The 102,605-nt window shown below is 45.6% G+C and carries 88 protein-coding genes and 1 tRNA gene; 48 read left to right on the top strand and 41 right to left on the bottom strand.

Annotation, left to right across the window (positions count from 1 at the left end; genetic code table 11):
- The 3 genes from D9Y29_RS26715 to D9Y29_RS25365 all read left to right on the top strand — a co-directional run.
- Positions 1–257 (top strand): hypothetical protein (locus tag D9Y29_RS26715; RefSeq protein ID WP_206513874.1); only part of this gene is annotated, 257 nt, incomplete at its 5' end.
- A 14-nt stretch (positions 258–271) separates the two neighbouring features.
- Positions 272–1,027 (top strand): 3-oxoacyl-[acyl-carrier-protein] reductase, encoded by a 756-nt coding sequence (fabG, locus tag D9Y29_RS25370; RefSeq protein WP_127133054.1) that lies wholly within the window; start codon positions 272–274, stop codon positions 1,025–1,027.
- Positions 1,028–1,156: 129 nt separating this feature from the next.
- A complete protein-coding gene (locus D9Y29_RS25365) occupies positions 1,157–1,861 on the top strand; it encodes a hypothetical protein (RefSeq protein WP_127133053.1) in 705 nt (234 codons plus the stop codon).
- Positions 1,862–1,934: 73 nt separating this feature from the next.
- On the opposite strand, the gene D9Y29_RS25360 is transcribed toward D9Y29_RS25365, so the two are convergent.
- Both D9Y29_RS25360 and paaZ read right to left on the bottom strand, forming a co-directional pair.
- Positions 1,935–2,714 (bottom strand): enoyl-CoA hydratase/isomerase family protein, encoded by a 780-nt coding sequence (locus D9Y29_RS25360; protein ID WP_127133052.1) that lies wholly within the window; start codon positions 2,712–2,714, stop codon positions 1,935–1,937.
- Between the two features lie 18 nt (positions 2,715–2,732).
- The gene (gene paaZ / locus D9Y29_RS25355) at positions 2,733–4,781 is read right to left on the bottom strand and encodes a phenylacetic acid degradation bifunctional protein PaaZ (RefSeq protein ID WP_127133051.1); all 2,049 of its coding nucleotides are present in this window, start codon (positions 4,779–4,781) and stop codon (positions 2,733–2,735) included.
- 133 nt (positions 4,782–4,914) lie between these two features.
- Here paaZ and D9Y29_RS25350 point away from each other — a divergent pair, with 133 nt between their 5' ends.
- Positions 4,915–5,379, top strand: a complete 465-nt coding sequence (locus D9Y29_RS25350; RefSeq protein WP_127133050.1) for a viral A-type inclusion protein — start codon at positions 4,915–4,917, stop codon at positions 5,377–5,379.
- Positions 5,380–5,450: 71 nt separating this feature from the next.
- Here D9Y29_RS25350 and D9Y29_RS25345 read toward each other — a convergent pair whose 3' ends face one another.
- Complete coding sequence (locus D9Y29_RS25345; RefSeq protein ID WP_127133049.1) at positions 5,451–5,918, bottom strand: hypothetical protein; 468 nt, start codon at positions 5,916–5,918, stop codon at positions 5,451–5,453.
- A gap of 87 nt (positions 5,919–6,005) precedes the next feature.
- Between D9Y29_RS25345 and D9Y29_RS25340 the strand changes: the two genes are divergently transcribed.
- Positions 6,006–7,013, top strand: coding sequence for a S1C family serine protease (locus D9Y29_RS25340; RefSeq protein WP_241238042.1), 1,008 nt, complete (start codon positions 6,006–6,008; stop codon positions 7,011–7,013).
- A gap of 38 nt (positions 7,014–7,051) precedes the next feature.
- Here D9Y29_RS25340 and D9Y29_RS25335 read toward each other — a convergent pair whose 3' ends face one another.
- A complete protein-coding gene (locus D9Y29_RS25335; RefSeq protein ID WP_127133048.1) occupies positions 7,052–7,378 on the bottom strand; it encodes a YegP family protein in 327 nt (108 codons plus the stop codon).
- 110 nt (positions 7,379–7,488) lie between these two features.
- On the bottom strand, positions 7,489–11,298 hold the full coding sequence (locus D9Y29_RS25330; RefSeq protein WP_127133047.1) for a S8 family serine peptidase: 3,810 nt from the start codon (positions 11,296–11,298) through the stop codon (positions 7,489–7,491).
- An 87-nt stretch (positions 11,299–11,385) separates the two neighbouring features.
- Between D9Y29_RS25330 and D9Y29_RS25325 the strand changes: the two genes are divergently transcribed.
- Complete coding sequence (locus D9Y29_RS25325; RefSeq protein ID WP_206513873.1) at positions 11,386–11,850, top strand: hypothetical protein; 465 nt, start codon at positions 11,386–11,388, stop codon at positions 11,848–11,850.
- Between the two features lie 111 nt (positions 11,851–11,961).
- Positions 11,962–12,975, top strand: a complete 1,014-nt coding sequence (locus D9Y29_RS25320) for a DUF4421 domain-containing protein (RefSeq protein WP_164735549.1) — start codon at positions 11,962–11,964, stop codon at positions 12,973–12,975.
- A gap of 55 nt (positions 12,976–13,030) precedes the next feature.
- Here the strand turns inward: D9Y29_RS25320 and D9Y29_RS25315 are convergent, their stop codons facing one another.
- Positions 13,031–13,612: an adenylate kinase gene (locus D9Y29_RS25315; protein WP_127133045.1), complete on the bottom strand. Its 582-nt coding sequence runs from the start codon at positions 13,610–13,612 to the stop codon at positions 13,031–13,033.
- A gap of 174 nt (positions 13,613–13,786) precedes the next feature.
- Between D9Y29_RS25315 and msrB the strand changes: the two genes are divergently transcribed.
- The 6 genes from msrB to cysS all read left to right on the top strand — a co-directional run bounded on the left by msrB (position 13,787) and on the right by cysS (position 20,317).
- The gene (gene msrB / locus D9Y29_RS25310) at positions 13,787–14,380 is read left to right on the top strand and encodes a peptide-methionine (R)-S-oxide reductase MsrB (RefSeq protein ID WP_241238041.1); all 594 of its coding nucleotides are present in this window, start codon (positions 13,787–13,789) and stop codon (positions 14,378–14,380) included.
- 16 nt (positions 14,381–14,396) lie between these two features.
- Complete coding sequence (rlmD, locus tag D9Y29_RS25305) at positions 14,397–15,800, top strand: 23S rRNA (uracil(1939)-C(5))-methyltransferase RlmD (protein ID WP_127133044.1); 1,404 nt, start codon at positions 14,397–14,399, stop codon at positions 15,798–15,800.
- 86 nt (positions 15,801–15,886) lie between these two features.
- On the top strand, positions 15,887–16,588 hold the full coding sequence (locus D9Y29_RS25300; RefSeq protein WP_127133043.1) for a rhomboid family intramembrane serine protease: 702 nt from the start codon (positions 15,887–15,889) through the stop codon (positions 16,586–16,588).
- A 103-nt stretch (positions 16,589–16,691) separates the two neighbouring features.
- Entirely contained in the window at positions 16,692–17,618 is a 927-nt protein-coding gene (locus D9Y29_RS25295) for a rhomboid family intramembrane serine protease (protein ID WP_127133042.1), read from the top strand.
- A gap of 9 nt (positions 17,619–17,627) precedes the next feature.
- Positions 17,628–18,755, top strand: a complete 1,128-nt coding sequence (locus D9Y29_RS25290; protein ID WP_127133041.1) for an endonuclease/exonuclease/phosphatase family protein — start codon at positions 17,628–17,630, stop codon at positions 18,753–18,755.
- Positions 18,756–18,823: 68 nt separating this feature from the next.
- Positions 18,824–20,317 (top strand): cysteine--tRNA ligase, encoded by a 1,494-nt coding sequence (gene cysS, locus D9Y29_RS25285; RefSeq protein WP_127133040.1) that lies wholly within the window; start codon positions 18,824–18,826, stop codon positions 20,315–20,317.
- A 25-nt stretch (positions 20,318–20,342) separates the two neighbouring features.
- Here cysS and mnmC2 read toward each other — a convergent pair whose 3' ends face one another.
- Positions 20,343–21,020 (bottom strand): tRNA (5-methylaminomethyl-2-thiouridine)(34)-methyltransferase MnmC2, encoded by a 678-nt coding sequence (gene mnmC2, locus D9Y29_RS25280; RefSeq protein WP_127133039.1) that lies wholly within the window; start codon positions 21,018–21,020, stop codon positions 20,343–20,345.
- Between the two features lie 22 nt (positions 21,021–21,042).
- On the opposite strand from mnmC2, the gene D9Y29_RS25275 reads away from it, so the two are divergent.
- Positions 21,043–22,077 carry a WD40/YVTN/BNR-like repeat-containing protein gene (locus D9Y29_RS25275; RefSeq protein WP_164735548.1) on the top strand — a complete coding sequence of 345 codons (1,035 nt, stop codon included), beginning with the start codon at positions 21,043–21,045 and terminating at the stop codon, positions 22,075–22,077.
- Positions 22,078–22,080: 3 nt separating this feature from the next.
- A complete protein-coding gene (locus D9Y29_RS25270) occupies positions 22,081–22,689 on the top strand; it encodes a DNA-3-methyladenine glycosylase family protein (RefSeq protein WP_127133037.1) in 609 nt (202 codons plus the stop codon).
- A gap of 4 nt (positions 22,690–22,693) precedes the next feature.
- Here the strand turns inward: D9Y29_RS25270 and D9Y29_RS25265 are convergent, their stop codons facing one another.
- The 4 genes from D9Y29_RS25265 to obgE all read right to left on the bottom strand — a co-directional run bounded on the left by D9Y29_RS25265 (position 22,694) and on the right by obgE (position 29,220).
- Positions 22,694–23,179, bottom strand: a complete 486-nt coding sequence (locus D9Y29_RS25265; protein ID WP_127133036.1) for an RDD family protein — start codon at positions 23,177–23,179, stop codon at positions 22,694–22,696.
- 125 nt (positions 23,180–23,304) lie between these two features.
- Complete coding sequence (locus tag D9Y29_RS25260; RefSeq protein ID WP_127133035.1) at positions 23,305–25,467, bottom strand: S46 family peptidase; 2,163 nt, start codon at positions 25,465–25,467, stop codon at positions 23,305–23,307.
- A 249-nt stretch (positions 25,468–25,716) separates the two neighbouring features.
- The gene (locus D9Y29_RS25255) at positions 25,717–28,131 is read right to left on the bottom strand and encodes a hypothetical protein (protein ID WP_127133034.1); all 2,415 of its coding nucleotides are present in this window, start codon (positions 28,129–28,131) and stop codon (positions 25,717–25,719) included.
- Between the two features lie 84 nt (positions 28,132–28,215).
- Positions 28,216–29,220, bottom strand: coding sequence for a GTPase ObgE (gene obgE, locus D9Y29_RS25250; RefSeq protein WP_127133033.1), 1,005 nt, complete (start codon positions 29,218–29,220; stop codon positions 28,216–28,218).
- Positions 29,221–29,469: 249 nt separating this feature from the next.
- On the opposite strand from obgE, the gene D9Y29_RS25245 reads away from it, so the two are divergent.
- Both D9Y29_RS25245 and D9Y29_RS25240 read left to right on the top strand, forming a co-directional pair.
- Entirely contained in the window at positions 29,470–30,498 is a 1,029-nt protein-coding gene (locus D9Y29_RS25245) for a type IV toxin-antitoxin system AbiEi family antitoxin (protein ID WP_127133032.1), read from the top strand.
- Positions 30,479–31,258, top strand: a complete 780-nt coding sequence (locus tag D9Y29_RS25240; protein WP_127133031.1) for a hypothetical protein — start codon at positions 30,479–30,481, stop codon at positions 31,256–31,258. Before D9Y29_RS25245 ends, D9Y29_RS25240 begins: the two co-directional genes overlap by 20 nt.
- Positions 31,259–31,262: 4 nt before the next feature.
- Here D9Y29_RS25240 and D9Y29_RS25235 read toward each other — a convergent pair whose 3' ends face one another.
- From D9Y29_RS25235 to paaA, 7 genes are all read right to left on the bottom strand, one after another.
- Positions 31,263–31,856, bottom strand: coding sequence for an acyltransferase (locus D9Y29_RS25235; protein ID WP_127133030.1), 594 nt, complete (start codon positions 31,854–31,856; stop codon positions 31,263–31,265).
- A gap of 28 nt (positions 31,857–31,884) precedes the next feature.
- Positions 31,885–32,313, bottom strand: coding sequence for a hydroxyphenylacetyl-CoA thioesterase PaaI (gene paaI / locus D9Y29_RS25230; RefSeq protein ID WP_206513872.1), 429 nt, complete (start codon positions 32,311–32,313; stop codon positions 31,885–31,887).
- A gap of 30 nt (positions 32,314–32,343) precedes the next feature.
- A complete protein-coding gene (locus D9Y29_RS25225) occupies positions 32,344–33,120 on the bottom strand; it encodes an enoyl-CoA hydratase-related protein (protein WP_127133029.1) in 777 nt (258 codons plus the stop codon).
- A gap of 19 nt (positions 33,121–33,139) precedes the next feature.
- Complete coding sequence (gene paaD, locus D9Y29_RS25220) at positions 33,140–33,643, bottom strand: 1,2-phenylacetyl-CoA epoxidase subunit PaaD (RefSeq protein WP_127133028.1); 504 nt, start codon at positions 33,641–33,643, stop codon at positions 33,140–33,142.
- Positions 33,644–33,649: 6 nt separating this feature from the next.
- Complete coding sequence (gene paaC / locus D9Y29_RS25215; protein ID WP_127133027.1) at positions 33,650–34,420, bottom strand: 1,2-phenylacetyl-CoA epoxidase subunit PaaC; 771 nt, start codon at positions 34,418–34,420, stop codon at positions 33,650–33,652.
- 22 nt (positions 34,421–34,442) lie between these two features.
- Positions 34,443–34,805 carry a 1,2-phenylacetyl-CoA epoxidase subunit PaaB gene (gene paaB / locus D9Y29_RS25210; RefSeq protein WP_127133026.1) on the bottom strand — a complete coding sequence of 121 codons (363 nt, stop codon included), beginning with the start codon at positions 34,803–34,805 and terminating at the stop codon, positions 34,443–34,445.
- Positions 34,806–34,946: 141 nt separating this feature from the next.
- On the bottom strand, positions 34,947–35,894 hold the full coding sequence (gene paaA, locus D9Y29_RS25205; RefSeq protein ID WP_127133025.1) for a 1,2-phenylacetyl-CoA epoxidase subunit PaaA: 948 nt from the start codon (positions 35,892–35,894) through the stop codon (positions 34,947–34,949).
- Between the two features lie 241 nt (positions 35,895–36,135).
- Here paaA and D9Y29_RS25200 point away from each other — a divergent pair, with 241 nt between their 5' ends.
- Positions 36,136–37,608, top strand: a complete 1,473-nt coding sequence (locus D9Y29_RS25200; protein ID WP_127133024.1) for a glycoside hydrolase family 30 protein — start codon at positions 36,136–36,138, stop codon at positions 37,606–37,608.
- 176 nt (positions 37,609–37,784) lie between these two features.
- On the opposite strand, the gene paaE is transcribed toward D9Y29_RS25200, so the two are convergent.
- Together paaE and D9Y29_RS25190 are read right to left on the bottom strand one after the other, a co-directional pair.
- Positions 37,785–38,867: a 1,2-phenylacetyl-CoA epoxidase subunit PaaE gene (gene paaE / locus D9Y29_RS25195; protein WP_127133023.1), complete on the bottom strand. Its 1,083-nt coding sequence runs from the start codon at positions 38,865–38,867 to the stop codon at positions 37,785–37,787.
- A 36-nt stretch (positions 38,868–38,903) separates the two neighbouring features.
- Positions 38,904–39,497 (bottom strand): TetR/AcrR family transcriptional regulator, encoded by a 594-nt coding sequence (locus D9Y29_RS25190; RefSeq protein ID WP_127133022.1) that lies wholly within the window; start codon positions 39,495–39,497, stop codon positions 38,904–38,906.
- A gap of 213 nt (positions 39,498–39,710) precedes the next feature.
- Here D9Y29_RS25190 and D9Y29_RS25185 point away from each other — a divergent pair, with 213 nt between their 5' ends.
- On the top strand, positions 39,711–40,634 hold the full coding sequence (locus tag D9Y29_RS25185; protein WP_127133021.1) for a PfkB family carbohydrate kinase: 924 nt from the start codon (positions 39,711–39,713) through the stop codon (positions 40,632–40,634).
- Between the two features lie 178 nt (positions 40,635–40,812).
- Here D9Y29_RS25185 and D9Y29_RS25180 read toward each other — a convergent pair whose 3' ends face one another.
- Positions 40,813–42,621 (bottom strand): lamin tail domain-containing protein, encoded by a 1,809-nt coding sequence (locus D9Y29_RS25180; protein ID WP_164735547.1) that lies wholly within the window; start codon positions 42,619–42,621, stop codon positions 40,813–40,815.
- 433 nt (positions 42,622–43,054) lie between these two features.
- Between D9Y29_RS25180 and D9Y29_RS25175 the strand changes: the two genes are divergently transcribed.
- Positions 43,055–44,062, top strand: coding sequence for an aspartate-semialdehyde dehydrogenase (locus D9Y29_RS25175; RefSeq protein WP_127133019.1), 1,008 nt, complete (start codon positions 43,055–43,057; stop codon positions 44,060–44,062).
- A 181-nt stretch (positions 44,063–44,243) separates the two neighbouring features.
- Here the strand turns inward: D9Y29_RS25175 and D9Y29_RS25170 are convergent, their stop codons facing one another.
- The 3 genes from D9Y29_RS25170 to ligA all read right to left on the bottom strand — a co-directional run bounded on the left by D9Y29_RS25170 (position 44,244) and on the right by ligA (position 47,753).
- Positions 44,244–44,918: a DUF2461 domain-containing protein gene (locus D9Y29_RS25170; protein WP_127133018.1), complete on the bottom strand. Its 675-nt coding sequence runs from the start codon at positions 44,916–44,918 to the stop codon at positions 44,244–44,246.
- A 99-nt stretch (positions 44,919–45,017) separates the two neighbouring features.
- On the bottom strand, positions 45,018–45,584 hold the full coding sequence (locus tag D9Y29_RS25165) for a helix-turn-helix domain-containing protein (RefSeq protein WP_127133017.1): 567 nt from the start codon (positions 45,582–45,584) through the stop codon (positions 45,018–45,020).
- Between the two features lie 69 nt (positions 45,585–45,653).
- Entirely contained in the window at positions 45,654–47,753 is a 2,100-nt protein-coding gene (gene ligA, locus D9Y29_RS25160) for an NAD-dependent DNA ligase LigA (protein WP_127133016.1), read from the bottom strand.
- A gap of 245 nt (positions 47,754–47,998) precedes the next feature.
- Between ligA and D9Y29_RS25155 the strand changes: the two genes are divergently transcribed.
- The 7 genes from D9Y29_RS25155 to D9Y29_RS25125 all read left to right on the top strand — a co-directional run bounded on the left by D9Y29_RS25155 (position 47,999) and on the right by D9Y29_RS25125 (position 59,409).
- Positions 47,999–51,055, top strand: a complete 3,057-nt coding sequence (locus tag D9Y29_RS25155) for a SusC/RagA family TonB-linked outer membrane protein (protein ID WP_127133015.1) — start codon at positions 47,999–48,001, stop codon at positions 51,053–51,055.
- 20 nt (positions 51,056–51,075) lie between these two features.
- Positions 51,076–52,467 carry a RagB/SusD family nutrient uptake outer membrane protein gene (locus tag D9Y29_RS25150; RefSeq protein WP_127133014.1) on the top strand — a complete coding sequence of 464 codons (1,392 nt, stop codon included), beginning with the start codon at positions 51,076–51,078 and terminating at the stop codon, positions 52,465–52,467.
- 23 nt (positions 52,468–52,490) lie between these two features.
- Positions 52,491–52,982: a DUF5004 domain-containing protein gene (locus D9Y29_RS25145; protein WP_164735546.1), complete on the top strand. Its 492-nt coding sequence runs from the start codon at positions 52,491–52,493 to the stop codon at positions 52,980–52,982.
- A 10-nt stretch (positions 52,983–52,992) separates the two neighbouring features.
- Positions 52,993–53,784 carry a hypothetical protein gene (locus D9Y29_RS25140; RefSeq protein WP_127133012.1) on the top strand — a complete coding sequence of 264 codons (792 nt, stop codon included), beginning with the start codon at positions 52,993–52,995 and terminating at the stop codon, positions 53,782–53,784.
- Between the two features lie 27 nt (positions 53,785–53,811).
- Positions 53,812–55,599, top strand: a complete 1,788-nt coding sequence (locus tag D9Y29_RS25135) for a SusE domain-containing protein (RefSeq protein WP_127133011.1) — start codon at positions 53,812–53,814, stop codon at positions 55,597–55,599.
- A 112-nt stretch (positions 55,600–55,711) separates the two neighbouring features.
- On the top strand, positions 55,712–58,624 hold the full coding sequence (locus D9Y29_RS25130; RefSeq protein ID WP_127133010.1) for an alpha-amylase family glycosyl hydrolase: 2,913 nt from the start codon (positions 55,712–55,714) through the stop codon (positions 58,622–58,624).
- A 59-nt stretch (positions 58,625–58,683) separates the two neighbouring features.
- Positions 58,684–59,409, top strand: coding sequence for an NUDIX hydrolase (locus D9Y29_RS25125; RefSeq protein WP_127133009.1), 726 nt, complete (start codon positions 58,684–58,686; stop codon positions 59,407–59,409).
- 139 nt (positions 59,410–59,548) lie between these two features.
- Here D9Y29_RS25125 and D9Y29_RS25120 read toward each other — a convergent pair whose 3' ends face one another.
- The gene (locus tag D9Y29_RS25120) at positions 59,549–60,151 is read right to left on the bottom strand and encodes a hydrolase (protein WP_127133008.1); all 603 of its coding nucleotides are present in this window, start codon (positions 60,149–60,151) and stop codon (positions 59,549–59,551) included.
- Positions 60,152–60,984: 833 nt separating this feature from the next.
- Here D9Y29_RS25120 and rplM point away from each other — a divergent pair.
- The 8 genes from rplM to pdxH all read left to right on the top strand — a co-directional run bounded on the left by rplM (position 60,985) and on the right by pdxH (position 67,303).
- Positions 60,985–61,428 (top strand): 50S ribosomal protein L13, encoded by a 444-nt coding sequence (rplM, locus tag D9Y29_RS25115; protein WP_127133007.1) that lies wholly within the window; start codon positions 60,985–60,987, stop codon positions 61,426–61,428.
- A 63-nt stretch (positions 61,429–61,491) separates the two neighbouring features.
- Entirely contained in the window at positions 61,492–61,881 is a 390-nt protein-coding gene (gene rpsI / locus D9Y29_RS25110; protein ID WP_127133006.1) for a 30S ribosomal protein S9, read from the top strand.
- 73 nt (positions 61,882–61,954) lie between these two features.
- Complete coding sequence (gene rpsB / locus D9Y29_RS25105; protein ID WP_127133005.1) at positions 61,955–62,857, top strand: 30S ribosomal protein S2; 903 nt, start codon at positions 61,955–61,957, stop codon at positions 62,855–62,857.
- Positions 62,858–62,908: 51 nt separating this feature from the next.
- Positions 62,909–63,748, top strand: coding sequence for a translation elongation factor Ts (gene tsf, locus D9Y29_RS25100; protein ID WP_127133004.1), 840 nt, complete (start codon positions 62,909–62,911; stop codon positions 63,746–63,748).
- Between the two features lie 202 nt (positions 63,749–63,950).
- A complete protein-coding gene (gene pyrH / locus D9Y29_RS25095) occupies positions 63,951–64,664 on the top strand; it encodes a UMP kinase (RefSeq protein ID WP_127133003.1) in 714 nt (237 codons plus the stop codon).
- Between the two features lie 187 nt (positions 64,665–64,851).
- A complete protein-coding gene (locus D9Y29_RS25090; RefSeq protein WP_127133002.1) occupies positions 64,852–65,838 on the top strand; it encodes an AAA family ATPase in 987 nt (328 codons plus the stop codon).
- A 117-nt stretch (positions 65,839–65,955) separates the two neighbouring features.
- Entirely contained in the window at positions 65,956–66,558 is a 603-nt protein-coding gene (locus tag D9Y29_RS25085) for a Yip1 family protein (protein ID WP_127133001.1), read from the top strand.
- A gap of 103 nt (positions 66,559–66,661) precedes the next feature.
- Entirely contained in the window at positions 66,662–67,303 is a 642-nt protein-coding gene (gene pdxH / locus D9Y29_RS25080; RefSeq protein ID WP_127133000.1) for a pyridoxamine 5'-phosphate oxidase, read from the top strand.
- 88 nt (positions 67,304–67,391) lie between these two features.
- On the opposite strand, the gene D9Y29_RS25075 is transcribed toward pdxH, so the two are convergent.
- The 4 genes from D9Y29_RS25075 to D9Y29_RS25060 all read right to left on the bottom strand — a co-directional run bounded on the left by D9Y29_RS25075 (position 67,392) and on the right by D9Y29_RS25060 (position 69,274).
- Complete coding sequence (locus D9Y29_RS25075; protein ID WP_127132999.1) at positions 67,392–67,502, bottom strand: 30S ribosomal protein THX; 111 nt, start codon at positions 67,500–67,502, stop codon at positions 67,392–67,394.
- 104 nt (positions 67,503–67,606) lie between these two features.
- Positions 67,607–67,957 carry an HU family DNA-binding protein gene (locus D9Y29_RS25070; protein WP_241238043.1) on the bottom strand — a complete coding sequence of 117 codons (351 nt, stop codon included), beginning with the start codon at positions 67,955–67,957 and terminating at the stop codon, positions 67,607–67,609.
- Between the two features lie 208 nt (positions 67,958–68,165).
- Positions 68,166–68,471, bottom strand: a complete 306-nt coding sequence (locus tag D9Y29_RS25065; RefSeq protein ID WP_127132997.1) for a DUF4286 family protein — start codon at positions 68,469–68,471, stop codon at positions 68,166–68,168.
- An 11-nt stretch (positions 68,472–68,482) separates the two neighbouring features.
- Positions 68,483–69,274, bottom strand: a complete 792-nt coding sequence (locus tag D9Y29_RS25060; protein ID WP_241238040.1) for an exodeoxyribonuclease III — start codon at positions 69,272–69,274, stop codon at positions 68,483–68,485.
- Positions 69,275–69,288: 14 nt separating this feature from the next.
- Here D9Y29_RS25060 and D9Y29_RS25055 point away from each other — a divergent pair, with 14 nt between their 5' ends.
- Complete coding sequence (locus D9Y29_RS25055; RefSeq protein ID WP_127132996.1) at positions 69,289–70,041, top strand: LOG family protein; 753 nt, start codon at positions 69,289–69,291, stop codon at positions 70,039–70,041.
- Positions 70,042–70,322: 281 nt separating this feature from the next.
- Positions 70,323–73,475: an AsmA family protein gene (locus tag D9Y29_RS25050; RefSeq protein ID WP_127132995.1), complete on the top strand. Its 3,153-nt coding sequence runs from the start codon at positions 70,323–70,325 to the stop codon at positions 73,473–73,475.
- A 395-nt stretch (positions 73,476–73,870) separates the two neighbouring features.
- Here the strand turns inward: D9Y29_RS25050 and metH are convergent, their stop codons facing one another.
- From metH to D9Y29_RS25025, 5 genes are all read right to left on the bottom strand, one after another.
- Entirely contained in the window at positions 73,871–76,573 is a 2,703-nt protein-coding gene (gene metH, locus D9Y29_RS25045; protein WP_127132994.1) for a methionine synthase, read from the bottom strand.
- A 74-nt stretch (positions 76,574–76,647) separates the two neighbouring features.
- Positions 76,648–77,658 carry a homocysteine S-methyltransferase family protein gene (locus D9Y29_RS25040; protein ID WP_127132993.1) on the bottom strand — a complete coding sequence of 337 codons (1,011 nt, stop codon included), beginning with the start codon at positions 77,656–77,658 and terminating at the stop codon, positions 76,648–76,650.
- Between the two features lie 237 nt (positions 77,659–77,895).
- Complete coding sequence (recR, locus tag D9Y29_RS25035) at positions 77,896–78,516, bottom strand: recombination mediator RecR (RefSeq protein ID WP_127132992.1); 621 nt, start codon at positions 78,514–78,516, stop codon at positions 77,896–77,898.
- 45 nt (positions 78,517–78,561) lie between these two features.
- The gene (locus D9Y29_RS25030; protein ID WP_127132991.1) at positions 78,562–79,977 is read right to left on the bottom strand and encodes an Ig-like domain-containing domain; all 1,416 of its coding nucleotides are present in this window, start codon (positions 79,975–79,977) and stop codon (positions 78,562–78,564) included.
- A 252-nt stretch (positions 79,978–80,229) separates the two neighbouring features.
- Positions 80,230–83,409, bottom strand: a complete 3,180-nt coding sequence (locus tag D9Y29_RS25025; RefSeq protein WP_127132990.1) for an ATP-dependent helicase — start codon at positions 83,407–83,409, stop codon at positions 80,230–80,232.
- A gap of 254 nt (positions 83,410–83,663) precedes the next feature.
- Between D9Y29_RS25025 and D9Y29_RS25020 the strand changes: the two genes are divergently transcribed.
- Genes D9Y29_RS25020 through D9Y29_RS25010 form a run of 3 tightly spaced genes read left to right on the top strand, consistent with a single transcriptional unit; the run spans position 83,664 to position 86,350 of the window.
- Positions 83,664–85,028 carry a sigma-54-dependent transcriptional regulator gene (locus D9Y29_RS25020; protein ID WP_127132989.1) on the top strand — a complete coding sequence of 455 codons (1,365 nt, stop codon included), beginning with the start codon at positions 83,664–83,666 and terminating at the stop codon, positions 85,026–85,028.
- A 13-nt stretch (positions 85,029–85,041) separates the two neighbouring features.
- Complete coding sequence (locus D9Y29_RS25015) at positions 85,042–85,839, top strand: response regulator (protein ID WP_127132988.1); 798 nt, start codon at positions 85,042–85,044, stop codon at positions 85,837–85,839.
- Positions 85,840–85,843: 4 nt separating this feature from the next.
- A complete protein-coding gene (locus D9Y29_RS25010; RefSeq protein WP_127132987.1) occupies positions 85,844–86,350 on the top strand; it encodes an SRPBCC family protein in 507 nt (168 codons plus the stop codon).
- A 47-nt stretch (positions 86,351–86,397) separates the two neighbouring features.
- Here D9Y29_RS25010 and D9Y29_RS25005 read toward each other — a convergent pair whose 3' ends face one another.
- Positions 86,398–86,928 (bottom strand): tetratricopeptide repeat protein, encoded by a 531-nt coding sequence (locus tag D9Y29_RS25005; protein WP_241238039.1) that lies wholly within the window; start codon positions 86,926–86,928, stop codon positions 86,398–86,400.
- 312 nt (positions 86,929–87,240) lie between these two features.
- Here D9Y29_RS25005 and D9Y29_RS25000 point away from each other — a divergent pair.
- Positions 87,241–87,312 (top strand) — tRNA-Arg (locus D9Y29_RS25000).
- A 589-nt stretch (positions 87,313–87,901) separates the two neighbouring features.
- Positions 87,902–88,819, top strand: a complete 918-nt coding sequence (locus D9Y29_RS24995; RefSeq protein WP_127132985.1) for a restriction endonuclease — start codon at positions 87,902–87,904, stop codon at positions 88,817–88,819.
- A gap of 73 nt (positions 88,820–88,892) precedes the next feature.
- Here D9Y29_RS24995 and D9Y29_RS24990 read toward each other — a convergent pair whose 3' ends face one another.
- A complete protein-coding gene (locus D9Y29_RS24990) occupies positions 88,893–90,221 on the bottom strand; it encodes a PIN-like domain-containing protein (RefSeq protein ID WP_127132984.1) in 1,329 nt (442 codons plus the stop codon).
- 808 nt (positions 90,222–91,029) lie between these two features.
- Between D9Y29_RS24990 and D9Y29_RS24985 the strand changes: the two genes are divergently transcribed.
- From D9Y29_RS24985 to D9Y29_RS24975, 3 genes are read left to right on the top strand one after another with little or no spacing between them, the layout of a single operon-like run.
- Complete coding sequence (locus D9Y29_RS24985) at positions 91,030–91,251, top strand: hypothetical protein (RefSeq protein WP_127132983.1); 222 nt, start codon at positions 91,030–91,032, stop codon at positions 91,249–91,251.
- Between the two features lie 55 nt (positions 91,252–91,306).
- Positions 91,307–91,597: a helix-turn-helix domain-containing protein gene (locus D9Y29_RS27110; protein ID WP_127132982.1), complete on the top strand. Its 291-nt coding sequence runs from the start codon at positions 91,307–91,309 to the stop codon at positions 91,595–91,597.
- Positions 91,578–92,456 (top strand): reverse transcriptase family protein, encoded by an 879-nt coding sequence (locus D9Y29_RS24975; RefSeq protein ID WP_127132981.1) that lies wholly within the window; start codon positions 91,578–91,580, stop codon positions 92,454–92,456. Before D9Y29_RS27110 ends, D9Y29_RS24975 begins: the two co-directional genes overlap by 20 nt.
- Before the next feature lie 372 nt (positions 92,457–92,828).
- On the opposite strand, the gene D9Y29_RS24970 is transcribed toward D9Y29_RS24975, so the two are convergent.
- Together D9Y29_RS24970 and D9Y29_RS24965 are read right to left on the bottom strand one after the other, a co-directional pair.
- A complete protein-coding gene (locus D9Y29_RS24970) occupies positions 92,829–93,911 on the bottom strand; it encodes a sensor histidine kinase (RefSeq protein WP_127132980.1) in 1,083 nt (360 codons plus the stop codon).
- Positions 93,911–94,663: a response regulator gene (locus tag D9Y29_RS24965; protein ID WP_127132979.1), complete on the bottom strand. Its 753-nt coding sequence runs from the start codon at positions 94,661–94,663 to the stop codon at positions 93,911–93,913. Before D9Y29_RS24965 ends, D9Y29_RS24970 begins: the two co-directional genes overlap by 1 nt.
- A gap of 729 nt (positions 94,664–95,392) precedes the next feature.
- Here D9Y29_RS24965 and D9Y29_RS24960 point away from each other — a divergent pair.
- From D9Y29_RS24960 to D9Y29_RS24950, 3 genes are all read left to right on the top strand, one after another.
- Entirely contained in the window at positions 95,393–96,070 is a 678-nt protein-coding gene (locus tag D9Y29_RS24960) for a hypothetical protein (protein ID WP_127132978.1), read from the top strand.
- 78 nt (positions 96,071–96,148) lie between these two features.
- On the top strand, positions 96,149–97,024 hold the full coding sequence (locus D9Y29_RS24955; protein WP_127132977.1) for a hypothetical protein: 876 nt from the start codon (positions 96,149–96,151) through the stop codon (positions 97,022–97,024).
- Positions 97,021–97,707 carry a hypothetical protein gene (locus tag D9Y29_RS24950; protein ID WP_127132976.1) on the top strand — a complete coding sequence of 229 codons (687 nt, stop codon included), beginning with the start codon at positions 97,021–97,023 and terminating at the stop codon, positions 97,705–97,707. The genes D9Y29_RS24955 and D9Y29_RS24950 overlap by 4 nt, the downstream gene beginning before the upstream one ends.
- An 834-nt stretch (positions 97,708–98,541) precedes the next feature.
- Here D9Y29_RS24950 and D9Y29_RS24945 read toward each other — a convergent pair.
- The 3 genes from D9Y29_RS24945 to D9Y29_RS24935 all read right to left on the bottom strand — a co-directional run bounded on the left by D9Y29_RS24945 (position 98,542) and on the right by D9Y29_RS24935 (position 102,430).
- Positions 98,542–99,534, bottom strand: coding sequence for a virulence RhuM family protein/type II toxin-antitoxin system death-on-curing family toxin (locus D9Y29_RS24945; protein WP_127132975.1), 993 nt, complete (start codon positions 99,532–99,534; stop codon positions 98,542–98,544).
- Positions 99,535–100,240: 706 nt separating this feature from the next.
- Positions 100,241–100,909, bottom strand: a complete 669-nt coding sequence (locus tag D9Y29_RS24940) for a hypothetical protein (protein ID WP_127132974.1) — start codon at positions 100,907–100,909, stop codon at positions 100,241–100,243.
- Positions 100,910–101,623: 714 nt separating this feature from the next.
- A complete protein-coding gene (locus D9Y29_RS24935) occupies positions 101,624–102,430 on the bottom strand; it encodes a hypothetical protein (protein ID WP_127132973.1) in 807 nt (268 codons plus the stop codon).
- Between the last annotated feature and the right edge of the window lie 175 nt (positions 102,431–102,605).

Here is a 102,605-nt window from a genome sequence, read left to right as displayed (position 1 = left end):
ACATTGCTCGCCGGGAGGCGAGCGACTGGCCACACGCTGCACTGCTCCTCCACACACCCTGCACTGCTCCTGGCACACACCCTGCACTGCTCCTCCACACACCCTGCACTGCCCCTGCACTGCCCCTGCACACACCCTGCTGCCCCTCCACAAACCCTGCACTGCCCTGCATTCTCAGCCAAAATCCCTCAACCCTGCACAATAATTATTTCGCCCACGTATTGCATAAATTCACTTTATTTGTGCTCGTTTTATAAAAATTCAACCAACCATGAAACTACTCGACAATAAGGTTGCTATCGTAACTGGCGCAGCCCGCGGAATCGGAGAAGCGATTGCAGTGAAACTGGCCGAACAGGGCGCAAGCATCGCCTTCACTTATGTAAGCGACAGCAGCGCAGACAAGGCAGCAGCGCTTCAACAGAAACTTGAATCACTCGGCGTAAAAGCCAAAGCCTATAAAAGCAATGCCGGCGATTATGCAGCCAGTGAGCAATTTGTGAATGATGTAGTAAAAGAATTCGGCACCATCGACGTTTGCGTGAACAATGCAGGTATCTCCAAAGACAATCTCCTGCTTCGCATGACGCCTGAACAATGGGACGATGTTATGAAAATCAACCTGAATAGCGTTTTCAACATCACCAAACAAGTGATCCGCCCCATGATGAAAGCAAAGAAAGGAAGCATCATCAACATGAGCTCTATCATAGGTATCCGCGGAAATGCAGGACAGGCTAGCTATGCAGCCAGCAAGGCCGGTATCATCGGATTTACAAAGTCCATCGCACATGAACTGGGTAGCAGGAATATCCGTTGCAATGCCATCGCTCCCGGTTTTATCGAAACCGATATGACCCACTATCTCCAGGACGGAGACGCCAGCAAGGCATTCCTCGAAAAGATTCCTCTCGGCCGTTTTGGAAGTGGTGAAGAAATCGCCAATACAACATTGTTCCTTGCTTCAGACATGAGCACCTACATTACTGGCCAGGTGCTGAGCGTTTGCGGGGGATTGAATATTTAGTTCGATAAAAAACTATACTGAAGCAGGATTCTTACCAGAGTCCTGCTTTTTTATTTGAAGGGTGCTGACGCTCAACAATAGTTTTACTATTTTACATTATCAGCCTCCCACCAAAAAACTCATCAATCAATGAAACTGTCCTATTGCCTGTTACTTACCCTTTGTCTGGGAGGCTTGTCCTGCGGTCTCTCCAATGTCAAGCCTGACCCGGCAATGAGGAAATCCGCGGAAGAAGTGGTGAAAAGATACCAGGGAAAAATAAGTTACACCTATGGAGTAAGTGAATCTATATCGAAAGGAAAATCGAAATATGTTGAGCTCACGCTAGAGGGAAGTCCCCTGTTGAATTCCAGTGATGAGGAATACAAAACGATAGCTGCCGGAGGAATAGCTTACACCTTCTATAAACCGCTGGAAAAAAATGTAAAGTTTACGGGTATCAATATCGTGATCAAAGATGATACGATGGAGTACAAGTATCCCATTCAGGTGAAAAGTCTGATAAGATTTGATTCCCTGCTGAAGAAATTCGAAACTGTGATGGACCTTTACGATTCAGCCAGATTTGATCAACTGGTGGAAACAATAGATGGCGGAGAAGCCGATTCCGCCAAACAACAATTTATCACTTATTTAAAGGATCACCAGGTAGAAAATGGTCCTGTAACCAGAAAGTCTCCTTTTTTCGGATTTGGCGCCTATGAAAAAAACGGACGAAATAGAATGGTGGCCTGTTACAGGGTTATACGAGAGAAAAACAGCCACTGGCTTGAACTTTACATGGATCTTTCCGGAAACCAACCAAAGATTACTGGAGTAAAACACCTGAAATAACGGGGATACCCAATCGAAAATTATCCGGGAGCAGTTACTCTTAGCTGGCTGAGTGACTGCTCCCGGTATATATTTACTTTTTCGCTTTCGCTTTGAATTCCTGAATTGCATTTCTTGTGAAGCTGCTCAACACCAATTCTCCGCTGATCTTAGCCCTGTCTATCAGCAACTGGTCCCAATGTTCGGTCCCTTTCCACAAAACCTTCTTCAACTCATGCATGGCCTGCGGGCTGGAGTGCGACAAAGTATGCGCCAGGCGTGCAATGGATTCATCCATATCAGTAACACTGTTGTGCAATTCTGCAAACAATCCCTTCCTCCTGGCCCAGTCTGAATTGCGCCACATGGTGGCATCGATGGCAAGATGCCCGAAACCCGCAGTACCGATCTTTCTTTCCACCGCAGGGCCAACCACAAACGGGCCAATGCCAACCGCCAGTTCACTTAATTTCACATCTGCTCCTTCTACTGCAATAGCATAATCTGCCGCAGCGGCGATGCCTACACCGCCACCCACGCACTTACCATGGATACGCGCTATGATGAACTGCGGGCATTTCCTCATGGCATTGATCACATGCGCAAAGCCGCTGAAGAATTCAAGTCCCTGCTCTTTATTTTGAATAGCTACCAGTTCATCGAAGGAGGCGCCTGCACAAAATGCTTTATCACCTGCAGAACGAAGCACAATCACTTTGGTATCGCTTTCATTGCCTGCACCATGGATCACATGCGCCAGTTCTTCCAGCAGTTTGCCGGGCAATGAATTGCTCTGAGGGTGAAAGAACTCGATGGTAGTAACACCATTATGCGTTTCGGCCTTTACATGGCCTTGCTGAACTTCTTTGATCATAGATAAATATTTTATGAATTAGCCCTGATCTTTCTTTCTTACCATAGTTAAGATGGTGGCAATGGCAACCGGTTCTCCCAGTTGATCTGTAACTTCCACCAGCCACTTCACAATTCCTTTTGCAATATCCTCTTCGCTTTTCTTTTCCTGCTCCGTTTTTTCTTTACAGGTGAGTTGAACGCCGATGGTAGCGCCTGCATAAACGGGTTTGAGGAAGCGGCATTCTTCCAGTCCATAATTCAACATCACGGGACCTTTCTTCGCATCTACAAACAATCCTGCTGCTGCACTAAGAATGAAGTAACCATGTGCTACAGGCTTTTCAAAAATGGTGCCTTCCAGTGAAGTGTGATCGGTATGAGCATAGAAGTGGTCCCAGCTCACATTGGCGAAGTTCACGATGTCTGCTTCAGTAACAGTGCGCTTATGCGTGTGAAGCGTGTCTCCGATCTGGAGTTCTTCAAAATATTTTCTGAATGGGTGCTTTTCGTCTTCCTGTGTGGCGCCGCCCTGCTGGTAAACGTTGGTGATAGCGGTAATGGCTGAAGGTGATCCCTGGATGGCAGTGCGTTGCATATAATGCTTCACGCCTCTTACGCCGCCCATCTCTTCACCTCCACCCGCGCGTCCCGGGCCGCCATGCACCAGCATAGGCAAAGGAGAGCCGTGGCCTGTGCTTTCCTTGGCGTCTTCGCGGTTGAGCACCAGGATACGTCCGTGATGCGATGCAGCTCCCAGTACAAAGTCTTTCGCAGTTTTATTATCGGCCGTTACAACTGAGCATACCAGTGAGCCTTTTCCTTTCTTGGCCAGGATGGTGGCTTCTTCCAGGGATTTGTAAGGCATGATGGTGCTTACAGGACCGAAGGCTTCCACCTCATGTACTTCCTTTGATTCAAAGGGTTTTTGGTTGAGCAGTAACAGCGGGCTCATGAATGCGCCTTTCTTTGCATCGGCATCGATCACTTCAACACTGTCAAGCGAACCATAAAGGATGGAAGATGATGCCAGCAATTTCTGCACCTGCGCCATCACTTCCTCGCGCTGACTTTGTCCGGCGAGTGAGCCCATGCGCACTTTTTCATTTTCAGGATTGCCGATGGTGGTTTGACTGAGCGCTTTGCCAATCGATTTCCACACATCTTCCATTTTATTTTCAGGAACAAAAATGCGGCGGATGGCTGTACATTTTTGTCCGGCCTTGGTAGTCATTTCTTTTCTCACTTCTTTCACGAAGATGTCCCACTCCGGCATGTCCGGTGTAACATCTTCTCCCAGCACGATACAGTTCAGGGAATCTGCTTCCATAGTGAATGGAACATTTTCCGCGAGTACGCGTGGGTGTGCTTTCAGCATTTTGCCGGTGGAAGCGGAGCCTGTGAATGTGATCACATCCTGTTCGGTAACATGGTCCAGCAGGTCACCGGCGGAGCCAACCAGTAACTGGAGAGCGCCATCGGGCAGGATGCCAGAGGCAATGATCTTTTTCACTACAGCTTCTGTGAGATAGGATGTTACTGTTGCCGGCTTCACAATAGCCGGCATACCTGCCAGGAGATTTACCGCTATTTTTTCCAGCATGCCCCACACAGGGAAATTGAATGCATTGATGTGAATGGCTACGCCTTCTTTGGGAACTAAAATATGATGGCCCATGAAACTGCCGGTTTTACTGAGAGAAACCGGCTCTCCGTCAACAGCGAAAGATTCATTGGGGAATTTCCTGCGCAGGGATGCGTAGGAGAACAAATTACCAATACCGCCTTCAATATCAACCCAGCTATCTGCTTTGGTAGCGCCTGTCTGATAGCTAAGGCTGTACAGTTCAGGTAAATGTTCGCGGAGCATCAGTGCGAGTGCCTTGAGCATCAGCCCTCTTTCATGAAAGGTCATTTTCCGCAGAGCGGGATTGCCCTTCATTCTACCATATTCCAGTACAGAGGCAAAATCAAGCCCTTTTGTGGAAGTGGTCCCCAGCGCTGCGCCGGTAACCGCATTGTATAATGTCTGCCCTTCTCCATCGCCGGAAATCCATTTGCCGGTCACGTAGTTTTCGAGTTTTATCATATAGCAAGTTAATATCACGAAAATACTGCAAAGCAATAAATCCGGCCGGAATTATCATTATTATTAACAGACATGTATTTTTGCCGGGAACGGCGGAAACTGGTAGCTCTCCGCTGTGTAAAAAACACAAAGTATGATAAAACAAATTGCTTCGCTGGCTGTGATCAGTATGATGGTCCTGGCCTGTAACAATGCACAGGACAATGCTGCTGAAAGAAAAGACGGGTATTCAACAGCACCCAAAACAGAAACGGATTCGCTTTATCACCAGGTGATGGATGGGCATGATGTGGGGATGGCGAAAATGGGAGCCTTGAAAAAATATAACGGTGTAGCGCAATCGAAAATCGACAGTATTCAGAAATTACCAGCTGCAAAGCAGGACAAAGCATATCTACAGGAAGTGATGACCCTTCAGCAGCAGCTGATCAATGCGGAGAAGGGAATGAATGAGTGGATGGAAGGTTTCAACCTGGATTCTGCCTCTGGTCCAACAGCGAGCATCAGTTATCTTAAGAGTGAGCTGCAGAAAGTGGTTGTCGTTCGTGATCAAATTCTCGGCAGCCTGAGCAAAGCAGATTCCCTGTTGAAAAAGTAGTAAAAAGATAATAATGCAAAAAGCCTGCACTCATCATGAATGCAGGCTTTTGTGCTTTTTGAATATCATGATCAGGCATTGATCAGCCCGAATTGCTTCAGGTGGTGTTGAAAATGCTTGTACAGTAACTGCACCTGCTCTTCGAAGTTCAGGTTGCCGAAAATAGGGTTCTCTATTTTCAGGCCGGGTGTGGATTCAAACACTTCAAAGAAGTGGTCCAGTTCTTTCTGTAATGCTTCGATGGCCTGTTGGATGGTATTGTATTCCGTTGGGTTGGGCTCTTCGGGAAGCAATGGATTGATGGTGTTCTCGCGGAAAGGTTTGTCTGTCATCAACCATGCGTATGCTTTCGCCATTCTTTCCTTATCGGGAAGGGCGGTATGATGGATGCTGCCATTGGCAACTTTCATCATACCGGCCATATGTTCCACCATTTGCTGGCCATTCATCTTGCCCCAGGCTCCTTTGGCATCTGGCGCCAGGTGCTTCAGGTGGAAAACTGCTTCATTCTTCAGGAAATTCACTTGCTGCTGGTTCATACTAAAGGTTATTTATTAATGGGCATAATAGCACAATTTACATAAAAATTGGTGTCAGCCTGTCAGATAAACGGATTGGTTCAGCATTTGAACGGAATAGATAATATGGAAAACGACTATCCTCTACAATTGGTTCAGCATGCTGACCAGGGTTTGCTGGATGCTTATTCCGGCACTATTACCCGCGTGGTGCACGAAACCGCAGAATCGGTTGTGCATATTGAAGTGATCAAAACGATCGCAGACCCCAGGACCCGCCAGCAGCGCGATGCGCCGGGCAGCGGCTCGGGCTTTATCATTTCTTCCGATGGTTTTATTGTTACCAATAATCATGTGATCGAACAGGCGAAAGACATCAGGGTTTCTTTCCCTGATGGCAGGAAAGTGGTAGCGGAACTGAAAGGAACAGACCCCTCTACTGATATTGCAGTGCTGAAGATCTATGAGAACAACCTGAAAGCATTATCGTTTGCGGACTCTGCCCAATTACAACCCGGACAGATTGCAGTGGCTATCGGTAATCCGCTGGGCCTTCAGCATACAGTAACAGCCGGCGTGGTGAGCGCCCTGGGCAGAACACTGCGTGCCAGCAATGGAAGACTGATAGACGATGTGATCCAGACAGATGCCAGTCTCAATCCGGGCAACTCTGGCGGACCGCTGGTCAATTCCTCCGGACAGGTGATTGGTGTGAATACGGCCATGATCCCTACCGCACATGGAATTTGTTTTGCAGTCAGCTCCAACCTGGCGGCGTATGTTGCCGGTCGGCTGATCATGACCGGTAGGGTCAAGCGCGCTTACCTCGGTATCGCCGGTCAGCAGGTGAACTTAACGGAACGCATGATGGCGGCCAATAAGCTGCAAAAGAGAACAGGCGTGTACGTTTTTGAACTGGAAGCAGACGGCCCTGCATACAACCGTCAACTGCAGAACGGTGATATCATTGTGGCCATCGGTGAAACGCATGTAGGTTCCGTGGATGACCTGCACAAACAACTGACGGAAGCTTTTATCGGACAAGCTGTGAAACTGGATGTACTCAGGAGTGGCAGGAGGCTAACAGTGGAAGTGATTCCCGGGGAACTGAAATGAACAAAGGCAGCAGTAATGCTGCCTTTTATGATTCAAGCTTATTCTTCTTCTGTGGATGCGGAAGGTGCATTGGATTTCACGGATTCAATACCATTATCCCTGCCTTGCGCAGATTCATACATTTGGCTCTTGCCAATCACCTGGCTATTGGCGGCTTTCAGATTGAAATAGAATTTTCCGTTGCTGGATTCCTGCCTGTCGTAATTGCCATCATTACCGGCATTCTTTTTTACGGATTCGATACCATTGGCGCGTGCAGCAGCCGTGGTATATCCTTCACTTGAAAGTATCACCTGGCCGTTGTCTGCTTTGAGGTTGAAATAGTACTGGCCATCGTTTCCGGTTTTAGTGATAAACTTACCCATAGATGAATGATTTGGTTATGATAAATATAAAGATAACTGATACATAAAAACAAAAATCCCAGCAGATGGCCGGGAATTTTTGAAAATTTAATGTCATATACCGGAGATGCTTACCTGATCAACAGCTTGGAGAGGTAGCTCTTGTTATCGTGCTGGATCCTCAGCATGTATACACCGGTTGTGAGATGTGATGCCTCGATAGTCTTGTTGAACCTGCCCACAAATCCGGGATAATTGTTCTCATACACTTTTTGTCCGAGTGTATTCAGGATAGTGATATTGAGATCAGCTTTCCGTGTTACGGTGAAGTCGGTTACAAATCTTCCGCTGCTTGGGTTGGGTAATACTCTCAGGCCGATGGCGGATGGATCAACATTGGGAATGGAAGTAACCACAAAATCCAGCTCATTGGATGTTTGAGCGCATCCGAAGCTGTTTGTAACAATCACTTTGTATTTGCCACTGATAGTGGGGGTATACTCCGTGGAGGTTGCGCCGATGATGATGGAATTGCCATTATACCACTGGTTACCGGTTGCGGCGCTGCTGACCAGCTTATTGTTTGATACGCTGATTATTGGCGCTGCAGCGGCGTCTGTAGCGGTTACTTCAGTTCTTCCGGCGCTGGCGCAATTGATGAAGCGCAGCTTCATGTCGTAGAAAACATAGTAGAATTTCGCAGCATCGTTGGAAGGGAGCTGCGAGTTGATATTGCCCGTTAAATTGAATACCCCGTTCACTCCGGCAGGGTAAGGATTAGTGGTAAGATTGGTGTTGGCAAAGAAAGTGGCCGCATTGGCATTGTCTTCTTCCTGGTAGATCATAATGCCGTGTGTTCCGGTAGTGGTAACGGGAAGGTTCACCTGAAATACAGCTCCATTGTCGTTCGCTGAATAAACAGTTGAGCCTGGAGTTGGATGTGTGGAGTATACATCGATCTCCGTGATTGCTTCAGGAGTAACCGAAAGCTGGTTGTTTTCATATTTCAGGTTCTTACCGATCAGCACCGATACTTTCCTGGAGGTATTCACTTTGCTGATGTACAGCTTCACGGATTCGATCATCACAGGGGCATTGTTGGTGAAGGTCATCCAGTAAAGATTGTTGGGCCAGTAGGAGCCTGTTGTATTGAGGGTGCCATTGGTGGCCGGTCCAACTCTAATATTGGCGCTGTTCTTTTCTACAAAATATTTCTTGCCTGCCGTGATCACATTGCTGTTGGTTTTGGTGCCGGCAGCAATTGGCGCGGTGGCGTTGGATGCATCATACCAGAAGTAGAGATCATTAGTTGTGTTGGGCGTTTTGAAATTCACTGTATTGTTGTTGCAGATCTCTGCTTCTGCTCCTGTTGGATTGGTGCTGGCCTGTGCCATATTGATGGTTGCCACTGTTTTATTGTTGCTGGCATCCTGGTCATTAGCCAGGGTGGTAGCGGCTTCTATTTCATAGGTAGCGCCGGCTTCAGGAGTGAAAGGCGTTTGAACGGTGTACACCACATCACCTTCGCTTTTTACAACTCCCGGGAAGCTGCCGGTGGTGTTGAGCACAGATGCTCCGCCTTTGCTGATCTTGAGCGAGAAAGGAACATTGCTCTGGTCCTGGGTGCCTGTATTGCGGATGCGGATGGATACATACTGGGGACCAGTTGCGCAGTCATCGTCGAAAGGAGAAATGATCTCAGATACGCCTACTTCTTTGGAAGGCGTTATCACTTTCATAATGAAGTCGTGCGTTTCACCTTTTGCATAGCTTCCGCAGGCTGTGATGCCGGCAGCATTGCTGGTTTCTGACAGCACGATCCTGGTGAGAATCGACTGGCCGGTTGTAATGCTGGCAGGCAAAGGCAGGTTGAAATTGAATGTATGTGTGGGCGTGCCGGGTGTAACGGCACTGCTGGTGTACAATAATTCTGATGCATCGAAAACACCATTGCTGTTCACATCGGCAAATACTTTGTAGGCGATCGCAGGCAGGTTCTCTCCGCCGCAGGTGCCTGCAATGAGCGTAGTGGGATAGCTGGTATTCGTTTCCACAGACGCAGTGGAGCCGGTATTGTCAACATATTGAGTACAAGTGCTGGTGTTGGCTGCGGTAAAATTCAGGTTGCTTAATTTGATACTATTGATGCGTGCGCCATTTGCATCTGTGGGACCGGATGTAGCACAGATGGCAGCGCCGCCCACTCCGCTGACGATAAGTGAGAATGCCTGTGAGCCACGTTCCAGTGTGCCCTTATGCGTTACCTTGATGGTATAGGTCTGGCCCGGAATGGGATTGTTGATCTCGATCTTCTCAACATTGTCCAGTTTATTGTCTCCGGTTGTTGCTGCAGCAGGCCTGTTGGTTGGGTTGAGTATCCAGGGACTGAAAGTATTGGTGGACTGGGTCACCCGAAGGTCCAGGTCGTGAACAAGTTTGGGGGTTGCATCATTCAGAGCATCGGCATCCTGGATGCTCCCCTTGGGGTCAGTCCAGCTGATCGTCACCACCAGTGGTCCGCTGCCGGAAGCGATCACCGGAAACGTATAGATATCTCCGTTATTAAGCGTTTCTTCTTTGATCACTTGTTTCTTTGCCGGGCTGTTATCATCTTTTATCACGAGGGCGGCTTTGGCAACATTCACAAGTCCCCATCCGAACATATAATCGGGCCCGGGATTGGGGCCAGCTTCATCTGCAGTATGAATGGTGAGGCCCTTCAGTGTGGCAGCGCGCATGAATGTGCCGGGATGCTGTTGAACGTAATATTCCTGTAACAGCAACAGGGAGCCGGTTACATTGGGAGTGGCCATGGAAGTGCCGCTATAGGTTGCATATGCATTGTTGGCGGTGGCGATTGATGAAGTGAGGCCAACGCCATCGGCCACAACATCAGGTTTGATCCTGCCATCATCAGTGGGGCCCCAACTGCTGAAGCTGCTCATCACTACATTGCTGGCGGATGAGTAGCCGGTTGGAACAGGGTTTACAGCACCTACTGTAAGAATATTCTTGGCAGTGCCGTAAGAAGAAATGATATCGTAGCTGTTGTTGCTGCTGATCCCGGAAGGGCGGCCACCTGTGATTTTGGTCATAACATTGCTTGAGTTGTAGCGCCATGCTTCTGCTCCAACAGCCGGGCCATTCTCATCCCTTTTATTTCCCGATGATTTTACGATCAGGTAATAAGGGGCATTGTAAGCGATGGAGTCCCACATCTGCGTCTCATCTGTATACATACCGAAGCGGGGATCTTCATTTTGATCAAATGGGCCCCAGAACTCCCACCTGCTCTGCGTTTCATTGTATTCCCATCCTGCCCTCTCCCCATAAGAGTGGTTGGATACCAGCAGGGTGGTGGCGGCATTGAGCATTTCAGAAATATGGTTGTTGAAGTCGTACGCGTTCATGGACTGCATTTTGTGGGCCATGCCTTTAGCATTGGGGTTCACGCCTGTTGCCATCATGGTGCCGGCAACGTGGGTGGCATGGTCGCTATTGGCGGTATTGTCCATATTGGTGATCCTGCCGGTGAGCTCCAGGTGGGTGGCGAGTACTTTGCCGCCATCCCAAAGGCCCATTTTGTTCTTGACGGCATTGGAGTTACCACTGAGTGTAAGGCCGAGTGCGCCTCCTTCCCAGAGTTTATTGGTGCCGATGGTGGCTGCTGCTACCTGGTTGCTTTCTGTAGTAAGATAAACCGGATTTCCATAGCGGTCGGTCCCTGTTAACAATGCGATACCTCCATTCTTACGGCTCACGCTAACGGGCCAGTTCTTTTGTGCGGCCAGCTTTTGCAGCCTGTCGTAGCCGCTGCGTTCCTTTGCAGCTTGCTGTTCTCCGGCTTTTCGCAGCAGTTCTGTTTGTGTTCTGGATTGAGAAAATGCCTGGCCGCTGGTCAATAACACTATCACTAATAGAGTAAATTTGTTCCGGGGCATGTAAAGTTTTTAATATGTACTGAAAAAACGATAATTTGGTTGGCGATGGGCCAATGCTCTGCCTAAATTTAATAATAATACATGGCTATGATGGGAAAAAAACTTGGGTTATCACTGCTGGCATTTTTAATGCTAACGGTCTTAAGTTCTTATACCTGCATCTTCTGTAAAAAAGGAGGGATCAAGGGCCTGATCTACCTGGTAAAAGGGAACCAAATGCCTTCACCCGGGCAAATGCTTCCGCCCAAAATCCCATTACAGACAACCCTGTATATTTATGAGCTGACGAATATCAACCAGGTGACCCGTGCAGAAGCCCATGCGCCTTTCTATACGGCCATCAATACCAAACTGATCAAACAGGTAAACTCAGATACGAAGGGCGAATTCAAAGTGAAATTACCGCCTGGCCAATATTCCCTTTTTGTAAAAAAGGACGACCGCTTCTACGCAAACCTCTTCGATGAAAAAAACAATATCGCTCCTGTAACCGTTGCCAAAGGAAAATACACCGAAGTAGAGGTCCGGGCTGATTATGATGCCGTTTACTGATACGCATCCATCATCCATCCTTCAAAGGGTATGCAATTTGCATGGCAGTTGTAAAAGGATACAATTGTAAACACGTAAAGCGGATACAACGCAATGCGGCATAAGCTATTAATGAAAAAAGGATGGACTCTCATGGCGCTACTGGCTGGCTGTATTTCCGCCACGGCGCAGCGAACGGCAAATTATGACTCCGATTATTATGAATCCTTCACAGACCAGGTAACGGGTCGGGTGTATTTCTCTCAGAAATACACCAATCTCATCCTGCTCTCGAAACACCGGGAAGATGATCTTCGCTACCGGCCCAATACCACCCTCAATTTCGGCGTTGGCGCTACTTATGGCTGGTTCACCCTCAATCTTGCCTATGGTTTCGATTTTCTCAACGAGGGCGATGACTCAAAAGGCAAAACGCGTTATCTTGATCTGCAATCGCATGTATATACCCGTAAGATGAGCATCGATATCTTCGGGCAATTCTACAAAGGATTCTATCTCTATCCCGAAGGAACAGCCGCACCTGCAAAGAACTGGTACACCAGGCCGGATATCAAAGTCAGGCATATGGGGGTGGCGGCTTATTATATAATGGATTGGGATAAACTGAGCATGCGCGCCGCCATGCTGCAAACTGAATGGCAAAAGAAATCCGCAGGCAGCCTTTTGGTTGGAGGAGAAGTATATTACGGAACTACCAAAGGCGACAGTGCCCTGGTGCCATCAGCCCTGGAAGCAATATACGACCAGCGGGGCGTTACCAAATTCCGCTACTTCGATATCGGCCCCGGAATCGGTTATGCCTATACGTTTGTTTGGAAGGAACATTGGTATGCGATGGGCGGCATCACCGGAAGCTTTCCCATCAATTTTCAGAAAGACATCCGCTATGGAGCGGCAGAGAAAAAGACCTCCATCAGTCCTGACCTCATGTACAGGGCTGGCCTGGGTTACAGCAATGAAAGGATGAATATCAGTATTACCTGGGTGAACAATTCCTTCCAGTCAAAAGGCGGGTTTGGCAAATACAGGATCAATACCGGTAATGTTAGACTGAATGCCGCTTACCGCTTCATGCCTGGTTCAAGACTGAAAGATAGGATCAAAATTTTCAGGTCTGATAGCTGATCGCAGGGTATTCACCCGCTCGCCTCCCGGCGAGCGACTGTCAAACTCAAAAAACTTATGCAGATTGTTTTGCTTCGATCTCTCTGGTGAGTGAATTGAAAATATCATCGATACTTCCTTCTCCTTTCACGCGTTTTACTTTTCCGAATTGGGCGTAGTGGCCGGCAACCGGAGAAGTTTTATTTTCATATTCCACAATGCGGGCGCGGATCACATCTTCATTGGTGTCGTCGCTTCTGCCGGAGGTCTTACCCCGGTTAAGCAGGCGCTGCACCAGTTCTTCCTGGCTTACTTCCAGCGCCAATACAATGGAAATCTCTTCACTCAGCTCAGCCAGCAGGTTATCCAGTGCTGCTGCCTGTGCTACCGTGCGGGGGAAACCATCAAACAGGAATCCTTTTGCATCGGGGTTGGACTTCAGCGCGGAACGGATCATGCCGATCACCACTTCATCAGGGACCAGCTGGCCCTTATCCATAAAGCTTTTGGCTTCCAAACCCAGTTGGGTTTGATTGGCGATCTCTTCGCGAAGCAGGTTGCCCGTTGAAAGATGGATCAATCCATATTGGTCTATTAGCCTTTCTGACTGTGTGCCTTTTCCGCTACCGGGAGGTCCGAATAGAATCAAATTGAACATGGTACTGCTACACTTGGTGAAGGGACAAATATAAACCATGATCTTTAGAAATCCTTTAACATCCGGGGGTTTCTGATTAAAAAAGCATTAGACAATCCGCTAACATCTGTTAATTTTCACTGCGGGAGATCCCATCAAACATACAGCGCGTAAATTTGTTATAAATACATGACCATGAAGCGAAACCTGCACAGGGCGCTGGTTCTGCCCCTTATACTCCTCATGCTGACTGCATTGCAGCAGTGCAGCTATTCACAGTCATCATCACCCAACCAGAAAAAGAACAATATGGATAGCACAAAAAAGAATAACCCGGCTTATTCCCGCACAGATTCCAGCAAAGTGAACCTGACAGATGAAGAATGGAAAAAGATTTTGCCTTCAGAAGTGTACTATATCGCAAGGCAGAAAGGAACGGAAAGACCCTGGAGCAGCAAATTCGAGCACTCCAAAGAGATCGGCACTTACTACTGTGCTGTATGTGGTAATCCGCTGTTCAAAAGCGATACCAAATTCGAAAGCGGTTGCGGCTGGCCGAGTTTCTATGAGCCCGTTACAAAGGGCAGCATCATTTATCAGCCAGACAATACCCATGGTATGAGCCGCACGGAAGTACTTTGCGGACGTTGCAAAAGCCATCTCGGTCACGTTTTCGACGACGGCCCTCCACCCACTGGCCTACGCTATTGCATTAATGGAGTAGTGCTGGATTTTGAGAAAGCCAAAGAAGCAGCAAAGAAATATAAGGAAGGACAAGAAGAAGAGTAGACGCTATCTTTGCAGCATGAGAAAGAAGAACATGGTATTGCAAAGCATTGCGGTTGAAGATTATGCGGCTGAAGGAAAGGCATTGTCCAGATTAGACGGAAAAGTGATCTTTATCGAAGGAGCCGTTCCCGGAGATGTGGTGGATGTGCGCCTGAGCAAGAATAAAAAAGAATGGGCCGAAGGTAAAGCGGTCCATTTTCAATCCTTCTCCAAAGACCGCGTGGATCCCTTTTGCCAGCACTTTGGCGTATGCGGCGGCTGCAAATGGCAGATGCTTCCCTACGAAAAACAACTCTTGTACAAACAACAGGAAGTTGCCCAGAATCTCAAAAGGATCGGTAAAGTGGATCTCCCTGAAATGGAGCCCATCCTGGGTTGCGGGCAAACCTCCCGCTATCGCAATAAACTCGAATTTACATTCAGCAATAAAAGATACCTCACCACTGAAGAGATCAATGCAGGTGGAGAACTGAAGCAGGAAGATGCTCTCGGCTTCCATGTACCGCGACTGTTCGACAAGATCATCGATATCGAAACCTGTCACCTGATGGAAGAACCGGCCAACGCCATCAAGAATACCATCCGCGCATTCGCAAAGGAACAGGGCTACACCTTCTACGATATCCGCGAACACAAAGGATGGCTTCGCACCCTCATCATCCGCGTTGTTACAACAGGAGAAGTGATGGTGAATGTCTGCTTCGGTTATGAAGACGCCAGGGAGCGTAAGAAATTATTCGATCACCTGCTTCAGCAGGTGCCTTCCATCACTACCCTGCTCTACACCATCAACCCCAAGAAGAACGATACCATCTACGACCTGGAACCGAAAGCGTATATTGGCAACGGTTATATCATGGAAAAGCTGGAAGACCTTCGTTTCAAGATCGGGCCCAAGAGTTTTTTCCAGACCAATACCCGCCAGGGAGAAAGATTGTACCAGGTTACCCGCGAGTTTGCTGAACTAACCGGGAAAGAAACTGTTTATGATCTGTATTGTGGTACCGGCAGCATCGGACTGTTCGTGAGCAGCCTGGCTAAAAAGATCATCGGGGTGGAAGTGATCAAAGAAGCGATTGATGATGCCCGTGAGAATGCTGCACTTAATAATATTGGCCATGCCGAATTCTTTGCCGGCGATGTGATAGATATTTGTGACGATGCCTTTTTCGCCCATCATGGCAAACCCGATGTGATCATCACCGACCCCCCACGGGCAGGCATGCACGAAAAGTTGGTGCAGAAGATCCTGGATATGGAAGCGCCACTGGTTGTGTACGTGAGTTGCAATCCAGCCACCCAGGCCCGTGACCTCAACAGGCTCGGGGAGAAATACGAAGTTACCAGGGTAAGACCCGTGGATATGTTCCCCCAAACACACCATATCGAGAATGTGGTGCAATTGAAATTGAAAAAATAACCTTCACACAACAAGAAATCGATCCGGTTGTTAGCCCATTCAGGCAAACATGCCGATATTAGTGGAATCAAAAAGGAAACAGGAATATGGGAAATGTGAGATTTGGCGGCGGTTTTCAACCATTACCGCCCGTTATCAAGAATCTGATCATTATCAATGTGCTGATGTGGCTGGCCGAGCTTACTTTCAAAGATGCGCTGGTAACACCGCTGGCGCTTCACTACCAGGGCTCGCCCGAATTCGGCGTATGGCAGCTTGTTTCCTACATGTTCCTGCATGATACCCGAAATTTCTTCCACCTCTTCTTCAATATGCTTATCCTCTGGATGTTTGGTACACAGCTGGAAAATCGCTGGGGCCCCAAACGATTTCTCCTTTTTTACCTTATCTGTGGTGTGGGTGCAGGAATCATACAGCTTATCGCCAACCAGGTTGAATTGAATATTGTGATGAGCAAATATAATAGTGGTGAGATGGCTGAAAGCCTTGCAAGATACCGGGTAGCTGCCATCCAGCTTATCCAGGTGCTGGGTGCTTCTGGCGCCATCATGGGTGTGATGGCTGGGTTCACTTATCTCAATCCCAACCAGGAACTTTTTATTTTCCCCCTACCTTTTCCTATCAAAATGAAATATGCCATGGTGGCTTATGTGCTGATTGATCTGTTCGGAGGCATTAATCCACGCTACGGAGGTGGTGTAGCGCATTTTGCTCACCTTGGCGGCGCGCTTTTCGGGTTCATCCTGGTGATCATCATGAACCGGAATAACCGGCGAACATTTTATTAAAACCGGAAACATTACCTATTATCAAACGTTTAATACAATTAGCCGGTAGGTTGATGCTATTGATCTGACCGGTGTTTTGTACATTCACGCAAAAATTTACTCCGTGCTGCGGGAAAACCGTTATAAGAAAAAGACGATACTGGGTCAGGATGGGAATGCCCTGCTGATGTTGCTGGCGGTGATCGCCATTCTCTTCTGTATTTTCAAATTCCTATTCCTGGTTTACAAGATGTCTGACTGGCAGGAAATTGAGTATTACACCAATATCCTGGACTGGTTCAGAATGCCCGGTAGCTTCGGGTCTTTTCTCAGCAGGCCCTGGACGTTGCTCACTTACATGTTCATTCATGATGGTGTGTGGGACCTGATCGCAAATGTTCTCTGGCTTTGGGCTTTTGGTTTCATTTTCCAGGACCTTACCGGAAATAACAAACTTGTACCACTCTTCATCTATGGCGGATTACTTGGGGGAGTGATCTTCCTCACTGTGGCAAACCTGATGCCGGCCATGGCTCCCGCTCTTCCCGGGCTCAGGCTGGAAGGCGCTTCTGCAGGACTAATGGCCATAGCCATCGGAACCACTGTGCTGGCGCCGAACTACAGGATCTTCCCCATGATCAATGGCGGCATTCCCATCTGGATATTGACACTCGTTTACATTGCACTTACCTTCAGCCGCGGCATCAATATTCAGAATACACCAATACTGCTCGCTCATCTCGGCGCAGCAGGAATGGGATGGCTCTTCATTCACCAGTTGAAACGCGGGCACGACTGGAGCCTTTGGATGAATGAAGCATACGACTGGGCAACCAACCTCTTCAATCCCGATAGAAAAAACTGGAAGAAAACAGCAAAAGACGATCTCTACTACAATTCAAAAGGAACACAGCCTTACAAGAAGATCCCCAATATCACCCAAAAGAGGATAGACGAGATCCTCGATAAGATCAATCAGCAAGGTTACAGGTACCTCACTGAAGAAGAAAAAGAAATACTGAAACGGGCTGCGGAAGATGAAGAGTTGTAAATTTAAGCAATGGCCATTCGAACCTTCACGAGGCGTTTCTTCATTATTGCCAATATAATTACGGTAGCTGTTTTTCTGATGGCTTGCGCCAATACATTCCTCCATCCGGATAAATGGTGGTTCATTGCGATACTCGGGCTGGCTTTTCCCTTTCTCTTACTCCTAACGTTGATCTTCCTGGTCGGCTGGAGCCTTGTGAGATCAAAATGGATCTTTCTTTCACTCGGCGCACTTGTTTTAGGCTATTCCAATATCCGCGCGCTGGTGGGCTTTCATTTCGCTTCCGGTTTTGAAGAATCGAAAAAAGAAAATACAATCCGCATCCTCACCTGGAATGTGAAATGGTTTGATGAACAAACCCGTGAAAAAGGCCGCCAGAGCCACCGCAAGGAAATGCTTGAATTTATCAGGAACGAAAATGCAGATGTGCTCTGCTTCCAGGAATATTTTGAACCTGGACCGAATGGCGCATACAGTAACTACAAAGAGATCAGGAAAATGGGCTACCCCTGGTTCTATCGCGCCATCGATTATGGGAAAGAAGGAGCGAGAACTGAAATGGGAAGCGCTATCTTTTCCAAATACCCCATCCTGGATTCCAACCGCACCGTTTTCAAAGGGCCTGTAAGATTACGCGCTGCCGAAAGCCTGATCTCCTGCGACCTGGATGTGAATGGCCAAACTATCAGGATCTATACCACCCATCTCCAGTCTGTGCTGCTTCAAAAAAAAGATTATCGTGATTTAGACATCATCCGGAATGCGGAAGACAGTATCGTGGAAGCTTCCAAATCACTGATCCGCAAACTGCGCATGGCTTATACGCAAAGAGGCAGCCAGGTAGATATCGTGCGTAACCAACTGGACAGATGCCCGGTGCCTGAGATCATCTGCGGCGATTTCAACGACGTTCCCAATTCTTATACCTATTTCCGGATCCGGGGAAACCGCAGGGATGCTTTCGTGGAAAAGGATGGAGGCCTGGGCCGGACTTTCTCGAATATTTCGCCCACCCTCCGCATCGATTATATCATGCCTGACAAACAATTTGAAGTAGTGCAGTATAAACGAAAACTGCTTCCCTATTCGGATCATTACCCTGTAATTGCGGACCTCCGGCTGGGGTCCGGGAAATAAAATCATTATATTTGCCCGAAGACATACCTGTTATTGAACCTCTGCTGTTTTCGTATCAATAATTTTTTATGAGTGAGTTGAAAGTCCTTAATTCTTACACAAGGCAGAAAGAAGTGTTTACTCCCATCACGCCCGGTCATGTGGGCATGTATGTGTGCGGCCCCACCGTTAGTGGCGAGAGCCATCTGGGCCATGCCCGTCCGTTCATCACCTTCGATGTGATCTACCGTTATCTCCTGCACCTCGGCTACAAAGTGCGTTATGTGCGGAACATCACAGATGCCGGTCACTTTGAGGAAGAAGGAAGAGCAGCAGAAGACAAGATCTCCAGCAAAGCCGTACTGGAAAAACTGGAACCCATGGAACTGGTGCAGAAATACACCAATCTTTTTCATTGGGCCATGTTGCAGTTCAATAACCTGGAGCCAAGCATCGAGCCCACTGCCACAGGTCATATCGTGGAGCAGATCCAAATGATCAAAGCCATTATCGAAGCCGGCTATGCTTACGAAGTGAACGGTTCTGTATACTTCGATGTAAAAAAATACGCTGAACATTATCCTTACGGAAAACTCAGCGGTCGCGTGTTGGATGAACAACTGGAAACCACACGTGAGCTGGATGGGCAGGAAGAGAAACGAGATAAGGCCGATTTCGCACTCTGGAAAGCAGCGCCACCGGAGCATATCATGCGTTGGGTTAGTCCCTGGGGAGAAGGATTCCCCGGCTGGCATATCGAGTGCTCTGCAATGGCCACCAAATATCTCGGTGGTCAGTTCGACATTCATGGTGGTGGTATGGACCTTCAGTTCCCGCACCACGAAAGTGAGATCGCACAAAGCACCATTTGCAATAAGGAAGTGCCCGCACGTTATTGGTTGCACAACAATATGATCACGGTCAACGGCAAGAAGATGGGTAAGAGCTATAACAACCAGATCAAGCTCACCGAGATGTTCACCGGATCACATCCCTTGCTGGAACAGGCTTACAGCCCTATGACCATACGCTTCTTCATCCTGCAGACACATTATCGCAGTACACTCGACTTCGGCAATGAAGCACTGCAGGCCGCAGAAAAAGGACTGAAGCGTCTCTGGGAAGCCTACGAGAACTTGCAGAAAATAGAGATACCTGCCAATGATGCCCAGCCTGATGAAGCACTCAATAAAAAAGTGAACGACCTGCTTTCGGAAATGGATGACAATATGAACGATGACTTCAATACCGCCAAAGTACTGGCGAATATTTTCGAAGTTGTTCCTGTGGTCAATTCCATTAAAGACAAACATATTCCCGTAACTGCACTCTCCATCACTACGCTCGAAAGACTGAAAAAATATTTCCACGATTACCTGGAATCTATTTTTGGTCTGCGTAGTGAAAATGAAGCCGACAATGGCAAACTCGGCGGAGTGCTGGACTTACTCATAGACATCCGCAAAGATGCCCGTTCCCGCAAAGACTATGCAACATCGGATAAGATCCGGAACCAGTTGCAGGAGTTGGGGATCTTGTTGAAGGATGAGAAAGATGGAAGCGTCGGGTATACGTTCCAGTGAGATGCAGGTAGTAATTCCCAATAACTCACCCCTTCCCCGCCCGCACCATTTCCCTTTTTCCCGGCGGGCCGGGAATTTTTTCAACTGTAAACCCTGCTGCCATCATCGCTCTCCTTACATCTCCTTTGGAGCAATATGTAGTGAGTATGCCACCAGGATTCAACAGATCAAATAATTTCCGGAATACCGCTTCCGTCCATAATTCCGGTTGAGCCGACGGCGCAAAGGCATCATAGAAAATGAGATCAAATGATCCGGAACTGCTGAACTTTTCAAGAGTTGTATTTCTCTTTACAAATGAAAACCTATCGGATATGGAATGTGTTATATCCCAGGCAGATTCATGTAAACGAAGAAATTGAGACTGTAGCTCCGGCGCCTGCAACTGATCGCAATAATTTAACCGGGTATAGACAACGTTTTCCAGCGGAAATGCCTCAATAGTTTCATAGTGGACAGGTAAACCGGTAAGGATGCTTTCCTGCAATACCAGTAATGCATTCAATCCGGTTCCGAAACCCATTTCCAATATCCTCAATGGATTATGCGTTATAGATTTCGAGAGTATGTAATGAAGTCCTGCTTCAATGAAAACATGCATGGATTCCTGAATGGCACCATGTTTGGAATGATAAGTTACTCCGGAGGCCGGAATGGAGATGGTTACAGACCCATCGGCAGTAGGTATGATTTGTCTTTCCATTGAAGCCGTAAAACTAGCAAGCATGCAGCAATGCCAAAAAAATAATATCTTCAATCCCTTAATGAATAATTGTATGGTGAATGGTTTTAAAGCCCTGCTTTTTGTAACAGTTACCGGAATTATAGCGGCGTCCTGCGTAAAGGGAGACAATCCCATTCAACGGCAAGAAGATCCCAGAAATCAGGGTCAGGGTGGTGTACCTATACTTGATCCGGGCTGGTCTAAAGTAACCATCCCATTAAACAGCTATGATGTTGTTTTCGTGAATGATACGCTCGGTTTCCTCGCATCATTCCGCGATGGTGTTTACAAATCCACCAATGGCGGCGAGACCTGGACCAGGACCAATGCACAAAAATCAGATTATGTCAATCTCTTCTTTCTGAACGAAAAATATGGATGGGCTGTTTCTGATACAAAGGATATTGCCAAAACAACTGATAGCGGCAAAACCTGGGTTACTACAAACACGTCCTACGAATTCCGAGATGTTTTCTTCCGCGACGAAAACAATGGGTATGCTTCCACATACCAGGGGCTTATTAAAACTGCCGATGGCGGCGCCACCTGGATGCTTGTGCCAAATGCCCCCAAAGATGTGACTTCCGTTTATTTTGTTGATGAACAAAATGGATTCTGTGGAACTGATGCCAATGGATACCGCCGAACAACTGATGGCGGAAACAGTTTCACTCCTGTGAACGGACTGCCAAGCGAAGTCTTTACTACACAATTCTTCACCGGCGCGGATGCCCAGAAAGGCATTGCTATTGGTAAGGACGGATATGTTAATAAAACAGTTGATAACGGCGCCACCTGGACGAAAGGCCCGAGAGTAACCGGAAACTATTTCGATTTCAATTTCAAAGACATTGATAATGGTTTTGTAATGACGGCAACCAACGTTTACAAGGTGGAAGGAAATACCGTTACCAGGGTTCTCTACAGGCCGTCTGCTGAAAGGGTTCAGTTCTGGGAATGTGATTTCAACGCTGATCTCACCAAAGGCTGGGTTGTTCACAACGGAGGGGAACTCTACCGCTACGTGAAACCATAACCTATGTCTTACACCATCCACCTCAGTAAAGACAAACGGTTCAAAAAACTCATGGACGGGCGTGAGCCTTTTGTGCTCAAAAAAAGAAAGGACATCCCGGTCTATCTCTGTGCCTCCATCATGAGCCAGCAACTGAGTACGAAAGTGGCAGATGTGATCTACAACCGCTTCCTCGCGCTTTACGGTGGCAAAACGCCCAACCCGCAACAGATCATCGATACAAAGCCGGAAATACTAAGAAGTATCGGCCTGTCTAATGCAAAGGTGACCTACGTGCAGAACGTGGCACGCTTTGCAATCGAGCAGGGACTGGACCTTAAAACGCTCAATAAAATGAGCAACGAAGAAGTGATCACTTATCTCACACAGATCAAAGGTGTTGGCAAATGGACAGCCGAAATGCTGCTCATGTTCGCACTCGGAAGAGAAGATGTATTTTCTCCCGATGATCTTGGATTGCAGAACGCAATGATCAGCATCTATAAACTGGATCGGGAAGACAAAAAAGCTTTCCGCGAAAAACTCCTGAGCATTTCTGCAAAATGGAGCCCTTACAGGACTTACGCCTGCCTGCATCTCTGGCATTGGAAAGACAATACTCCACTAAAATAGAAAATTATAATGTCTTCTTCACCACAACAGTGCCGGTGAATATATCATGCCAGGGCTCCATGAAAATGGCAAATATGAATTCGAGCGGGATCAGGCGGCAAAGGCTACGAAGGATAACGTTCTTCCAGGTAAGCGGACCGCCATCTTTCCTTACTGCCATCGTTCCTGATACCAATTTGCCTACTGTTCGTCCATTCATCATCTTCTCGAAAATAATATAATAACTCAGGAAGAGCCCAACCTGGATGGCCCAGATAGAAATGGTCAGTCCTAACGGATATGCAAGATCGAAATCTGAAGTGGTGTTGATATCGGAGATATAGGCAGCGAAGATCATCATCTGGATCATTCCGCCTATGACGGAATTGATGATGGACACAACAATCATATCGATGATGAAATTGACCAGTCGCATGCCTTTGGGTGCAGGCAAAAAAGTGATCTCGTCCTCAAGGTCGTGCAGCAGATCGGTTGTAGCGGAAGTTTCCATTTGATAACATTTAGGATCAGCAAAAAAGCGAAAAATAATCCGGTTCGCCAATTAATAAAAAGAAGAACCCCGTATGGCAGTATTACTGACCATACGGGGCTGTTATATTTTGAGTGGAGCGGCGATTATTTCACCAGCTTCAGTTCTTTGATGATATTGCTGGCGCCACCGAGTTTGTCGATACACCAGAGCACATAACGAACGTCCACACAGATGGTCCTGTTGAACACAGGATCGAACTGGATCTTATGGCTGAGGGCTTCGTAGTTGCCGTCAAATGCAAGTCCGATCAGGTTTCCGTTTGCATCGATCACCGGAGAGCCTGAGTTACCGCCGGTAATATCGTTGGTAGTAATGAATCCAACCACCAGGTCTTTACGAACCGGGTCTGCATACTGGCCATAATCTTTGTTCTTTGCCAGTTCCATCAGTTTGGCAGGGAGGTCGAATTCATAATCGCCGGGTTTGTATTTTTCCAGTATACCTTTCATGGTGGTAACATAATCGTACTTCACTGCATCGGCAGGGTTGTAGCTTTTTACATTACCGAAGCTCACGCGCATGGTGAAAGTGGCATCGGGATACATCTTTTTGGCTTTCACCGTATCCATTGCGAGTACGCCTTTCAGGTAGAGGCGGCCCAACTCTGAATTCCTGGAATTGAACTGCATGAAAAGCGGGAGGTATTTTCCCTGCCAGTTCTTCATGAACGCGCTGGCTGTTGCATAAGCAGGATCGGCCTGTAATACTGTAGCGTCGGGATTGGAGGTGAAGGCATTCCATTTGCTGTCGTTCAGCAGCATGGTATTGTTGAATACATTGGCTGCATGCTTTTTATACGTGGCATCATCGTCAAGGCTGCCGAAGCTGCCTTTGACACCATCATAGAATCCAATAGGGTGTTGATTCTTATCGATATCTGTATAGAACATTTTGAGCGCGGAGCCCAGGATGTTCTGATCTGATACACGGTTTTCGCTTTTCAGGAATTCAGCTCTTGCTTCTTTGGCAGCTTCGATGGCTTTGGCAATATCTGAAGAGCTTCCTTTCTTAACGATGGCGTTCTCTACCTGTTGGAGGCTGGCTGCCAGTCTCATGAGCGGAGAGCCCATGATGCCTTCATTGAGATAGATCTGGTGTTTGCTGTAAGGACGCCAGTTGTCGTACACTTTGCTCCATTCGCTGAAGATATTCGCATATTCGCTTTTTCCATTTGCCCATTGCTGGAATCTGGCTTCAGCGGCTTTCTTTTGACCATACACATCATACTTCAGCAATTGTTTGGCTTCGCCGTCGAAGAATTTCCAGTAGTTGGCGATGGAAGCATAATCGCTGGCGAGGGCCAGGCGTGTGGCCGGGTCTTTCTTCATTTCCTCCAGCATGTATTTCAGGCGCATGTCGCGCAGGTTCACGATGGAAGGATTGGCGATATCTGTTTTTTGTTTTACACCCATGGAAGACTCATAGCGGTTGGTGCTGCCGGGATAACCATAGATCATCGCATAGTCTCCGTCTTTCACGCCTTTGAGGGAAATGGGCAGAAAATGTTTGGGCTTCAGGGGAACGTTCTCCGGAGAATAATCTGCGGAACCACCGTTCTTACCCATGTATACGCGGAATACGGAGAAGTCGCCGGTATGACGTGGCCATTCCCAGTTGTCTGTATCGCCGCCATACTTGCCGATGCTCTCAGGAGGTGCTCCTACAAGCCTGATATCATTGTAACGCTGGTACACGAACACGAGGAACTGGTTGCCTTTGAACATAGCGCTCACTTTTCCGATAATATTTTTGGAAGCATCCGAGTAACGCTTGTTGATCTCCGCGATCAAGGCATTCTGTTTGGCAAGACGTTCAGCTCCGGTGAGATCGCTGAGGGCTGCATTCACCTCGGGAGTAACATCTTCGATCTTTGTGAGGAAGTCTGCATACAGGCCGGCAGAAGGGATTTCCTGTTGTTTCGTTTTTGCCCAGAATCCTTCTTTGAGATAATTGGCAGTAACAGTGCTGGCAGTTGCAATGGCATCGTAGCCGCAATGGTGGTTGGTGAAAATTAGTCCTTCATTGCTCACGATCTCTCCTGTACAAAATCCACCGAAGATGATGATGGCGTCTTTCAGGGAAGCTTTGTTTACAGAATACAATTGTTCTTTCGTCAGTTTCAGGCCGCGTTTCACCATATTATTGTACACCTGCTGACCTAATAACATGGGGAGCCACATTCCTTCATCGGCCATACCGCGAAGTAACGAGCAGCACAATACAATCGTTACCAGAAATTTTTTCATATGAGAATCTATTTTAAAGCGCAAACCTACTTAGAATTTTCTTATCCGGCTCTTAAAGACTGATTAATGCCGGGTTTTAGCANATCCGGCTCTTAAAGACTGATTAATGCCGGGTTTTAGCAGAGAGCCGCCAGTCGCTCGCCTCTGGCGAGTGACTTCTATTTAGTCGCCTCCGGCGACGCGGTGTTCGCCGGAGGCGAACCAATACAGGTCACTCGCCAGAGGCGAGCGACTGGCGGCTCTCTGCATTTACTGGGTGCTGGTCAGCTCTTTGATCATTTTGTTCAGGTTCGGTTGATTGGTCAACCGATCATCCATGCGGTTAAGGGTCATTTTTGAAATGAACCAGTTCATGGAATAAGGCGTTTCCTTCGATTTATTTCCTTTCTTCCTGTCTTCTCTTTTTTCCTCCGTGTCTTTGTACAGATGGATGGGAATATATTTTGCTCCGCCGCAGATTCCATCATCACTGATATCGGAAAGAAAATTTTCCAGGCGTTTATCGTTCACGGTGGTCTGCATATCGTAAGCGCCCATGATGGTGAGCAAAGGACTGAGCAGATCATTTTTGAGAGGTGCCACTGTGTTCAGGGCGGCTACGCCGGTGGGGCTGTTGGTGATGTGCAGGATAGTGAACTCCAGTTTTGCTACACGTTTTCTGAATGAACTGTCTTTGATGGCGGAAGATTGAAGGAGGATAGCGCGGATCATTTCCTGTACTACACCGGCGCCGGAGTTGTCGAAGTAACCACCATCAACAAAATAATGGATCAACATGCTGTCGTTCTGGTTCACTCTTTGCCTGGCGGGGATCACCTGGTCAATCCTGCCTGCAGGACTGATATAGGGAAAGCGGGCGCCGAGAATGGAGGCTGTACTCAAACGCATGTCCAGCGTATCGTTCAGGGCTTCCAGCACATCTACCCGGTTGTTGAAGAACTGCCGACTCATTTTGATATTGGTCACTACACCCGGGTTGCCGTCCTGCATCCGGGTGGTGTTGATGCAAAGTACCGGTAATGGACAGCTGCTGTCGCCGATGCTCAGCAGTTCAGACATCGGTGTGGCCATGGAAGGTTTCAGGGAATCCGGAATATCATGTGAATCTTCCTCCAGTGTTTGTTCCAGTGCTCCTGCGCGATCGGGCAATGTGCGGTTGTTGATATGGAAGATGTATTTGAGATAATCAGGCCCCAGCATATGCGAGAGCGTGAAAGTGAGGAAGTCTTTTTCCAGGAATGACCTTGAGGAACGGAGGTAAGATACATTGAGGTTGCTGTCCAGTTTTTTCCTTTCGTTCAATAAAGAAAAGAAAGTGGCAACGCCCACGCCGCCTCCTGAAGTACCGGACAAACAAAAAAGATGTTTCGAGAATTGCGAAGGCAATCCTTTGGTGGTGTCTTCAAGTTTTCCGAGTACCGATGCTGTCCAGTAACCTGAGCGGGATGCGCCTCCATTGGCAAGTACAAAATAGAGCGGGTATTTGCCTTTGGTGCTGTCGATAGCTGCGCCGCGACTATTGACCCAGTTGGAGAAATAAGTGAGAATATCCTGCCGTTGGTGATAGATGCCTTTGTTCGCCGGCTTGTCGAAGGATTTGGTACGAACGAAATGCGTTTCCCGGGAGCCTACCAGTAATGCCACGAGGATCAGCAGCACATGGAAATTCACACTCAGCTTTACACTGAAAGCAGCTACGATATTACCAATGCCACCGAGTACTGCAAATGCCAGCAATATGAATGGAAATGGTCCGATCATTTTGGCCGTGTGCAGGCTAATGAAGGCAGCGCAGTAGATGCCGAGTCCTATGATACAGATCAGGTTGAACCACTGGAAATAACCGATTTCTTTCCTGGGGATGCGCACCCAGTCCATGATCCGGAACATGAAGCGGTGGTACATGGAATCTTTTTCATCTTCCCCATTATCCTTTTTCCTGCTTCGCAGGTTGATGTAAAAAAGATAAACAGCATGAAGGAAAAGTAATGCCCAGAGCAGGTAAAGGATATCGGAACTGGGGATAATGATCACCAGGGCGGAGGCCAGCAGGAAAGCGGCGAGCAGGCAGTTGAAGATCAGTCGTTGCTTTGGACTGTTCTTCAGGGCGAATTTTTCAACGATCCTGTCGAGGCCAATGGAAATGCCGATCCCCGGAAGAAAGTACCAGAGGGCTTTTCCTGGAGAGATAGCATTGTTACCGAGTGCGGGTGATTGCAACACGGCCACTTCGATGGCTAACAGTCCGGCATAACCGATCAGTTTGGGCCAGAGGTTGAGCCAGGTAACAGGCAGCTCGAAATAAGTAACGTTTTCTAATTTTTTATCGGTCTGTGCGGAAGGATGTGTTTTGATCAGTTTGAGAAGATATTCCTGTTGCTTTCTCAGTTTGAGGATGGCGATGATACGGCTGGAGAACCAGGTAACATAGATCCAGAAGCCAATGGCAACCAGGAAGAAGGTTTTTGCTTCATGGTTCTCTGAGAAAGCGATGATAAGGTCCTTTCCCTGTCCCAGTATCCAGAAACACCAGATAGCAAGAATAACGAAGATGATGCCCGGAAAGAAGAGCCAGAAGGATTTTAGCAGATGCGAGAGGAAAACGAGGAAGCGTAATCCGATGTATTGCAATCCGCCAGTGATACGTTTGATACGATTCAACATGGAACAGGATTTAATTCACAAAAACGCCCGTACATAATGGTACGGGCGAATATTTTTACAAGATATAAAAATGGATGGAATCTTCTAATTCTGCTGGGGTTCGTTGAGCGTTCTCCAGAGTAGGTCTTTTAGTTCAGACAATCCCTGGTTGGTGGCGGCAGAGATGAACACATGCGGAACATTCTGCGGAAGCTCTTTGGCTACGGCTTCTTTCAGTTCGTCGTCCAGCAGATCGCTTTTGCTGACAGCGATCACAAATTGCTTGTGAAGCAACTCGGGATTGTATTGCTCCAGTTCATTCAGCAAAACCTGGAATTCTTTCATGTGATCATTGCTGTCTGCAGGCAACACGAAAAGCAGGATGGAGTTGCGTTCGATATGACGCAGGAAGCGATGCCCCAGTCCTTTGCCTTCCGCCGCTCCTTCAATGATACCGGGAAGGTCGGCTACGCAGAAGCTCTGGCTTCCGCGGTATTCCACCATTCCGAGCTGCGGAGTGAGTGTGGTGAATGCGTAGTCAGCAATTTTGGGTTTGGCTGCTGAGATTACGGAGAGCAAAGTGGATTTGCCGGCATTGGGAAAACCAACGAGTCCAACATCGGCCAGCACTTTCAGCTCCAAAACCTTCCAGGCTTCTTGTCCCGGTTCGCCGGGTTGCGCATGTTCCGGCGCCTGGTTGGTGGGGGTAGCAAAACGGGCGTTGCCCAATCCGCCGCGTCCACCCCTGATCCAAACGATCTCCTGGCCGTCTTCAAGGATCTCGGCTTCCAGTTCATCGGTCTCTTCATCGCGGGCTACAGTGCCTAGCGGAACTTCGATGATAATGTCTTTACCGCTGCGGCCTGTGCAGTTATTGCCGCTGCCGCCTTCGCCGTTCTCGGCGAGTACATTCTTATAATAACGAAGGTGTAATAATGTCCAGAGATTCTTATTGCCACGCAGGATGATATGGCCGCCACGACCACCGTCGCCGCCATCGGGACCAGCCTGCGGGTTGAATTTGGTACGCATGAAATGCTTGCTGCCTGCGCCTCCATGTCCTGACCGGCAAAAAATCCTGATCTGATCTACAAAGTTTGACTTTTCCATTGAAGCCGCGAAGATACGATTATTGGGGTGGAGTGCGATAAAGCTTCCGTCATCCAATTGAGGAGGTTGCTTATGAATTAATTTTTATAAGGCATTGATTGTCAGCTTAATTTTTTTTGTTCAAAATTTTAATTTGTTCAGTCATCGTGAACGAATTGCACTTTTTGAACAAATAGAAAAAAATCCTATTTTTGTTCAATATCTTACTCATGTTCACGCTCCGTGGACAAAGTTAAAAAATGAACAAAAATGGATGTAACCGATTTTCATGAATTTCAGACACTGGAAATGGCAATGGCTGAACTTAGAAAAGAGACTGGCGCCAACATTAGGCGCTTGCCATTGTCAGAATCTGAAGGCAATCCAGATGCGTATATGGAAATCAAATTGAAAAAGATTCAAAGTGAGTTTTGGGTTGAAATAAAAAGAGAAGTTCGATCACATATGATCGAAAGTTTGATAAGCCAGTTTGGAGCAAAGAAAGATCAGTGGCTCCTGGTAGCGCGATACATCGCCACACCAGTAAAAGAATTCCTAAAAAATCATGGCTATAATTACCTGGAGGTTACGGGTAATTGTTTTATTAGCACAGATAATCTGTATATCAGTATAAATGATAAAGAAGTCAAGCATGTTTTGAAAACTCCGGAAGGAAAATTATGGAAACCTGCAGGACTGAAATTTCTCTTCGTGATTCTTCAGGATCCTTTGATGCTTGCAAAGACTCAGCGAGAAATTGCTCAGGCCGCTGATATTGCATTAGGGAACATCAGCAATTTTTTGGAAGAATTAAGGAGTGGTGATTACCTGGTTAAAGAGGGAGATGAAGAGAAATTGCAGCACCGGGAAAAGCTGATTGAGCGTTGGGTGGAAGCATTCCACATTACCCTAAGGCCTAAAATACAGAGAGGCATTTTTCGATTTGTAAATAATGATAAGCAAAAAACATGGCGGGAGATTAGTATGCCGGGGATTTACTGGGCCGGAGAGCCTGGTGCTGATCTGTACACCAACTATATAAACCCTGAGAGCTTTTCTCTTTATACATCAAGACCTACGGTAGACCTAGTGAAAAATCTTCGAATCCTCCCTGATGATAACGGGAATGTGGAGGTCCTTAATAAATTTTGGAATGACTGGAGCACTGAAAGTAAGCTGTCGCATGCTGCACCACATTTACTTGTATACGCAGAATTGAAGAATAGCCTGGATAGCCGGAACTGGGAGGTTGCTGAAAAAATTAAAAACATTCTCTTGCATGAAAGAAAAACTATTTGATCCTTCTGTTTTAGAAATGATGGAAGAGTTCAAAAAGATAGCGCAGTCTCAGGGGATAGATTTTTTTATTGCAGGAGCCATAGCGAGGGATATCAGATTGTCTATTAACCCGGAGATGAAAGCTATTCGGAGAACGAAGGATGTAGATATTGCTCTGATGGTAACTGATGAGCATGAGTTTTATAAAATGAAGGAAGCTCTATTGGCAACGGGCAATTTTACCGATCATTCAACGGAGGCTATTAAGTTGTTTTATAAGCAATCTATCGAACTTGACCTTTTGCCATTTGGGGAAATAGAAAATCATGTGCGGGAAACGCGTCTATATAAACCCAGATTGTTTGTGATGGACATGCCGGGATTTTCTGAGATCATGCCGTATGTAGATACTGTAGATATTGATGGAGGGTTGGATTGCAAAGTATGTACGCTTGAAGGACTTGTATTATTAAAGTTGATTGCAAATGATAATAATTCTTCAAGAGTCAAGGATATTACCGACATCGAACATATAGTTTCTGTTTATTTCGAATTGTGTATGGATGATATTTTTTCTGACAATGGCGATGCTGCTGAACTTTATGATACCAATGCTAATAATTATATGGAATTGGTGGCCGCAAGAGTTATAGGCAGAAAAATTAAGACCATCCTAAAAACATCCGAACAGTTGCATGAGCGGGTATTATCCATTCTCGAAAAAAGAACCAAAGGAGTTATCTGGCAGGCCATGGCTGCCGGAATGCGTGATGACAATTGATTTGTTATTTCTTCAACTCATTCCAGGTCTTGTATAAACTCTCCTGCGAAGGTCTGTCGGCGGGCATTTCTCTCAACGGCTCCACTGCCTCCCAGCTTTCTCTCATTTCTCCCGGAAGGGCCTGGTACAATGCGGTGCCGGTGGTTTTCCAGTTGATCATTTCGTCACTCAATTCTTTGATCACTTTTCCGGGGTTGCCTACAATCAGGCTGCGGGCCTGAAATTTTTCATTGGCTTTGATCATTGTCAGTGCGCCTACAATGCATTCGTCGCCCAGTACTACATCGTCCATGATCACACTATTCATGCCTATCAGGCAATTCTTTCCGATACTGGCCCCGTGAATGATAGCGCCATGACCAATATGTGCATTCTCTTTCAGCAACACTGTCACTCCCGGAAACATATGTATGGTACAGTTCTCCTGCACATTGCAGCCATCTTCAATCACGATGCCGCCCCAGTCCCCGCGGATAGCGGCTCCCGGACCCACATAAACATTCTTTCCAATGATCACGTTACCGGTAACAGCGGCTTGCGGATGAATAAAAGCTGATTCATGGATCACAGGGATGAAGCCTTTGAATGCGTAGATCATGATAAAAGAATTAAGAATGATGAGGCTGTTACATTCCTTCGAACAGTGTTTTACCTGTTCTGAAGCAAGTTCCTTTGAACAGCGCGACCTGATCTCCGTGCTGGTTGTGGATGGTGATCAGGTAGAGACCGGTACTTCGTCCATTATGCAATTCTTTGGCCTCGGCAGTGAGTATATCACCAGCCTTGCCGGGCTTCAGGAAATTGATACTGTTGTCCTGAGCCACTGAAAGGTTGTTCCGGTTATTGCAGGAAAATGCCAATGCGCTGTCTGCGAACGAAAAAACAACGCCGCCATGCGTGATGCCGAATCCATTCAGCATCTCTGCGCGAAGGGTCATTTGAAGTTTGCAATACCCTTCTTTCACATCGATGATCTGGATGCCGAGCCATTGACTGAAGGGATCGTTCTCCAATAATTTTTCTGCTATCTGTCTTGCCCTGATATCGTTGTTCATATGCGGATAGACGCTTTGAAGATGAATATCTTATTTCCCTTTGAAAACGGGTGGCCGTTTTTCGATGAATGCGGTTACACCTTCGCGATAGTCTTCGGTATCGCCGGCTTCCTGCTGGAGTTTGTCTTCCAGTTCCAGTTGCTGACGGTAATTATTGGTGAAGCTCTGGTTGAGTGCCTGTTTGGTGAGTGCGAGGCCTCTCGTTGGCATCTGGGCCAGTGTGGTGGCCAGTTGGAGGGTGGCGGAACTGAAGCCATCGTCAGGGATCACTTTGTAGATCATGCCCATCTGTTCTGCTTCGGTGGCCTGTATCTTATCGCCCAGCATGGAGAGGGCCGATGCTTTTTGCCAGCCGATGAGGCGTGGTAAGAAGAATGTGCCTCCGCTGTCGGGGATCAGGCCGATCTTGGAGAAGGCCTGGATGAAGGATGCGGAATGTGCAGCCACAACGATATCGCAGCAGAGTGCAATATTGGCGCCTGCTCCGGCGGCAACACCATTTACTGCGGCCACTACTGGTTTGGGAAGCTGGCGGATACGTTCCACTATTGGGTTGAAATGTTCGCTGAGGATCTGTTTCATACTGAGTGCAGAAGCGCCAACGATCTCGGAGAGGTCCTGACCAGCGCTGAATCCTTTACCTGCTCCGGTGATATACACAGCGCGGATGGCCGGATTGTCTGCGCATTCATCCAGCCTGTCCTGGAGGGAAAGACTCATTTCACGGTTGAAAGAATTGAGTTTGTCTGGCCTGTTGAGCGTGATAACGCCTACGCCTTCATTGATAGTGAAAAGTATTGTGGACATGCAGTTGATTTATGATTGATCAATGACACTTGAAATAATCAAATGGTTCATGACAGTCGTTGCACTGGAAAAGGCTTTTGCAGGCAGTGGAACCGAATTCGCTGATGCGGCGGGTATTCCAGGAATTGCAGTGCGGGCATTGAACGGCTTCATCTTCCGCGAAGAGCTGCATATTGCAAACGGATTGAGTAGGATTGGGTGGAGCGATGCCGTACGCGCGCAGCTTTTCTTTTCCTGCTTCCGACATCCAGTCTGTGGTCCAGGCGGGGGAAAGGACCTGCGAGATATTCACTTGTTTGTATCCGTGAGAAAGCAATTGCATACGAATGCTCATACTGATCACGTCCATGGCCGGGCAGCCGGAGTAGGTGGGTGTGATCACTACATCCACTGTATCGTTTTCCACTTTTACATCGCGAACGATGCCCAGGTCCAGGATGCTCAGCACCGGAACTTCGGGATCGGTCACTGCTTCCAGCAGCTCCCATACCTGACGGGTTGATATGTCGGTTACGTTAGACATGTTGCATTACCAGGTTGCATTGGGATAAGCGCGTTGGAGGAATTGCATTTCCGCCAGCACAAATCCCAGATACTCCGAGTGTTTTCCTTCTTTGCCGCCTGCTTGCATCCAGCGTGGAGCTGGCACCGTGAGGGTGGCTTCCTGCAGGATCTCAGAAACTTTCTGCATCCAGGCATCCCTGAGGCTTACCGGATCAATGCCGAAACCTGCTTCCACAGCAGCTTTCTCAAAAGGAGCCGGCTCAAAGATCTCGCCGGTGTAGCTCCAGAGCTCATCCAGTGCTTTCGCCATTTTATTGTGACTTTCTTCGGTGCCATCACCCAGGCGGATCACCCATTCGCTGCTCCAGCGGAGATGGTAAGTTACTTCTTTCAATGATTTTTCAGCAATAGCCGCGAGTGTTTGATCGGGACTGTTCTTCATTTGCTGGTACAGCAGGAATTGCCAGGCGCTGAAGAAGAACTGGCGAAGGATGGTTTGGCCCCAGTCGCCATTCGGCAGTTCAGTGATCAGGCAGTTCCTGAAAGCGTACACATCGCGGAGATACGCAAGGGTATCTTCTGTTGCCGGTGTGGCGGTTGGATTGTCTGCGTTGATGAGCTGGGCAGCGTATTGATAGAAGCTCCTCGCCTGTCCTAAGAGGTCGAGGGAAATATTGGTCAGTGCGATATCCTGTTCCAGTATGGGCCCATGTCCGCACCACTCTGCATTGCGTTGTGCGAGGATCAGGGAATTGTCTGCCAGGTACAGGCTATAGTTGATGAGTGTTTGTTGCAAGATGTGATCGGTTAAGAGTGGCTTACATATGTTTCACTTCATCCGGCAGATCGTAGAACGTTGGATGACGGTATACTTTATCGTTGGCCGGTTCGTAAAAAGCTTCTGCATCATCGGGATTGGAAGCGTGGATGTACTTGCTTTCCACTACCCAAATGCTGATGCCTTCCATGCGGCGTGTGTATACATCGCGTGCATTTTCGATGGCCATCTGTGCGTCGGTGGCGTGCAGGCTACCTACATGTTTATGATCGAGCCCCTGTTTGCTGCGGATGAATACTTCCCATAAGGGCCAGTTGGCAGTGCTTTCGGATTGAGCAGCATTGCCTCCTCCCTTTTCTTCAGGGATATCGCCGTAGTAATATTTTGTGATATTGATATTCATGGTTGTTGATGCGTTTAATTTGAGTGTGCCAGTCACTCGCCTCTGGCGAGTGACTTATATTTAGTCGCCTCCGGCGACGCGGTGTTCGCCGGAGGCGAACAAATATTACTCACTCACCAGAGGCGAGCGAGTGTTCTCCGCTCAGGCAACTTGTTGTTGTTTGCGTGCAGCGCGTTTTGCGGCATGCGCTTCAGCGGCTGCTCTTACCCAGGCGCCATTCTCATGCGCTTTGCGGCGGGTATCGAGCCTTTGTTTGTTGCAGGGGCCATTACCTTTTACTACATTCCAGAACTCGTTCCAGTCGATCTCTCCAAAATCATAATTCTTCGTGGCCTCATTGTATTTGAGGTCCGGATCGGGTAAGGTCATACCAAGGATCTTCACCTGCTCTGCGATCATGTTCACGAACTGCTGGCGCAGTTCATCATTGCTCTTGCGTTTGATCTTCCAGATCGTGCTCTGCTCAGAGTGAGTGGATTCACCATCTTTCGGACCGAACATCATCAATGATGGCCACCACCAGCGGTTGATGGCATCCTGGCAAATAGCTTTCTGTTCGGGTGTTCCCTGACTGAGGACCAGCAGGATCTCGAAACCCTGGCGCTGGTGAAAACTCTCTTCTTTACAGATGCGGATATTGGCACGGGAATACGGACCGTAACTCGTGCGACATAACATTACCTGGTTCAGAATAGCGGCTCCATCAACGAGCCAGCCGATAGCGCCGATATCGCCCCAGGTCAATGTAGGGTAGTTGAAAATGGAAGAATATTTGGCCTTCCCGGAAATCAGGTCGTCCATCGTCTGTTCACGGCTGGTGCCCAGTGTTTCAGTGGCGGCATAGAGATACAGACCATGACCGGCTTCGTCCTGCACCTTGGCCAGCAAAATTGCTTTGCGCTTCAGGCTTGGAGCGCGTGTGATCCAGTTGCCTTCAGGCAACATGCCGATGATCTCGCTGTGAGCATGCTGACTGATCTGGCGTACCAGGGTTTTGCGGTAAGCATCCGGCATCCAGTCCTTCGGCTCAATTTTGATCTCGTTATCGATCTTCTGCTGGAAGATTTTCTCCAGTTCCTGAACAGACATAGTGATACATTTTAAATGAGAAGCCAAAGGTAAAAAAAATTCCCCACCTACGCTAACAGTCGTTAGTGGTATTTTGAGAAAAAAGACATACGCTTAATTTCACGGATTCTTAATACTTTTAAGGTACCCAAAAATGAGCTACACGCTATTGATACCTGCCCGCACAGGCAGTTCCCCACTGTAATACAAACCGATGGGGCTCCTTCCGGTTCTATTTATCATCTTAAACAAAATGCGCACAATGAAATTTTGCATTCTGACAGCCGTAGTATTGGGTGTGGCTTCCTGCCAGCAGAACAGTCAACCTGAGGGAAAAAACACCGGCGGGGATTCCAGCTCCATCAACATGGAAGGTGTTCGGGCTACTGTGATCACCACCGCAGACAGCTCAAGTCTTCGACTATCCATCACCGATACCATCTCTTTCAAATCCTTCGGACAGCCGCTTGAATCACAACCCTGCGTGTTTGTGGACCCATCCGCTTCTTTTCAAACCATGGTAGGTATTGGTGGCGCTCTCACAGATGCGTCAGCCGAAACATTCGCCAAACTTCCGAAGGAGAAACAACAGCAATTCCTCGCTGCTTACTTCAGTGAAAAGGATGGCATTGGTTATACAATGGCCAGGACCAATATACATAGCTGTGATTTTTCTTCTGCGCCTTATACATATGTGAATGAAAAAGATAGTAGCCTGGGTTCCTTCAGCATTGAACATGATTTGAAATACCGTGTGCCATTCATTCAGCAGGCCATCGCAGCGGCGGGAGGAAATCTTCCTTTATTTGCAAGTCCCTGGAGCCCTCCCGCATGGATGAAGGATAACAACGATCTGCTTCACGGTGGTAAATTATTACCAGCATACTATCAGTCATGGGCAAACTATTATGTAAAATTCATTCAGGCCTACGAGAAGGAAAAGATACCCATCTGGGGATTGAGTATCCAGAACGAGCCAATGGCGAGGCAGCGCTGGGAAAGCTGCATCTACACTGCGGAAGAAGAAAGGGATTTCCTCAAGAATTATCTCGGGCCCACACTCGAAAAGGCAGGGATGAATGATAAGAAGATCATTGCCTGGGACCATAACCGCGACCTCCTCTATCAACGCGCCAGCACTGTGCTGAATGATCCCGGTGCAGCCAAATATTTATGGGGCATCGGTTTTCACTGGTACGAAACCTGGACTGGTGGTGATCCGCAGTTCCTCAACCTGCAACGTGTACACGAACAATATCCTTCCACCAATCTTATATTCACTGAAGGCTGCAACGGCCCATTCAACAGGAATCAGATCAACCAATGGCAATGGGGCGAGATCTATGGCAGGAACATGATCAATGACTTCAACAACGGCACCTGTGCCTGGACCGACTGGAATATCCTGCTGGATGAAACCGGCGGTCCCAACCATGTACAGAATTTCTGTTTTGCTCCTGTACATGCCGATACAAAAACGGGGGAGTTGATCTTTATGAATGCTTATTACTATATCGGGCATTTCTCCAAATTCGTGAAGCCCGGCGCCAAACGCATTATCAGTTCCAGCAGCAGAAGCGAATTGCTGACAACGGCTTTCAGGAATGCTGATGGAAAAATGGTAGTAGTAGTAATGAACGATAGTGGAAAAAGGATTCCCTATCACCTGTGGATAGGAGGTAAAGCAGCCGAGCTGGTGAGTTTGCCGCATTCGATCGTAACGATACTGTGGTAATAGGGAAATTGCAGGGGCTGACTAAAAAGGTCGGAGAGCTGGCAGTCGCTCGCCTCCCGGCGAGTGACTTCTAATTGTTCGCCTCCGGCGAACACCGCGTCGCCGGAGGCGACTAAACAAAAGTCACTCGCCAGAGGCGAGCGACTGCTCCCCGGTTGAATATGATTATCTCTGTTTTATCTCGCATCGAAATCCACTACTACTTTTTCTGACCTTGGATGACTTTGGCAGGTGAGAACAAATCCGCTTTCCAGTTCATCAGGTTCCAACGCATAGTTGTTGTCCATGCTCACTGATCCTTCTACTACTTTGGCGCGACAGGTTGCACATACGCCGCCCTTGCAGGCGAAAGGCAGATCCGCGCCCTGTTTCAGCGCTGCATCCAGCAGTGGATCTCCATCATAGGGTAGATCGAAATCGAAAGCGATGCCATCCACCTTCACGGTCACTTTGCTCACTTTGCCGGTGAAGGCTGCTTTTTCTTCTGCAGATTTTTGTATGCCAGCTTTTTGTCCGGGTGTAGTGAACAATTCGAAATGCACTTTCTTTTTATCGATGCCTTCCTGTTCCAGCCAGTCTTTCATTTCAAAGATCATTTCTTCGGGGCCGCAGAGAAAAAAATCATCAACAGCATGTATGTCGATCAGTTTTGCTGCCAGCTGCTTTCCTTTCTCAGCATTGATGCGGCCATAATTGATAGCGGCATCCGTTTTTTCCCTGCTGAGAATATGATGCACCACAAAGCGGCTCATGAATACATTCTTCAGTGCTTCGAGTTGTTCCTTGAAGATGATGCTGCCACGATTACGATTGCCGTACACCAGCGTGAAGCTGCTGTTGGGCTCGATGGCCAGCGTGGTTTTGATGATGCTCAGAATTGGCGTGATACCGCTCCCGGCAGCAAAAGCGAGGTAGTGCTTTTTATGCGCGGGGTCCAGCTCTGTATAGAACTTCCCGGTTGGTGGCAACACTTCCAGCGTATCCCCTTTTTTCAGTGTAGCATTGGCCCAGGTGGAGAAGCGGCCATCCTGCATTTGCTTGATGGCGATGCGAAGCTCTTTATCGCCGGGACTGCTGCAGATGGAATACGAACGGCGAAGCTCTTCACCATTCACCACCATTTTAAGGGTGATGTTCTGACCATGCCGGAAACTATAGGCTTCCTTCAGGCTTTCGGGAATTTCAAATACTACAGAGATACATTCAGGGGTTTCTTTTCGTATGTCTGCAATCGTGAGGGAGTGAAAATGTGTAGCCACTTATTATCTTTCTTTTGATTGGTTCAATTGTGAAGGCTAGGGTTTCTGCAAACCGCCAACCAGGATCTCCACCATGGAGTTCTCCAGCTGGTCACCCTCGATCTTCCTTTTGCTCCTGTGCCAGCTTTCGATACCGCTCACTGCATGGAGCATGATCAGCACAGCCGTTGGCGCATCGATCTTCTTGAATTCTCCTTTCGCTATACCGTCTTCGATAATCTTGCCGATACGCTGCCGATATGCGCGGCGCTGGCCCTGCATATTGGAGAGATAAGGATCTGTGAGGTGTTTCCATTCGCGGTCGCTCACGTATACTTCTTCATAGCGCTCTACCATCATTCTGATATGGTAGCGGAGGATGGCTTCGATCTTTTCGATCTCAGTCTTTTTAGTTTGTTCCACCTCTTCGATATGCGACATGAAATTGGTAGCTACACGGAAGCAGATCTCCTGTAGGATCTCGGCTTTGGAGCTGATGTGATTGTACAGGCTGGCTGCTTCTACGCCTACATGCTCGGCCAGGTCGCGCATGGAAGTGGCGCTGTATCCTTTTTCGCGGAAGAGGATGGCTGCCTTGGAAATAATCACGTCTTTACGTGTGCTGGTGCGGTTGCTTTTAATTTTTGCCATGTGTTATTAAAGTCAAAGATAAATAAAAGCTAACAATCGTTAGGAGAAAATCTGTAGGAAGTTACAAAAAGAATCAGGAAATCCACTAACAACATTATTTGCATATATGGTGGCGCCGTGGATGTGACGGGCGATTCAGGTTTCCGATGCTGCGAAAATTCCTGTACGTTTGCGAAATTTTTTGTTCTAATTCATTAATAATAAATCCAGATTATGTCATTGATCGCAGTAGGCACCATGGCCTTTGACGCTATAGAAACTCCTTTCGGAAAAGTGAACCAGATTGTAGGTGGTTCCGCAATTTATGTGGCTTATGCCGCCAGCAATTTTGTTAAGCCGATCCAGCAGGTATCCATTGTGGGATTCGATTTTCCCAAAGAAGAAATGGATAGCCTCACCAAAAGAGGAGTTCAGCTCGATGGTGTGGAAGTTGTACCGGATAAGAAATCATTCTTCTGGAGCGGTCGTTATCATATGGACATGAATACCCGGGATACCCTGGTAACTGACCTCAATGTACTAGCCGACTTCAATCCTGTACTGCCTGAAAGCTACCGTGATGCAGAGTTCGTGATGCTGGGCAACCTTCACCCGGTCACTCAGAAAAATGTGATCGAACAAATGAAGGTCCGTCCTAAACTGATTGCGATGGACACCATGAACTTCTGGATGGAATCAGCCATGCCTGAACTGGAAGAAGTGCTGAAAATGGTGGATGTACTCATGATCAACGACAGTGAAGCCCGACAGCTCAGCGGTCAGTTCTCTTTGGTGAAAGCAGCCAAAACCATCATGAACATGGGACCGAAATACCTGATCATCAAGAAAGGGGAGCATGGTGCACTCCTCTTCCATGAAGACAAGGTTTTCTTCGCACCTGCACTTCCCCTGGAAGATGTATTCGATCCTACCGGCGCCGGTGATACATTCGCCGGAGGTTTCATGGGACATATCGCCCGCACCAAAGACATATCTTTTGAGAATATGAAAACTGCCATCATTGTAGGTTCTGCTATGGCTTCTTTCTGCGTGGAGAAATTTGGTCCCGAGCGTTTAAAAGAGATCACAGCTGAAGACATCCATACCAGGATCGAACAGTTTGTGAACCTGGTGAACTTTGATATCGAGCTGGTATAACCAGTATCAATACACGAATTCAAAAGGGCTGGCCTGTGGTCAGCCCTTTTGCAATATCGGGGGGCACTCGCTCGCCTCTGGCGAGTGAGTAATATTTGTTCGCCTCCGGCGAACACCACGTCGCCGGAGGCGACTAAATAGCAGTCACTCGCCGGAGGCGAGCGACTGTGGCTCCCCGTTAGCGCCTTACCATTGCCACTGCTTTCTTCCATCTTCCCGATCCGCCCTGCTGGTTGAACCATTGCACCTGTATGATATAGATCCCTGAGGGAAGCAATTGTTTTGTTTCGCTCAGTCCATCCCAGGCCCAGTGCCCGCTGGCGCCCATCAGGGCATTGGCCGTCAGTTGCCGGACCGGTTTTCCATCCAGGTCAAAAATGCGCACAGTGCCTGCTGTGCCTGGCACTGTGTTTTGATAGCGGATGAGCAACAGGTCATCGCGGCCGGGAGAGAAGATAGAAGCTGATAATTGAAAGTTTGCATTTCCCTGCAAAGCGGCCTTGAATTGCGAATTGAGATAACCAGGCGTACCCCCACCCGCTGTGCCGGAAGCGGAAAGCCAGTTCTGTTTGTCTTGCGTGGCCTGCAATGGATCGATGCGTTCCAATGAAACGGACTCAGGTGATGACAACAAAGGAAAATGCCAGTCAGCGGAATAACCCAATTCGTCCAAAACAACACCGGAAATATCGCTTAGCACAAAACTCCCCTTTTCGTTGGGAAGCGAAGGCAGGGCTGTTGTGCGGATAACCCCTGGATCCAATACCCTGTATTGTTTTTGGACCCATCCGGGATTTTCTGTGAACAAAATATATTCATTTGGAAAAAGCAGGAATGGTGTGAAGCTGATACGTTTTGTGTTGACCAGCCGGCCTGCATCATTACGATTACTGCAATACAAATTTTGCAGGTCGATGATCTTGTTGCTCCTGTTGAAGAGCTCCACGTAATCTGCTCCCTCCGGTGGCGGATCAAAAAGGATTTCATTGATGATGATATCGCCCGGAAAAGCAGCAGCGGGGATTCCTGCCTTTGCCGTGTTCTGTGTTCCGATATTGTTGCCGGCACAATCCTTTACCTGTTGTACTGTCAGCAACTGGACCTCATTCGCTTCCATTGACTGCCGGAATTGTAATTGAACGGTATTGAATGAAGGAGGCAAAGCCCGGCAGGAGGCGGGTGTCAGCTTCAAATTGCCCAGCCGGTAGTTATTCGGTTGCGCGGAACTGTTACTATCCAGTGGTTCGTCGAATACTGCAACCAGTTTGCTATTATCAACAGCATAAGTGTGTAAAAGGGAAGGGGGATGATGATCTGCTTCTCCCGGGAGCTGGCTATTGGCCCGGCCCGGGGTGCCTCCGTTGGGAGAAATACTGGCGGCCCAGTTGGAACCACCCGCACAAGGCGTGGAAGTATTGATCATTTCCAGGCTCCAGCCACCTTCGGCCTTGATATTGCTACGATACCAGCCAGCCTGGTATTGAATGGCATGGATGATATTGTTCTCAGGAGAGATCAGTTGCACGATATCGCTCTCATTAGCGAGGGAAGGGAAATTGGAAAGACCAATGCAGGGACCGAATGCTTTGAGTTGCACTGCTGCAGTATTGGAGCAGCAGATCAGGAAGCTGTCCGGCTGAATGACGATACTGCTGTTGAAGCTGGCAGCGCTGCTTTCATCTCCCAATTTATATCCTTTGAGATCGATAGGTATGGAAGAAGCATTTTTCAGTTCGATGTATTCATATTCCGGCAATCCTGCCGGAGGCGATGGGTCCGCCATGATCTCGGTGATAATTACCTGGTAACGGCTGATGATTGATTGAAGCTTAACCGGTACAGGTTTTGAAAAAGAAAGGGGCAAACTGCCGCATTGGATATTGTGCAGGGAATGTGATGCAGAACTTCGGTATAGCCGGTAACAGGGAAGAAAATAAATGCAGGGAATGTAAATGAGAAAATGAGTGATGAAAAGCAGGAATCGCATGGGGAACTTTTTTACATGGACAAAATATCCGGGTGAGAGAATAGGATTTATTCTTTCGTTTGTCCATGTACGTTGTAGTGTTCGTATTGATAGATACGGGGAAGAGGAAGGATTGGATTTGGGGTGATGATAGTTTTTTGGGGAGGAAAACAAACGAACGTTAATGGAAAGCGCGTCTGGCGCCCGGATTGGCGGTTTCAGGGACTTCATAAAAAAATATTTGCTACAACAACAATTGCGAACTATTTTTGGCACCTCATGCAAAACATTATGAAGTATACAAAGCGTACGAAGAAGCGTCCCAGTAACGGGAAGGTTTCAGGATAGTTTTGTGTGCAAACTAAAAATATCAAAAGGCCTTCCCTCCGGGGAAGGCTTTTTTTATTACAAATTTTTATAAACAGTCATCACCAAAAAACAATCAGAAATAACAATGAAAGTTGCAGTTGTAGGCGCCACTGGCCTGGTAGGCACCAAAATGTTACAAATCCTCGCAGAAAGGAATTTCCCCGTTACTGAGCTCCTCCCCGTAGCCTCTGAAAGATCAGTAGGCAAAGAAGTTTCCTATAAGGGAAAGGCATACAAGGTGGTAAGCATGACAGACGCCATTGCTGCAAAGCCTGATGTGGCCTTGTTTTCAGCCGGCGGCAGCACATCCCTGGAATGGGCGCCCAAATTTGCCGAAGCCGGTATCACTGTGATCGACAACTCTTCCGCATGGCGTATGGACCCCTCCAAGAAACTGGTGGTCCCCGAGATCAATGCAGATGCATTGGGTAAGGAAGATAAGATCATCGCCAACCCCAACTGCTCCACTATTCAGATGGTAGTAGCGCTCAATCCACTGCATAAAAAATACCAGGTGAAACGCGTGGTAGTATCCACTTACCAGAGTGTTACCGGTACCGGTAAGAAAGCAGTTGACCAGCTGATGGGTGAGCGCGACAAAGCCGTTAAAGGCAGCAATGGCGAATACCCCATGGCTTATAAATATCCTATTGATCTCAACGTGATCCCGCAGATCGATGTATTCCTCGATAATGGATACACCAAGGAAGAAATGAAAATGGTCCTCGAAACAAAAAAGATCATGCGCGACGAAAGCATCCGCGTTACTTCCACCACTGTTCGTATCCCCGTAATGGGCGGTCACAGCGAAAGCGTGAACGTAGAATTTGCCAGCGACTTCGATCTGAACGAAGTGAAGGAATTGCTGAAATCCGCTCCCGGAGTGGTTTTGGTAGATGATCCTGCTACTGCGCAATACCCTATGCCCAAAGATGCGCATGAGCGTGATGAAGTATTTGTAGGAAGATTGCGCAGGGATGAAACACAGCCCAATACACTCAATCTCTGGATCGTGAGCGATAACCTCCGTAAGGGAGCTGCCACCAACGCTGTACAGATCGCTGAGTATCTGGTAAGCAAACAATTGTTGTAATGTTACTAAAAGTTCAGAGAGCTGCCAGTCGCTCGCGTCCCCGCGAGTGACTTTTATTTAGTCGCCTCCGGCGACGCAGTGTTCGCCGGAGGCGAACAAATACTGGTCACTCGCGGGGACGCGAGCGACTGGCAGCTCTCCGGGTTTTTTGTAACACCATGATTTTTTAAAAGGCGGCTGATCAATCATGTTCCAACGGCCTGTTGAGGAATTGAAGGAATGGCTGCATCGTCTCAAAAGCATCGGTCACTTTCTTCAGGAAATCTTTCGATGTAACATCTGCATCGCTGAATTCTCTACTGGCCAGCCAGCTTTTGAATTTCAGGTATTCGGCAGCGGGATTGTCTTTCTCAAATCCCTGCGGCACTTTCACGAGGCTCACATCTTCTCCGCGGTATAATCCTCCAAACTGGTTGACGAATTTTTTTGCTGTGACGATCTTGTTGAATTCATCGTAGCAGTAGTCGATCTCCTGCCTTATTTTTTTAAGGTTTGCGGCTTCAGGCATCCAGATGCCGCCGGCTACCATCGTTTTGCCATCGGGCTCTATATGCACGTAATAACCTGCGAGCGGAGATTTCTTTCCGCCTTTGGTGATCCCAGCCGCCTGGTGTGATTTGTACGGTGTTTTATCTTTTGAAAAACGAATATCCCTGTTGATGCGATAGAGACAGCTTTTGGCAGTGAGCCCTGCGATATCAGGATCCTTCTTCCCATGTTTATCGATCACTGCCTGCAGGAAATCCTCAATGTTTTTCCGCGCTGCCTCATACTGCGCACGATGTGCATCAAACCAGGTCTTGTGATTATTCTTCCGCAACTGGCGGAAGAATGTAAGGGTAGATGATTGTATCATAGAATGCAAAAGTAAAACCCGCTCACGAGCGGGCATAAAAAAAGTGGTGTGTCAGAGCGCCGTCTCTATTCACACCACTTGTAATGCAGTTGTACCTGGTTAGTTTTTGATGCGTCCCCAATTTTCACCGCTCTTGATACGATACATCGTCATTTCACTGACGCCGTATTTCTCAGCGAGCTTTTTGATGGTGAGTTTCCGGTTTTTGTCCGTAAGGGTTTTCTTAATGGCTTTCACCTGGCCGGCATTCAGTTTCAGTCCTTCCGTGCGGTTTGCCTGCACTTTCTTGTAGGCAATTTTCGCAGGACTGTTTTGCTGATGCTCGATCATTTGCTCAAGTGTTGCCCATCTCAGATTCTTCACATTGTTATCGAGTTTGTTGTGATTATCGTGAATCACATACTTCGCTTTCAGTGAAGCTTTTTTCAAGAAGAGTCGTGCAATTTCACGATGTATGTACAACGTGCCATTGTTGCCTGGACGGTGCAGATTGAGTGTTCTGTAACCGGTGGTCAGAGAACCCTGCAATAATTTTCCGTCTTCAACTACGTCTTCTGTATAGCTGGCTATGCGGCCGTGAGATGACAGCGCATACTTTTTACGGAGGTGTTTCCAGCCTGGAAACTGAAGTGGTTTCCACACCTCGTTTGGAAGTTTTTTTATCATCGCCTTTTCCTTTTGGCTAAAGTTACAAAAAAAGAGTTGCGAATATCAAAAAACAATAATAAGATTCGATCAGCGGTTAACCATTTGCAGGAATTCCGCCTCTGTGATGATCTTAACGGTTGCTATCTTTTTGGCCTTTTCCAGCTTGGATCCTGCGTCTTCCCCTACTACCAGGTAACTGAGTTTGGAGCTAACGGACCCCAGTATCTTACCACCGTTAGTTTCCACCATCTCCTCAGCCTCACTGCGTTTCAGCGTTGGCAAGGTTCCCGTGAACAAGAACGTTAGTCCTGTCAGGTTGCCCTCCGCCGTTAGATTGCCCTTGTCATTTTTCAATTGCAATCCGAGACTTTCGAGCTTTTTCAGCATTTCTAAATTGTCCCAATTGTGGAAAAACTGGTATACGCTTCCGGCCACTTTTGGACCAATATCTTCCAAAGCCTGCAGGTCTTCCATAGAAAGGTCTGCCAGCTCCGGCAGGTATTTGACAGCGTTAGCAAGTGTTTTGGCCGTTGTTTCACCTACATGGCGGATACCCAGTGCATAGATCAGGCGATGCAATGGCTGCGCTTTGGAGGCTTCAATAGCGCTTTGTAAATTGGCGATGCTCTTCTCTCCAAATCCTTCCCTGGCGCTGATTTGCGCGAATGGCAACTCGTAGATGCCCGGCACGTCAAGCAGGAATTTCAGCTCATAGAATTTGCGGATATTGGCATCACCCAGTCCCCTGATATCCATCGCATCCTTACTGGTGAAGTGAATGATGCGCTCCACCACTTGTGCCTCACAGTTAATATTGTTACAGCGCCATACTGCTTCATCTACGGGCTTTACTAACGGGTCCCCGCATACGGGGCATCTGGTGGGGAATTCGATCCTCTTTTCCAATCCTGTTCTCAGTTCCGCCAATGGCTTCACGATATAGGGGATCACATCACCGGCCCTTTCAACCAGCACCGTATCCCCAAGCATGATGTCCTTTTCGCGGATCACATCTTCATTGTGTAATGACACGGAACTAACGGTAACACCCCCTATTGCTACGGGATCGATCTTGGCCACAGGCGTGATACTGCCGGTGCGGCCTACCTGATATTCAACGGAGCGTAGCTTACTGGTGGCCTGGCGCGCTTTGAATTTGAAAGCGATGGCCCAGCGCGGATGGTGTGTGGTCATGCCTAACTGGTCCTGCATATCGATGTTGTTCACCTTGATCACCATGCCATCGATCTCATAAGGCAGATCATCACGGTGAACCTCATACTCGCGGCAATATGCGATCACATCTTCGATCCCCTTGAATACTCTTTTTTCTTTCATGGGGCTGCGGAAGCCGAGCTCCCAAAGCATATTGAGATTACCGCTATGTGTGTGCAACGATTCATCAAGCGTTTTGCCAGGCAGGGTAGTGTAGTAGCTGACGTGATAGAGGAAGGCTTCGAGGTTTCGCTTACCTACTTCCTTCGGGTCTTTGATACGAAGCGTACCGGCAGCGGCATTGCGCGGATTGGCCAGTGGCGGCAGGTTCTGCTCGATCAGCTGTTCATTGTATTTTTTGAAATTGTTCTTATTGATCAGCACTTCGCCTCTGATCTCTATCTGCTGGATACCGTAATCCGAAAACTTTGCCGAGAGTGGCACAGAGCGGATCTGTTTGATATTGGTAGTGATATCGTCGCCCGCAACGCCATTGCCGCGGGTGGCGCCGCGTAGCAGCAGGTCGTTCTCATAGATCAATGAAATGCTGGCCCCGTCGAACTTTGGCTCGATGCAATATTCTATGTCGTCTGATTTGGCCAGCTCGCGCACGCGGCGGTCCCAGTCGCGCAGGTCTTCTTCATTATAAGAGTTATCCAGGGAAAGCATCGGCACCAGGTGTGGGGCTGGCGGGAAGTCTTTGGTGAGGCCCTTGCTCACGCGTTGCGTGGGCGAATCTGGTGTGATCATTTCCGGGTGCGCCTGCTCCAGCTTTTCCAGGGATTTGAAAAGCTTATCATATTCCTGGTCTGCCACCAGCGGATCATTCAAAATATAGTACCTGTGCTCATGGAATTTCAGCACATCGCGGAGATGGTCGATTTCTTTGACTGTCACAGGATGCTTATCATCCTTCTTCAGCAGGCTCTCTGTCAACTGCTGCAATGCTTTTGTTTGTTCTGGGGAGTACATATAAAATATAAGGTAAACAAAAATAGTTCAACCGGGATGCATCCGTATCAGGCATTATAAAATTCAGTAAATTGGGAGTACTACTATTGGTTTACAAACCTTAACGGCGTTGGTTCAGCACTGATTTATGGCAGCTAAGTTTTTTTTGGAAGAATAAGAATTTAAATTAAATTGTGTACAATTTACACATTTTGTATTGTGTAGATTGTACGCAATTTCAACAAAAACTAAAAGAACGATTGTTTATGCCACATCGACTGCTTGTGGGGATCCTATCTCTGCTACTGGCGCTACCCTCCGCTACATGGGCGCAAAACAAAACAATTACCGGTAAGGTTACGAATCAAAAAGACGGTGCCCCGCTCCCGGGCATTTCGGTTACACCCAAGGGTGGGGCCGGCGGAACCTCCACCACTTCTGAGGGAACATTTTCCATTACAATTCCGGCCAATACCGCTATCCTGGTGTTCAGTGGTGTAGGGTATGAAAGTTTGGATGTGAACATCGCTGATCAGCTGGTGGTGAATGTAAGCCTGAAACCATCTTCCGTGAACATGAATGAAGTGGTGGTGATCGGTTATGGCACGCAGCGCCGCCGTGAAGTAACGGGCGCTATCGCCAAGGTTACATCAGACAAGATCACGGCATTGCCTACACCCAGTTTTGAAGCTTCTCTTCAGGGAAGGGCTCCGGGTGTGCAGGTGGTGCAGGGAAGTGGCCTGGCAGGTTCCGGGTCGGTTGTGCGTATCCGTGGTATCGGCTCGGTGAGTGCGAGTGGTGATCCGCTGTATGTACTGGATGGGGTCCCGATCATCTCCGATCCTTTCCAGCGTGGGAACAGCGGCGGCCAAAACCAGAATCCCCTGGCTACTATCAACCCCAACGATATTGAATCCATAGAGATACTCAAGGATGCAGGCGCAGCGGGTATCTATGGTAGCCGCGGTGCAAACGGCGTAGTGCTCATCACTACCAAAAAAGGAAAGGGAGGAAAGCCCCGCTTCAATTATAACAACCGTTTTGGCTTCACTACCTGGGCTGTTCGTCCGAAATTCCTCAACGGTCCTGAATGGCTGCAAATGCGCCAGGAGGCATGGGAGAATGATGGCAATACAGGCAAGGCGCCCCTTCCCGGCGGACTTACCTGGGAGCAGGCGGAAAATACAAATACAGACTGGTGGAAAGAATTGACACGTACCGGTTTCATCAATGAGCACAACGTGAGTATGACTGCCGGCAATAAATGGCTGAAAAGCTATGTGGGCGCCAGTTACGGGAAAGATGAAAGCTATATCAAAGGGAATGCGTATGAACGTCTTGGAGTTCGCGCCAATCTCGACTTCCAGGCTTTGAAGAATCTTAAATTCAATCTCAACGTTTCCTGGAACAATGGCAATAACCATCGTGTTCCGGCCGCATGGGCAGGAGGATTGGGAGATGCGATGTCTACTGCTCTTCCCATTTACCCGATCTTCATTACAGATAAAGAGTATTTCAGGGGCGGCGCCAATCCGGTGTTCCGTCGCGATCAAACCAAATGGCGCAATACGGAAAACAAATACTGGGGAAGTGTTGGTGCGGAATGGCAGCCAATCAATGACCTTACCATTAAAGCAGTTGGGAATATCGATTACCTCACCTCTTTCGATGATCAGTTCGAATCTGCATTGTACATGGGCCGTACTGATGTACCGGGTATTGCTAAACGTTATATCTTCCATAATACGAATGTTACAGGAACAATCACCGCCAACTATAACTGGAGTCCAACAGATGATCATAAATTCAGTTTTCTCGCAGGTGCAGAAGCGCAGGAGTTTAAAAAGAAAGACTATAACGGTGATATATATACGTATACCGATAAACCTTTCTGGCAAAATAAATCACTTTACAAGCATGTACGCGATTCCCTGAAAGATGCAGGTCTGAGAAAAATGGATGAGAGAGATGCTTACACTTTCGTTTCCTTCTTCGGTAGGATCAACTACACATATAAAGACCGGTACGTGCTGCAATTGTTAGGACGTTCAGACGGCTCCTCCAAATTTGGGCCGAATAACAAATACGGCTTCTTCCCCGCAGTATCTGCTGCCTGGATCATTACTGAAGAAGATTTCATGAAGGATATCGATATAGTCCGTTTCCTCAAGCTCCGCGCCAGCTACGGTATTGTGGGCAATGCAGGTCTTGGTTCGGGCTTGTATTATTCCATGTTGTCTCCGGGTGGACAGCCGTTTGCAGGAAATTCAACGCTCTATCCTGATAATATCGGCAACCCTGATCTCAAATGGGAAACCATGCGCAATTTCGATGTGGCAGTGGAATTCTCACTCAAGAACAACAGGATCAGCGGTGAAATTGCTTACTACAATAAAACAACAGTAGACCAGTTGCTGAATGGCGCTATCCAGCCAAACGTCGGTTTTGCCAACGTAATGAGGAACCTGGACGGTGGAAAGATCGTCAATCGTGGTATTGAATTCAGTCTTACAGCCAAAGTGATAGAGACCAAAGACCTGAGTTGGACTGTTGGAGGAAATATCAGCAAGAACTATAATGAAGTGATCAGCCTCGGACAGCTGACGGCTGACGCGGTAGGTGGTGGAACAAACGATACACGTATCATTCCAGGTTATCCTGTAGGTACCAATTACCTGGTGCGTTTTGCCGGAGTGGACCCCAATGATGGTCTCCCCATCTGGCTCGACAGGAATGGAAAAACCACCAAGACATTCTCGCTGGATTATCGCGTGCCGGTTGGCAGTGTGATACCCGACTATGTAGGCGGCTTCAACAGTAATCTTACTTATAAAGGATTCGACCTGGGAGTTCTCTTCACTTATGCCATTGGTGGTAACCTCTATGATGGATCTGCAAAGCGCCAGGACGGAATCATAACAGACTGGGTTATACGGGAAGATCTTACAGACCGCTGGCAGAAACCCGGTGATATAGCAAAATATCCCAGGCTTACAATGAATACATCCAATTACGCAGGGCTTTCCAGCGAATGGCAGTACAACTCAACCCTGTTCCTGTATGATGCGGATTTCCTTCGCCTGCGCGAACTCACGCTGAGCTATACACTCCCATCGGACCTCTTCAAATCGGGAAGGGTCCGTGGCGTGAAAGTATTTGCTACAGGAATGAACCTGCTCACCTTCACCAAATATCCCGGCGGCGATCCTGAAATAGCCAGGGATTTTGAAAGTGCGCAGGACAGGAATATGAGCCCGAATGTTACATATCTCACTCCGCCCCAGCAAAAGGCATTCACATTCGGTGTAAACGTGAATTTCTAATCAATAAAGTATTGTCAGTTATGAACCATATCAAAAAATATCTCGTAATACTGATCGCCACTGCCGGACTGGGCCTGGTTGGTTGCAAAAAATTCCTGGAACGGCCGCCTGCAGGAAAACTGGAAGAAGAAAAAACCTTGATCCATAGCGATAGTCTGATGGCATTCCTCAATGGCTGTTACCCCACTGTTGCAGGAGATGTGTTGTACGGAGGAAGAATGTGGGTGATCAAAGAACTGATGGCTGATCACTTGTACGGAACATTGCTTACGGAAGACAATGGAGAGCTCTGGCGCAGGAAGACTTCCATCTTCGGAGCCTACAAGAATGATTTTTACAGGGAGATGTACCAGATCATCTACCGCTCCAATAAAGTGTTGCAGTACCTGCAATATGCAGACGACAACAAAAAAGCAAAAGCTGAAGGCGAGGCGAAATTCCTGCGTGGACTGATGCTTTTTGAAATAGTGCGTTTATGGGCACAACCTTATGGCAGTACTTCAGACAATAGCCAGGCTGGCGTTCCCGTTCGTTTGGTTCCGGACATCAGCCTGCTCGGCAGAAGTTCAGTAAAAGAAGTATATACACAGATACTCGCTGACCTAAATGATGCAGCCAACCTGCTGCCTCCCAACAATGGCGAATACCCTTCAAAATTCACGGCTATGGCCGCTCTTGCAAAAGTGTATTTCCAGATGAATGACTTTGCCAAAGCTTATGAATTCTCCAACCAGGTGATGGAAGAAGCTGAAAGGGCTGGTGCTGCATTCAGCTTTGATGCCGATGTAATGGACCGCTGGTCATTGGGGGAAAGTAAAGAAGGCATTTTCTCCATCAAGAGCAGGCAGGGAAACATCGAGCCTGGCGGCGAGATCCGCGGCCGATTCCGCAGCGATAACAATCCCAACCCTGTAATGAAGTATACACCCCAGACCAGAACACTTTTCAGCAGACCGGGAGACCTGAGAGCCGCATGGCTTATAGCCAGCAGCAGTCCTGATTATGCTGTTCTCACCAAATACAACATGAACAGTTTCGATCTGCAGATCATTTCTGTTACAGAGATCAAATTGATCCGCGCAGAATCTGCAGCCGAATTGGGTTCAAGTGAAGAACTTGATGTTGCAAGACAGGACCTCGATGATATTCTCGACCGTGCAGGACTTTCAACGGATCTGAGTGGCGCTACTGCCGCCCTCCTGATCAGTACCGCTCGCCGCGAACGTGAGCTGGAACTCATCGGAGAAGGCAGCCGCCTCGATGAGATCAAACGTATTGGCGTAAGGAATAATCAGAATATCGACAGGCGCGGTTCTCCCTACAACTGCAATGGCTTTATCCTGCAGTTCCCGGACATTGAAAAAGCAGGTAATGCCAGTTTTGTCAATAATCCCGAAGGAGGATGTTTCTAATCAACGATGTAAAAATGCTAAATATGAAAACGAAATTCATCATATTGTTCGCGCTCATTGCAACCATCGTTGGTTGCAAACCGGAGTCACTTCCCTATATCGGCGAGCCGCAAAACAAGTTCCAGTTTATCCAGGGCAACTGGCAACTGGATAAAGTGGTTCAGTCCGATCTCAATGCAGTGAAGTACAATTTCCCTTACAAAGAGCTGGATGTAACGTCTGTAGCTCCTTTCACGCAATTCAAATTGAACCTGGATCTGAACGGAGATCAGCCCGGGACCTTCACCACAACACCGGGATCTTCTCCGGTGATCATTCCCCTGGCAGATGGAAAATGGGAAGTGGATGATGCCAATTCCCCAAAGCAATTCAACCTGATCAAGGGAACCGATACCGTGAAAATGATGATGGGGTCCTATAACACTTTAAGCACCGGAAGGCTTCACCTGCGCCTGGTGAAAGGCGATGGTTCAAAGCAATTGCTGCAGTACGATTATTATTTCAAAAAGAACTAAACGAATTGCAATGAGAAAAATATTCATTCTAACAGTAACCTTGCTTTGCGCAAACTGGTTGCAGGCGCAATTCAATACAGTGGAATTTAAACCGAAGACCTTCACTGCTGAAGATGAAATCACATTTACGATAGACGTGAGCAGTGTGGCATCGCTTGCTGGAAAAACCGACCTGTATATCTGGATATGGGCTAATGATAACGCGCCGGGATACACGAAAGTGGACGGCGTTACCAATGGTGGCGTATGGGGCTCTTCCAAACCCGAAGCCAAAATGACCAATAAGGGGAACAATATATTTGAATACAAATTCCTGCCAACTTCCATGTTCGGTTTTGAACCGGGAAAACTCCTGCACTGGCAATTCCTTGTTAAGAACCAGGATGGCACTGCCCAATCAGGGAACTCTCCCAACTATGTTTTCGAGCCCATCGTTTTCATTCCTGTTCCGTTCCGCGTGTTTCCCAACAGGGTCAGCCCTTCAGATGTTGCTACTGTTTATTTCCACCAGGACCTGGCGCCCACAGTTGCAGAACAGCGCATGACACCCAAAACGGTTGTTGTGAGTTTGTACGATGAAGGCGGCGATCCCATCGGCACTGCAAAAACATGGAACCTGAAAGCCGAAGGCAACAAGGTTTGGTCATACTCTTTCATTCCAAATATTGCCTGGACAATCCCTGCCGGAAAAACGGCTTCCAAATTCAGTTTCAGGTTTGATGGAACAGGAAAGGATGTAAACGGGAACAACGTAAATATAACCGGAACAACTACTGAAAAAAATATTGATGCTTTACAATAAGCATCTCACTTCAATAACTGACATGTCATGAGATCAATACAAATTGCCTGCCGTTTGATCGTATTCAGCTTGCTGCTGGCCGCCTGCCAGAAAGTTGATTATGACAAAACTATAACTGGGGAAGGGATTGAAACGGGGACCTTCCGTATTCAGTCGCCCGCCACTGCTTCTAATATCGCGCTGAATGCGGCAACTCCTTCTGCTCCCCTGGTGATCAGATGGACTGCCGCCAAACCCGGCGTTGACAAACCGATCACTTACAAATGGGTGGCCGTAAAGAAAGGAGAAGATATCAGTAAATACACATTTGAACTTCCTGCAGACAATGATGGTAAAGCCACCACGCTGACCATCACGCAGGAAAAAATGGACCTCTATCTGTTCTCGAAAGGTATTCCCAACAAGGGTTCCGTAGAGCTTATCTGGTCTATCCAGGCTTCTAACGGTGAAACACAGGTGCTTTCGCAGGACCAGTTCCAGCTTACACTGAACAGGTTCACAGACGGTGCAACACCTTTCACGCTCTATGGACCTGAGCCCATCATCAATACAGCCACTGTAGATCCCACTTCCACTGCGGATTTCTATCAGTTCAAATGGCAAAAATCTGTAGCTGCCGCGGGCAGCCCCGCAGTGAAATACCGCGTGGTATTTGCTTTGGAAGATGGCGATTTTTCCGATCCGGTTTTCAGCATAGCTTCAGATAACAATGGATCTGATTCAGCACTCAAGATGACCTACAAGCAACTCAGCGACTCCCTCGACAAGAACGATCAGGACGACCTTTCCAAAGAAAATCGCCTGAAATGGGCAGTACAGGCCATCTCCGGAGACTGGGTGCAGTGGTCCGATGTGAATAATGCCATGAATATCCTGCGCCAGGTCCGCTTTTACGTTGTTGGAAAGATCGATGGATGGTCTGAATGGAATATCGACGACCCCCTGCAGATCATTCCCGACAAAGCCGCCGGACGCTACGCAAAAGTGTTCTATGCCTACCTGAAATTGAAAGCAGGTAATGAATTCAAATTCTTCAAAACAAAAGGAGACTGGGGCAGCGGATACGGACCCATCAGCGGGTCCAACGGAGAATATGAAACAGGATTCAATCAGGGTTCAGGAAACTTCAGTGTTGCTGCCGATGGCGTATATCGTGTTACAATCGATCTTTCAAAGAACAAAGTATATATCCAAAACAATCAGCCTGGCGTTATTGGTGAAGTACAACAACCAACATGGGACGTGAACAATATCCTGAGAGGATACCCTGTTGCTCATAATAAATTCATGTTCCTGGTTAATTCCGATGGCGCCAAACAATTCAAATTCAATGATGGCAATAACTGGGATGATGCAGAACCAAATCAAACCAGGATCTTTGGAATGGATGAAGAGAAACCGGGAATGCTTGTAAGCCCCGGAGGGAATATCACAGCATCAGGATCTCCTGTATCCAGGCTGGTTTGGGACGGTACCGATCCACAAGCTCTTAAATACACTACGGAAGCTGCTCACATGTATCTCATCGGAGATGCAACAGAAGGTGGATGGGATAACGCAAACGCCAATCTCCCTGAACTTACTTACCAGGGCAACGGCATTTGGAAAGGGACCAACATTCCTCTCACCGGTACCAAACAATTCAAATTCCTCCTGAAAAAAGGAACCTGGGATTTCAATTATGGCAGCACAGCCAATGAGCCCGGCCCGCTCACAGGTGATATCAAAGAAGGTGGAGCCAATATAGGTGTGGCCACCACCGGCAATTACACCGTTGAGATAGACGAATACAAACGGACCTATAAAGTATACTAACAGTCGGCAGAAATTGCCAAATAAAAACAGGGGTGTATCATAACGGGGATACCCCCTCTGTTTTCCTTCTCCTCTTTGAAATAATTATCCTTACCGGAACAAATGGCTTGCTATGATCAGGAAAAAATTGTTGTTGTTCATTTTCCTATTGCCCGTGCTGCCTGCATTGGCACAATTGATTTCTGTTAACCCTGCCTTCCCCAAAGAAACAGGACAAATAGAAATCACCCTTGATTGCACACAGGGCAATAAAGGTCTGATGGATTATGCCAACCCGGAAGATATCTACATTCATATCGGTCTTATCACCAGCGCCAGCGCCAACAACGGCGACTGGAAGCATTCAAAATTCGACTGGGCTACAACACCCCCCGAAGGAAAGCTCACTTCCCTCGGTAATAACAGGTATCATTACACGATCAACAACCTGCGCACCTGGATGGGCGTTCCCGCAGGTGAAACCATCTCCCATATCGTATTCCTGTTCCGCAATGGCAGCGGAAGCATGAAGCAGACCAATGCCAATACTGCGCTGAATGGAGGAGATATGTACCTGAAGGTGTATGACAACAATCAACATGCATCCTTTATCCAACCTCCTTACGAGCCATACTTTACTCCATCATTGTCTCCCATTCAAAAGCAGGTGGGCGATAACCTGCCTGTGAAATTTGCCGTGAACCAGGCCAGTGCGCTGGAACTTTTATTCAACGGAAACAGTATTGCAACAGTCGCCTCAGGCACTGAGATCACCGCCAACCCTGCAATCACAGCTTCCGGCAACCAGGAGCTGGTGGGGAAATATGTAGATGGCGGTGTAACCAAAAACCAAACCATCAATTTCTTTGTATCTCCTCCCGTTACTGAACAACCACTGCCTGCCGGTGTCCGCGATGGCATCAACTACGATCCCGCTGATCCCACTTCAGTTACCCTGGTGCTCTTCGCCCCCAACAAAACAAAAGCTACTGTACTCGGAGATTTCAATAACTGGACGGAGAACGCTGCCGCACAAATGTTCAAAACACCCGATGGGCAAAGGTTCTGGAAGAAAATCACCGGGCTGACATCCGGCACGGAATACGCATATCAATTCGAAATCGACAATACACTTCGCATTGCCGATCCTTACACGGAAAAAGTACTGGACCCCAACAATGATCCATATATCCCGTCCACCACATATCCCAATCTCAAACCTTATCCAACAGGCAAAACAAATGGGATCGTGAGTGTACTGCAAACAAATGCCCCTGCGTACAACTGGCAAAACAATAATTTCACCCGCCCGGATAAGCGTAATCTCATCGTGTATGAATTGCTGTTGCGTGATTTTGTTGCTGCCCACGACTGGACCACATTGAAAGACACGATCAGCTACCTCAAACGTTTAGGTATAAATGCTATTGAATTGTTACCCTTCAATGAATTTGAAGGCAATCTCAGCTGGGGATACAATCCATCGTTCTATTTCGCCCCCGACAAATATTATGGAACGAAGAATGCACTGAAAGCATTTATCGATGAGTGTCACAAACAAGGCATTGCCGTGATCATGGACATGGTGCTGAACCACTCATTTGGCCAGAGCCCGATGGTGCAGCTCTACTGGGACGCCGCCAATAACAGCCCGGCTGCCAATAGCCCCTGGTTCAACCCGTCCGCAAAACACCCTTACAATGTTGGCTACGATATGAACCATGAGTCTGCTGCCACACATTATTTTGTGAGTCGCGTTACGGAATTCTGGCTGAAAGAATACAAGCTCGATGGGTTTCGTTTCGATCTGAGTAAAGGATTTACACAGAAGAACTCCTGCACAACAGGCGGCTGCAGCTCACAGCAGGAAGTGGAGAACTGGAGCAAATACGATGCTTCGCGTGTGACTATCTGGAAAGGTTATTACGATACCATCATGAAGCATAACGCCGGCGCCTTCGTGATCCTGGAACATCTTTCAGAAAATAGCGAAGAAAAAGAACTGGCCAGTTATGGAATGTTATTCTGGGGAAACCTGAACTACAATTTCAACGAGGCAACCATGGGTTGGATGCAGAATTCCGATTTCAGCTGGGGCCTCAGCACTGCACGTGGCTGGGATAAGCAACATCTTGTGATGTACATGGAAAGCCACGATGAAGAAAGACTGATGTACAAAAACATCAATTATGGAAGAACGAACGGCGCTTACAATATCAAAGACCTCAATACAGCATTGAAGAGGAATGAGCTGGGAGCTGCATTCGGCATGCTGATGCCCGGCCCTAAAATGATCTGGCAATTCGGGGAACTGGGATATGATTTCAGTATCAACCGCTGCGGTGATGGAACGGTGAAAGACGAATGCCGGACAGATGCCAAGCCTATCAAATGGGATTATCAAACTGTGCCCGCCAGGAAAAACCTGTATGATGTGTATGCAAGAGTACTTGGACTGAGACAGCATTTTCTGTACAAGGATGTTTTTGCGGGAGGAGTGCTGGAAAAGGACTTCAGCACAGGCTTCAAATGGATGAAGATCGCTACAGACACGAGTTCCCTGGTAGTAGTGGGCAATTTTGAAGTAAGCCAGCAAACCGCCGGTGTATCTTTTCCGCGCACAGGCACCTGGTATGAATATTTTGGCGGACAGCCATTAATTGTTTCCGGAAGCGCACAAAGTATTACCTTGCAGCCCGGCGAGTACCGGATTTACATCAACCGGAATATTGCCTCTAATCCTACCCCAGTTCCGGAGATACCTACTATTAATCAAAATTTTCGTTTGGTTGTATATCCCAATCCTGTCAGCAGGTCAGGCCAGATCGAGTTCGAATTACCGGCCGGATCTTCAGTGTCTTTGAGTCTGACGAATATATATGGGCAAAGAATCGCGGACCTGTACAGCGGTGTAAGAGCCAAAGGAGTGCACCGTATTCCATTAGGTACTACAGGATTTGAATGGGGAAAGCTTCCAAAAGGAATGTATTTTTTACAGCTTTTAATGGGTGATAAAAAATTGGTTCGTCCTTTGATGGTTGAATGATTCAGCTCATCGAAGGCCAATGGTAGTTTATTCAAAACCACAATCATAATTCTGAAATAATGGGAACCGCTTTGCAGAAAACGATTCAGCAATTAAGATCCGAAAACAGGGAATATTTCCAGATAGCCATTTCCGTGGACTGTGTGATCTTTGGATTCGACAACAATGAACTGAAAGTACTGTTGATCAAATCCGACCTCGAAGAATTCCAGGACCAGTGGTCATTACTGGGAGACCTGGTGAAGCCGGATGAAAATCTCGACAATGCATCTTACCGCGTATTGAAAGAGCGTACCGGACTGGATGATGTGTACCTGGAACAGGTGTATACTTTCGGAGAAGTGAACCGCCACCCTGCAGGAAGGGTGATCACCACCGCTTATTATTCGCTCATCAATATCAAGGACCACCAGTTGAAACTGGCCCATAACGAACTGCACTGGCACCCCATCCGGGAGATCTCCACACTGGCCTTCGACCACCAGCAGATCCTGGATACCTGCCTGAAGCAGTTACAGAGCAAGATCAATGAACACCCTGTTGTGTTCAATCTCCTGCCTGAGAAATTTTCGCTTCGCGAATTGCAGGCCCTGTATGAAGCCATTCTCGGTGTAAAAATGGACAGAAGGAATTTCCGAAAGAAATTCTTCCTGATGGGATGGCTCGAAGATGTGAACGAACTGGAACAGGATGTGCCGCACAGACCGGGCAAGCTTTATCGCTTCGATCCCGACTGGGCAACCAAACCCAAAAGCAACAATAAGCTCACAGAAATAGAGAATTAATTCAAATCAGGTCAGGGTCCCGGATCTGCCAGACCATGAGCATTGGATAAAACAGACCTGGCAGCAAACGCCACAGGGAGTTTGTTGACCGGTCTGTTTTTGTGAACGAATTGAGTGATTTGAACGATAGAACTTCAGCCTACACAACATCCCGCTGATTATCGATGATGAACTGAATGATCTCCTCCAGAGGAATATCGATACGTGAAAGGGCATCGGTAATATCATCCCTGTTCACCTGCGCGGCAAAGGAAGCTGTCTTCAGTTTCTTCATCACACTCTTCACATCCATTCCCTCATACCTGGCAGGACGCACCAGTGCGCTTGCATGGATAAAGCCCGAGAGTTCATCAAACACATAGATCATCCTGTCCATTTTGTTATTCGGCTCCACGCCAAAATACCGCGGCCCATGTGATGCAATGCAATGGATCACCTCCGGATCTACATTCCTTTTTTCCAGTTCTTCGATAATAACCCTGCAATGATCATTCGGATATTTTTCCCAGTCGGCATCATGTAACAGTCCGGCCTGTTCCCATTTGCGGGCCGTTATTTCGTCTGCGCCTTCCCGTAGAATAGCCCATGCCTTCATTACGGCGGCCACCTGTTTCATATGGAGCCGTAGCCGTTCATTCGGCACCCATTCTTCCAGTAACTGATTGGCTTCTTCGTTTGACAGGAGACGTCCTGCATTGGCGGGATCTCCGAATTCAGAGCGGTTGAGTAGTAACAATGACATACCTCTAATTTACGCCAGACTCGCCGGACTCGGGATATGAAAAATACGGCTGCTGAAACAAACCGGCGCGGGAGAATAATAATGGGGCTTTGGTTTCATACCCCTCGCCGGCTATGTGGCCGCGGGTGCATCAGTGCTGAAGGAAATCAATAAAGGGGATGAGTTGGCTTGCTGTTTGAAATGAAAGAACAGGTTGGAATTATGCAGTGGTATCAATGAAGAAAATCAGTTAGGAGTTGAGAAAAGAAGAAGCAAGGAAATTGAGATGAATTGAACCAACATGAAATGAAAATAACGAAGGATGTTTTGTGTGGTCTTCATGTCCAACAAAAATTTGATGATTGCCTGAGTTTGGAAAAAAAGTGGATTTTCTAGTTTAATGAGAGCGGTGTGGAATAGTGCGTGCACAAAAAAAGCTAGGTCAACTGATGCATTATCGGGGGAGTGAGGCAAAGGTATGTGCATAAGCGGTCTTCGAAATATAAGCGAAGAAGCCCGGCTTCAGTTCCCCAAACCTCATCTCTCCATACAAAAGCCCAAAAATATCCTCCCGCGCCGGTATATTTCACAACCGCGTTGCACATCCTTTGCCGAACCGCAACCTGAGAACCCGCCTGTTTTGCCCTTTATTTTCCGCTTCCGGCGCAACTTCTATAAAAACACGTCAAAAATTTTATTGAATATCAGTTAATTACAAAACATCGCTCCAAAATATCTTCTTCGTTTCTTGTTTGTTCGAAGAGGATTTTGGTACCTTTGCGACCCTGTTTCCATTTTCCCCAGGTTGGTGGAGGAAAGAAGCAGGATAGTTTTCACAATTAACATTTTTACAAATGAGCAAACTTCATTTCACTACAAAACATGCGAATGCGGCTACCGTACAACGCAACTGGTTTGTTGTTGACGGTACCAATCAAACCGTGGGACGCATGTGTGCCAAAATTGCTTCTGTTCTTCGTGGTAAGAACAAGGCATATTATACGCCACATGTTGACACCGGAGATTACATTATCGTGATCAATGCAGACAAGGTTAAATTCACTGGCAACAAGATTGACGACAAGGAATACCTGACTTTCTCCGGATATCCTGGTGGTCAGAAAGCGGAAACTGCAAGGGAACTGCTGAAACGCAGACCAGAGCAGGTGGTTGAGCGCGCTGTAAGAGGCATGCTCCCCAAGAACCGTCTCGGCCGCAAGATGATCAAGAAATTATTTGTGTATGCCGGCGCTGAGCATCAGCACACTGCACAACAACCCAAAGAATTGAAATTTTAAGTAACGGATCTGAAAGTTTAAATCCATCTAAATTTCAACTTTTCAAATCGTCAAATTGAATTCATGGAAAAGCAAAAAAATGCAATTGGTCGTCGTAAAGAAGCTGTGACAAGGGTTTTCCTCAGCAAAGGAAACGGTAAGATCACAGTGAACGACAAAGACTATAAAGAATATTTCTCCCTCGCTTACCTGCAAAACCAGGTTGAGCTTCCTTTAAAAGCCACTCAAACTGCTGATAAGTATGATGTGAAGATCAATGCTGCCGGTGGTGGAATGAAAGGCCAGGCTGAAGCTGCAAAGCTCGGTATCGGCCGTGCGCTGCTGGAACTGAATGCTGAATTCCGTCCTGCCCTCAAAGCAGCCGGTGTTCTGAAACGTGATCCCCGTTCTGTTGAGCGTAAGAAATTCGGTCACAAGAAAGCTCGTCGTAGCTACCAGTTCAGCAAACGTTAACAGTAGCCTAAACAACATTTTTCAATTCAAATGGCTAATGGCTGCGGCCTGATAGCTAAAAGACAAATAAAAAATGGAAAATAACACTTCATTACAACAGCAATTACTTGATGCAGGTGTACACTTCGGTCACTTGCGTAAGAAGTGGAATCCCAAGATGCTGCCTTACATCTTCGCTGAGAAGAAAGGTATTCACATCATCGACCTGAATAAAACCACTGAACATCTGCAGGAAGCTGCAGCTGCTCTGAAGCAGATCGCTCGCAGCGGTAAAAAGATCATGTTCGTTGGTACTAAAAAACAAGCGAAAGAGATCGTTACTGAATGTGCACGCAGAGTGAACATGCCTTATGTTACTGAACGCTGGCTGGGTGGTATGCTCACCAACTTCAACACTGTTCGCAAGAGCGTGAAGAAGATGCAGAGCATCGACAAAATGCTGGGAGATGGCAGCGCAGAAAGCCTTACCAAAAAAGAGCGCCTCACTTTAGGCCGTGACCGCGATAAAATGGACAAAGTACTGGGTGGTATCGCTCAGCTGGGCCGTGTACCAACTGCCCTGTTCATCATCGACATCGGTCATGAGCATATCGCGCTGGCTGAAGCAAAACGTCTTGGTATCACTACCTTCGGAATGGTAGACACCAACTGTGATCCCAACAAAGTTGATTTCGCTATCCCGTCCAATGACGACGCTACAAAGTCTATCGCAATCATCACTCAATACATCACTGCTGCTATCGCAGAAGGTCTGGCTGAACGTCAGGCTGCCAAAGATGAAGACGTTGAAGAAGTAGCTGATGATGAAAAAGAAAAGAAAGCAGCACGTATCCAGGCTGAAGCTGAAGCTGAAGCAGGACGTGGTGGTGCTGGTCGCAGGCCAGGTGGCACAGGCGGTCATGGCGGCGGTCAGAAACGCCGTGTAGGTGGCCCCGGTGGCGGTGGCGCTAACCGCAGACCAGGTGGTGGCAGATAATTTTGTCTGACACAGAGAGGATTTCATTTTTTCAACTATCAATCTAATTATATGTCAACTGTTGCTATTACAGCTGCTGATATCAATAAGCTCCGTCAAATGACCGGCGCTGGTATGATGGACTGCCGCAAAGCCCTCACCGAAACTAACGGTGACTTTGAAGCAGCTATCGACTGGCTCCGCAAGAAAGGCGCTAAAGTGGCCGCTCTCCGTGGCGACCGCGAAGCAAAAGAAGGTGTAGTACTCGCAAAAACAACTGCCGACAACAAAACCGGCATCGCTGTTTGTGTTAGCTGCGAAACCGACTTCGTAAGCAAGAATGCTGACTTCATCGCATTTGCTCAATCTATCATCGACGCCGCCGTTGCCAACAACGTTAAAAGCGCTGATGAACTGAACAACGTTACCATCAATGGTGCTAAAGTTGCTGACATGATCAACGATAAACTCGCCGCCATAGGTGAGAAGATCGGTATCACCAAGTTCGAGCGCGTAGATGCTGACTATGTTGCTTCTTACATTCACGGTGCAAACCGCATCGGTGTACTCGTAGGTATGAACCAGGCTCAGGCAGAAGCAGGTAAAGATGTAGCCATGCAGATCGCTGCTATGAACCCTGTAGCTGTTGACGCTTCTTCTGTTCCCCAGTCTACCATCGACCGCGAAAGAGATATCGTGATGGAGCAGATGAAAGCTGATCCCAAAATGGCCGGCAAACCTGAAGAAATGATCGCCAAGATCGCTGAAGGTAAACTGAACGCCTTCTTCAAAGAAAGCACCCTGCTCAACCAGGCTTATGTGAAAGACAATGGTAAATCCGTTGCTGACTTCCTGAAGAGCGTAAGCGCTGACCTGAAGATCACAGAATTCAAACGCGTGGCTTTAGGATAAGCTCCGCTGATGAAATAGAAAAAGGGAATCTTTCGATTCCCTTTTTTATTGCCCGGAATGCTGTTTGGGACCAGCGCACCCAAAAAGTTTCAAAAAAAATCTTTTCTTTGCACGAACATTGATACCGGGATGGTATCCTTTACCATCTTCCACCGGTAGTGCAGAATAGAATTTTATTATTCAGAAATCTACAATTTATTACATGCTGCCAAAGTACAAACGTGTTCTGGTGAAGTTATCGGGCGAATCATTAATGGGAGATAAAAATTTTGGCATGGACCCGGTGATCATAGAACAATATGCGCGGGACATCAAAGAAATTGTAGAGCTGGGCGTGCAGGTAGCCATCGTTATCGGAGGAGGAAATATCTACCGTGGAATGAATGAAGCAGAAACCGGCATCGAAAGAGCCCATGGAGATTATATGGGAATGCTGGCAACAGTGATCAATGGAATGGCTATGCAGGCCATGCTGGAAAAGATCGGAGTGTATACCCGTCTTCAGAGTGCCATCAAGATGGAACAGATTGCAGAGCCTTACATTCGCAGGAGAGCTATCCGCCACGTAGAGAAAGGAAGAGTGGTGATCTTCGGAGCAGGGACCGGCAATCCTTATTTCACAACTGATACGGCGGGGTCGCTCAGGGCCATCGAAATCCAGGCCGATGTGATCCTCAAAGGAACCAGGGTGGATGGAATTTATACAGCAGATCCCGAGAAAGATCCCAAAGCAAAAAAGTATGAAACCATCACTTTCCAGGAATGTATCTCACAAAATCTGAAGGTAATGGATATGACCGCTTTCACGCTTTGCATGGAGAATAATCTTCCCATCATCGTGTTTGATATGAACAATCCGGGTAACCTTCGTAAAGTGATCTGCGGAGAGAAAGTCGGAACTTTGGTAAAAGGCTGAGGGTCAACAGATGAAAAATATTAAGTCAGCTATTTGCATATCTGAACTGATCGCATTAATTTAGGCAGATGAAAAACCACCAGACTGGTGGTTTTTTCATTCATCCCCATCCGTTCAAGTCCATTGAAAGACGCAAGTCTGCTCCGAAAAAAACCAACCCGGCCTCCTGGCCCTCTGAACCATTTTTATGAATGAATTGATTGTCATCCTGGGATATCAGATCTCTGTGGGCATATGGGAAATCCTCATATTCCAACTGGGCGCCATGGTGCTGGGATTCTTCATTCATTTCTTTATCGTTAGCCGCAGATCAGTTACTCCTTCCGCATCCGAACCATCTGTGCTGGCAGATGCCGCCATCGATCCCGGTGAATGGAAACTCAAATACCTGGAAGACCAGGACGTTCAGAAAAAAGTGCTGGACGAGCTCAAAAAAGAACTGACAGCCGCGCAGGAAAATGAAGAACTGCTCAATATAGAACTGGAAGAGCTCAAAAAGACCATTGAAGAATTGCAAGACAGGCCTGCGCCTGAAAAGCCCGCTGCTGCTGTTCCGGGCTACCTGCTTCCCGAGCAGCATCAACGCATCGCACGTATGCAGGAACAACTCGATGCAGCACGCGAGAACGAAAGGAAGTATGCAGAGATACAGTCCATGAACGATCAACTATCCGCACAACTCCATGAATGGCGCAAGATCAATATCGAACAGGAAGCACTGATCAAACAGTTACGCCAGGAACAGATATTAGTAGGCGAATTGAAAGAAAGACTTTCTCATACACAGGAAGAATTCATGAATATGCAGGAGAAGCTGAAGAAAATGGAGACTTATCTTGCTCAACCTCATTACAGGAATTTCGAGTATGAAGACCTGCAGCAAAACTACCTGAGGCTAACCAAAGACCACGATGAGCTCCGCTTCAAACAGATGACCATCCTGGAAGAGAACCAGCGCCTCACCAGGCTGATGGCGGATACGGAGGACAAACTTCGCGAAGCCAATTTCCAACGTCAGGGGCTGCTGAAAAAGATCACTTACCTGGAAGAGCTCACCTTTGATCTGCAACAAATAAGCGGACACAATAAAAAACTTGAAATGCAGTTGAAACGCCTCAGCGAGATCGAGAGCCTCATCAGCAAATCCACTACTGGCCGCAAGTCTGAAGGGTAATTTCTCTGCAACTGAGTCCCCTTATTCCCTTGTTTACACAAAGTTTATGCCCATCCCCTGAATAGGGTATTGTTTACATATGTGGATATATGTACATTTAATGAAACAATTATCACTATGAACCTAATTCAACGCGCCAAAGACATACTGCTCACTCCAAAAACAGAATGGAATGTAGTGGCAGGTGAAAAGGCAACATTGGGATCCCTGCTTACAGGTTATGTACTTCCTTTATCATTGATCCCCGCAGTAGCGGGCTTTTTGGGAATGATGTTTTTTGCAGGAGCTTTTTGGGGAATGGGATTTGGAATCGCTATGGCGATAGTATCTGTTGTTGGATCGATCCTGGCTTTTGTGATCGGTTCTTACATTATTGATGCACTGGCGCCTTCTTTTAAATCGGAAAAGAATATTGGAGCTTCTGCTCAATTGATGGCCTATTCCGCAACAGCTATCTGGGTTGCGGGCATCCTGTCGATTGTTCCTGTTTTGAACTGGCTGGCTGCCCTGGCAGGCGCAGCTTACGCTATTTACCTGATGTACCTTGGCCTTGGCCCGGTAAAGAAAACGCCCGAAGATCAACGAGTACTCTATGTGATCATCGCAATTATCATCTATTGGGTAATCTATGCAATCATAGCATTGTTTATCGGGACCATGATCGTTGGAGCCATCTTTATGGGAGGAGCAAGCATGATGAGGGGAGCTGCCGGTTTTTAAGTATTTATAATTCATTTCATTTAATCAATATCAGCACCGTTTATGATAACGGTGCTTTTTTATTTGTACGAATTGAAGGAGTTTTGCTGAATAAACTATTCCGATGAGTTCTATCGCTGCTATCAGAACAGAATACCGTCAACGTTCCCTCTCAGAAAATGATGTACAGGCAGATCCCATTTCGCAGTTTGGCAAATGGTGGGGGGAAGCTGTATCTGCGCACATTGATGAAGTTAACGCTATGACGCTGGCCACCGCCTCCGTGGATGGATTGCCTGCAGCGCGTATCGTTTTGCTGAAAGATTTCGATACACGCGGCTTTGTGTTCTTCACCAATTATGAAAGTTTCAAAGGACAACAACTATTGGAGAACCCGCGTGCCTGCCTGGTTTTCTTCTGGAAAGAATTGGAAAGACAGGTGCGAATAACAGGACTGGTAGAGAGAGTTCCTGCGGAAGAAAGCGATGCCTACTTCAACAGCCGTCCTGAAGGAAGCCGTCTTAGCGCCTGGGTTTCACCACAAAGCCAGGTTATAGAGAACAGGGAATGGCTGGATATAGAAGAAGCAAAAAAGAAGGATGAGTTCAGCGGAAAAACAATTGTACGTCCCGCACATTGGGGCGGCTATCTTGTAAAACCTGTGATCATGGAATTCTGGCAGGGTAGACCCAGCAGGTTACACGACAGGATCCAGTATAGTTTGAATGAAAAAGGAGCATGGCAGATCGAGCGTCTGGCTCCATAGAAAGAAGAAACAAAAGAAGGGATAAGTTGAAAAGTTAACGGCTGGACAGCTGATCCTGCTGATAACTTTTCAACCTCTTATCGCAAGCCTATTTGTTGTCGCCTTTAGCGGCAACTTTTTTTGTTCTTGCTGGTCTGCTTTTTCCGTAAGATCCTTTGAAGATCTTTCCTTTCTTGGTTTTTTTATCACCTCTGCCCATGTTGAAAAGAATTTGTAAATGAATAAATGTCGAACAGCAAAAATACCAAAAAAAAAGTCCCGATACTAAGAGTATCGGAACTTTCCGTGCAGTTGATGCAGCTTTTATAATTTAGCTTGCAGCTCTTTACCTGCTTTGAAACGGGCAACTTTCTTCGCCTTGATCTTAATCACAGCGCCAGTTTGGGGATTGCGTCCGTTGCGTGCAGCTCTTTTGGAAACGGAGAAAGTTCCGAAACCTACCAGAGTTACTTTACCACCACCTTTCAGGGTTTTGGTAACTGCTTCTACGAAAGAATCCAAAGTAGCGTTAGCTTGTGTTTTAGTGATACCTGCATCATCAGCAAGCTTGGCAATTAATTCAGCTTTGTTCATAGTGTAATGTTTTAAATATGCAGGAACAAATTTAGCCGCTTTTTGTTTCCAACAAAATTTTTCTCTGCTAAAATTATCAATTGTGAAATTGGCTGCAAACCGCTTGGGGCAAGGATTATAGGAAAACTACTATTCCCGGGGGTAACCCTTTTTCGCAATCTTTGTGCTTTGAAACCCACTACCAGACTGTGTTTCACGGCGTCCGGCTGAAATGCGGTACAGCAGCGGGTTTGAAAGGAATATACAATAAATTTTTACTCCCTGCCGATTAAAATAATCTTATCCACACTCAGTTCACAATCTCCATTACGCTGCGAAATGCAATGAAATTATTGCCCCATTTATTGTATCCATCTTCACGCAAACTGTGTGAGTACTGGTTAATATAGCGTTCATAATCGGCGAACTCATTTGCATAATACTGGGCAGCGTAGGTTGGTCCTTCCTCCTCGTCCTGTTCCAGCACTTTTACCAGTTGGTTCTTTGAAAAGCAGCCGGTAGCCATTACATCCGGCATATGCGTTTTGATCATCCACTCCATCCACGCGTCGTGAATGGCCCAGCTTACTTTGATTGTTACATTATAAATGATCATGGGTTTTTGATTTAAGCGAGCTCGAGAAAAACAGGACAATGGTCGCTTTGCTTCACATCAGGATAGATAGCGGCAGCTTTCACGCGCGGGGCGAGGCTCTCAGTAACGTTGATATAATCGATCCTCCAGCCTTTGTTCTGCGCGCGAACCGTTGGGAAACGCTGGCTCCACCAGGTATACCAGTGAGGATCGGGATTGAGCTTGCGAAAAGTATCTATCCAGCCGGCGCCATAGAATTTATCCAACCATAACCTTTCTTCAGGCAGGAAACCGGAAGATTTCTTGTTGCCTTTCGGATCATGGATATCTATTTCTGTATGTGCAATATTGTAATCGCCACAAAGTACCAGGTTGGGTTTGGTTTGTCTGAGCTCAGACACATATTCAAAAATCTCATCTAACCAGGAATATTTATAGGTCTGTCTTTCATCGCCTGAAGTACCGGAAGGGAAATAGGCGTTGATGATCCGGATATCGCCCAGGTCAATCTGTAACACCCTTCCTTCATCATCGCTGACCTGGTGGCCGGTACCGTATACAACATTGTCCGCTTTCTGTTTGGAGAAGATGGCCACGCCACTGTATCCTTTTTTTTGAGCGCTGAACCAATAGTCGTGAAACCCAAGGTCCGTGAATTGTTTATAATCTACATTATCGCGATGGGCCTTGGTTTCCTGCAGACAGATCACATCGGCGGGATCGGTTTTCAACCAATCCATCAGTCCCTTATTCATTGCAGCGCGAAGGCCGTTAACATTATAACTGATGATGCGCATGAGAATATTCTTTAATTTGGCTGGCAATTTACACCTTTGGTATGGAAGCAGCATCAGCAAAAAAAAGACAGGTAGCACCCATCATCCCTCCAAAAGAGCATGTGTACCTCGACGGGCCGAAGAGCCGTGGCTATGAAGCAAAATTCATTTGGAAAGTAGCGATGCAGTTCCTGAAATCCTTCAGGACCCTGCACTTCACCGGACCCTGTATTACCTTATTCGGATCAGCAAGGTTCAAGGAGGACCATCCTTATTATAAAGTTGCCAGGGATTTCGGACAGCGTATCGGAGAGCTGGGATTCACTACAATGACCGGTGGCGGACCAGGCGTCATGGAAGCCGCCAACCGCGGGGCTTTCGAACACGGATACCAGTCCGTAGGATGCAATATCATGTTGCCCTTCGAACAGCATGCCAACCCCTACCTGCACAAATCCCTCATGTTCGAACATTTCTTTGTGCGCAAGGTAGTGATGGTGAAATACTCCTACGCTTTCATCATCCTGCCGGGAGGATTTGGCACCATGGATGAATTCTTTGAAACCCTCACACTGGTGCAGACCCAAACCATTACACAATTCCCTATCGTATTATTTGGAAAAGTGTACCACCAGGAACTCTGGGATTACCTGGAATTCATGTCGGAGCAGGGAACTATCTCAAAGGAAGATCTTAACCTGGTGCTGCTTACAGATGATATGGACGAAGCCATGCATCATATCCGGACCTATATCACAACCAATTTCAAAGTAAAACCACGGAAACGCCAGTGGTGGCTGTTTGAAAAGAAATAGAGAGTGGCAGGGGCTGACTAAAAAGGTGGAGAGCTGGCAGTCGCTCGCCTCCGGCGAGTGACTTGTATTTGTTCGCCTCCGGCGAACACCGCGTCGCCGGAGGCGACTAAACAAAAGTCACTCGCCGGAGGCGAGCGACTGCCACTCCCGATGAACTAACCTGCATCCTGACCGGCTACATTGATCCAATTTTGTGTTAACTTCGGAACGACCTTCACTCGTACCCGCGGTTTACTTCTACTTTTGCTGCCTTTTAATTTATATAACTCCAACTCACCGTTATGCGTAAGTGGCTGTTGAAGCGCTTGATGATTGCAGGATGTACGTTACTGGGATTATTATTGATCACTTTCCTCCTGCCTTATTTTTTCCCTGAGTTCGTTGCTAAAAAGATCAGGAATTGGTCTAACAAAGCACTGGCCACCGAAGTGAATTTCTCCAAAGCCAGGTTAAGTTTCTTTAACCATTTTCCGTCGCTTACGCTTACCCTGCACGATTTCACCCTGAAAGGTTCCGCACCCTTCAGCAATGCCAACCTGGTAGCTGCCGATGAAGTGGCGCTGGGCATCGACCTCCGTTCGGTTTTTGCCAGCCAGATCAATATCAACCAGATCTTTCTGGACAAAGGAAAGATCGATATCCAGGTTTCTGAAAATGGAGAGGCCAATTATAATGTATACAAGTCGGAGCCCGATACCGCCACCACTACCACCAGCATTGATTCCGCAAGCGCTTCCCTCAGGCTTGAAAATATCCACCTGGATGAAACCGAGCTGGTGTATAACGACCAGTCCCTGCCACTAACGGTGACGGCCAAAGGATTCCATTATACCGGCTCCGGCGACCTCAGCAAAGCCATTTTTGATCTGCATTCAGAAATAAAGGCCGATAGCTTCAAACTCAGTTACGGCGGAGAAACTTATATCACCGATAAAAAACTGCAGGCCGATCTCATCACCAAGATCAATACCAACTCGCTTACCTTGTTGTTCGAAAAGAATGACCTGCTGATCAATCGTCTCCCAGTTCAGTTACACGGCATTTTCGAATTCCTGAAGGATGGTTACAATCTGGACTTCAACCTTCGTTCCAAAGAAACAGACCTCCATGATCTGATCACAGCCCTGCCGCAGGAATACCTCAAATACTTCGACAACACCGAGATCAAGGGCCACACGGAAATAGAAGCATCGCTAAAAGGAAATTACAGTGCTGCCACCAACGATATGCCCAGCCTGCTTTTCAAGATGATGGTGAAAGATGGCTTTGTGTCGCATAACAAAGCAGCCCTGCCGGCAAAGAACCTGCGCCTCAACCTGGATGCAAGACTGCCCAAGCTGAACACAGACAGTCTTTATATCAGCATCGATTCTTTCTTCTTCAATATCGAAAAAGATTATTTCAACTCAGTGGTCCTGGTCCGTGGATTGAATGTTCCCTATCTCAAATCGAGCCTCCAGGCAGATATGGACCTCGGAAATATGGCTGCTGCATTCGGACTGAAGGATATGGAATTCAAAGGCAGGTACAAGCTCAACTTCAATGCAGACGGCACTTATACAACAGGACAAAGAAAGGGCAGCTTCCGCAAAGACACCGTGATCACCAGCATTCCTGCATTCAGCCTGGAATCATCGCTCACCAATGGTTTTATCAAGTTTGCAGCATTGCCACAGGGAGTGGAGCAGATCAGCCTTAAGCTGAATGCTTCGTGTAAGGATGGTGTTTATGAACATACACAACTGAATATTGAAGACATCAATGCCAGGGTGCTATCCAACTTCATCAAGGGCCATTTCAAGATCACCAATGAAGCAGACTTTCCGCTGGAAGGCCAGTTACAGACCGTATTCCATCTCTCCGATATCAAACAGTTCTATCCGCTCGATAGCCTGGATTTGAACGGAGACCTGAACATCGATATCAATACCAAAGGGAAGTACAATCCGGCCAAAAGACTTTTTCCGGTGACCACCGCCTTGCTGAAACTCAATAACGGATCGATCAAAACCAAATACTACCCGGCGCCTTTGCAAAAGATCAATATAGACGCCACCGTGATCAACAACACCGGCAAAATGAACGATCTGAAAGTAGACCTGAAACCGGTTTCCTTTGAACTGGATAATCTGCCCTTCATGGTGCAGGCCAGCCTTCAGCATTTCAATGACCTCCGTTATGCGATTGCGTCCAAAGGAATACTTGACCTGGGTAAGATCTACAAGGTATTTGCCATTGAAGGATACAACCTGAACGGCTTCATTCAAACCGACCTCTCGCTCCGCGGCCGCCAGAGTGATGCTACGGCTGGCCGCTATGAAAAGCTCTTCAATAAGGGAACAATGAAAGTCCGCAACATTGCCCTCACCACGGAAATGCTGCCTAAGCCTTTCTTTATCACCAATGGCCTCTTCCGTTTTGACCAGGATAAAATGTGGTTCGATACCTTCAAAGCCAACTACGGCAATACCAATATGGTGATGAACGGATACCTCTTCAATGTATTCAATTATGCCTTCAAACCGAAGGAAGCGCTCAAGGGTAAATTCGAACTGAGCACTCCGCGTTTCTATGTTGACGAATGGATGGTGTTCTCCGGCTCTCCGGATGCATCTTCCACAAGCAATAGCAGCGCTTCCGGCGTGGTAATGATTCCCGAAAATCTGGATCTTACATTCACCGCCAATGCGGGTAAGGTTTTATACCAGGGCATCGAGCTCTATGATTTCAAAGGTGGACTTACCGTTGCCAATGGCGAACTGACCTTACAGGAAACAGGATTCACGCTGGTAGATGCTCCCATCGTGATGGATGGCACTTACAAAAGCAATTCTCCTTACAAAGCATATTTCGATTACCATGTGAAAGCTGACACACTGGATGTGAAAAAGGCATACAAGGGGATCGATATTTTCCGCCAGATGGCGCCGGCGGCAGCTAAAGCAGAAGGGCAAATTTCCCTGGATTACAGTCTCAGTGGCCGTTTGAATTCGAGTATGATGCCGGTGTATCCTTCATTGAAAGGCGAAGGCATGATCTCTGTTCAGAAAGTGAAGATGAAAGGATTTCGATTGATGAATGCCGTTAGCGACGCCACCGGTAAGGATGGTATCAAGGACCCGGACCTCTCCAAAGTGGATATCAAAACGAAGATCGCGAACAATATCATTACCATCGAGCGCGTGAAAATGAAAGTGTCCGGCTTCCGCCCAAGGTTTGAAGGGCAGGTAAGTTTCGATGGAAAGTTCAATCTGCATGGCCGTTTGGGCCTGCCACCGTTTGGCATTATCGGAATTCCGTTTTCGGTTACCGGGAACAGGGATAATCCGAAAGTGAAATTGAAGAGATCGAAAGAGGGAGATGAGCTGGAGGAAGAGAAAGATGAGGAGGAAGAAGAGACGATAAAGTCAGATTCGACTAACATTAGTCAATGAGTCATAGCACAAGCATCCTTGTAAATCGAATACTTAGTATTTGTTTTACAAGGATGTTTTGGTTTTTACATTAAAGCAACGCATCGGTATGTTGTTTATCCATGGGTAGAAAAAGTTCCATTAGGGGATAATGTCATCGCGGTTTCATTAGCAGAAATGATGGAAATAATAGGTCAAAAAAGAAACAAATAGGGGCTCTGACTAAAAGGTAGCATCTTGGCTTTTCGGGGAGCCCACTCGCTCGCCTCCCGGCGAGTGAGTTTTATTCAGTCGCCTCTGGCGACGCGGTGTTCGCCGGAGGCGAACAAATACAAGTCACTCGCCGGGAGGCGAGCGACTGCCAGCTCTCTGACCTTTTTGGTCAGCCCCGTTTCCTTTTATTATTTCAGCATTTATTACGCTTCATATTCCAGTACGGGTCTCAGCCAGCGCTCCACATCTTCTATACTCATGCCCTTACGTTTTGCATAATCCACTACCTGGTCTTTCTGGATCTTACCAATTCCGAAGTACTGGCTTTGCGGATGCGCAAAGTACCAGCCACTCACAGATGAGGCGGGATACATCGCCAGTGATTCCGTGAGCGTGATGCCTGTGGCAGCTTCACCTCCCAGCAGATCGAAGAGTTTGTATTTCTCGGTATGATCAGGGCAGGCGGGATAACCGGGAGCCGGACGGATACCGGAATATTTTTCTGTAATAAGTTCTTCATTGGTGAAATGCTCATCCGATGCATAGCCCCAGTATTCTTTGCGCACACGCTCATGCAGGTATTCTGCAAAAGCTTCCACCAGCCTGTCTGCCAGCACCTGCACCATGATCTTGTTGTAATCATCGTGTGATTGGATAAATCTTTCCAGGTGAGGTTCGATGCCTTTAATGGTAACGGTGAATGCTCCCATGTAATCAGCAAATGGCTGGTTGGCAATGGATGCAGGTTTAATGAAATCTGCCAGGCTGATATTCGGTTGATCGGCTGCTTTCTTGATCTGCTGGCGAAGGAACTCCAGGTTCACCACTTCGTTGCCGTTCTTCAGTTCAACGGTATCGGGAGCAGTCTGCTGTGCAGGCCAGAAGCCGATCACACCTTGAGGTGTAAGCCATTTTTCATCGATGATCTGTTGCAGCAGTTTATTGGCGTCTTCGTATAATTTGGTGGCTTCTTTTCCTACTACTTTATCCGTGAGGATGGCCGGGAATTTTCCATGTAGTTCCCAGGCGATGAAGAAAGGACCCCAGTCGATATACTTTGCAATGTCTGCCAGTGGCACATCCGGGAATTGTTTGGTGCCGGTGAAGGTGGGTGCGATGGGCTGGAACGAAGGCCAGTCGATCTTCACAGGGTTTTGCTGCGCCTGCTCGAAAGTGAGATATTGCTTCACCGTTTTCTTGCTGGCGAAATCTTCCTTGAGCTTTACGTACTCTGTTTTTATTTTATCCAGGTAAGGAGCTTTCTGTTCTTCACTCAGCAGGGAACCGGCAACGGTTACACTGCGTGATGCGTCGAGAACGTGTACTACGCCAAGGTCGTATTCCGGCGCGATCCTAACGGCAGTGTGCATGCGCGATGTGGTGGCGCCTCCGATGAGCAGTGGCTGCTTCATGTTGCGGCGTTTCATTTCACGGGCTACGTGTACCATCTCATCCAATGAAGGAGTGATGAGGCCGCTAAGACCGATAATGTCCACTTTTTCTTTTTCTGCTGTTTCCAGGATCTTGTCGGCAGGCACCATCACACCGAGGTCGATGATATCATAACCGTTACAGCCGAGTACTACGCCAACGATATTCTTACCGATATCATGCACATCGCCTTTTACGGTGGCCAGGAGGATCCTGGCGGCCCCGCCGGCGCTGGCATTCGGATTGTTTCTTTTTTCTTCTTCGATATAGGGAGTGAGGATGGCCACGCTCTTTTTCATTACGCGTGCGCTTTTCACTACCTGTGGCAAGAACATTTTTCCACTTCCGAAGAGGTCGCCCACTACGTTCATGCCGTCCATCAGTGGTCCTTCGATCACTTCGAGAGGGCGTGCATATTTCTGGCGGGCTTCCTCCGTGTCCTGATCGATAAAGTCTGTGATACCATTCACCAGTGCGTGCTTGAGGCGTTCTTCCACGGAGTTGTTGCGCCAGGCTTCGTCTTTTACTTCAGTCTTGTCTTTCGCTTTAACCGTTTCTGCGAAAGTGATGAGACGATCGGTAGCATCCGGTCGTTTGTTGAAGATCACATCTTCACAAAGTTCCCTGAGCTGTGGTTCGATCTCATCATACACTACCAGTTGTCCGGCATTCACGATGCCCATATCCATCCCGGCCCTGATGGCATAGAGGAGGAATACGCTGTGCATGGCTTCGCGTACGGGCTCATTGCCGCGGAAGGAAAAGGAGATATTACTCACGCCGCCGCTGATCTTGGCCAGTGGCATGCGTTGTTTGATCACGCGTGTGGCTTCGATGAAGTCGATAGCATAGTTATTGTGCTCTTCGATGCCGGTGGCAATGGCGAAGATATTGGGGTCGAAGATGATGTCCTGCGGATCGAAGCCTACTTCTTCCGTAAGGATCTTGTAGGCCTTGGTGCAGATGTCAACACGCCTGTCGAAGGTATCGGCCTGTCCCTGTTCATCGAAAGCCATCACTACAACAGCGGCTCCGAACATGCGGCAGATCTGTGCTTCGCGAATGAATTTCTCCACGCCTTCTTTCATGGAGATGGAGTTCACGATACATTTTCCCTGTACGCATTTGAGGCCCGCTTCGATGATCTCGAACTTGGAGCTGTCGATCATGATGGGGATCCTGGCGATATCCGGTTCGCTTTGCAGGAGATTGAGGAAGGTGGTCATGGCTTTGACGCCGTCCAGGAGGGCATCGTCCATGTTCACGTCCAGGATCTGCGCCCCGCTTTCCACTTGCTGGCGGGCGACGCTGAGGGCTTCTTCGTATTTGTTTTCGCGGATGAGCCGGGCGAATTTCTTCGATCCGGTTACATTCGTTCTTTCACCTACGTTCACAAAGAGGGTTTCAGGACGGATCACCAGCGGTTCTAATCCTGATAAACGCAGGTAAGGCTTGATACTAACGGTGTCGCTCATTTCAAAAATTTAAGGAGCTGCTTTTACAGCAGGTCCGGCTTCTTCAAAGTTGGTCCGGTACTGCGCGGGGCTTCTCAGAGAGAAGGTTCCAGTACCGGCAGTTCTCTTGGTTTAAATGATTTCACATGCTCTGCAATATGACGGATATGGTCAGGCGTAGTGCCGCAACATCCGCCTACGATGTTCACAAATCCTTGCTGGGCCCATTCTTCAATGAAGTGGGCTGTTTGTTCGGGTTGTTCATCGTATTCTCCCATGGCATTGGGAAGACCGGCATTGGGATAGGCCGATGTATAGCAGGCGGCGATCTGGCTGAGCTCTTCAATATGCGCACGCATGTCGTTGGCGCCGAGAGCGCAGTTGAGGCCGATGCTGAGTGGCTTCGCGTGCATCACGGATGTATAGAATGCTTCCAGTGTTTGACCGCTCAGGGTCCTGCCGGATGCATCGGTGATGGTACCGCTGATCATGATGGGCAGTTCCGGAAGTTTGGTATCGTGGAAGAATTTCTTGATGGCAAAGATGGCGGCTTTCGAGTTGAGTGTATCGAAGATGGTCTCGATCAGCAGCAGGTGAACGCCGCCTTCCACTAAACCTTTAACCTGATCATAGTAGCCTTTCATCGCTTCATCGAAAGTAAGGGCGCGATAGCCGGGATTATTCACATCGGGAGAAAGGCTCAGCGTTTTATTGAGCGGCCCGATGGCGCCGGCAACATAACGCGGTTTGGAAGGGTCTTTGGCTGTATATTCATCCGTTGCCTCGCGTGCGATGCGTGCAGACGCTACATTCTGTTCGTATGCAAACTCCTGCATGCCATATTCGGCCTGTGCAATAACGGTGGCAGAGAAAGTATTCGTTTCAATGATATCCGCTCCTGCCTCCAGGTATTCGCGATGAATAGCTCCGATGATCTGAGGCTGCGTGAGAGAAAGGATCTCGTTATTGCCTTTGATGTCCGAAGGCCAGTTCCTGAAACGCTCTCCGCGATAATCTTCTTCAGTGAGTTTATACCGCTGGATCATGGTGCCCATGGCTCCGTCGATAATCAGGATGCGCTTGTTCAGCTCATTTCTAATGTCCATACCTTACAATATTTAATTGTACAACAATCCGGACTATATGCTAACTGCATATGCCGTCAATCAAAGTAGAACTGGTATAAACGTTGGGAAATTATGAGGTGTTTTTCCTTGCGTTCATTAGTTCCGTTTTTATGCCCTGCCCGCGTTAGCGGGAGACAACAGGCCGAACAATAAACAAATCCGCCTGTGGATTTTACAAATTTACGGTATCCCTGCCTAATTACAAAGGGCAGGCTGTCAGCGGTTGCTGACATAGCTTTCAACGGGTAACCTGTTGGAGATGGACCGGGCCAGGGTCATTTCATCTGCATATTCCAGTTCGCCTCCGAAGGAGATGCCACGCGCGATTGTAGTGACCTTTACGGGCAATGGGGCCAGTTTCTTTTGAATATAGTAGATGGTGGTATCGCCCTGGATATTGGGATTGAGGGCGAAGATCACTTCTTCGGGCTGGTCATTTTTAATACGCTGCACCAGGGCTTCGATATTGAGCTGATCAGGACCGATGCCGTCCAGCGGTGAGATGATCCCCCCGAGAATATGGTAAGTTCCGCTGAATTGCTGGGTGCTTTCAATGGCAATCACATCCCTGATGCTTTCCACCACGCAGATGAGGTTTTGTTTGCGAAGGGGATTGGAACAGATGGCGCAGATCTCCGTGTCTGATACATTGAAGCAGCGCTGGCAGAACTTGATCTCCTGTCGCATACGCAGGATTGCTTCTCCGAAACTTTCCACTTTTTCAGTTTCTGTTTTCAGTAAATGCAATACCAGCCTGAGCGCGGTCTTTTTACCGATACCCGGGAGCCTGGCAAATTCATTCACTGCATTCTCTAGTAATTCGGACGAAAATTGCATAGTGTAAAGGTACGCATTTGATGCCTGCCTTTAATGAAAATGAAGCTATAAAGTGATGTCGATCTCATTGTCCCAATTAGCCTTCACCGTTACTTTCCGCGGCACTGATATTACCTTTTCGGGTTGGATATGTTTACCGAAGAATTCGCCGGGATCATAAATGCCGTTCTTATTGTCGTCGAACAGGATGCGGATATCATATTCGCCGGGCTGGAAGAGTTTGGCGTAGAAATCACGACTGGTGAATGGATAGGAATATTTCACGGCATTGTTCTGCACAAACAGGAGAACAGGGTTTTTGGTGAGGTCCAGGTTGATGAAACGAAGTCTTACCAGGCCGTACTCACTGTTCTTCTTTGTGCGGAAGGCCAGGGTGTCGGCTTTGAGCAGTTCCTTGCCGAGTGTGTCAGTGGCAAAACCGGGATAGAAGAGCATTTTGTAAGCCGTGTTTTCCGTCCAGGGATAATAGATGGAAACGAATTTATTGCTGGTGTCCCGCACGATGGTGTAGCCTTCCAGCGGTTCATTCTCTTCATTGGCGAGGACCAGTTTGGTGGAATCATATGATTGCACCGGAGCCTCTCTGAACGTGATTTTCAGCGTATCCAGCAGATCAAAGGAGCCGCCGGACGCATTGACATCGAATTTCAGTCTTTTGTCTTTGGGATCTGTTTTTGCCGGTTGTTTTGCAGGAGGCGTTTTTTGAGGCGCAGCGGTATCTTTCTCTAAGTATGCGTACAAGGTGATATCGCCGGGATCAGTTGTATTGATGGGCTTGTCTGCAAAGCCAAAGAGCTGTGCATTGCTCATGTATTTTCTCTGTCCGCCTTCATCCTTCAATGCATAGATATTGAAAGTGCCGGGAGGAAGGTGGTTAAAGGTGAATTTGCCTTCATTGTCCAGTCGGGCCACATAACGCGGACGGTCCTTGATCACAGCGGAATCATCCAGGTTATTGTGCAATATCACTATCAGCGTGGAATCAGGCATGCCAGTTTCAGCAATGATCACATTGCCGCTGACAGTGAGTGAGTCCAGGGTTGTTCCCGTGGTAAATACGTAAGTGAAGTTCTTAAATACATTGCCTTCATTGATGTCTTTGAGTGCATTCCCAAAATCGAAAGCATAGGTGGTATTCGGTTCCAGAGTATCCTTGATGGTTACGGTAATTGTTCTGAGCTTATTGGTAACAGTAGGGTTGATCTTGGGTGTAGGCGATACAAGGAGGTTTTCCTGCACATTATCTACCTGCACATATTCATCGAATTCAAATACAATTTTCTTGCTGTTGAAATTGCGGGTGGAATCACCGGGCAATGCTCTTACCAGTCTGGGAGGAAGGGAGTCACGCGGTCCACCGGTGGGTGGAGCGATATTGGCACAACCTGGACTGCTTACCATACTAACTGCGATAGCGAATACTACCAGCGCAGCAACAAACAAATTATTGATCTTACGCATATATCTGGGATACAGTCTGCAAACTTAGTTGGTTTATTGATAAGATTCTGCTAAACCTCGGAGTGTGGCCAATGGGGACTAAAAATGCCTATTGAGTTTACCCGGGGAGCAGTCGCTCGCCTCTGGCGAGTGACCTGTATTGGTTCGCCTCCGGCGAACACTGCGTCGCCGGAGGCGACTAAATAGAAGTCTCGCCGGGAGGCGAGCGACTGCCAGCCCTCCAAACTTTCTTGTCACCCTGCCAGCACCCTGCTATTCCAGTTCATCTTCCGTTTTAAGTTCATGCAGTGCAATGGCGAGATTATTTGTCTTTACAAAATTGCACCAGTGGCAATCTTCCTTGCCGCAACCGGTGTAGAAATCACGCGCATGGATCTTATCCCACACAGTTCTGATCTGTTGTGTAACGGTAGTGATATCTTCCGGCCTGATCACCACAGTTTCCTTATGGTATCCTTTTCTCTTTTTACTGGGTTCGATAAAATCGAATTGAGTACTCACTACCGTCCATTCTTTTTTATCATAATTGTCCACCAGCAATTTATAGAATACAGCCTGGCGCCAGTAGTCGCCGCCATGCGGGCTTTTATCAGGCTTCTCTCCGAAGCGCAGGAATTTATCGTTGTTCTTGTCCGGGTCGCCGGTTTTGTAATCCACTACGTTCACACTTTTTCCATCGAATTCCATTTTATCAAGCTTTCCTTTGAGGGGAACGCCTGCCACTACTACATTTCGGATATTTTGCTCGATGGTTACTACTTTGCTCCAGCGGAAGATGTATTCATCGTAATAATTGCTGAGTACTTCCAGTCCGTATTCAAACCTTCTTTCGAATTGTTCACGGGTGAAGCTTTCGCGGTGGCGGTTCATATACCATTTGAAATCTTCCAGGAAAACTTCCTTGAGCGGGAACTGTTCTCCGTTCGCTTTCATTTTTCGGAAGAATTGTTCCAGTGCATGGTGAACGGCTGAACCGAATTCAGTGTTCTCGTTCTTTGGCGCGGGAATGCGCACGAGGTTCTTGAAATAGAATTCCAGCGGGCATTTCAGGTAATTGTTGAGGGCGGTGAGGTTCATCACGAAAGCACTCAGCCTTTCTGCAATAAAGCCTTCTTCCAGCTCCCCTATTTCCGGCGCTGCATTCCTGCTGAGCGACAATGCCTGGAATTCCGCCTGCACAACATCGTCCACAAATACTTTCTCTACCGGGATATCATGGTGTTCCAGGATCTCGGCGATGAACCTGGATGGCTCCAGCTCACGGCCATCAGATTTAAATCGACTATACGATACAGTGAGGTATTGTTCCGCACGCGTTAATGCAACGTAAAAGAGGCGGCGCAGTTCTTCATCATCGCCGGATTCTTCTTTTACATTGGACTGCGAAGTGGCCGTGAAGATGGTATCCGGGAGTTTGTAACCGCCGCCCGGTTTTCTTTTCTTTTCCCAGAAGGCAGCATTGGCGCCTGCGATGAACACATGTTCAAACTCGAGTCCCTTGGAACCGTGTGCTGTGAGGAGGTTCACGCCTTTATCGCTACCGCTTACACGAACGAGTGGCAATGGCAGTCCTTCGCGTTCCATCAGATCGATGGTATTCACGAATTGCTGCACAGACATATTCGGTTGCCTTCTTCTTTCTTCCTGCACAAAATCGAAAAGTCCGGTGATCACCTGCAACTCCCATATTTTTTCTTCGCTTTCCATCATTCGGGCCAGTACCCCGGCTTCCCGGATGATCAGTTCGAACATTTGCTGTAAGGTAAGATTGGATACGCCACGGATCATCTTTTCCAGGACCATACTGGCCTGCTTCAGATGAGGATCAGGCGCAACAGTGAAAAGATCTTTAGCTGGACGGCTTGTTCTCTCGAACAGTAACCTGCGAAGTGAGATCTTATCGCTGGTGAATTGTTTATCGGCAACTTCTGAGCTGAGTTTTGCAATTTCGATGGGATGGATATCGAACCAGTCGAAGTGCAGGATCTCGAAGAGCATTTCATCCCCGCTGTAGGGAATATCATGCTCGGTAGCCAGGTAGCGGAGCAGGAGCATCAGCTTATTCACCAGTGGCAGTTCGAGAATATTGATATTTCGTTTACTGTATACCGGTATATTCTGCAAAAGCAGGTAGCTGGTAAGCTCTTCGCCGTATTTGTTCTCTTTATAGATCACGCTGATGCGGCCGGGCTGAACGCCTTGCAGCAGGAGTGTTTTGATCTCTTTGGTGATGCCGATCATTTCCTGGCGCTGCGATTCATATTCCCTGATGGACGGCATATGTTCCAATCCCATCATTTCAGGGTGCGATGCATGCAACTCCTTGGTGAGGCCGGGGATCTGCCGGATCAGCCTTTCGTTATTGCGGTTGATAAGCGATTGTGCTACATTCAGTATCGGCTGGGTAGAACGGTAATTCTTTGTGAGCACCACTTTCAGCAGATCATCCTTATAAGTATGCGCGAGGGATAACATGTTCTCCACGTTGGCGCCCTGGAAGCGGTAGATACTCTGGTCATCATCTCCCACTACGAAGATATTGGGGGTATCCCAGAAGCTGATAAGCAGTTCAACCAAACGGTTCTGTGTACCCGAAGTATCCTGGTATTCGTCTACGAGGATATAAAGGAATTGTTCCTGGTAGCGCGACAGCAGGGTTTTGTTCTCTTCGAAGCTGCGGATCACCCAGTTGATCATATCATCAAAGTCGTACCGGTTGCGGGACCGCATGAGTTGCTGGAAATTGTCGAACTCCATTACGGCTGCGCGGAGTTTTTCCATTTTTTCTTTTTCCTCATCGATCCTGTTCTGGTTGAGATCGCCGGCCTTATGTTGTTTGTAGGCGCGTTTGTAGGTGAAGCCATCGCGATTGGGAAGATCTTTCAGGTATTCATCGATCTTCTCTGCGATGAAGGCGGAAGTCCAGCCTTCGCGCTTCATGGTGCTGAAGAGATGCTGCAGGTTGTGTATTTCGAAGTACACATCGCCACGATATCTTTTCAGCGGGTGTGCCTTGGGGAAAGCATCGATCAATTGCGTGAACATTTCGATCCTTTCCAGGTCAGACACCGGGTCCAGTGCTGTTTTCTCGAATAATGATAAATTCTCCTGGATGATATCGTTACAAAAAGCGTGGAAAGTATAGATGTTCACTTTGTAGGCATCCGAGCCGATGAATCTCTGAAGTCTTTTGCGCATAGCCACCACACCTGCCTCGGTATAGGTGAGACAGAGAATATTCTGCGGTAATGAGTCAGTTTCAAGCAGGATCTTACCGATGCGGCTGGCCAGGATCTGTGTTTTTCCTGTGCCGGGGCCGGCAATCACCATTACGGGGCCTTCAATAGTATCTACTGCCAGTTTCTGCTCCTGGTTCAGATGGGCGTATTCTGCCTGGAATTTTTCCAGGAGTTGCTCTCGGCGTATGGACATATCTTAACAAAGATAGGTAGAATCGATTGTTACATAGGCGATTCCAAAATCCGGTGGAAAGCATGTGCTTATTGTAGGCTTCACATGGTTAAATATGCCGTTAACTGATTGAATTCCAGCTAAGAGATTTTTCTAACAATTGATAGCAAGTAGCTTACGATTGAAATTTTATGCTTATTTTAGAAAAGGGAAAGATTCTATTTCCGGGAATATTTTCCAGCCTTTTTCGTTTATTGATCAGTTAATCCAACATAATGAAAAATCAGAACGCACTCAGGATCTTTATCCTTGAAGATGATCTGTGGTACGGTTCTATGCTGCAGCATTATCTTTCATTGAATCCTGATTATGAAGTAAAGCGATTTGACAAGCCAGGAGATCTTTTCAACCAACTGCACGAGAACCCGGATGTTATTACCCTCGACTATTTCATGCCTGATATGGACGGCAGTGTGGTATTGAAAAAAATAAGGGAGATCAATCAAGACATTAAAGTTGTGATCATTTCAGGTCAGGAAGACCTGCGCACTGCTGTGAGCCTGGTTACGGGCGGCGCTTTCGATTATATTGTAAAAGATGAAGACACCAAAGACAGGCTTTGGAATGTTTTGCTGCACCTGAAAGAAATTGTAGGACTGAAGAAAAAGATTGCAGTGCTGGAAGAGGAAGTGGGTAAACGCAATGACTACTCGAAGTACCTGATCGGCAAGAGTGAATGCATGGAGAAGATCTTTGCGCTGATTGGTAAAGCTTCCGGCTCCAGCATCACTGTGTCTGTTTCGGGAGAAACAGGAACAGGTAAAGAGATGGTGGCCAAGGCCATCCATTTCAATTCCGAGCGAAGCAGGAAGCCTTTCATCACCGTGAACATGGCTGCAATCCCCCGGGAGCTGCTGGAAAGCGAGCTTTTTGGTCATGAAAAAGGAGCTTTCACGGGCGCGGTTACACGAAGAATCGGTAAATTTGAAGAGGCACATATGGGAACTTTGTTCCTCGATGAGATCGGTGAGCTGGATATCAGTCTGCAGGCGAAGTTGCTGCGGGTATTGCAGGAGCGCGAGATCACCAGGATCGGAAGCAACGAAGTGATCCCGGTTAACGTAAGGATTGTGGTGGCTACCCACCTGGATCTGATGGAAGAAGTACAAAAGAAAACATTCCGGGAAGACTTGTATTATCGTTTGATCGGTCTTCCCATCAAGATGCCGCCGTTACGTGAACGGGGCAATGATATACTGATTTTGGCGAAGTCTTTCCTGGATCAGTTCTGTGACGCCAATAATATTTCAAGAAAGAACCTCTCTCCCGAAGCCGCCAGAAAGCTGGTACAGTATGAATTTCCGGGAAATGTACGTGAGCTGCGTTCCATTATGGAACTCACTGCCGTGATGTCTGAAGGCGATACTGTCCGGCCGGATCATATCATGATCAATACGCCACCAGTGGCGATGCATGCGATGAATGGGAAAGAGCGAACGCTTCGAGAGTATGAAGTGCAGATCATCCAGCATTTTTTAGACAGGTACGACAAAGATGTGTTGCTGGTGGCGCGCAAGTTGGCAATGGGGAAGTCCACGATCTATCGAATGATCCAATCCGGAGAGCTGAGAATAAAATAACAATCCATAATCCATGTTGCAGGAAATCAACTACCAAAGCCTTGGCAAGCGAAAAATACTGGTAGCGGAAGACACCAGCGTTAATCAATTCCTCGTACGCAGGATCATCGAGGGCTGGGGCCTGGAAGTGGATATCGCCAATAACGGGCAGGAAGCACTATCGATGGTGCAGGAAGGTGAGTACGACCTGGTGCTGATGGATATCCAGATGCCCATTATGGATGGCATAGAAGCCACCAGGCATATCCGTCAGTTGCCGCAAAGTGTTAAGGCCACTATTCCTATTGTTGCCCTCACTGCCAATTTTCTCAAGGGTGATCGTGAGAAATATCGTGCAGCGGGTATGAACGATTTCCTGCCAAAGCCATTCAATGAAACCGCCTTATTTGTGGTAGTATCGAACAATCTGCAGCAGGAAGGTGTTCCTGTAAAACCGAAAGTTCCGATCCCCGAAAAGCGAATTACAACTAAAGATCAGCTTTATGATCTGAGCAGTCTGAGAGGTATGAGTGGCGGCGATGAAGGATTTGTGAACAAGCTGGTGCAATTGTATATCACGCTCAGTTCTGAATCGATACTGCTGATGAAAGAGGAGCTGAGGATGGGACGTTATGAAGAAGTGAGTAAGCTGGCTCATAAAATGAAAGCGCCTGCAGGCACGATGCGCATCAGTTCGATCAAGCATATCATTTGTTCCATTGTTGACCTGCCATTGGAAGATGCGGCGGCCCAAATGCCGCAACTGGTAGAGCGACTGGATACAGCCATGCAGCAATGCCTGGATGAGCTGCGAAAGGAATTTCCTGACTAATCATATGGCCCATCATTCAATCAAGGCGGTCCAGCGTATACCCATCAGCGTTGATGAAGCCTGGCGATTTTTTTCCGTACCGGAAAACCTGGTTCGGATCACTCCCGCGGATTTTTCGTTTCAAATTATTTCCCATCATCATGGCGAACGGATCTACCAGGGGCAGATCATCGAATACAAAGTTCGTCCGCTCTGGAATATTCCCTGGTACTGGATGACGGAGATCACGCATGTGCAACCTCAGCAATACTTTGTGGATGAACAACGGTATGGCCCATTTGGGATCTGGCATCATCAGCATCATTTTGATCCCGTAGCGGGCGGTGTGGAGATGACTGATATTGTGCATTATAGTGTTCCCGGTTGGTGGCTCGGCAGTCTGGTGAATAAGCTGATAGTGGGGAAAAAACTGGAAGAATTGTTCCGGTACAGGTTTGGTGAGATAGAGAAATTATTTGGAAAATGGGAAGGACAATGTTGTAATGTAAAGCTGTACCAGAGCTATAAATGAAAAACCCGGCAGAAGTGCCGGGTTTAATAGTGCTTTTGGATGGGGACTTATCCCGGGATCCTGGCGATATATTTTTCGATTTCTTTGATCTGCCCAACAACTTCCGGGTTGGTAGGTTTCAACGCTTTTGTTTTGCGGAAGTAATCTTTGGCAGCGCGGAACTCGCGTTTGTTCATCATGATATTGCACATCTGGAGGTAAGCAACGGCTTCTGATTCTTTATCGTTGATACCGGCGCGGAGCGCTTCGCGGATATATTTTTCACCTTGTTTGAATTCGCCTTTCTGGAGGGAGATCATTCCCATCTGGAGGAAGTTGGCTCCTTTCATGTCGGCAGTCATTTTGGTGGTGAGCGACATGCCTTTTTTCATGCTGGCTTCGGCGGCATCGAAATTCTGGTTGGCCATTTCGAGCTGTCCTTTTATGGTAAAGTAGGCGGAGCGGACAGGTTTGATGAGGAGTCCGGGAAATTTCACGGAGTTCACTACGCGCTGTGCGCCTTCGATATCACCAGCTTCCATGTATTCCTGTACCAGCCTGAGCGGTCCGATCAGGAAATGGCTGAGGAGGAGGATCAATCCAATGAAATATAATGGGAATGCGGGCCAAAAGCCAGAGTACATATTGGCGGCCACGCCTCCGAGAATCAGAATAATTCCGACGTACAATCGATAACGGATAATCCAGGAATAAAACTTCATAATCTATGCTTGATAAATGGGGCCAAAGATAGGCCAAAGAAACATAGGTTTGACGGGGATTTTCAGGAGGTTAGACCGGATTTTTTACAGAAGATTCTGAAAGAGTGTAAGATATGGTAGGAGCGAATAGTAGAAAACATTACATTTGCGGAAATTGATCCGGAGAGAAAGGTTTTCCGGGGAAGTTTTGGTCCTGTAGTTCAATGGATAGAATAGAAGTTTCCTAAACTTTTGATACAGGTTCGATTCCTGTCAGGACTACCCAAAGGGATTTTAGCTGAAATTCAAAGCTGAGATCCCTTTTTTTTTCCCTGAATCCCGCTGCTGGCCTGCGATTAAGAAAAATAGCGAATTGATTTTTGTGGTTCGCGTTTGCCCATTTTTCTTATTATAGAGTATGCCTTTTGGAATCAATTATTGATGCAACTCCTTTTTAGCATACTTCATAGAAGATAGTATGGGCATGAATTTGAGCATAATTTCATAGAGGTAAATTGTGTAGTTTTAAACGTTCGCGGTCGAAAATGAGAACGGCCGCAGTTAGTCAGCAACATAAAGAAACGGAAAAACTGAATAGACCGTTAGAGTAGTGAAAGGGGTATATTCAATACTATTGATGAACTGAATTTAAAAGAGAGAAATAAACTCTTACTTAAAGCTGCATGATATTGCTTATCCTTTGTTTACAGATATTACAATGGGAATAAATATTAGCATAATAACGTACTATACTCTTAAGTTTACTTACTTCTTGATAGGGGGCCAATTAAGATAATTAAAGTCAAATCAGAGGATCTGCTCTAATTTCATAATTCATAAGATTGAGTTCTCTCTTAAGCAAACTTGCAATATGAAATATCAGAAAATATCTTCTCAAGCATTAATAGCACTAAAAGACGCTTTGGCAAATGTTTATTGGAAAAAAAAGGAACTACGTCAATTCATAGAATTAACAATGGGAAACCCATATATTATTTCAACAATTGATTGGCAAGAAAACACAAAATATGAAAGTGTTTCTCAATTAATAGATAGAATGGCTGCAAGGCAGGATATTTACCTTAATGATTTACTTAGATTACTTCAGGAGTCTTCAAACATTGATGATTTTAGCCATTTAAAATACTGGGATGAAAAAGGAGATCTAACAAAGCGTGCAAAAGAATCAGTTGCAAAACTCAGAGTACAAACTAAAGGCTACTTAGATAATATAAATGACCTTAATAAAGCGGCCGAAAAGCGCGTTGAAAATATTGAAAAAGTAAAGCAATCAATATCGTTTGCTGAAAAATTGGGCGAACTGAAAAAGCAGTTTTTACAACTTGCTATATCCACAGATGCACAAAATAGAGGGTTTAGTTTAGAAAAATTACTAAATGAACTTTTTCATCTCTTCGATATGCTTCCAAAAGCTGCATTTAGAATAAGAGGTGAACAAATTGATGGTTCTTTTACATTTGATAACGATGACTATATACTTGAAGCTAAATGGCAGAAGACTCAAATCAATGCAGGTGATCTGTATAAGTTTGGTGGAAAAATATCAGGGAAGCTCAAAAACACATTAGGATTATTTATTTCACTAGATGGTTATTCTTCAGAATGTACAGAAACTGGCAGTTCAATTGTAAAATCTATGATCCTTATGGATGGGCAAGATTTAATGATGGTTTTCGATGGGAGAATCAGATTAAACGAAATGATTTTCATCAAAAGAAGGCATGCATCCGACACAGGAGAAATTTATTACCGTATTTCTGGTATCTGATGTTATGCTAAGTTGGAATCGATTCTTTTGTAATTAGCATTTGAAAACACATCGAATTATCTAGGAAGAAATGCTAGTGATCCCAAAACTCAGGTTTGGGATTAAAAGTAGATACTTCAATGAATTCGCCACTAAAATTAACGTAACCAACATAAGAAATAAAGCCATGAGCTTTATCAATTCCAAGTGATTTCAGTGAATGCGCTGTAGCCCTATCCTCGGCAACCCACACGATATAATTATCTTCAAAAATAAATGTTCGAGAATCCCGCAAGTTAACCAACTCATTAAAAGCCGCTTCTACGTCTTTTATTAGAAACCAAGTTTGAATGGTTTTAATATAAAGTGCAAATGAAACTCCATCGACAGTTTGTATTATATCTGCTCCTGTATCCTTAGCATGAAAATCTTTACCCCAAAAAGTATCATCTGACTTGAAGCGTTTTTTTGCCCAATTAAAGACTGCCAGTTCGATTTTTTCAATTTCGCCAACTGAAACTTCTTTCACATTTTCCAAGGCGTCTGGATCTACTTCCAAATTCAGAATTTCCTTTGCTTTATGAAGGAACTGAGCAGAACTATATGCCCAAAAATCAACTCCGCCTTCATCTTTCATCTCCTTGATTAATTCAATTCTAGGGCCAAGCACTTTCCTTTTATCTGATTTGTCCGTAATACACCAATCTATTTTAATATCATCAATCACAAGTAGGATGGGGCATTTCAACTTCTGGGCTAATTGAATCGTTTGCAACCAGATGATGAGATCTCCAAATTTTGCGATTCCAAATTCTTCCTTCTTTTTCTCGTCTTCATATCCAGGTGGAATCTTATGACGGTAACGAAACTCACCCACTTTTGCTATTTCAATCAAAGTTTGAAAAGGATAACCTGGTGTAACTTGAAAATAGCTGAGTAATTGGTCGTTTATTATGGATTTAGAATGATCCACCAATCTTTGTTCAATTTCATCATTTATCTTTTTTTCTAATTGCTCAACAGATTTGCAAAGAATATCGAGTGAATTATCAACTTCATCAAATATTTTTTTATCTAAATATGGGTGCCGCGATTCTTTACTCGTTTTCAACTTTAAATCCGCAATTTGACCGACAAGTGACTTTAAATTTTTAGGGAAAAGGAATTTTTCTTGAATCTCTTTATACAGTTCCTGTGGTTTGTTAGCAGCCTTTTCTTTGTTTTTTAGAAATTCATATTCAGTTTGGTTAGTAATCCATAATTTATCTTTCAATTTAGAAAAAATGTTATCATAAACATCTGTTCGGTTTGAATCAGACAACTCATAAAAATTCAAAATTGCTGAACTATCGAAAACGAAAATTGCTTTTTTCCATATTTCTTTTTCAACTTCATCTGTCCATTTATCGAGTAATTTTTTCATAAAGTCCTTGTTATTTATCAATAATGTCTTCTGCTTTATAATTTTAAATCAGCAAAAATCTTGTAACTCTTTTTTCGCTACGTTAATTATTTCATTCTTACAAGTTATCAAAAAGATCATTAAGAAAAATCCATATGCTGATTTCAAACAGATAGATAAATTTTTTCGCAAACTTTTAAAGATTGCAATTGCTCTAAATGCTAGAAAATTCACAAGAATCCTTAAATCCTCGAAAACTTCCTTCGCTGTTGTGTCCACCCAGGACTATGAGTAAGACAAGCCCACTGTAACGCAGTTGATTTTGTTAGTTTAGGGAAGGCTTAATATTTGGTAAGCTTGTTAATAACGATCTCAAACATGATTTTTCTCGTGGGTGTAAAGGCGATATTATCTGCATTTAGCATTGACTTGAAGCTCTAATCTAAAATTGCGTTGAAAATATTTTTGCAGATTTTATTAACTAACAGTAATATTTTATATATTTGCTTTCGATTAGCTCTTTGATAAATGATTCGATGTTGATGTCTTAAATGGAGTTCCCCATGACTGTCCGTAAGGGCAAACCTTAACAGGTAAACTAACTTCAGCAATTATCCTCTCATCTACCTCATCATAAAACTGGGTATAGGTGTATAAGACGATATTATGGTTGTTATTAGTGTATTAGTAATTATTATTAATACGCAGGAATTTAAGAGAGTGTATGAGAACATTGACTACGCGTTTAGGACATTGCACCTAACTATTCATATGATCCATTATTGCGAACGCAGGACAATAATGGTGTTGTCTTTAAAAACTATCTCATATGAGTAGATTAAAACAAAATCGAATTATTGATAATGCAATTGAAAGTATTGTATTTATCACCCAGAGCCAGAGTTCTCTTTCGGAGTGCGATGAAAAACTCGTAACTGAAGCATTGAACAGACTTCAAGCCTTAAAAAGGAAAAAAGGTAAAACGAATGGACAAATTCAGAAAGAAATTGTTGACATTATTTTACTTCTTATAAAATTCTTCTCTAAGTGATGTCTGTTTGTGTCAAATCAGTAATCCGATCACTCTCTAAATTTTCTCTTTACAAATGAATTTAGGAACTACGATAAAAAGTATTAGAAAGCAGAAAGGGCAAACTCAGATTGAATTTGCTCTTTCCTGTGGTATTACTCAAACCTATCTTTCTCAAATTGAAAGTAATTTGAAGGAGCCTAATCTTGCTACTTTACGAAGTATAAGCGAAAACTTAAATTTACCCCTTCCAATTTTATTTTTTTTGTCGATGACTGAGGACGATGTACAACCGTACAAAAGGAAAGCGTTTAAACTTGTTAGCCCTTCTGTTAAATCCTTAGTCAATGAGTTTTTCGCAGTCTAAAAGCGATCAGTATAAAAAATATGAGTTTAAAAAGCTCTGCTTTTTACTTGGCTTTAATAAGAGTAAAATAACAAAGCTGCTTGATTCTATTGATGCGAGCTACAGTGAATGGACAGAAAGCAAGCAAAACAATGATGGTGAGCCAAAGGCTTATTGGGATGGTACAATTAAGACGAGGACTTTTCGTATTCCTTCACAATTATTGAAAGAAGTTCAAATAAGAATCAAGAATAATATTTTAGATAAAATTCCTCTTCCTGATTGTGTGCACGGAGGTGTAAAAGGAAGAAGTAATATTACAAATGCAAAAAAACATCAGGGAAATAAGTACATTTTTGTAACTGACCTTCAAGAATTTTACCCAAATATTTCAATGAGAAGAGTGTTTCAGCTTTTTTCTAATTTAGGATACTCTCCTCATATTTCTCACTGGCTAACATTGCTAACTACAAGAAAAAATGAACTTCCGCAAGGCAGTCCAGCAAGTACTTCTATTGCAAATTTGATTTTCTTGGAAGCTGATACTGAATTGATGAAAATTTGTAAAGAAAGCAATATAACTTATACGCGTTATATTGACGATCTAACATTTTCATCACAAAGCGATTTCGGTGGTTTAGTAGATGACATTCTTCAAATTGTCATTAAAAATAACTTTAAAATAAGTCGTAGAAAAACCAAATATGAAGGAAAGCAGTCGGTCACAGGAATCGAGGTTTTTTTAAATAAAATCGATGCTCCTAAGCATATCATAGAAAAATCAATAGTTGAAATGAGTTCTAACTCTGAAAAGAAACCATATACCAATTATTTAAAGAATATCAGAAAAACAAACTGGAAGAGAAAAAATATTAGGTAAAACTAACGGTCATAAGAATAGACCCGCAGAATTAGAGTTTCTTGCAGAGATTGATGATGAATAAAACATCGAACTTTTTCTTTGCGATTATTATTCAGAATAGGCTTTAAATGTTGCTATTTTCTTTAAATCGTGAAGTATTTGGTTCGATCCTACAACCACTGGGGCTACAAATTCATAGGAGATTGATTTTTAAGCAAGTTAAAACTTGCTTTTTTAATGAATGTTTTGCATATCTATGATTTACAAATTGATGTAGGGTTCGAGGTTCCTATTGGGCTATATATCGAAATGTTGGCAATTCTGCTGCCCTCGGCTTTTTTCGATTCTATTTTACAGAGCTTCTTTTTTGTTTTTCTTATCTATACAAGATTAAATAGTCGACAGTTCAAATTCAAAAATATTTAACCCAATTTTGCCCGCAGCATTATTGTCTTTAAAATAATAGAGTTTGCTATTGTGAGCAGCAAGAACTTGTTGTGCTATCCATAATCCCATACCAATCCCGCTTTTGGCAAATTCAACTGCTCCCTCATCTCGAAAAAATTTATCAAAAATTTTATCCTTGTTTTCATCTTTTACGAATGGTCCAATACTCTTCACAGAAACTTTTAATTTCCCATAATAAAACTGTCTAATCTCAACGTCAATAGTAGAGTCTGGTGCAGAATACTTAATTGCATTATCAATAAGGACTAGTGGTACAAATTCGATTGAGTCATAACAGAGAGAGTTTTTTATATATGCTCCTCCTATGTTGCTGAGCTTTATTGAGACGTTTCTCTTTTTCAATACGATATGGTAAAATAGCTTTTGCACTTTATCAAAAAGCTTATAAATATTTATTTCGTTTGTCTTGTTGCCTAACAGTATGCTTCTTGGATTGATGATAACATCAATCATGCCCAATTGGGATGTTATTAAACCCAATGCATGATATAATGTTTGATATGCAGCATCGCTAGTATCCAATTTGTTTTCAAAAGTTGTCCCAGGCAAGGAGCGAATAATATCCTGGGTGCAATTAAAAAAAATGTTCATTGATGTTTTAAAATCATGAAACATACTGAAATTTTTCTCAATTGACTCTGCTTCCTTCTGGTCAATATACCCTTCAATCTCTGTCATTTTTCGTTGAAATAATGTAACATCTTCTTTGGCAACAATCCATTTCTCTCTAACAGCTAATCTACCTTTAGGAATAGAAGCATTGTCTTGAAAAATCATTCCATTTATTATCACACTAAATTCTTTGAATCTCATCAGAGTATTGTTGTATCCTTGCTGGCAAATATACTCAGCGCCATTCATTGCGGTTGATAAAGCCGCAATACAGTCTCTTTGTTTACATTTCGTTAAGCAAGTTTTATTCTGCTTAAGTTCGACCGAATCAAAAAATTCACCATTAGCTATATAAGGGAACTTAGATAGGGCGGTAAAAAGTTTTGCATCCATTAATTAAAAAATTTCATGATAGTATTTCCTACCGTCACAAGTTGACTATACTGTTGGTTGTTTTTTCTTGAAAAGATGAATAGCTCGTCCCATTGAGGAGTTGTTTTAGCTTTTATTGCAGTTACAATTTTTGAATCAATTTTATCTATTTCTCTCTTGGTTACATTGGCGTCTAAAAGTATTCTGTGCAATGATTCTACATATCTGTCGGGTCTATACGATTCCAGTATGAGTTTGTCAATTTTCTCTTTGATTCTAAGAAAGTCACTTGGTTTCGCAATTTTCTCATCTGCTAATTCCCAAAAACGAGCTTTGCTTAAATCATAGCTGTGCTGAGAATAGGCAATGATTATTTGATTTGGATTTTTCCTTTTTAGTCCCTCTAGCACACCTAGTCCATCATCTACGGATATATGCTCTGCTACACCTTTAATATCAAGTACAATTATGTCATAGTAACCATTTTCAAGCTTTCCATAATCGGTGACCTTGTTCCATTTTTCTACGGCATAGTTTTCTTCAATGAATAATTGAACTGGAAATCCGTCCTCATCATCTATGACCAAAATTCTCAACCTTCTTTTCAACTCTTCAAAAGAAAGAGTTGATTGAATGCTTTTTAATGACTTATATTTTTGTTTCCAAAAAAAGTTCCTGGATTGTCCCGTAAATCGATTATATATTTTTGTTGAAATAAAATTTACTAAAGAGCCTAATACGGCGACTCCTAGACCTAAGAAGAAGTCTTCCATAAGCAGTGTTTTGGTTTAGCATTGATAGAAAAATTGTGGAGTATTATTTGACAAATTTAGCGCAGGCTTGACAAATTCAAGTTTGCCAAATAGGAATTGTGTAGCTCCATTCTGATATATTTAAGGTTTAATTTTTATTGAGTAATTCACTCAGCAGTATAACAAATATATTTAACCGAAGGAATACAGGAAATCCTTTTTGCTAAACTTAAAGGCAGGGATTAGTTTTGTTGATAATTATTTGGAAGAAAGTAATTGTGTCTCCACTAATGGGAATAATTGGAGGTTTTTGACCTATACTAATGCATACCTTGATCAATTGTCAGGGTATCCAAGAGTGTAACTAGGGACTTGAAATTACTTACTCTGCCCAATATGGTTTACCGGAATGGTCATAAAGGGGTTTATTTTTACCGCGACTTTCGTCGATTTGCTTAGAGTAAAAACTTTAGCTAAATGCAAATAATTTCAAGCTGTTCCTGAATTTGGTTTCGCGCTGGTAATCATAGGGACTACACGTTCTACAGACTAGTTAATTTAAGCGTGCTTTTTCGTACAACGCCTTCATAACTACAGTATACCATTCTAATTATTTTCTTAATTAGTCTGCATCTGTTACTGCATATTCTTCCTGATTATCTGTAAAAAAAGGGTGTTTTCACGGGAGCCGAAAATGTTCAATTTCATTATTTTAGATCAATAACTGTTTTACGAAAATTTTTTCGCTTTATGAAGAAAATTTCTATAAAAGAGCTAATTGAATTTAGAAGGAAATCGGATAGAGGTAAGAAGACATTTGCTGATAATCTTAAATCAAATAAAATTGAGGTTCCTACTGAAGGTGGGGGTGATTATTGGATAGCTAGTTTAAGTGCGATCTGTAACTCTTATAGGCTAGATGATATAGAATTGGTCGATGACAAGATTGATGTATTGAAGGGTAAGCTCCAAAACACGAGTCATAGCATTACAAAGAATATGTACCAACGAAATATTTCGATCCTTGAGAAATATAGAGGAATGAGCTTAAAGATGCTACGTCCAAATGGTAAATTATCTTTTCTAAAAAAATCTTCTGTTAATCCAATAATAACGATAAAAGGGTTAGAAATAGAATGTAAACCGAGCCATATTTACACGTTTGGAACAAAAGACGCAGAAAAAGTTGGAGCGATTTGGTTTACTGCAAAAGTTAATGGTTATAAGCTTGAGGAGGTTGGTGTGTTTTGCGAAATGTTATACAAGTTTCTTAGGCATAACTATTCAAATAAATATGAATTAGCTCCAAAATATTGTACAGCAATCGATATGTTAAGCGATCAAATTGTAAATTATTCACAAATAGAAAGCGGAAGTGTTGTACAAGCCTTGACGCCTACATTAGATGAACTCAACAAACTCTTATAATCACGGCCTAACTCATACTTTTACGATTGTTAATATGAAGAATGAATCGTGACTGCATACACCATAAATACAAAAAAAGTGGAATTTACTCCTACCACAGGAGTTGATGTTTCTACACCTCCATTTATTGGCAACTTTAGTATCCATTCCAAGCTAACTCAATTAGGCATTAAGAAAGGTGCGAAGGCTGTGATCTTAATGCCCAAAGACAAGGATTTAGAGTTTACAAGCGTAGGTGAAATTTCCAATGTTTTTGAAACAACTGTAATAAAGCCTTTGTCAAGTGATATTGCCAGGGCTGCATCTGTTGGCGCACTAAGGCCCCGAGATACATATCGCCATAATTTTGAAATAGAAGTTAATCAGAAATTATTCAATAATAATTTATTAAATGAGTTAGAGTATAGCCTAAGAAATGTATATCGGTATAACAATCCAGTAGTTCACTTTCAAACCCAGTTTCGAGAATTGAATGAAGACGATTACGAAACAATTGTTAAGGGATTGGTTTACGCCACGAGAACTACATTTGGTAAACTAGTAAACTCTTTACCACGGCATAATAAGTTAGAGTTTATGATACAGGCTATGAATAAATTCTCTACAATTGATTTTGCTAAAATATCATTGCGAAGTGGTCTGGATTATTTATATGAATATATAGAGCGAAGAATATTAAGTAAGGGGTTGCTTCTGGTAGAGATTGACAAATTACTCAATAGTAAATTCAAAGATATATTACCACCTAATGAGGTTGGTTTTATCGATCCCGATACGGAAAAGCATAATACAATAAGTATACAAGCCAAATATTTTGAGCATTTATTTAGATTAGAAAAGGAGCACAATTTGAAAGAGTTTGTAAAGAAAAAAATTAATGAAAATTTTGAAGCAGAGGGAAGATTTGATAAGATTTTTGAAAAAGAAACTTGGCCAATTGATTTAAAAGCATGAAAGATTTTATTCAATATATTAACCAGTATTCCGAATTTTTGAGGCAAAGTGCTGTTTGGCATAACACTAAAGACATAATTGCACCAGTAATTGGCATAGATGATAAAGAAGCCGCAACAGACAATTACATTTACGAATTCTATTGTTTAATTAAGATTTTAGAGGACTTGCGGTATAATTATGAAATTCGATTTGTAGAAGGAAAGGGGAATTTTAAATACAGATTTCCTCAAGCGGCTGCTCCCAAAGGTGGTAAACCTAGATTCCATGCTTTCATTGACGATAAAATGGAATTTCAAATTTGTGCTGGGACGATGATAAAATGCGAAATAGACACAGAAAAAAACCATCCAGATATTTCTTTTCAAGTTGCTGAATCATCCAACGATCCTTCACAAGAAGATTTAATAATTATTATGGATGCCAAATTCAAAGAAAGTCAACAAGCAAGTTTACCCAAGGATGAAGTATATAAATTTGGTCAAATAGTAGATCTATTTAACTTACGACGCGAACCTCAAATCAAAATTAAGTTTTCTAAATACAAGAGCTTTTTGGGGAATTGCTTAATTACTAATGTGGCTTCATACTCTAATAACTCCGACATCAGGTTATTACAAAAATTGCGAATCAAGGAAGTTGAAAAATTTTCACCAACGTCTAACTATAATGTCCTTGGCTAGGTAGAGGTAAGCTATTTCAAAGGTTGATATAATATCATGACCCACTATTCCTAGAGGTATTTTCTTGGATGGAATAATTTTATCGCGAACCCTAAAGGTTGTTGTAAGACTTCATAATACAGAATTGTAATTCAGCAAACAAGCCGCGAACTTTTGAGAGTAGGTTTTTGCTTTAAAATGTTTTAGAATCCACCAAAAACACCAATTGTTCCAAAATTTCGTTCGATGTCACAACCATCGGGGCTACCTAGTAAATTGAAAGCTTCAAGTGATTGTACTTGAGGCTTTTGTATTTTGAGGCGTTTTTCCTAAGTAATTATAATATTCTAATTCTCAAATTGGAATTGATTTGATTTGATTCTTTTCGGCTAGCTCTCCTAGTTATAACCATTGATCAGGTTTAAGTTAAGAACTCTTCAACGTTTTCAGGAGAAATAATCCTGGTTGCAGTACCGGGATAATTATTTGTAAAAGTTTCAGGAAAGAGGGGCTTTACATTTTGCCTCATTTGAATTCAAACGCAGCGAGCTGTCATAATATTTTTGGATTTCAATCCGACTATATTATGATATTGTTGGATTTGCAAGATGTGAGGAGTACTTGATAATGATGCGAATCTAAACAAATTCGATAGAGCGAAACAAAGTAGATAGTTGAACCAGATCAAGTCTGAAAAAGTTCGAGAACCGTTCCGGGTGAACTATATTTGATAGCCAAGCACTTATATAACAAAATAGGTTCTTTTATATTTCAATGCCCTCTTAGCATACTCTACTCCATTTGCCACTAAATGGAACGTACATACGAAACCTATCTTTGATTATACAAATTATATCAATTATAGCCATTGATCAGATTGACTACAACCTGCGTCATAATTTCTTTTTCATCCGGCTTACTTTCTGCGATCATAAGGGTTAGCGCCACCAGTGCATTATCAGCTATGCGTTTTGTCCCATCTTGTCGGTAAAGCAATCCATTTTTTTCAAGGAACCAAACAAAAAGGAAAGCTGCAATACGTTTGTTGCCATCGGAAAAAGAGTGGTTCTTGACTACGAAATATAATAGATTAGCTGCTTTCTCTTCAACGCTGGGATAAAGATCAGCTCCGGCAAAGGATTGATAGATTGTTGCAATCGAGCTTTTGAACGATTCATCCTTTTCATTACCGAATAGACTGCTACCTCCGAATTTATCTTTCAGGCCATGTATAGCCTTTATGGCTTCATTATATGTTGCGACAAAGGATGGTTTCTTGTGCGTTGCTTCTATAGTTAGTGTGCGGTGATCGTATTTATCTAATACGTCAAGCGCATAGGTGTAATCAGTCAACACCTTCAGTAAGCCATTGGCTTCATCCGATGTTAGGGTTTTTGCTTCCAGCACGTTTCCTAGCAACCGGACGGTTTGCTTCAAAGCGTCGAATTGTTGCGCCTGATCAGCCAGTAGTTTTTCATTAAGGGAATAACCTTTAACAAGATAATCTTTCAATATGTTATTGGCCCATATGCGGAACTGGGTTCCGCGCAGGGAGTTTACCCGGTAGCCGACAGAAATAATCATATCGAGGTTATAACGGGTGATATTGCGTGTAATCTTTCTTTTACCCTCTTTTTGAACTTGTGCAATTTTTGCACTAGTTGACAATTCATTTAATTCCAGTGACTTGTAGATATTTTTGATATGCCTGGTAATAGAGGTTCGGTCTGTCTGAAAAAGTTCTGAAAGCTGCTGCTGGTCAAGCCAAACTGTGTCATGATCCAATGATACGTCAATGGATGTCTGACCATCAGGAGATTGATAAATAATGATCTTTCCGTTTTCCATGCGTTTTAATAAAAGATAAAGTTAGCTGACTTGTAAACAGGACGAACCAGGAAGGAAATAAAGGCCAGGAATGCTTAAAGTGTCACTCCGGCAGATTGGCGAAACCTGTAAATCGGGCCAGAATTGGACGAATACAGGCGCCATCGGCGGTTACTACACGGGATTCTCAAATAAAATGGAAATCCTCATTTTTGTTTCCATTCGGCATTCCGCCCGTTGATCGTATCTGCCATAAATAATGTACAGGTTTGTTTTTTTAATAGACTTTAAATACACAGTACTTGGTACTTATGTGCGAATATAAGTCAATACACTCGTCTATTGCGGTACTGTCAGCAACCCTTTTTTTCAACAAATTAATTCTAAAACTATACTGATAGGATTATAAAATCTGAAAAGTCGAATTCGAATTGGTTCGACTTTCCGCTCCTTGCCTCTACCGAAAGAGGGGCTGAAATTCAAAGCTGAACTCCCTTATTTTCATATTTGAAATCTGCTGCTGGCCAGCAATAAAACAATCAGAGAACTGATTTTTGTGGTTCGAAGTTGGCAATTGATCATTTTTACAAAATCTGTTTAAAAAGCCTGTATCAACTTTTACATTTTGTAAATTCTAGAGATCCTTAGATCGAAAGGCTGAGACATTGTGAGATATAGAATCATGTCATAGCTAAATAATTTCTCGATTTAAGAGTACGTATTTGTTTCAAGTAGACAATTTCAACTTTATAAGTTGCCAAATAATGCCTGAGCCTACAATAGAACCCAAAAGCCATTGCCAATTTGTTATAAAAAATTGTTTCACATGATGAGGCGGATTCATATTTACATAAACTTCCTTTTCAATTGCTTTCAAGCTTTTTGTGTAGTTCGTATTTCCTACCTTTACTTGATACCCTATATTGATTAATATTTTTTGATGACCTATTTTTTGGGGTTTAACATGCCACTCCCAATATGTGAGTTCTTTAGCAAAGAGGGGTTGTGATTTTATGTCAGTAAAAGGCTGGATTTCGAAATGCTCGCCAATTAACGAGCAGGATATTATTTCTGAGGGTGGAATTTCAATTGTGTTATTATTTTCCTCTTTGACCTCTATTAATTCTTTCTTACTAGCTACAGCAATAGTGTGATGTGTCTTCCCAATTTTCATTGGAGATTGAACCGATATTTCAAGGGTATTTCTTTCCCGTTTTTCTGGGTAAGTATCTGAGCTATTTCTTGATCCTTTTAGTTTGGGGAGTGCTGACTCTTGCTGATTAAAAGAAACTGAAGAGTTGAAAAGCTTTGCTTTTTTGGTATAAAAGAAAAATAGGAAAATTGTAATCAGAAGGAATGATACTAATATTACTATGGAGAAAGATAGCCAACTCATATTCGTTCTTTTTTCTATAAGACTCTTTTCTTAAATATAACAAATTTATTGAGTGTTAGGGATAGATTAATTTGGACTGAAATAGTTTGAAAGTCACTTGTGTAAGTGAAATCTTACCACAAAGATTAGTATATGTAATACCCTAAAAAGAAATCATACATGAAAATAGAATTTGATAGACTTCAAAAGATTATTTCTGAGTCACCCCCTATACCTTCCCATTTCGACACTCATCAATTTCCCTGCTCACCATTTGAGAAATGGAATTAGATGATTCCAAGCAAATGAAGACAAAGTTTATCAAGGAACGGACCTCTAAGTAAGAAAGCTTAGAAAGCATCTTGTATCTAATCCCTTAATATTACTGGGATCAGTCATGAGTTCATAGCGAAGAATTAGAGAAACTGCATTGAAGCAAACCCGAAGCATAATCGATAGCCGCGTGCATCAAAGGTGGACTTGATCCGGGAATGAGCCGCAGCTATCACAACCGGAGATAAATGAGAGATAGAAAGATGATTTTACATGATGGCATGAGCATCCATGAGCTTTTTCACGCATTCCGAAAGCCGTTCTAACATTCCACTAAGAAAATTCAACCTGGCAACATCTGAAAAGAGTAAAACAGTGCAATACATCTCCGCGGAGCGATTGCTCCGGAACTTGTTATCGAAATTTCCATTAAAAAATATTGAACTGATCCACGTATTGCATCTACTCCCGTTGCTGCTTCAGTCGCGATCGATCATTAAATAGATGGTGAGATAACACAACCGGCAGCATTTCTTTTTCATGCTGCCAGCGTTGTACTCCCCGCGACTTCCAGGACTTCGTCTGTTTGATTCTTTTTGCTTGTTTCCGTTGTTTTTTACTGATGGTCTGTGTTGCCAGGATCTGGATGGCGATCAGGTCTGTGGCGAGGTATCGTTTATCTAACAACGGTAGATCGTCCTGGCAGGCAGTGACTTGCAGGGCGAGGATGAGCGTGCCTTGTTTGGGAGCGATGGCATCGAACTGTACCCCTTCAAAGGGCTGCGCCAAATCCAGGAACCGCGACTGACTAACGGGACTGGTTATTCGGCCGGTGACAAAATTGATGCTTGCAGCAATGAGTTTTACTTCAAGGTGGGTAGCTTTTTTCGGGAGATCGGGCAACCGCTGCGAAGGAATATGCAGTTGGTTATTTTGATCTAATACCCACTTGGGGAAGAAGGTTTCGATACCCGTTTGGTGGTTGAACCGAAACCCTTTCAAGCCTTCCAGGCCGGACTGGATCAGTGTTTTGTTGAGCCGGTTGACCGAGCCGCTATCTTTTCTTCCGTTGAGGTATGGTGCGAATGCCTGCCTGATGAGTTTACCCTTCCGGCTGGCGATCCCGAATTGCTGTGCCGCCTGCCGGGTGGCTTTTGTTTGATGCACTTTTACTGGTCTGCTGCGCAGACAATGCACCCCGTTGCGATAGTAGCCAATCAGATCACCGACCCTGCCGGTGAATCGGATCTGTCCAGTCTGGATTGCCATATTGCAAAAATTTGTTATGAAATTATAGAATATCCGGGAGGTGGTTTGAGATGAAACCGTTAAAAAATGGAAAAAAGGATTGTTGCGGTTTTTGATAACTGCGGTTAGGCATCGCTGCGATGGTGCTGTACAGGGTAATGGGATATTTTCGATTTGATCATTTTTTCTGCGATGG

The sequence above is a fragment of the Pseudoflavitalea rhizosphaerae genome, assembly GCF_003991355.1.
Taxonomy (GTDB): Bacteria; Bacteroidota; Bacteroidia; order Chitinophagales; family Chitinophagaceae; genus Pseudobacter; species Pseudobacter rhizosphaerae.
Note: the sequence above shows the minus strand (reverse complement) of the source record. Positions and strands in the feature narration are given on the sequence as shown.

What these genes read in the sequence shown, in the direction of transcription:
- paaA (WP_127133025.1), bottom strand. Translation starts at nt 35,894, where the DNA reads ATGTCTGTTCAGGAACTGGAGAAAATCTTCCAGCAGAAGATCGATAAC.
- D9Y29_RS25065 (WP_127132997.1), bottom strand. Translation starts at nt 68,471, where the DNA reads ATGATCATTTATAATGTAACAATCAAAGTAAGCTGGGCCATTCACGAC.
- fabG (WP_127133054.1), top strand. Translation starts at nt 272, where the DNA reads ATGAAACTACTCGACAATAAGGTTGCTATCGTAACTGGCGCAGCCCGC.
- D9Y29_RS25255 (WP_127133034.1), bottom strand. Translation starts at nt 28,131, where the DNA reads ATGTTGAATCGTATCAAACGTATCACTGGCGGATTGCAATACATCGGA.
- D9Y29_RS25125 (WP_127133009.1), top strand. Translation starts at nt 58,684, where the DNA reads ATGGGAACCGCTTTGCAGAAAACGATTCAGCAATTAAGATCCGAAAAC.
- D9Y29_RS25155 (WP_127133015.1), top strand. Translation starts at nt 47,999, where the DNA reads ATGCCACATCGACTGCTTGTGGGGATCCTATCTCTGCTACTGGCGCTA.
- msrB (WP_241238041.1), top strand. Translation starts at nt 13,787, where the DNA reads ATGAAGCGAAACCTGCACAGGGCGCTGGTTCTGCCCCTTATACTCCTC.
- D9Y29_RS25185 (WP_127133021.1), top strand. Translation starts at nt 39,711, where the DNA reads ATGTCATTGATCGCAGTAGGCACCATGGCCTTTGACGCTATAGAAACT.
- D9Y29_RS24975 (WP_127132981.1), top strand. Translation starts at nt 91,578, where the DNA reads ATGAGTTTTTCGCAGTCTAAAAGCGATCAGTATAAAAAATATGAGTTT.
- D9Y29_RS25365 (WP_127133053.1), top strand. Translation starts at nt 1,157, where the DNA reads ATGAAACTGTCCTATTGCCTGTTACTTACCCTTTGTCTGGGAGGCTTG.
- D9Y29_RS24985 (WP_127132983.1), top strand. Translation starts at nt 91,030, where the DNA reads ATGAGTAGATTAAAACAAAATCGAATTATTGATAATGCAATTGAAAGT.
- D9Y29_RS25270 (WP_127133037.1), top strand. Translation starts at nt 22,081, where the DNA reads ATGTCTTACACCATCCACCTCAGTAAAGACAAACGGTTCAAAAAACTC.
- D9Y29_RS25240 (WP_127133031.1), top strand. Translation starts at nt 30,479, where the DNA reads ATGAAAGAAAAACTATTTGATCCTTCTGTTTTAGAAATGATGGAAGAG.
- mnmC2 (WP_127133039.1), bottom strand. Translation starts at nt 21,020, where the DNA reads ATGGAAAGACAAATCATACCTACTGCCGATGGGTCTGTAACCATCTCC.
- pyrH (WP_127133003.1), top strand. Translation starts at nt 63,951, where the DNA reads ATGCTGCCAAAGTACAAACGTGTTCTGGTGAAGTTATCGGGCGAATCA.
- D9Y29_RS24995 (WP_127132985.1), top strand. Translation starts at nt 87,902, where the DNA reads ATGAAATATCAGAAAATATCTTCTCAAGCATTAATAGCACTAAAAGAC.
- rpsI (WP_127133006.1), top strand. Translation starts at nt 61,492, where the DNA reads ATGGAAAAGCAAAAAAATGCAATTGGTCGTCGTAAAGAAGCTGTGACA.
- D9Y29_RS25260 (WP_127133035.1), bottom strand. Translation starts at nt 25,467, where the DNA reads ATGAAAAAATTTCTGGTAACGATTGTATTGTGCTGCTCGTTACTTCGC.
- D9Y29_RS25120 (WP_127133008.1), bottom strand. Translation starts at nt 60,151, where the DNA reads ATGTCATTGTTACTACTCAACCGCTCTGAATTCGGAGATCCCGCCAAT.
- D9Y29_RS25030 (WP_127132991.1), bottom strand. Translation starts at nt 79,977, where the DNA reads ATGCGTAAGATCAATAATTTGTTTGTTGCTGCGCTGGTAGTATTCGCT.
- D9Y29_RS25090 (WP_127133002.1), top strand. Translation starts at nt 64,852, where the DNA reads ATGAATGAATTGATTGTCATCCTGGGATATCAGATCTCTGTGGGCATA.
- D9Y29_RS25130 (WP_127133010.1), top strand. Translation starts at nt 55,712, where the DNA reads ATGATCAGGAAAAAATTGTTGTTGTTCATTTTCCTATTGCCCGTGCTG.
- D9Y29_RS25345 (WP_127133049.1), bottom strand. Translation starts at nt 5,918, where the DNA reads ATGAACCAGCAGCAAGTGAATTTCCTGAAGAATGAAGCAGTTTTCCAC.
- D9Y29_RS24960 (WP_127132978.1), top strand. Translation starts at nt 95,393, where the DNA reads ATGAAGAAAATTTCTATAAAAGAGCTAATTGAATTTAGAAGGAAATCG.
- D9Y29_RS24935 (WP_127132973.1), bottom strand. Translation starts at nt 102,430, where the DNA reads ATGGCAATCCAGACTGGACAGATCCGATTCACCGGCAGGGTCGGTGAT.
- pdxH (WP_127133000.1), top strand. Translation starts at nt 66,662, where the DNA reads ATGAGTTCTATCGCTGCTATCAGAACAGAATACCGTCAACGTTCCCTC.
- D9Y29_RS24970 (WP_127132980.1), bottom strand. Translation starts at nt 93,911, where the DNA reads ATGGATGCAAAACTTTTTACCGCCCTATCTAAGTTCCCTTATATAGCT.
- D9Y29_RS25170 (WP_127133018.1), bottom strand. Translation starts at nt 44,918, where the DNA reads ATGATACAATCATCTACCCTTACATTCTTCCGCCAGTTGCGGAAGAAT.
- D9Y29_RS24940 (WP_127132974.1), bottom strand. Translation starts at nt 100,909, where the DNA reads ATGAGTTGGCTATCTTTCTCCATAGTAATATTAGTATCATTCCTTCTG.
- obgE (WP_127133033.1), bottom strand. Translation starts at nt 29,220, where the DNA reads ATGGAAAAGTCAAACTTTGTAGATCAGATCAGGATTTTTTGCCGGTCA.
- D9Y29_RS25200 (WP_127133024.1), top strand. Translation starts at nt 36,136, where the DNA reads ATGAAATTTTGCATTCTGACAGCCGTAGTATTGGGTGTGGCTTCCTGC.
- D9Y29_RS25015 (WP_127132988.1), top strand. Translation starts at nt 85,042, where the DNA reads ATGTTGCAGGAAATCAACTACCAAAGCCTTGGCAAGCGAAAAATACTG.
- D9Y29_RS24950 (WP_127132976.1), top strand. Translation starts at nt 97,021, where the DNA reads ATGAAAGATTTTATTCAATATATTAACCAGTATTCCGAATTTTTGAGG.
- D9Y29_RS25315 (WP_127133045.1), bottom strand. Translation starts at nt 13,612, where the DNA reads ATGTTCAATTTGATTCTATTCGGACCTCCCGGTAGCGGAAAAGGCACA.
- D9Y29_RS25290 (WP_127133041.1), top strand. Translation starts at nt 17,628, where the DNA reads ATGGCCATTCGAACCTTCACGAGGCGTTTCTTCATTATTGCCAATATA.
- D9Y29_RS25335 (WP_127133048.1), bottom strand. Translation starts at nt 7,378, where the DNA reads ATGGGTAAGTTTATCACTAAAACCGGAAACGATGGCCAGTACTATTTC.
- D9Y29_RS24965 (WP_127132979.1), bottom strand. Translation starts at nt 94,663, where the DNA reads ATGGAAGACTTCTTCTTAGGTCTAGGAGTCGCCGTATTAGGCTCTTTA.
- D9Y29_RS25135 (WP_127133011.1), top strand. Translation starts at nt 53,812, where the DNA reads ATGAGATCAATACAAATTGCCTGCCGTTTGATCGTATTCAGCTTGCTG.
- D9Y29_RS25275 (WP_164735548.1), top strand. Translation starts at nt 21,043, where the DNA reads ATGCAGCAATGCCAAAAAAATAATATCTTCAATCCCTTAATGAATAAT.
- paaZ (WP_127133051.1), bottom strand. Translation starts at nt 4,781, where the DNA reads ATGATAAAACTCGAAAACTACGTGACCGGCAAATGGATTTCCGGCGAT.
- D9Y29_RS25175 (WP_127133019.1), top strand. Translation starts at nt 43,055, where the DNA reads ATGAAAGTTGCAGTTGTAGGCGCCACTGGCCTGGTAGGCACCAAAATG.
- paaI (WP_206513872.1), bottom strand. Translation starts at nt 32,313, where the DNA reads ATGAACAACGATATCAGGGCAAGACAGATAGCAGAAAAATTATTGGAG.
- D9Y29_RS25320 (WP_164735549.1), top strand. Translation starts at nt 11,962, where the DNA reads ATGAAAAAAGGATGGACTCTCATGGCGCTACTGGCTGGCTGTATTTCC.
- rplM (WP_127133007.1), top strand. Translation starts at nt 60,985, where the DNA reads ATGAGCAAACTTCATTTCACTACAAAACATGCGAATGCGGCTACCGTA.
- D9Y29_RS25225 (WP_127133029.1), bottom strand. Translation starts at nt 33,120, where the DNA reads ATGTCCACAATACTTTTCACTATCAATGAAGGCGTAGGCGTTATCACG.
- D9Y29_RS25040 (WP_127132993.1), bottom strand. Translation starts at nt 77,658, where the DNA reads ATGGACATTAGAAATGAGCTGAACAAGCGCATCCTGATTATCGACGGA.
- D9Y29_RS25180 (WP_164735547.1), bottom strand. Translation starts at nt 42,621, where the DNA reads ATGCGATTCCTGCTTTTCATCACTCATTTTCTCATTTACATTCCCTGC.
- D9Y29_RS25020 (WP_127132989.1), top strand. Translation starts at nt 83,664, where the DNA reads ATGAAAAATCAGAACGCACTCAGGATCTTTATCCTTGAAGATGATCTG.
- D9Y29_RS25325 (WP_206513873.1), top strand. Translation starts at nt 11,386, where the DNA reads ATGATGGGAAAAAAACTTGGGTTATCACTGCTGGCATTTTTAATGCTA.
- D9Y29_RS25145 (WP_164735546.1), top strand. Translation starts at nt 52,491, where the DNA reads ATGAAAACGAAATTCATCATATTGTTCGCGCTCATTGCAACCATCGTT.
- paaB (WP_127133026.1), bottom strand. Translation starts at nt 34,805, where the DNA reads ATGAATATCAATATCACAAAATATTACTACGGCGATATCCCTGAAGAA.
- metH (WP_127132994.1), bottom strand. Translation starts at nt 76,573, where the DNA reads ATGAGCGACACCGTTAGTATCAAGCCTTACCTGCGTTTATCAGGATTA.
- recR (WP_127132992.1), bottom strand. Translation starts at nt 78,516, where the DNA reads ATGCAATTTTCGTCCGAATTACTAGAGAATGCAGTGAATGAATTTGCC.
- D9Y29_RS25165 (WP_127133017.1), bottom strand. Translation starts at nt 45,584, where the DNA reads ATGATAAAAAAACTTCCAAACGAGGTGTGGAAACCACTTCAGTTTCCA.
- rpsB (WP_127133005.1), top strand. Translation starts at nt 61,955, where the DNA reads ATGGAAAATAACACTTCATTACAACAGCAATTACTTGATGCAGGTGTA.
- D9Y29_RS25300 (WP_127133043.1), top strand. Translation starts at nt 15,887, where the DNA reads ATGGGAAATGTGAGATTTGGCGGCGGTTTTCAACCATTACCGCCCGTT.
- D9Y29_RS25265 (WP_127133036.1), bottom strand. Translation starts at nt 23,179, where the DNA reads ATGGAAACTTCCGCTACAACCGATCTGCTGCACGACCTTGAGGACGAG.
- paaD (WP_127133028.1), bottom strand. Translation starts at nt 33,643, where the DNA reads ATGTCTAACGTAACCGACATATCAACCCGTCAGGTATGGGAGCTGCTG.
- tsf (WP_127133004.1), top strand. Translation starts at nt 62,909, where the DNA reads ATGTCAACTGTTGCTATTACAGCTGCTGATATCAATAAGCTCCGTCAA.
- D9Y29_RS25245 (WP_127133032.1), top strand. Translation starts at nt 29,470, where the DNA reads ATGGATGTAACCGATTTTCATGAATTTCAGACACTGGAAATGGCAATG.
- D9Y29_RS25190 (WP_127133022.1), bottom strand. Translation starts at nt 39,497, where the DNA reads ATGGCAAAAATTAAAAGCAACCGCACCAGCACACGTAAAGACGTGATT.
- D9Y29_RS25085 (WP_127133001.1), top strand. Translation starts at nt 65,956, where the DNA reads ATGAACCTAATTCAACGCGCCAAAGACATACTGCTCACTCCAAAAACA.
- D9Y29_RS25050 (WP_127132995.1), top strand. Translation starts at nt 70,323, where the DNA reads ATGCGTAAGTGGCTGTTGAAGCGCTTGATGATTGCAGGATGTACGTTA.
- D9Y29_RS27110 (WP_127132982.1), top strand. Translation starts at nt 91,307, where the DNA reads ATGAATTTAGGAACTACGATAAAAAGTATTAGAAAGCAGAAAGGGCAA.
- D9Y29_RS25235 (WP_127133030.1), bottom strand. Translation starts at nt 31,856, where the DNA reads ATGATCTACGCATTCAAAGGCTTCATCCCTGTGATCCATGAATCAGCT.
- D9Y29_RS25075 (WP_127132999.1), bottom strand. Translation starts at nt 67,502, where the DNA reads ATGGGCAGAGGTGATAAAAAAACCAAGAAAGGAAAGATCTTCAAAGGA.
- ligA (WP_127133016.1), bottom strand. Translation starts at nt 47,753, where the DNA reads ATGTACTCCCCAGAACAAACAAAAGCATTGCAGCAGTTGACAGAGAGC.
- D9Y29_RS25055 (WP_127132996.1), top strand. Translation starts at nt 69,289, where the DNA reads ATGGAAGCAGCATCAGCAAAAAAAAGACAGGTAGCACCCATCATCCCT.
- D9Y29_RS25010 (WP_127132987.1), top strand. Translation starts at nt 85,844, where the DNA reads ATGGCCCATCATTCAATCAAGGCGGTCCAGCGTATACCCATCAGCGTT.
- D9Y29_RS24945 (WP_127132975.1), bottom strand. Translation starts at nt 99,534, where the DNA reads ATGGAAAACGGAAAGATCATTATTTATCAATCTCCTGATGGTCAGACA.
- cysS (WP_127133040.1), top strand. Translation starts at nt 18,824, where the DNA reads ATGAGTGAGTTGAAAGTCCTTAATTCTTACACAAGGCAGAAAGAAGTG.
- D9Y29_RS25140 (WP_127133012.1), top strand. Translation starts at nt 52,993, where the DNA reads ATGAGAAAAATATTCATTCTAACAGTAACCTTGCTTTGCGCAAACTGG.
- D9Y29_RS25350 (WP_127133050.1), top strand. Translation starts at nt 4,915, where the DNA reads ATGATAAAACAAATTGCTTCGCTGGCTGTGATCAGTATGATGGTCCTG.
- rlmD (WP_127133044.1), top strand. Translation starts at nt 14,397, where the DNA reads ATGAGAAAGAAGAACATGGTATTGCAAAGCATTGCGGTTGAAGATTAT.
- D9Y29_RS24990 (WP_127132984.1), bottom strand. Translation starts at nt 90,221, where the DNA reads ATGAAAAAATTACTCGATAAATGGACAGATGAAGTTGAAAAAGAAATA.
- D9Y29_RS25150 (WP_127133014.1), top strand. Translation starts at nt 51,076, where the DNA reads ATGAACCATATCAAAAAATATCTCGTAATACTGATCGCCACTGCCGGA.
- D9Y29_RS25360 (WP_127133052.1), bottom strand. Translation starts at nt 2,714, where the DNA reads ATGATCAAAGAAGTTCAGCAAGGCCATGTAAAGGCCGAAACGCATAAT.
- D9Y29_RS25330 (WP_127133047.1), bottom strand. Translation starts at nt 11,298, where the DNA reads ATGCCCCGGAACAAATTTACTCTATTAGTGATAGTGTTATTGACCAGC.
- D9Y29_RS25025 (WP_127132990.1), bottom strand. Translation starts at nt 83,409, where the DNA reads ATGTCCATACGCCGAGAGCAACTCCTGGAAAAATTCCAGGCAGAATAC.